General features: G+C 35.9%; 108 protein-coding genes, 2 pseudogenes and 2 riboswitches (1 of these 112 running past the window's edge). Of the genes and pseudogenes, 82 read left to right on the top strand and 28 right to left on the bottom strand.

Translation table 11 applies throughout. The annotated features are described in order from the left end of the window. On the bottom strand, positions 1-429 hold the 5' portion of the coding sequence (locus tag DFR56_RS14010) for a QueT transporter family protein (protein ID WP_110396069.1). It extends 60 nt beyond the left edge of the window; the window shows 429 of its 489 coding nt (coding positions 1-429); the start codon lies at positions 427-429; the stop codon falls past the left edge of the window. 8 nt (positions 430-437) lie between these two features. Continuing rightward, positions 438-482, bottom strand: a riboswitch (PreQ1 riboswitch). A gap of 322 nt (positions 483-804) precedes the next feature. Here DFR56_RS14010 and DFR56_RS14005 point away from each other — a divergent pair. The 3 genes from DFR56_RS14005 to DFR56_RS13995 all read left to right on the top strand — a co-directional run bounded on the left by DFR56_RS14005 (position 805) and on the right by DFR56_RS13995 (position 3,592). Continuing rightward, complete coding sequence (locus DFR56_RS14005; RefSeq protein ID WP_110396068.1) at positions 805-1,491, top strand: response regulator transcription factor; 687 nt, start codon at positions 805-807, stop codon at positions 1,489-1,491. Further along, positions 1,488-2,831: a HAMP domain-containing sensor histidine kinase gene (locus tag DFR56_RS14000; RefSeq protein WP_110396067.1), complete on the top strand. Its 1,344-nt coding sequence runs from the start codon at positions 1,488-1,490 to the stop codon at positions 2,829-2,831. The genes DFR56_RS14005 and DFR56_RS14000 overlap by 4 nt, the downstream gene beginning before the upstream one ends. A gap of 101 nt (positions 2,832-2,932) precedes the next feature. Further along, on the top strand, positions 2,933-3,592 hold the full coding sequence (locus tag DFR56_RS13995) for a PepSY domain-containing protein (protein WP_146214295.1): 660 nt from the start codon (positions 2,933-2,935) through the stop codon (positions 3,590-3,592). A gap of 38 nt (positions 3,593-3,630) precedes the next feature. Here the strand turns inward: DFR56_RS13995 and DFR56_RS13990 are convergent, their stop codons facing one another. Beyond that, positions 3,631-5,751, bottom strand: a complete 2,121-nt coding sequence (locus tag DFR56_RS13990) for an MMPL family transporter (RefSeq protein ID WP_110396066.1) — start codon at positions 5,749-5,751, stop codon at positions 3,631-3,633. A 454-nt stretch (positions 5,752-6,205) separates the two neighbouring features. Between DFR56_RS13990 and DFR56_RS13985 the strand changes: the two genes are divergently transcribed. After that, positions 6,206-7,495 carry a serpin family protein gene (locus DFR56_RS13985; protein WP_110396065.1) on the top strand — a complete coding sequence of 430 codons (1,290 nt, stop codon included), beginning with the start codon at positions 6,206-6,208 and terminating at the stop codon, positions 7,493-7,495. Positions 7,496-7,622: 127 nt separating this feature from the next. Here the strand turns inward: DFR56_RS13985 and lipA are convergent, their stop codons facing one another. From lipA to DFR56_RS13965, 4 genes are all read right to left on the bottom strand, one after another. Further along, a complete protein-coding gene (gene lipA, locus DFR56_RS13980) occupies positions 7,623-8,594 on the bottom strand; it encodes a lipoyl synthase (protein ID WP_110396064.1) in 972 nt (323 codons plus the stop codon). Between the two features lie 4 nt (positions 8,595-8,598). Then, entirely contained in the window at positions 8,599-9,435 is an 837-nt protein-coding gene (locus tag DFR56_RS13975; protein ID WP_377723945.1) for a lipoate--protein ligase family protein, read from the bottom strand. A 779-nt stretch (positions 9,436-10,214) separates the two neighbouring features. Further along, positions 10,215-12,641, bottom strand: coding sequence for a YhgE/Pip domain-containing protein (locus tag DFR56_RS13970; RefSeq protein ID WP_244916536.1), 2,427 nt, complete (start codon positions 12,639-12,641; stop codon positions 10,215-10,217). Positions 12,642-12,709: 68 nt separating this feature from the next. Next, the gene (locus DFR56_RS13965) at positions 12,710-13,285 is read right to left on the bottom strand and encodes a TetR/AcrR family transcriptional regulator (protein ID WP_110396062.1); all 576 of its coding nucleotides are present in this window, start codon (positions 13,283-13,285) and stop codon (positions 12,710-12,712) included. A gap of 644 nt (positions 13,286-13,929) precedes the next feature. Here DFR56_RS13965 and metA point away from each other — a divergent pair. From metA to DFR56_RS13935, 6 genes are all read left to right on the top strand, one after another. Next, positions 13,930-14,838: a homoserine O-acetyltransferase MetA gene (gene metA / locus DFR56_RS13960; RefSeq protein WP_110396061.1), complete on the top strand. Its 909-nt coding sequence runs from the start codon at positions 13,930-13,932 to the stop codon at positions 14,836-14,838. 335 nt (positions 14,839-15,173) lie between these two features. After that, positions 15,174-15,605, top strand: a complete 432-nt coding sequence (locus tag DFR56_RS13955; RefSeq protein ID WP_110396060.1) for a ferritin-like domain-containing protein — start codon at positions 15,174-15,176, stop codon at positions 15,603-15,605. 470 nt (positions 15,606-16,075) lie between these two features. Then, positions 16,076-16,531 carry a MarR family winged helix-turn-helix transcriptional regulator gene (locus DFR56_RS13950; protein WP_110396059.1) on the top strand — a complete coding sequence of 152 codons (456 nt, stop codon included), beginning with the start codon at positions 16,076-16,078 and terminating at the stop codon, positions 16,529-16,531. Between the two features lie 115 nt (positions 16,532-16,646). Further along, positions 16,647-17,246: an NAD(P)H:quinone oxidoreductase gene (wrbA, locus tag DFR56_RS13945; RefSeq protein WP_110396058.1), complete on the top strand. Its 600-nt coding sequence runs from the start codon at positions 16,647-16,649 to the stop codon at positions 17,244-17,246. Positions 17,247-17,343: 97 nt separating this feature from the next. Beyond that, positions 17,344-18,291 carry a ring-cleaving dioxygenase gene (locus DFR56_RS13940; protein ID WP_110396057.1) on the top strand — a complete coding sequence of 316 codons (948 nt, stop codon included), beginning with the start codon at positions 17,344-17,346 and terminating at the stop codon, positions 18,289-18,291. Continuing rightward, positions 18,292-18,903: a flavin reductase family protein gene (locus DFR56_RS13935; RefSeq protein ID WP_110396056.1), complete on the top strand. Its 612-nt coding sequence runs from the start codon at positions 18,292-18,294 to the stop codon at positions 18,901-18,903. It begins immediately after the preceding gene. A 407-nt stretch (positions 18,904-19,310) separates the two neighbouring features. On the opposite strand, the gene DFR56_RS13930 is transcribed toward DFR56_RS13935, so the two are convergent. Beyond that, positions 19,311-19,883 (bottom strand): TetR/AcrR family transcriptional regulator, encoded by a 573-nt coding sequence (locus DFR56_RS13930; RefSeq protein WP_110396055.1) that lies wholly within the window; start codon positions 19,881-19,883, stop codon positions 19,311-19,313. Positions 19,884-20,691: 808 nt separating this feature from the next. On the opposite strand from DFR56_RS13930, the gene DFR56_RS13925 reads away from it, so the two are divergent. Beyond that, positions 20,692-22,623: a serine hydrolase domain-containing protein gene (locus DFR56_RS13925; RefSeq protein WP_110396054.1), complete on the top strand. Its 1,932-nt coding sequence runs from the start codon at positions 20,692-20,694 to the stop codon at positions 22,621-22,623. A gap of 325 nt (positions 22,624-22,948) precedes the next feature. Here the strand turns inward: DFR56_RS13925 and DFR56_RS13920 are convergent, their stop codons facing one another. Then, positions 22,949-24,082: an MFS transporter gene (locus DFR56_RS13920; RefSeq protein WP_110396053.1), complete on the bottom strand. Its 1,134-nt coding sequence runs from the start codon at positions 24,080-24,082 to the stop codon at positions 22,949-22,951. A 178-nt stretch (positions 24,083-24,260) separates the two neighbouring features. Here DFR56_RS13920 and DFR56_RS13915 point away from each other — a divergent pair, with 178 nt between their 5' ends. The 4 genes from DFR56_RS13915 (at position 24,261) to DFR56_RS13900 (ending at position 29,136) form a co-directional block, all read left to right on the top strand. Next, positions 24,261-25,985, top strand: a complete 1,725-nt coding sequence (locus DFR56_RS13915; RefSeq protein ID WP_242694821.1) for a methyl-accepting chemotaxis protein — start codon at positions 24,261-24,263, stop codon at positions 25,983-25,985. Positions 25,986-26,153: 168 nt separating this feature from the next. Beyond that, complete coding sequence (locus DFR56_RS13910) at positions 26,154-27,200, top strand: ABC transporter substrate-binding protein (protein ID WP_110396051.1); 1,047 nt, start codon at positions 26,154-26,156, stop codon at positions 27,198-27,200. A gap of 162 nt (positions 27,201-27,362) precedes the next feature. Then, positions 27,363-28,349: an ABC transporter permease gene (locus tag DFR56_RS13905; protein WP_110396050.1), complete on the top strand. Its 987-nt coding sequence runs from the start codon at positions 27,363-27,365 to the stop codon at positions 28,347-28,349. Beyond that, positions 28,342-29,136 carry an ABC transporter ATP-binding protein gene (locus DFR56_RS13900; protein ID WP_110396049.1) on the top strand — a complete coding sequence of 265 codons (795 nt, stop codon included), beginning with the start codon at positions 28,342-28,344 and terminating at the stop codon, positions 29,134-29,136. The genes DFR56_RS13905 and DFR56_RS13900 overlap by 8 nt, the downstream gene beginning before the upstream one ends. Before the next feature lie 613 nt (positions 29,137-29,749). Here the strand turns inward: DFR56_RS13900 and thrB are convergent. From thrB to DFR56_RS13875, 4 genes are all read right to left on the bottom strand, one after another. Next, positions 29,750-30,649 carry a homoserine kinase gene (thrB, locus tag DFR56_RS13890; protein ID WP_110396047.1) on the bottom strand — a complete coding sequence of 300 codons (900 nt, stop codon included), beginning with the start codon at positions 30,647-30,649 and terminating at the stop codon, positions 29,750-29,752. 1 nt (position 30,650) lies between these two features. After that, on the bottom strand, positions 30,651-31,715 hold the full coding sequence (gene thrC, locus DFR56_RS13885) for a threonine synthase (RefSeq protein ID WP_110396046.1): 1,065 nt from the start codon (positions 31,713-31,715) through the stop codon (positions 30,651-30,653). A 3-nt stretch (positions 31,716-31,718) separates the two neighbouring features. Continuing rightward, positions 31,719-33,011 carry a homoserine dehydrogenase gene (locus DFR56_RS13880; RefSeq protein ID WP_110396045.1) on the bottom strand — a complete coding sequence of 431 codons (1,293 nt, stop codon included), beginning with the start codon at positions 33,009-33,011 and terminating at the stop codon, positions 31,719-31,721. Between the two features lie 147 nt (positions 33,012-33,158). Beyond that, positions 33,159-33,608, bottom strand: coding sequence for a YaiI/YqxD family protein (locus DFR56_RS13875; RefSeq protein ID WP_110396044.1), 450 nt, complete (start codon positions 33,606-33,608; stop codon positions 33,159-33,161). Between the two features lie 227 nt (positions 33,609-33,835). Between DFR56_RS13875 and DFR56_RS13870 the strand changes: the two genes are divergently transcribed. The 4 genes from DFR56_RS13870 to DFR56_RS13855 are packed head-to-tail and all read left to right on the top strand — an operon-like array spanning position 33,836 to position 36,561. Then, a complete protein-coding gene (locus tag DFR56_RS13870; protein ID WP_110396043.1) occupies positions 33,836-34,222 on the top strand; it encodes a GntR family transcriptional regulator in 387 nt (128 codons plus the stop codon). Then, complete coding sequence (locus DFR56_RS13865) at positions 34,219-35,109, top strand: ATP-binding cassette domain-containing protein (protein WP_110396042.1); 891 nt, start codon at positions 34,219-34,221, stop codon at positions 35,107-35,109. Before DFR56_RS13870 ends, DFR56_RS13865 begins: the two co-directional genes overlap by 4 nt. Next, positions 35,090-35,848, top strand: a complete 759-nt coding sequence (locus DFR56_RS13860; RefSeq protein WP_110396041.1) for a hypothetical protein — start codon at positions 35,090-35,092, stop codon at positions 35,846-35,848. Before DFR56_RS13865 ends, DFR56_RS13860 begins: the two co-directional genes overlap by 20 nt. Then, complete coding sequence (locus DFR56_RS13855; protein ID WP_110396040.1) at positions 35,845-36,561, top strand: hypothetical protein; 717 nt, start codon at positions 35,845-35,847, stop codon at positions 36,559-36,561. Before DFR56_RS13860 ends, DFR56_RS13855 begins: the two co-directional genes overlap by 4 nt. Before the next feature lie 9 nt (positions 36,562-36,570). On the opposite strand, the gene DFR56_RS13850 is transcribed toward DFR56_RS13855, so the two are convergent. Continuing rightward, positions 36,571-37,470 carry a DMT family transporter gene (locus DFR56_RS13850; RefSeq protein ID WP_110396039.1) on the bottom strand — a complete coding sequence of 300 codons (900 nt, stop codon included), beginning with the start codon at positions 37,468-37,470 and terminating at the stop codon, positions 36,571-36,573. 79 nt (positions 37,471-37,549) lie between these two features. Between DFR56_RS13850 and DFR56_RS13845 the strand changes: the two genes are divergently transcribed. The 18 genes from DFR56_RS13845 to DFR56_RS13760 all read left to right on the top strand — a co-directional run bounded on the left by DFR56_RS13845 (position 37,550) and on the right by DFR56_RS13760 (position 57,932). Beyond that, a complete protein-coding gene (locus DFR56_RS13845) occupies positions 37,550-37,900 on the top strand; it encodes a PhnD/SsuA/transferrin family substrate-binding protein (protein ID WP_110396038.1) in 351 nt (116 codons plus the stop codon). Between the two features lie 650 nt (positions 37,901-38,550). Then, on the top strand, positions 38,551-39,528 hold the full coding sequence (locus tag DFR56_RS13840; RefSeq protein ID WP_110396037.1) for an N-acetylglucosamine kinase: 978 nt from the start codon (positions 38,551-38,553) through the stop codon (positions 39,526-39,528). A 15-nt stretch (positions 39,529-39,543) separates the two neighbouring features. Next, on the top strand, positions 39,544-40,419 hold the full coding sequence (locus tag DFR56_RS13835) for a MurR/RpiR family transcriptional regulator (protein ID WP_110396036.1): 876 nt from the start codon (positions 39,544-39,546) through the stop codon (positions 40,417-40,419). Between the two features lie 251 nt (positions 40,420-40,670). After that, on the top strand, positions 40,671-41,690 hold the full coding sequence (locus tag DFR56_RS13830) for a serine hydrolase domain-containing protein (RefSeq protein WP_110396151.1): 1,020 nt from the start codon (positions 40,671-40,673) through the stop codon (positions 41,688-41,690). Between the two features lie 87 nt (positions 41,691-41,777). Further along, positions 41,778-42,674: an N-acetylmuramic acid 6-phosphate etherase gene (gene murQ, locus DFR56_RS13825; protein ID WP_110396035.1), complete on the top strand. Its 897-nt coding sequence runs from the start codon at positions 41,778-41,780 to the stop codon at positions 42,672-42,674. Between the two features lie 151 nt (positions 42,675-42,825). Next, positions 42,826-44,121, top strand: a complete 1,296-nt coding sequence (locus DFR56_RS13820; protein ID WP_110396034.1) for an ABC transporter substrate-binding protein — start codon at positions 42,826-42,828, stop codon at positions 44,119-44,121. Between the two features lie 401 nt (positions 44,122-44,522). Continuing rightward, positions 44,523-45,380, top strand: coding sequence for a carbohydrate ABC transporter permease (locus DFR56_RS13815; protein WP_242694820.1), 858 nt, complete (start codon positions 44,523-44,525; stop codon positions 45,378-45,380). A gap of 22 nt (positions 45,381-45,402) precedes the next feature. Beyond that, complete coding sequence (locus DFR56_RS13810) at positions 45,403-46,266, top strand: carbohydrate ABC transporter permease (RefSeq protein WP_110396033.1); 864 nt, start codon at positions 45,403-45,405, stop codon at positions 46,264-46,266. A 48-nt stretch (positions 46,267-46,314) separates the two neighbouring features. Then, positions 46,315-47,469, top strand: a complete 1,155-nt coding sequence (locus tag DFR56_RS13805) for an exo-beta-N-acetylmuramidase NamZ family protein (RefSeq protein ID WP_211320638.1) — start codon at positions 46,315-46,317, stop codon at positions 47,467-47,469. A 797-nt stretch (positions 47,470-48,266) separates the two neighbouring features. Beyond that, a complete protein-coding gene (locus tag DFR56_RS13800) occupies positions 48,267-48,998 on the top strand; it encodes a gamma-glutamyl-gamma-aminobutyrate hydrolase family protein (RefSeq protein ID WP_110396031.1) in 732 nt (243 codons plus the stop codon). A 13-nt stretch (positions 48,999-49,011) separates the two neighbouring features. Beyond that, on the top strand, positions 49,012-49,965 hold the full coding sequence (locus DFR56_RS13795; protein WP_110396030.1) for a dipeptidase: 954 nt from the start codon (positions 49,012-49,014) through the stop codon (positions 49,963-49,965). Between the two features lie 10 nt (positions 49,966-49,975). Next, a complete protein-coding gene (locus DFR56_RS13790; protein ID WP_110396029.1) occupies positions 49,976-51,373 on the top strand; it encodes a serine hydrolase domain-containing protein in 1,398 nt (465 codons plus the stop codon). 7 nt (positions 51,374-51,380) lie between these two features. Further along, a complete protein-coding gene (locus tag DFR56_RS13785; protein WP_110396028.1) occupies positions 51,381-52,190 on the top strand; it encodes a serine hydrolase in 810 nt (269 codons plus the stop codon). Positions 52,191-52,606: 416 nt separating this feature from the next. After that, positions 52,607-53,512 (top strand): N-acetylmuramic acid 6-phosphate etherase, encoded by a 906-nt coding sequence (gene murQ, locus DFR56_RS13780; protein WP_110396027.1) that lies wholly within the window; start codon positions 52,607-52,609, stop codon positions 53,510-53,512. Positions 53,513-53,807: 295 nt separating this feature from the next. After that, positions 53,808-55,178 (top strand): ABC transporter substrate-binding protein, encoded by a 1,371-nt coding sequence (locus DFR56_RS13775; RefSeq protein WP_211320637.1) that lies wholly within the window; start codon positions 53,808-53,810, stop codon positions 55,176-55,178. Between the two features lie 109 nt (positions 55,179-55,287). Further along, positions 55,288-56,181: a carbohydrate ABC transporter permease gene (locus tag DFR56_RS13770; RefSeq protein ID WP_110396025.1), complete on the top strand. Its 894-nt coding sequence runs from the start codon at positions 55,288-55,290 to the stop codon at positions 56,179-56,181. A 10-nt stretch (positions 56,182-56,191) separates the two neighbouring features. After that, on the top strand, positions 56,192-57,031 hold the full coding sequence (locus DFR56_RS13765) for a carbohydrate ABC transporter permease (RefSeq protein ID WP_372442963.1): 840 nt from the start codon (positions 56,192-56,194) through the stop codon (positions 57,029-57,031). Between the two features lie 76 nt (positions 57,032-57,107). Beyond that, positions 57,108-57,932 (top strand): M55 family metallopeptidase, encoded by an 825-nt coding sequence (locus DFR56_RS13760; protein WP_110396024.1) that lies wholly within the window; start codon positions 57,108-57,110, stop codon positions 57,930-57,932. A 538-nt stretch (positions 57,933-58,470) separates the two neighbouring features. Here DFR56_RS13760 and DFR56_RS13755 read toward each other — a convergent pair. Beyond that, positions 58,471-59,634, bottom strand: a complete 1,164-nt coding sequence (locus tag DFR56_RS13755) for an AI-2E family transporter (RefSeq protein WP_207520572.1) — start codon at positions 59,632-59,634, stop codon at positions 58,471-58,473. An 84-nt stretch (positions 59,635-59,718) separates the two neighbouring features. After that, on the bottom strand, positions 59,719-60,981 hold the full coding sequence (locus DFR56_RS13750; protein WP_110396022.1) for an ATP-binding protein: 1,263 nt from the start codon (positions 60,979-60,981) through the stop codon (positions 59,719-59,721). Between the two features lie 204 nt (positions 60,982-61,185). Between DFR56_RS13750 and DFR56_RS13745 the strand changes: the two genes are divergently transcribed. The 6 genes from DFR56_RS13745 to ytxJ all read left to right on the top strand — a co-directional run bounded on the left by DFR56_RS13745 (position 61,186) and on the right by ytxJ (position 66,430). After that, positions 61,186-62,013 (top strand): squalene/phytoene synthase family protein, encoded by an 828-nt coding sequence (locus tag DFR56_RS13745; RefSeq protein WP_110396021.1) that lies wholly within the window; start codon positions 61,186-61,188, stop codon positions 62,011-62,013. A 719-nt stretch (positions 62,014-62,732) separates the two neighbouring features. After that, positions 62,733-64,001 carry a condensation domain-containing protein gene (locus DFR56_RS13740; RefSeq protein WP_146214294.1) on the top strand — a complete coding sequence of 423 codons (1,269 nt, stop codon included), beginning with the start codon at positions 62,733-62,735 and terminating at the stop codon, positions 63,999-64,001. Then, positions 63,988-64,653: a DUF6320 domain-containing protein gene (locus tag DFR56_RS13735; RefSeq protein WP_110396019.1), complete on the top strand. Its 666-nt coding sequence runs from the start codon at positions 63,988-63,990 to the stop codon at positions 64,651-64,653. The genes DFR56_RS13740 and DFR56_RS13735 overlap by 14 nt, the downstream gene beginning before the upstream one ends. Before the next feature lie 470 nt (positions 64,654-65,123). Continuing rightward, a complete protein-coding gene (locus DFR56_RS13730; RefSeq protein WP_110396018.1) occupies positions 65,124-65,327 on the top strand; it encodes a helix-turn-helix transcriptional regulator in 204 nt (67 codons plus the stop codon). Then, positions 65,328-66,005 carry a DUF3169 family protein gene (locus tag DFR56_RS13725; RefSeq protein ID WP_110396017.1) on the top strand — a complete coding sequence of 226 codons (678 nt, stop codon included), beginning with the start codon at positions 65,328-65,330 and terminating at the stop codon, positions 66,003-66,005. It begins immediately after the preceding gene. 83 nt (positions 66,006-66,088) lie between these two features. Further along, complete coding sequence (gene ytxJ / locus DFR56_RS13720; RefSeq protein WP_110396016.1) at positions 66,089-66,430, top strand: bacillithiol system redox-active protein YtxJ; 342 nt, start codon at positions 66,089-66,091, stop codon at positions 66,428-66,430. 228 nt (positions 66,431-66,658) lie between these two features. Here ytxJ and DFR56_RS13715 read toward each other — a convergent pair whose 3' ends face one another. The 3 genes from DFR56_RS13715 to DFR56_RS13705 all read right to left on the bottom strand — a co-directional run bounded on the left by DFR56_RS13715 (position 66,659) and on the right by DFR56_RS13705 (position 69,699). Further along, positions 66,659-67,060 carry a hypothetical protein gene (locus DFR56_RS13715; RefSeq protein ID WP_110396015.1) on the bottom strand — a complete coding sequence of 134 codons (402 nt, stop codon included), beginning with the start codon at positions 67,058-67,060 and terminating at the stop codon, positions 66,659-66,661. Between the two features lie 564 nt (positions 67,061-67,624). Further along, the gene (locus DFR56_RS13710; RefSeq protein WP_110396014.1) at positions 67,625-69,028 is read right to left on the bottom strand and encodes a sensor histidine kinase; all 1,404 of its coding nucleotides are present in this window, start codon (positions 69,026-69,028) and stop codon (positions 67,625-67,627) included. Further along, entirely contained in the window at positions 69,025-69,699 is a 675-nt protein-coding gene (locus DFR56_RS13705) for a response regulator transcription factor (protein ID WP_211320636.1), read from the bottom strand. The genes DFR56_RS13710 and DFR56_RS13705 overlap by 4 nt, the downstream gene beginning before the upstream one ends. Before the next feature lie 80 nt (positions 69,700-69,779). On the opposite strand from DFR56_RS13705, the gene DFR56_RS13700 reads away from it, so the two are divergent. From DFR56_RS13700 to DFR56_RS23315, 7 genes are all read left to right on the top strand, one after another. Further along, on the top strand, positions 69,780-70,517 hold the full coding sequence (locus DFR56_RS13700; RefSeq protein WP_110396013.1) for a MerR family transcriptional regulator: 738 nt from the start codon (positions 69,780-69,782) through the stop codon (positions 70,515-70,517). A 207-nt stretch (positions 70,518-70,724) separates the two neighbouring features. Next, positions 70,725-71,342 (top strand): NUDIX hydrolase, encoded by a 618-nt coding sequence (locus DFR56_RS13695; protein ID WP_110396012.1) that lies wholly within the window; start codon positions 70,725-70,727, stop codon positions 71,340-71,342. Positions 71,343-71,817: 475 nt separating this feature from the next. Continuing rightward, a complete protein-coding gene (locus DFR56_RS13690; protein WP_244916535.1) occupies positions 71,818-73,104 on the top strand; it encodes an efflux RND transporter periplasmic adaptor subunit in 1,287 nt (428 codons plus the stop codon). Then, complete coding sequence (locus DFR56_RS13685; protein WP_110396011.1) at positions 73,088-73,768, top strand: ABC transporter ATP-binding protein; 681 nt, start codon at positions 73,088-73,090, stop codon at positions 73,766-73,768. Before DFR56_RS13690 ends, DFR56_RS13685 begins: the two co-directional genes overlap by 17 nt. Beyond that, entirely contained in the window at positions 73,765-74,970 is a 1,206-nt protein-coding gene (locus tag DFR56_RS13680; protein WP_110396010.1) for an ABC transporter permease, read from the top strand. Before DFR56_RS13685 ends, DFR56_RS13680 begins: the two co-directional genes overlap by 4 nt. 97 nt (positions 74,971-75,067) lie before the next feature. Beyond that, on the top strand, positions 75,068-76,225 hold the full coding sequence (locus tag DFR56_RS13675) for a GNAT family N-acetyltransferase (RefSeq protein ID WP_110396009.1): 1,158 nt from the start codon (positions 75,068-75,070) through the stop codon (positions 76,223-76,225). 178 nt (positions 76,226-76,403) lie between these two features. Continuing rightward, positions 76,404-76,580 (top strand): hypothetical protein, encoded by a 177-nt coding sequence (locus DFR56_RS23315; RefSeq protein WP_211320635.1) that lies wholly within the window; start codon positions 76,404-76,406, stop codon positions 76,578-76,580. Positions 76,581-76,583: 3 nt separating this feature from the next. Here the strand turns inward: DFR56_RS23315 and thiE are convergent, their stop codons facing one another. The 5 genes from thiE to DFR56_RS13650 form a co-directional block, all read right to left on the bottom strand. After that, the gene (gene thiE, locus DFR56_RS13670) at positions 76,584-77,195 is read right to left on the bottom strand and encodes a thiamine phosphate synthase (RefSeq protein ID WP_110396008.1); all 612 of its coding nucleotides are present in this window, start codon (positions 77,193-77,195) and stop codon (positions 76,584-76,586) included. A 6-nt stretch (positions 77,196-77,201) separates the two neighbouring features. Next, positions 77,202-77,954 carry a hydroxyethylthiazole kinase gene (gene thiM / locus DFR56_RS13665; RefSeq protein WP_244916534.1) on the bottom strand — a complete coding sequence of 251 codons (753 nt, stop codon included), beginning with the start codon at positions 77,952-77,954 and terminating at the stop codon, positions 77,202-77,204. 180 nt (positions 77,955-78,134) lie between these two features. Beyond that, entirely contained in the window at positions 78,135-78,929 is a 795-nt protein-coding gene (gene thiD / locus DFR56_RS13660) for a bifunctional hydroxymethylpyrimidine kinase/phosphomethylpyrimidine kinase (RefSeq protein ID WP_110396007.1), read from the bottom strand. Between the two features lie 17 nt (positions 78,930-78,946). Beyond that, positions 78,947-79,441: an energy coupling factor transporter S component ThiW gene (thiW, locus tag DFR56_RS13655; protein ID WP_110396006.1), complete on the bottom strand. Its 495-nt coding sequence runs from the start codon at positions 79,439-79,441 to the stop codon at positions 78,947-78,949. Positions 79,442-79,556: 115 nt separating this feature from the next. After that, positions 79,557-79,668, bottom strand: a riboswitch (TPP riboswitch). Positions 79,669-79,715: 47 nt separating this feature from the next. After that, on the bottom strand, positions 79,716-80,330 hold the full coding sequence (locus DFR56_RS13650; protein WP_110396005.1) for a TetR/AcrR family transcriptional regulator: 615 nt from the start codon (positions 80,328-80,330) through the stop codon (positions 79,716-79,718). 400 nt (positions 80,331-80,730) lie between these two features. On the opposite strand from DFR56_RS13650, the gene DFR56_RS13645 reads away from it, so the two are divergent. The 27 genes and pseudogenes from DFR56_RS13645 (at position 80,731) to DFR56_RS13515 (ending at position 105,802) form a co-directional block, all read left to right on the top strand. Next, positions 80,731-82,206, top strand: a complete 1,476-nt coding sequence (locus tag DFR56_RS13645; RefSeq protein ID WP_110396004.1) for an MDR family MFS transporter — start codon at positions 80,731-80,733, stop codon at positions 82,204-82,206. 460 nt (positions 82,207-82,666) lie between these two features. Then, positions 82,667-83,263, top strand: a complete 597-nt coding sequence (locus DFR56_RS13640; RefSeq protein WP_110396003.1) for a YpjP family protein — start codon at positions 82,667-82,669, stop codon at positions 83,261-83,263. Between the two features lie 173 nt (positions 83,264-83,436). Next, positions 83,437-83,814, top strand: a complete 378-nt coding sequence (locus DFR56_RS13635; RefSeq protein WP_211320634.1) for a MerR family transcriptional regulator — start codon at positions 83,437-83,439, stop codon at positions 83,812-83,814. 7 nt (positions 83,815-83,821) lie between these two features. Continuing rightward, on the top strand, positions 83,822-84,991 hold the full coding sequence (locus tag DFR56_RS13630; protein WP_110396002.1) for an MFS transporter: 1,170 nt from the start codon (positions 83,822-83,824) through the stop codon (positions 84,989-84,991). 159 nt (positions 84,992-85,150) lie between these two features. Beyond that, positions 85,151-86,283 (top strand): annotated as a pseudogene (locus tag DFR56_RS13625) (amidohydrolase). 264 nt (positions 86,284-86,547) lie between these two features. Further along, positions 86,548-87,570 (top strand): LacI family DNA-binding transcriptional regulator, encoded by a 1,023-nt coding sequence (locus DFR56_RS13620; protein ID WP_110396001.1) that lies wholly within the window; start codon positions 86,548-86,550, stop codon positions 87,568-87,570. Between the two features lie 97 nt (positions 87,571-87,667). Next, entirely contained in the window at positions 87,668-88,066 is a 399-nt protein-coding gene (rbsD, locus tag DFR56_RS13615) for a D-ribose pyranase (RefSeq protein WP_110396000.1), read from the top strand. A gap of 36 nt (positions 88,067-88,102) precedes the next feature. Further along, on the top strand, positions 88,103-89,605 hold the full coding sequence (locus tag DFR56_RS13610) for a sugar ABC transporter ATP-binding protein (RefSeq protein WP_110395999.1): 1,503 nt from the start codon (positions 88,103-88,105) through the stop codon (positions 89,603-89,605). Then, complete coding sequence (locus tag DFR56_RS13605; protein WP_244916533.1) at positions 89,589-90,563, top strand: ABC transporter permease; 975 nt, start codon at positions 89,589-89,591, stop codon at positions 90,561-90,563. The genes DFR56_RS13610 and DFR56_RS13605 overlap by 17 nt, the downstream gene beginning before the upstream one ends. A gap of 21 nt (positions 90,564-90,584) precedes the next feature. Continuing rightward, entirely contained in the window at positions 90,585-91,559 is a 975-nt protein-coding gene (locus DFR56_RS13600) for a substrate-binding domain-containing protein (protein WP_110395997.1), read from the top strand. Positions 91,560-91,572: 13 nt separating this feature from the next. After that, complete coding sequence (gene rbsK / locus DFR56_RS13595; RefSeq protein WP_110395996.1) at positions 91,573-92,490, top strand: ribokinase; 918 nt, start codon at positions 91,573-91,575, stop codon at positions 92,488-92,490. A gap of 271 nt (positions 92,491-92,761) precedes the next feature. Then, positions 92,762-93,694, top strand: a complete 933-nt coding sequence (locus DFR56_RS13590; protein ID WP_110395995.1) for a DNA-binding transcriptional repressor DeoR — start codon at positions 92,762-92,764, stop codon at positions 93,692-93,694. A gap of 92 nt (positions 93,695-93,786) precedes the next feature. Next, positions 93,787-94,353 carry a phosphate propanoyltransferase gene (locus DFR56_RS13585; RefSeq protein ID WP_110396144.1) on the top strand — a complete coding sequence of 189 codons (567 nt, stop codon included), beginning with the start codon at positions 93,787-93,789 and terminating at the stop codon, positions 94,351-94,353. 12 nt (positions 94,354-94,365) lie between these two features. Beyond that, the gene (locus DFR56_RS13580) at positions 94,366-95,100 is read left to right on the top strand and encodes a hypothetical protein (protein WP_110395994.1); all 735 of its coding nucleotides are present in this window, start codon (positions 94,366-94,368) and stop codon (positions 95,098-95,100) included. Continuing rightward, positions 95,097-95,390 (top strand): EutN/CcmL family microcompartment protein, encoded by a 294-nt coding sequence (locus DFR56_RS13575; RefSeq protein WP_110395993.1) that lies wholly within the window; start codon positions 95,097-95,099, stop codon positions 95,388-95,390. Before DFR56_RS13580 ends, DFR56_RS13575 begins: the two co-directional genes overlap by 4 nt. Before the next feature lie 19 nt (positions 95,391-95,409). Further along, positions 95,410-96,819 carry an aldehyde dehydrogenase family protein gene (locus tag DFR56_RS13570; RefSeq protein ID WP_110395992.1) on the top strand — a complete coding sequence of 470 codons (1,410 nt, stop codon included), beginning with the start codon at positions 95,410-95,412 and terminating at the stop codon, positions 96,817-96,819. A gap of 109 nt (positions 96,820-96,928) precedes the next feature. Continuing rightward, positions 96,929-97,207 (top strand): BMC domain-containing protein, encoded by a 279-nt coding sequence (locus tag DFR56_RS13565; protein WP_110396143.1) that lies wholly within the window; start codon positions 96,929-96,931, stop codon positions 97,205-97,207. 14 nt (positions 97,208-97,221) lie between these two features. After that, a complete protein-coding gene (gene tpiA, locus DFR56_RS13560) occupies positions 97,222-98,061 on the top strand; it encodes a triose-phosphate isomerase (RefSeq protein WP_110395991.1) in 840 nt (279 codons plus the stop codon). Further along, a complete protein-coding gene (locus DFR56_RS13555; RefSeq protein WP_110395990.1) occupies positions 98,058-98,513 on the top strand; it encodes an RpiB/LacA/LacB family sugar-phosphate isomerase in 456 nt (151 codons plus the stop codon). The genes tpiA and DFR56_RS13555 overlap by 4 nt, the downstream gene beginning before the upstream one ends. A gap of 101 nt (positions 98,514-98,614) precedes the next feature. Beyond that, entirely contained in the window at positions 98,615-98,893 is a 279-nt protein-coding gene (locus DFR56_RS13550; protein ID WP_110395989.1) for a EutN/CcmL family microcompartment protein, read from the top strand. A gap of 14 nt (positions 98,894-98,907) precedes the next feature. Further along, complete coding sequence (locus DFR56_RS13545) at positions 98,908-99,180, top strand: BMC domain-containing protein (RefSeq protein WP_110395988.1); 273 nt, start codon at positions 98,908-98,910, stop codon at positions 99,178-99,180. Positions 99,181-99,185: 5 nt separating this feature from the next. Next, positions 99,186-99,446, top strand: a complete 261-nt coding sequence (locus tag DFR56_RS13540) for a EutN/CcmL family microcompartment protein (protein ID WP_211320632.1) — start codon at positions 99,186-99,188, stop codon at positions 99,444-99,446. Positions 99,447-99,638: 192 nt separating this feature from the next. Then, positions 99,639-100,286: a deoxyribose-phosphate aldolase gene (gene deoC / locus DFR56_RS13535; RefSeq protein WP_244916540.1), complete on the top strand. Its 648-nt coding sequence runs from the start codon at positions 99,639-99,641 to the stop codon at positions 100,284-100,286. A 1,526-nt stretch (positions 100,287-101,812) separates the two neighbouring features. Further along, positions 101,813-102,991 carry a phosphoenolpyruvate hydrolase family protein gene (locus tag DFR56_RS13530; protein ID WP_110395986.1) on the top strand — a complete coding sequence of 393 codons (1,179 nt, stop codon included), beginning with the start codon at positions 101,813-101,815 and terminating at the stop codon, positions 102,989-102,991. Positions 102,992-103,259: 268 nt separating this feature from the next. After that, positions 103,260-104,492 (top strand): Tm-1-like ATP-binding domain-containing protein, encoded by a 1,233-nt coding sequence (locus tag DFR56_RS13525; RefSeq protein ID WP_110395985.1) that lies wholly within the window; start codon positions 103,260-103,262, stop codon positions 104,490-104,492. Then, positions 104,492-105,322 carry a phosphoenolpyruvate hydrolase family protein gene (locus DFR56_RS13520; protein ID WP_110395984.1) on the top strand — a complete coding sequence of 277 codons (831 nt, stop codon included), beginning with the start codon at positions 104,492-104,494 and terminating at the stop codon, positions 105,320-105,322. Before DFR56_RS13525 ends, DFR56_RS13520 begins: the two co-directional genes overlap by 1 nt. 54 nt (positions 105,323-105,376) lie before the next feature. Then, positions 105,377-105,802, top strand: a complete 426-nt coding sequence (locus tag DFR56_RS13515) for a cupin domain-containing protein (protein ID WP_110395983.1) — start codon at positions 105,377-105,379, stop codon at positions 105,800-105,802. Between the two features lie 433 nt (positions 105,803-106,235). Here DFR56_RS13515 and DFR56_RS13510 read toward each other — a convergent pair whose 3' ends face one another. From DFR56_RS13510 to DFR56_RS13500, 3 genes and pseudogenes are all read right to left on the bottom strand, one after another. Then, positions 106,236-106,904 (bottom strand): CoA transferase subunit B, encoded by a 669-nt coding sequence (locus DFR56_RS13510; protein ID WP_110395982.1) that lies wholly within the window; start codon positions 106,902-106,904, stop codon positions 106,236-106,238. Positions 106,905-106,936: 32 nt separating this feature from the next. Continuing rightward, positions 106,937-107,635 (bottom strand): CoA transferase subunit A, encoded by a 699-nt coding sequence (locus DFR56_RS13505; protein ID WP_110395981.1) that lies wholly within the window; start codon positions 107,633-107,635, stop codon positions 106,937-106,939. 104 nt (positions 107,636-107,739) lie between these two features. After that, positions 107,740-108,084, bottom strand: a pseudogene (locus DFR56_RS13500) (amino acid ABC transporter ATP-binding protein); the annotation flags it as partial. A 118-nt stretch (positions 108,085-108,202) separates the two neighbouring features. Here DFR56_RS13500 and DFR56_RS13495 point away from each other — a divergent pair. The 3 genes from DFR56_RS13495 to DFR56_RS13485 all read left to right on the top strand — a co-directional run bounded on the left by DFR56_RS13495 (position 108,203) and on the right by DFR56_RS13485 (position 111,171). After that, positions 108,203-109,138: a S66 peptidase family protein gene (locus DFR56_RS13495; RefSeq protein ID WP_110395980.1), complete on the top strand. Its 936-nt coding sequence runs from the start codon at positions 108,203-108,205 to the stop codon at positions 109,136-109,138. Positions 109,139-109,239: 101 nt separating this feature from the next. Then, positions 109,240-110,370 (top strand): CdaR family transcriptional regulator, encoded by a 1,131-nt coding sequence (locus DFR56_RS13490; RefSeq protein ID WP_158525649.1) that lies wholly within the window; start codon positions 109,240-109,242, stop codon positions 110,368-110,370. Next, complete coding sequence (locus DFR56_RS13485; protein WP_110395978.1) at positions 110,371-111,171, top strand: MBL fold metallo-hydrolase; 801 nt, start codon at positions 110,371-110,373, stop codon at positions 111,169-111,171. It abuts the gene before it with no gap. A gap of 309 nt (positions 111,172-111,480) precedes the next feature. Here DFR56_RS13485 and DFR56_RS13480 read toward each other — a convergent pair whose 3' ends face one another. Together DFR56_RS13480 and glcD are read right to left on the bottom strand one after the other, a co-directional pair. After that, on the bottom strand, positions 111,481-112,809 hold the full coding sequence (locus DFR56_RS13480; RefSeq protein WP_110395977.1) for a (Fe-S)-binding protein: 1,329 nt from the start codon (positions 112,807-112,809) through the stop codon (positions 111,481-111,483). Continuing rightward, positions 112,806-114,212 carry a glycolate oxidase subunit GlcD gene (gene glcD, locus DFR56_RS13475; RefSeq protein WP_110395976.1) on the bottom strand — a complete coding sequence of 469 codons (1,407 nt, stop codon included), beginning with the start codon at positions 114,210-114,212 and terminating at the stop codon, positions 112,806-112,808. The genes DFR56_RS13480 and glcD overlap by 4 nt, the downstream gene beginning before the upstream one ends. A gap of 316 nt (positions 114,213-114,528) precedes the next feature. On the opposite strand from glcD, the gene DFR56_RS23250 reads away from it, so the two are divergent. Next, positions 114,529-114,693 carry a hypothetical protein gene (locus DFR56_RS23250; RefSeq protein ID WP_170124504.1) on the top strand — a complete coding sequence of 55 codons (165 nt, stop codon included), beginning with the start codon at positions 114,529-114,531 and terminating at the stop codon, positions 114,691-114,693. A 270-nt stretch (positions 114,694-114,963) separates the two neighbouring features. Further along, on the top strand, positions 114,964-115,343 hold a 380-nt coding region (locus DFR56_RS13470), incomplete at its 3' end, for an RNA-guided endonuclease TnpB family protein (protein WP_146214292.1).

The raw sequence follows: 115,343 nt of genomic DNA, 5'->3' as shown, positions 1-115,343 counted from the left end.
TGCCATTGTCACAAATTCGCTTATTCCGAGCGTTAACCACAGAAGGGAAAATGCATCAGGCAAACCAACAAATACTTTTAACATATAAGCGATAATAAACATATTTACGGAAAAGACGGTTGTATTGATCAACATTAACGCGATTTTGTCTTTCACAAATTTTGCAAAGATTAATGTGATCCCTAATGATATAGCAGTGTGCAATACTCCAAAGAAAACATCAGCTTTCGTTGGTGACAAAATGATATTTGAAATGAGCACACCAAGTATAATACCGTAAAAGTATTTTTTATTAAAAACAATTAAATGGTTGAAAAGTTCGGACAGGCGGAATTGCACATGCAAAAAGCCAAATGGTGCAACGACTGCTGTCACGACAAAATAAAGTGCAGCAACTAGTGCATTTACAACAACTGTTCTAATATTCATATTCAATTCTCTCCTTAGTTTTTTTGCGTTGGATGGTTTCGAACAACGGTGAATTCTCACAATTTATAAGTATAGTCCAAAAGTTAAATGAATGTCAAAAGATTAATTTGCCCTCAGTATTCTATCGGTCAAAGAATCCTTCATAGGTAATGTATTGATCAAGACTCTGTGAATATCATTTAATACTTATATTTTCGATAAGTTATATAGTCAAAAATAAATACACAAATTCATCCATTCTCGTTATAATTGAACTATAGATAATCATAAATACACAAATATTTATAGTCCAATTATCATTTATATGGTTAATAACAATTTACTATTGGTACAATGATAACTAGCTATTCATCATTCTACAAAGTAGGTGAGACGATGAAAAAAATTTTAATCGTAGAAGACGAACAAAAATTAAGTAGAGTCATTGAGCTTGAATTACAATATGAAGGTTATGAAACAAAAATTGCGGATAATGGAAAAGATGCCTTACGTTTTATGCAAGAGGAAACGTGGGATTTAGTATTACTTGATATTATGATTCCTGAGCTAAGTGGTATGGAAGTTCTAAGACGATTAAGACGAACGGATGATCATACTCCTGTTATTTTATTAACTGCACGGGATCAAGTACATGATAAAGTAAGTGGACTGGATCTCGGGGCCAATGATTATGTGACAAAACCGTTTCAAATCGAGGAATTACTTGCTCGTATAAGAGCGCATTTGCGTAGACCTATAGAAGTTACGAGAAAGTCTGAGCAATTAACAGTAGGGGAGTTGTCAGTCGATTTACATACGAGACAAGTGATTCGTTCTGAAACAGAAATTGAACTGACACCAAGGGAATATGATTTACTCGTTTATTTAATGAAAAATAAAAATATTGTTTTAAGTCGAGAACAAATTATGGAACAAGTATGGGGTTATGATTATTACGGCGATACAAATGTAGTTGATGTCTATATTCGATATGTACGGCAAAAAGTAGATAAAGAATTTGATATTCCATATATTCAAACAGTTCGTGGGGTGGGATACACGATAAAGGATGTATCTAAATGAAATTAAGAACGAAAATTAAACTGTTCACAAGTTTATTTATGCTTATTCTAATCGTTTTAGTGAACACATCAATTTATTTTTTATTTCATAACATTTCAGCAAAAAATGAATTAGAACAATTATCAAATCAAACGAATGCAATTGTAGAAGCGTTACGGGCGAATGAAGGAATTCCTTCCAATCAGCTTTTACATGCGTTTGTCCCGTCAAACGGAATTATTCGTGTTGTTGACAAAGACAACAATGAACTAATTCCAACCATTACAAAGCGCAAAGAATATCGTAATTTAGATGTGGTGTACAGTGAATCAGAAAAACAGAAAGTTATAAAAGCGAATGGCAATCATGTTGCAGTTGTGGCAAAACCAATCATTTGGGAAAATGGTGAAGTTGCTACGATACAAGTTGCTAATTATTTAAACGCACTGCAAGAAACGATGCGCACACTATTGTATGTACTTGTAGCTGCATCTATTATTATGCTCATCCCTTCGATCATTGCTGGAAATGTATTAAGTAAGTTTATTCTCCGTCCAATAACAGAATTAATTGAAACGATGAAAGAAAACACGAAACAGGAAAAATGGAAAACAATTGCGCTTGAAAACAGATCACATGATGAATTGTACGAAATGGAAGAAACATTTAATTCAATGATACAACATTTAAAAGAAAATTTTGAGAGACAACAAATTTTTGTCTCTGATGCTTCTCATGAATTAAAGACACCAATTTCAATTATTAAAAGTTATGCACAATTATTAAAACGTCGTGGTAAAAGTCATCCAGAAGTGTTTGATGAATCAGTTGAGGCCATTGAATCGGAAGCAGATCGAATGCAACAGCTTGTTGGACAAATGCTCTTACTTGCAAAAAATAAAGGCCATGCACCATTTGAGCGTATCGAACTTGACAAAGTAATCGAAAAAGTCATTAAAACATTTACGACAGCATATGAGAGAGAGATTTATTTTCATTCTGAAGGAGGAGAGGTTATTGTAGATGGTAATAATGATCAACTGGAACAAATCCTTTATATTTTGTTAGATAATGCGATCAAGTATAGTGAGGCGGAAATTGATGTAAAATTACGGAGACAAAATGATTCTGTTGTTTTACGAGTGAGCGATAAAGGGCAAGGCATTTCTCGCGCTGACCAGAAACATATATTTGATCGGTTTTATCGTGTGGACAAAGCAAGAACAAGGACAACTGGTGGTACCGGACTTGGTCTTTCCATTGCACAAGCAATTGCTGAGTTACATGGTGGAAAACTTTCTGTTCATAGTGAAATAGGGAAAGGTGCAACCTTTACGTTAACATTGCCAATCGTTTTATAATAATGGTTCATTCCTTTCTCAGCAAATTCTAATCTTATTCACCACGTCTTATCATTTCATAACGGTAAGATAGAAGTACCATGAATAAGGAGGAAATCTAGATGATTAAAAAAACATTGATTACTTCAGGGGTGATTGCTCTTGCAGCAGCACTTGGATTTGGTATTTATCATTCGGATGCTTCACAATCGGATCCTAAATTAACTTTTGATGACATAAGAAATCTCGTATCATCACAATACCCAGGGACAATAACAGAAATAGAGCTTGAAAAGAAACAAAACCAATCTATATATGAAGTAGAAATTATCAATGACAATATGGAATATGATTTAAAATTGGATGGGAACTCTGGTGAAATTATCAAACTAAAAGAAAAAAGAAATGTAGTAGATGATGATGCTAATATCGATGCTAAACAAGAAATTGATTTGGATGATGAAGTGAAGGAGCAAGAAAAAGCCCAGGAACATGCTTTAGATAAGCGAGATGCAACTGGAAATGAAGTAGCATTGGAAACGAAAATAAACAAGAATGAAAAGAAAGCAAGTGAAAATCAAAGTAATAACGCGGTCATTGATGTTGCTAAAGCAATTGATATTGCACAGCAAGAATTCCCAGGTACTGTTACAAATGTTGAATTAGATGAAGATGATGGGCGTCTCATTTATGAAATAGAAATTGAAGCTGGTGAAGAGGAAGCAGAATTTGAAATAGATGCAATAACAGGGGAAATTATCGTTATTGAAATAGATGATTAATGCAAGGAGGGAAAGTATTATCAAGCTTTCCCTCCTGTTCATTTATTCCGTTTAATTAAACGAATATGTTCATTTTTTTCTAATAAAACGAGTAGACCTGGCAATAAAATACCTCGAATTAAAAAAGTATCCATTAAAATACCAATTGCAACAATAAAACCGAAAATATATAAGACTTCAACAGGCTGAGTAATTAATACAGCAAAGGTTGCTGCAAGTATAATTCCAGCAGAGGAGATCACTCCTCCTGTATGTGCGACTGCTCTAGCAACAGCATCTTTGACAGGGTGGTGTTTCTTTTCCTCTAAAAAGCGAGATACTAAAAAGATATTATAATCAATTCCGAGTGCTACGAGAAAAACGAACGCATATACAGGAACTCGATTGCTAATCGAATGAACATCGAAAATATATCCGCTTAAAAATGTTCCTAGACCTAATGCTGCTAAAAACGACAATAAGATGGTTCCCATCATTAATGTGGAGATTGAAACAGATCTCGTTAAAAAGATGAGCATCGTAAAAATCAAAATTGTTTCGGCAATGACAATGACGATCAAGTCACGATTATTTACATTCCGATTATCAACAGATGCAGCCGTTTCCCCAGCGAAATAAAATTCACCTTTTACTTCTGCCTTGGCAAGAAATTCATTTCCTTCTTTCATCATATTTTCTAAAGCATCAATTGTTTGAACATCATAAGGATCTTCTTTGAAAGTGAGGTCAAATTGAATAATCTGATCATCTTCCGTACGGTTTGAAACCCGGACAGAGTGAACGATCTCCTGATCATTTAAGAGAGAAGCAATTTCTTGTTGTTTCTCTTCCGTAACTTGTTCGTTAGATTCTAAAATAACGGTCGTTGGTGCAAGAGTTCCTTTACTAAACTTATCTTCTAAAATATCATAGCCAATACGTGACGGCATATCATCCGGAAATGATTTCATCGTATTATATTCATACGTAATAGTAAAGATATTGCTTGATGTAATAAGTAGGAATCCTAAAATGAGTACAACAGATAAAATCGGTCTCGTTGAAACAGTACGCCCAACTTTACTCCATAAAGAAGAAGTACGTATTACTTCATCCCCGACACGAGGAATCTTTGGCCAAAAGGAGCGTCTACCAAATAGTGTAAATAAAGTTGGAATTAATGTGATAGACGAGAGCATGACAACAAGGACTGCAATACTAAAAATAGGCGCAAAGTTTTTATAATCACCGAAATTGGCTGCAAATAAAACGAGCATAGCGAGTAAAATAGTCGAACCTGAATAAAAGATAGGTATCCCTAACTCTCTCATAGAAAGACGCATTGCCTCATATTTATCCTCATATTTTCTTAATTCCTCACGAAAACGGGAAAAAATAAATAAGGAATAATCGATGACGACTGCAAATAGTAATATCATCATAATGGATAAAGATTGGCTAGCTAGCTCAATACCGCTAAGTCCAAGCAGTCCGAGTAATCTATCTGCAACCGCGTAGACAAAAATGGCTGCAAATAGCGGAATGAGCGCAAGTAATGGTGAACGATATGTAAAGATAAGCAACACAAGAATAATTCCAATAGTGGAAAAAAGTAATACTAAATCTGCCCGTGAAAATAATTCTGTTGCATCAACTGCAATTCCTGCAGGACCGGTAACAAACATTTGTAAAGTTGGATTAGCATGAACGATTGGATATATTTCATCCAATCCAACATTTATTTCTTTTGATGTCATATCCTCTTCAAATAAAATCGGTAAAAAGGCAGCTTGATTATCCTCTGAAATAAATGATGCTGTTGCTTCAGGAGGCATGAGGTGTAGCGGGATGACACTTTTTACGTATGGAATCTCTGTATTAAAAATTTCTTCCGTCACTTCAAGAAGTTCATCTAGATTCAAATGACTTTCTTTTGTTTTAAATACGAGAATCGCCGGCATACCTTCATCTTCTTTAAAATGTTGATCAATCTTTTGCTGCGCTATTTCAGATGGACTAGTTTCAGGGTATAATGTGGTAACATTGTTTACAGAATAATCTTTTGAACTGGGAGCAGTAATCGATAATATAGCAGCAACTACTATCCATATAGCGAGCGTGATCCAAGCCCCTTTTTTTGTAGTCACAAGGTCTGTTACAGATCTTAGAAACGTATGCATCCTTATAATCCCCTTCATTTTGATTGGCTAATAATGATAATGGAATTGTCTGACTTATGGTATGATATCTTACTCTTTAGTTTGCGCCTCGTTTTAGGACTGTTTTTCATCTAAGTATAATTTAACTATATGACTTCAATTTATATTTATTAATATTATATAGAATAACATAACAAATAGTAAATAAATGTTAATACTAACCGAGGGAAATGTTAAAATGTAACTAGACATGCTTATCATTTCATAATAATCTTAACAATTCTTTTTTAGCAGATAAGAAAGTATAAAACTTTCTTATTGCATAAGTGCAGTTAAGGCATTCACAATATAGTTTATATAAATAAGTTAATCACTTACTTGCATAAGGGCAACATCACTTTGCCGTCGCCTGCCAGCTTGCCAATCGGTGTGTAACGAGTGCCTAGTTGTTTAAAAATGTAATGGAGGTGTTTTCTTGTTCAAACGAGCTTTTTTGTACATGTTATGCTGTATTTTCGTTTTAGTAACTTCATGCAGTCAAGCTGAGAATGTGGATAACATAAATAATGACAACCAAAATGTGGATAACCTGGATGGCGATAATAAGGATGTGGACAAATCGGATAAAGGGGAAGTCATTAACAATGAATATACTACTCAACCAAATAATAAATTAGGCTTCGCTTTATTGGATAAAGTAGAACGAGATAAGAACAATAATATCTTTATTTCACCATCAAGTGCATTTATGGCATTATCAATGGCTTATAATGGTTCAGAGGGCGAGACAAAAGATGAAATAGCGGAAGCATTACAAATAAAAGACATATCAGTAGATCAATTGAATCAGGCAAATGCTGTGCTTGTGGATAAGTTGCAAAAAGATACACAGGCTACCCAACTTTCCATTGCAAATTCCATTTGGTTAAATAAACAGTTTCATTTTACAGACGAATTCAGTGATGCAACAACGACCTTTTATGATGCAGAAACTACCGAAATTGATATTACAGATGATAGATCTGTCGATAAAATAAACGACTGGGTAAGTGAATCAACAAATGATAAAATTACAGACATTGTTGAAGGGCCTTTAAATGAGGATATGGTAGCAATATTAATAAACGCCTTATATTTTGAAGGGAAGTGGAAATATCCATTTTCTGAGGCGAGAACAGAGGAAGAGCCGTTTTATTCTGGAGGAACGGAAAATAATATTCCAATGATGATGTTGGAAGAAGAACTAGCTTATATGGAAAATGATGAATTTCAAGCTGTGAAGCTACCATATCAAGATGATGAAATGAACATGACGATTTTTCTACCAAGTGAAAATTCTACAATTGATACGTTTATTGCTGCTATTTCCGATGAAAATTGGCAAGAATGGCAGGCAGAGTTTCAAGAAATGAATGGAATAATTAAACTCCCAACATTTGAACTGGAATACGAAACCAATTTGAATGAAGCTTTTCAGCTATTAGGAATGGAATTAGCTTTCAAAAAACAAGATGCAGACTTTTCAAAAATGATTAAAGAAGATGCTCCACTATGGATTCATGAAATAAAACAGAAGACGTATATTAATGTAGATGAAAAGGGGACAGAGGCGGCAGCAGTTACCTCTATTGAAATGAGAACAGAGTCAGCAGTTGTAGGGGATACGTTTTATATGGAAGTGAATCGACCGTTTTTTATGACGATCACAGATAATGAAACAGATACGATCTTATTTATGGGGGTTATTACGAATCCAAACGGATAAAGGCAACAACGTTATTTCACTTGTTCCCTTGCTAGGAGAAACCAACATATGGTGCTTTCGACCTTGCAAGTCATTTGTTGAAAAAAGCTCACGATGTCATCATGAAACACATCGGAGCTTTTTGTATTTATTGTTCGGTTGAATTCAACATATCGACTAATGAAAAATCAACAGGTTTTTTTTCTGTCTCTTCATAGCCTTTCATATATTGAATGCGTCGCTGGGCTGCAGCTGCTGTTACTTGTTCGTCAGCATGATAAGATGATCGAACGAGTGGACCAGACTTACAATGTGTAAACCCTTTTTCTAAAGCGATTTGTTCCAATTCTTTGAATTCATCTGGATGATAATATCTTTCCACATTCAAATGCTTTTTCGTTGGTTGCAAATATTGACCAATCGTTAAAATGTCAACATCATGGGCGAGAAGATCATCCATCGCTTCTAATATCTCTTCCTTTGTCTCGCCAAGACCGACCATCATACTCGACTTGGTTGGTGTATTCGGTGCGATATTCTTTACTCGTTGCAATAACTCCAACGATCGATCATATTTGGCAATCGCACGAACGCGCTTTGTCAAGCGGCGAACCGTTTCAATATTATGGTTAAAAATATCTGGTTCTGATGACATTAATGTATGTAAACTTTCGTAGTCACCTTTCATATCAGATGGTAAAATTTCAATCGTCGTTCCCGGGTTTTTCTTTCGTACTTGACGAACTGTTTCCGCAAAAACTGCGGCTCCTCCATCTTTTAAATCATCACGGGCAACAGCCGTTATAACGACATGTTTTAAACCCATTATTTTAACGGAGTCTGCAACACGTTCAGGCTCGCCCCAATCGAGTTCATTTGGAAGCCCTGTTTTAACTGCACAGAAACGACATCCTCTCGTACATGTATCTCCTAAAATCATAAAAGTAGCTGTCTGTCTTTCACTCCAACATTCGTGTAAATTTGGACATCTTGCTTCTTCGCAAACTGTGTTTAAGCGTTTATCACGCATTAATTTTTTTAAGCCTTTATATGAATCAGATGTATTGATTTTAATTTTTAACCAATCGGGTTTGCGTAAATATTCTTGTTGCTTTGTCATTTCCTTATACACTCCTTGCTTTTTTTAACCTTAAATTCCATTCTTTCGTACGATACTTTGTCTCGGTTAAATGAGTAATATATTTCCATTGTTCTTCTGTTAGGACAAGGGGTTCTAATTCGATCTGTAAACATGATTGAAATCCTGTTAAAAATGCTTCTTTTACCATTTGATATGTATGTTTTTTTTCTGTGATTTTATTGATACTAATTGCCTTTTTCTCAAAAGCAGCTCTTTGTCGTTCACGAATTTTTTCTGATGAAAAATTAAATAAGTCAAACAACATTTTTGCATCAAAACTCATCGGAATTGACCCGTGCTGCAGTAAAACACCATTTTTTCTCGTCTGTGCGTTACCAGAAATCTTTTTCCCGTCAACGATCATCTCGTATATTGCCGGTTTTTCAAAGCAAACGGCAGAACGTTCACGAAGTAATTCACGTTCAGGAATAGCAAAATCAGCTTCGATTCCTAGATTTCGATATCCTTCTAGCAAACCTTGTGATAATACATAATATGCCTTATTAATGGAGTGAGGAATTTTGGGATGATCTTCATTAACAATAATACTATAGGTTAATTCATCATCATGTAAAACAGCACTACCGCCAGTTAAACGTCTAACAAAATCACAGGAATGTTTCTCAACGCCTGAGAAATTAATTGTTTTTTGTACGTTTTGAAAATGTCCAACAGTTAGGCTAGGCCTTTCCCATCCATAAAACCGAATAGTAGGCTTTATTTTTTTCTCGCTATGAAACTGAAGTAATGCTTCATCGATTGCCATATTTGTTGCTGCATCGTGGTATCCGCTATCTAAATATGCCCATGTTTCTTGCAAAAGGGGTCACCTCAACTTTTTTTAGCAGAAAAGAAGGTATAAATCTTTTCTTATTGTATCAGTGCAACTAAGGCACTCGCTATTAAAGGTTTGGCATATAAGTTAATCACTTATTTACATAAGTGCAACATCACCTCTGTCATCGCCTTGACGGCTCGTCAATCGGTGTGTTTTCTTTAACTATGCCAAGTATTTTTAATACTATACAGATAGATATTATTCATTATGTATCATATCAGTAAATCAGTTTAAAGTATAGAAAATTTCAATAAAGCTTGATTAGAAAAAGTTATATAGCACGGTTTTTACGTTACATATAGTTTAACATAAAAATAAGAAGGGATTAAAAAATGAGAACGGGGTGGAAAATTCAAATAATAAGAAGTGTCAGATACTAATAAAATTGAATTTTCAGTAAGTAAGACGAAAGGTATTCGTACAAGTGCATTTGTGAATAAACCGTTTCTACTTATCCACGTTATCCACATAATCCACAGAATTATCCACAAAACTTATAAACAGAGTTAAACGTTGATGTAGCAACCGTTTATCTAATCTATACACATCGTTATATAAAACGATGTGTATAGATTATTGTACATAACACAACTTGTTGATAAAAATTAAAAACATAAAACTGATTCACGTAAAGATGTGAAGTTGGTCTGTTTATAATACGGAATTTAATTTCTCAAAGGTGTCAACCTTCCTTCACTTCTACTATAAAAAATAGTAGTACAAACCGGCCTTGGTTTGTACTACTAATGGTAGAATGTTTTTCATGCTTCTTGCACTGTACGATATTTACGTTTAAACATAACAATAAAATAGGAGACGGTTAGTAACAGAAAGAAAAGCGTAAATAACATTAACACACCTGCATTTTGCCACATAACATGAAACTCACCACTAGAAATAACAGCTTTAAAACCAGCAACAGAATAGGTCATCGGTAAGATATAATTGATCGGTTGCAATATTTTTGGAATCAGCTCTAATGGGAATGTACCAGCACTCGTCGTTAATTGCATAATCAAAATGATAATTGCAATAAAACGTCCTGGATCATCAAAACAAGTAACTAAAAACTGAACAAGTGTAATAAACACTAAGCTTGTAATAATGGCAAAAAGCATAAACAATGGTACACTTTGAACTTCTAATTTAAGCACTAAAAGTAAAAAGCCACTTGCAATAACAGCTTGTAGAATTCCGACGACAAACAATACGGAAAACTTACTAAAGAACCAGTGAAGTCCATTTTTTGGAATACTTGCAGGCTCTTTTAACGGATAAACAATGGACAATAACAGAGCTCCGACAAATAAACCGAGTGATAGGAAATATGGTGCAAAGCCGGTTCCGTAGTTGGGAACTTGATTAATCTTTTCGTTTTTGACCTCGACTGGATTAGCCATCATATTGTATGTCTCATCATTTGTTTTTACCTCACTTGCTTCCTCAGCCGCATCTTTCATCTCTGTCTTAAATTCATTTGTTCCATCTACTAACTTTTCCACACCTTCTGTTAATTCTTTAGAACCGTCATCTAGTTGAACTGAACCTTCACTTAATTGAATCGACCCATCTTCAAGTTTCAGCATGCCACTAAACAATGAATTTGTACCAGTAGCTAATGATTCGGCTCCATTGTTAGCTTCTGTAAATTTGGTTGTAAATAATTGTAAACTATCAACATATTCATTTTGTCCAGAAGCTAACCTTTGTGAACCCGTCTGTAACTGTGCTGTCCCATCTGCAAGCTGTGCTACTCCATCTTGTAAGGAATTTTGTCCCTCATTGATGGTGGATAAGCCATTTTTTAACTCTGTAAATGGAGGGTCGATTGCTGTTTTAATTCCTGCTTCTAAAGTTGTGGTAGCATTTTCGACATTTTTATTCACTTCAGTTTTATATGTGTCAAACCCGCTATTAATTTGATTTGTCGTATTTTCGATAGCCCCATTTATCTGGACTGTTAATTTATCTTGTAAAGATGCTGCCAATGTTTCTTTTGATGGAGCATTCTGTTGTAATTGTTGAATGATGGCATTTACTGTTTGTTCCTCCATGCCACTTTCACGCAATGTTACCGCAAGTGTTTCCGTTTGAGCTTTTTGTGTTGCGATCATTTCATCCGCAATAGCACTCGAAAGGGTTGAACTAATTCCTGGCGCTAACTCGTTTGTTAATCCAGATGTTATACCATTCTGTAGTTCAGTTAAACCTGTATTCATTTTTTCGCTATTTGCCTTTAGTTGCTCCCCAATCGCTGTGGATAACTCTTTTGGTAATTGGTTGTGTAAATCTGTTAATCCATTCATAACAGTATCTGTTCCACTTACTAGCGAAGGGATTTGTTCATTTAATTGCTGAACCCCTTCATTTGTCATGTTAACTCCACTAGCTAAGTCTTCTGAACCACTTTGTATTTCTTTCGATCCTTTTAATAACTCGTTAGAACCTTCATGTAACTGATGCATTCCATTAGCTAGATTTTTTGATCCATCTACTAATTCATTCACACCAGAGCGGGCGCTAGAAACACCGTGTTGAAAATCAATTGACTTTTCAGCTAATGTAGCTAAATGGTCTGATAATTGGTGGGATCCGTCCTGCAATTGTTCGGCACCATCAGCTAATGATGTCGTTGCATCACTTGCTTTTCCAAGTCCATCCGCTATTTCATCTATTTGGTCAAAAATAGTTTCAGCATATGTTTCCGTTATTTTTTCTTGTAATGCCGTTTCTATTTGTAACATCGCTGTTTCACCAATTTGGGAAGCTAAAAAGTTATAACTTTCATTCGGTATATAAATAATATTTGATTTCTCTGGATGATCATCCATTAACGTTGTCGCGTTTTTTGAAAAATCATTCGGTATTTCTACTAAAATATAATATGTTTGATCTTGAAGTCCCTGATAACCTGTATCTTTATCAACAATATTAAAATCAAATTCTGGATCTTCTGTTAGCTTTTCGACTAACTCATCCCCAAGATTCATGGTCTCCCCGTCTTGATTAGCCCCTTCATCCTCGTTGACAACAGCAATGGGTAAATCTGCTAAATGATCATATGGATCCCAAAATGCCCATAAAAACATTCCCGCGTACAGGATAGGAACAGCTATGACTGCAATGATCGCGATAAGTAATTTATGTTCCTTCCTTATCTGTGAAAATTCTTCCAATATTCCTTTCAACTTAATTACCTCCGTAGTAATGATTGACCACTTTTCTCAAATGGTCAATTCAATGAAAAAATGATGGATTACCTATTAGATAATCCTTTAAAAATATATAGATCAAATAGATGAGCAATTTCTTCTTTATTGAGCGGCTTCCGATTCTTTTCCCAGTCAAAAATAAAGGCGACATATAACTTTAGTAATATAAATGCCGTTATTTCAGGGTCACATTGTTTAATTTCTCCTTTTTCAATCGCCCGTTCAATTTTTTCCCGAATAAAAAATAAAATCGATTGTTCTAATTTTTGCATCACTTGCTGCACGACAGGAGTACCGATATCTCTTTCCTCTTGAAACAACTTAATGGTTAGTTGATGTTCTAGCCTAAACTCTAACATTTTATATAATGCAAGATGTACATTTTCTTGGAAAGACATTTCAGAATTTATCGCATTAGTTGCGGCTTTTTCCATATCATCAATTAGTTTCGTAATAATCTCATCAAATAGTTCTTCTTTATTTTTAAAAAATGTGTAGATGGTTCCTTTCCCGACATTTGCAAGTCTGGCAACTTGATCCATCGTCGTCGCCTTATACCCGTATAAAGAAAAAGATTTTGTGGCAGCATTTAATACTTCTTGGCGTCGATCAATCGCCATTTTTCCTCCCTCCAAACTTTAGAATTGACCAAATGAACAAAATGGTCACTTTCAATAAAGTTAATTTAACATACATTTTACAGAAAGGCAAGTTATTTTTTTTTCGGCAGATGAGATTGGAACAAAAGTGTTTTTATCAAAGGAAAAACCGAACAATAGTTGTTGCATATATTCTGTTCTGGAAATATACGTTGCGCACCTTGAAGCAGTTGGTGAGCCTTCGATGTACAGGATGTACTATAAGTGTCGTCACAATCTTGACGGTAGGATGGAACGAAGTTGCAAACTCTTTTCGATGGGACGAGCATTTAGCGCAGTCCCAAACTCTTTTCGATGGGACGAGTAACGTAGTGCCAGTCCTGGGATGTACTAGTGTCGACATAGGTCACACGGACGTTCCCGTTTTTATCTGACCAGGGATCTATGTATATTCCTTCACTTAGGTCGTATATTGTTCGTCTTTTGATAGGGTCATTTTAGTTATGTCCCAGCCTTCCTGCATAAGTGCAACTTTAGTTCTCGTCACTAAAGACTTGGCGATAAGCCGAGTTTTCTAATTAAAATCTTCCTTTATTTAATGTAATAATAATTGATTATCACTGTTTGCAAACGTTATAATAAAAGAAGGGAAGGGAGAGATTTTGGTGCCAATCAATATACCAGAAGGTTTACCTGCGCGGAAATTACTGAAAAAAGAGAAAATATTTGTTATGGATGAAGATCGTGCAAGAACACAAGATATTCGTCCCCTTAATATAGTTATTTTAAATTTGATGCCAGAAAAAGAGAAGACAGAATTACAGTTATTGAGATTATTAGGAAATACTCCACTACAAGTGAATATTACATTTTTACATACTGCGACACATGTTTCTAAAAATGTAAGCAAGTCCCATTTAGACACATTTTATACCACATTTAACGAAATTAAAAACCATCGTTATGATGGGATGATCATAACAGGTGCCCCAATTGAACATTTTCAATTTGAAGATGTTAACTATTGGGAAGAACTAGTGGAAATTATGGACTGGACGAAAAAAAACGTGACATCTGTCCTACATATTTGCTGGGGAGCACAAGCTGCATTATACCATCATTATGGAATAGATAAATTTGAATTACCAAAAAAATGTTCAGGCATTTTTCAGCATACAGTAACTGATCCAACTGTTAAATTAGTTAGAGGGTTTGAAGATGTATTTAATGTGCCACATTCACGCTATACGGAAGTAGCATTAGAAGATATTAAAAGCCACCCCGAATTAAAATTACTTGCAGTTTCTGATGATGCTGGTGTTTTTTTATTAAAATCAAAGGATAATAAACATATTATGCTGACAGGTCATTTGGAATATGATGCAACAACACTTGCTGAAGAGTATGAACGTGATTTAGCAAAAGGGCTTGATGTTCATATGCCGGAAAATTATTTTCCAAATAACGATAAAAATAAAACACCGCTAAACACGTGGCGTTCTCATACCCATTTACTTTTTTCTAACTGGTTAAATTATTACGTTTATCAAGAAACACCATATAAATGGGAGTAAGAAATTTTGTGCCTTCACTTAAGAGTGGAGGTTTTTTGTTCATACTGGATCAGGACTGGATAGAAACGGTCACATCCATAGTGACCTACGCCATTAGCATATCATCCTGTACGTTCGAGGATTAGCCGCTTTAGGATGTGCAAAATGTATTTTGGGAGTATTTTATGCAACTACTGTAATTTAGATTTTTCTTTGATAAAAATATATTTGTCCCAGCCCCTTTAAATTAGAAATTTTTAATATAAAATCCTTTGTAAAAAGTTTATCCAAATTCGTTTTTATTTCAAAGGATTGGGGAATATATACTATAACAATGGAAAGGAAGGTTGATAAAAATGAGTAAAGAACAGTTAATTGAAGGATTAAATGTGGATTTAGCGAATGAATATGGTGCAGCAATCCAGTATACATATAGTGCATCGGTTGTTTCTGGATTGTATCGTTCTGCATTAAAGCCATTTTTTGAAGAGGAAATCTCCGATGAGCTGGGACATGCTTTGTATTTATCCGAAAAAATTAAATCATTGGGTGGTATACCGACGACGGAATCAGCTAAAGTACCTCAACCAACAGATGTGAAAGGCCTTTTAGATGCCGTATTAAAATCAGAAACGGATACGATCGAGCGTTACGAAGAGCGGAAAAACCAAGCAGAAGAGCTAGGGCTTACAGAGTTAGTCGTTCAACTGGAAGATATGATTGCCGACGAGACAAGACATAAAGAAGAAGTAGAAAGATTATTGTTAGATCCGCGTTTTAATGAGTAAAAATGAAGTGACTGCGAAAAGTTTGTCGACTTTTTTCGCAGTTTAGAAAGTAAAAATCCTTTCTTGACTTGTGTAACTTTAGTTCTCGCTATAGGCTCGGTAAATAAGTTAATCACTTACTTACATAAGTGCAACATCACCTCTGCCGTCGCCTGTCGGCTTGTCAGTCGGTGTGTTTTCTTTCGTCATAAACTAGCTCCCCGCTAGTTTACTTACATAAGTGCAACATCACCTCTGCCATCGCCTGTCGGCTTGTCAGTCGGTGTGTTTTCTTTCGTCATAAACTAGCTCCCCGCTAGTTTACTTACATAAGTGCAACATCACCTCTGCCGTCACCTGTCGGCTTGTCAGTCGGTGTGTTTTCTTTAACGTATGCCAAGTTTTCTGATTAAATTTAATCCTTGACATTTTAAATTATCTCTAATATAATTAATACGAATTCGAGGTAATTTACAAAAAGGATGAATGAAATGGTAAGTTTAGATAACCAAACAAAAGAAGAACAACTGTCTTTAAAATTATTCGTTGTACTGAGCCGATCGTTAGAATCAGTAAAAAAACAAGTAGTAAAAGATATAAAAAGCTACGGATTGAATTTAACAGAGTTCGGTGTAATGGAATATTTGTACCATAAAGGGGAGCAACCGATTCAGATTATCGGAAAAAAAGTATTACTTGCTAGTAGTAGTATTACGTATGTTGTAGATAAATTAGAGGAGAAGCAATTTATCGAACGAATTGCCTGTCCTAAAGACCGGCGCGTCATTTATGGACGACTAACAGAAAAAGGTTCCAATTTAATGGATGAAATTTTTCCGAAACATGAACAAGCGATGGCGACTATTTTTTCTAGTTTAACGAATGAAGAAAAAGAGCAGGCGATCGTTCTTCTGAAAAAAATAGGATTATTTGCTGATTCCATTTAATTTTTTTTATCTTATTATCTCTAATTCATAATATATGATTTGAGTGTAAAATGATCGGTTTATACTTAAAATAAAGGAAGAATCTAATATAGATTACAAAAGGAGAAGGTAGCATATGTCTAACGTTAAATTAGCAGTCATTTACTATAGTTCAACAGGAACAAATTATCAACTAGCAAAATGGGCAGAAGAAGGGGCTAAAGAAGTAGGAGCTGAGGTAAAAGTTCTCAAAGTACCAGAGCTTGCACCTGATGCAGCGATTGATTCTAATCCGTCGTGGCGTGCTCACGTGGATGCAACAAAAGATGTACAAGAGGTAACATCTGCAGATCTAGAATGGGCTGACGCGATCATTTTTAGTGTACCTACTAGATTTGGAAATATGGCATCACAAATGAAACAATTCCTTGATACACAAGGTGGTTTATGGGCAACAGGAAAAACAGTAAACAAAGTAGTTAGTGCCATGTCTTCAGCAGGAAATGCACATGGTGGGCAAGAGGCGACCATTTTATCGCTCTACACTTCCATGTATCATTGGGGAGCGATTGTTGCAGCACCAGGTTATGCGGACGAATCGATTTTCAAAGCAGGTGGAAACCCGTACGGTGTAAGTGTGACTGCTGGAGATGATGGAATGGTTGAAGATGTAGAAGATGCGGTAAAATTCCAAGCAAAACGTACGGTAAAAATCGCTGAAAAAATAAACAGCTAATGATATGAATGAACCTGTTTTGATGTTGAATCAAGGCAGGTTTTCATATATTAATATGGTAAAATAAAAGAAATTTGTATCTTTAGTAAACAAAGGAGTGAAGAAGTTGCGAGAGACTACTGGAATCCATCATATTACTGCTATTGTCGGTCACCCTCAAGAAAATGTTGATTTTTACGCAGGAGTGCTTGGTTTAAGATTGGTGAAAAAAACGGTTAATTTTGATGACCCAGGAACATACCATTTATACTTTGGTAATGCCAATGGTTCTCCTGGGACAATTATTACCTTTTTTCCTTGGAATGGAGCGAAACAAGGAGCGATTGGAAATGGACAAGTTGGTAAAACATCTTACGCCATTCCACCAGGTGCGACACTTTTTTGGAAAAGTCGATTGAAACAATATAATATTGCATATAAAGAAGAGACGCGTTTTGGAGAGCAATACCTTTCTTTTTCTGATCCACATGGTCTTCTTTTAGAACTTGTTGAAAGAGAAGTTGGAGAAGAAAATGAATGGACTAACCAGGATATAACAAAAGAAGAAGCAATAAAAGGCTTTGCTGGAGCTGTTTTATACTCAGCTAACCCTGATCGTACGATTCAAGTACTAGAAAATGTGATGGGATTAGAAAAAGTAGGAACAGAAAATGAAGTGACCCGCTTGCAATCTATGAGTACAATTGGAAATATTGTCGATGTTAAAAAGTCTCATGAAAAAGGCGTCATGGGTGTCGGTACTGTTCACCATATTGCATGGAGAGCCGAATCGGATGCAGAACTTATAGAATGGCAACAATTTGTACGAGAAAATCGGCTTGCTGTGACAGAAGTGAGAGATAGAAATTATTTTAAATCAATTTATTTCAAAGAACACGGGGATATTTTATTTGAAATCGCAACAGATCCACCAGGGTTTTCCCGTGATGAACCATTTGAAACACTAGGAAGTGAATTAAAACTACCAGTTCAATACGAATCTAATCGTAAGCTTCTTGAAAAAACCTTAATTCCAATCAAAAATCCGAATGGGGGAGGAAGTTAATTGCTTAGCATTGATCCTAAATATAATTCAGAAAGAGATAATTATAAATTATTAATCGGTAGCATCGTACCGAGACCTATTGCATTTGTAACGAGTAAGTCAAAGGACAATATTATCAATGGTGCACCTTTCAGTTATTTTAATATTGTTACCGCAAATCCACCTATGATTTCTATTTCTGTTCAGAGGCAAGGATTGATGCAAAAAGATACTGCTCGAAACATTATACAACAAAAAGAATTTGTCGTTCATATAGTAGATGAAGACAATGTTGGACAGATTAATGAAACGGCTGCTTCTCTACCTGCTAATGAAAGTGAAATAGAAAAGGCGCAATTAACACTTCTTCCTAGTGAAACAATATCCGTTCCTGGAGTGAAAGAAGCGAAAGTCCGTTTTGAATGTATGTTGGAAAAAGGGTTAGAACTAGGTGGCGGAGAAGGTCATGCCAGTACTGACTTAATCATCGGTAAAATTACTCGTATTCATATAGACGAAAAAGTATATGATGAAGGTAAAATAATATATGAAGAGTTGAATGCGGTGAGCCGGTTAGCCGGAAATGATTATGCAAAAATTGGTGACGTTTTTGCAATGGAGAGACCACGTTAAAAATGATAAAGTAGTTTAGAATATTAAACTAGAAATATAAATAAGTTTTTAATGTGGCAAACCTTGTTACTTCTGCATGACTTTTACAGATACGACTTTCTAGCCTAAGGTCTAAAACCAAAATCTGTTACTGCAACACCAATCACAGCTATAAAGGTGAATTAGCCTAAGGACTGTAAGGCTTTTGGGGAGTTAATAAAATGATTGATGAATACATGTACCATTATAATTTTACTCGATACCAGTCGAGTATAAAAAATGACTCCAGTACAATACCAGAGTCATTTATTTATTGCTTCATAAAATGGTATCTTTACCTGTCTATTTTATTGGAAACAGTTACACGAGACATAAAATGAGCGTCTAATACGGACGAAAGTCACTTAATGCGCCTCTTTTAACAGATTTCAACCCTTTCCTTTTCGTGATTGAGTTGAAATGATCATATCTTCGGCAACATTATCCAACATTTCAATCATTTTTTCTTCGGTAAAATATTCAGGAAGCAGACCATTCGCTACCATGACAGCCAACCCTGTTTGAAAAATTTCCATTTTTAATAAAATATCCATTAATTCTTGTTCTGAAAATCCGGCTAATACTGGATCTTTTTGCATTTGTTGAACAACAAACATCATATTTTCTTCATTATGCCTCATGTGAGGGTTATTTTTCATAATTAAATCACGATAGAGGACACTGTATTGTTTGGCGAACTTAATACTTGCAATACCAATGTCCCGAAAAGGGTGCCCAGAATTCTGTTCTATAATGAGCTGCTTTACTATTTCAAGCGTATGGTTCACTACTTCTTGAACTAATTCGTCGATATCTTTAAAATTTACATAGATTGGAGCAATGGAACTACCGAGTTGTTTAGCAATTCTTCTAATTGTGATTGCATCCAGTCCATCTTTTTTTGCTATGTCAAATGCTGCCAAAATAATATCTTCTTTTGAATATTTTGTTTTTGGTGCCATTTAGATTCTCCTTAAATAATGATATGTATCAATTGATATATACTCTATTTGCAATTACAAACATTGTCAACGGAATTGTGTTATCTTAGCAACTTACAGCTTTGAAGAATACTTTTATTAAAAATCAGTAGTGAAGTCGAAAAACAATGCATTCACAACTTTCATACTTCACCAGTTGCTTATTTAATAAGGTCGAAACGTTTACCATCACCATCCTCTGATCAATATTTGGTACAAAAAATTAGCGATCCTTTCGTTGAAAGAAATGTCATTTACTCAAAAATGATTTTTTTGCTTTTTACTTTGCTCCATCTTTTTTACTGAAATTCTAGCAATATTTTTGATTCCTCTCTTAAATCTAAATAAATATTTCCCCTTATTATTTTTACAATGCTTAAATCTATCTTCACGGTAGCCTTTTAAAAGTTTGTTTTGTTTCTTAGTTAATCCATGAAATGCGTTTAATTCATAGTCTTGCTTGGGCTGTCTGTAGTTTCATTCTCGATGAAATCAGAGCCAATATTAAAAACAAGGTCACCCTAAACAAATAATGTCTCTGGCAAATGATCATATAAGATACTGCCTTTGTCGTCTGTTTCTTTTTCTCCCTGTTATTGCTTTATACAAGTTTACTTTATAGTCAAATCATCACATATATAGCCTGCCTTTGGGGATGATTTTATTTAATTTATCCAGAGATGAGTTTGTTAAAGATGGTAAAGAGAATTTAAGGTTTACAAATTCTAAAATACATGTATAATAAATCATTGGATATATATCGAGTGATATCCAAGGGGGGGAAAAAGAAATGAAAAAAATATTCGTTTTAATTATTATGGCTACCTTCCTTTCTTTTATAAAGTCATCACCTGTTTTAGCCCAGGTCGAGGATAAGGAAGAGGTAGCGAATTTTATTGATCAAGTAATAACGGAGCAATTAGAACAAGAAAACATTCCAAATGCCGTGGTTTCTATCGTTTATAAGGACGAAATAATTTTTCAAAAAGGATATGGCTATGCGAATATGGAATCGGGTACTTCTATTGATCCAGAGACATCCCTTTTCCGAATTGGATCTGTTTCTAAATTATTAACATGGACTGCTGTCATGCAACTGGTAGAACAAGGAGAACTTGATCTGCATACCGATATTAATGAATACTTAGATTTTAAAATTTCCGATCAGGTCGAAGGTAACCAACATAATTCGAAACCTAATCCAATTACATTACATCATTTAATGACACATACTCCAGGTTTTGAAGATTATTCGAACAGTATTTTTAGGCTTTCAGAAAATGGGCTGCTTCCTTTGAATGAATATGTACGTTATCACATGCCGAAACGGATATTTCCAGCCGGTGAAATGATTGCATATTCTAATTATGGTACAGCTTTGGCTGGTTATATTGTTCAACAAGTGTCAGGTATGCCTTTTTCCGAATATATAGAACATCATATTTTGAATAAATTAGGGATGGAAAATAGTACGTTTGAACAACCTTTGCCAGAACAGTTAAAAGACCAATCGGTGACACCTTATCGCTATGTAGATGGAAATTTTATTGAAGGATCTTTTGAGTTTCTACCAGAACCAGCTGGAGCAATGAGCAGTTCTGCTGCTGATATGGCAACATTTATGAGAATGTTTCTGCAAGAGGGAAGTTATGGAGAACAAAAAATACTTGAGAAAGATACTGTTCGACAAATGTTTGAACAGCAATATACACAACATCCAAACGTAAGTGGGATGGGGTTAGGATTTATCGAGGCAAATTTTAATGATCAACGAATACTTTTTCATGGTGGAGGTACATTGCTGTTCAATTCGGGTCTTTATTTAATACCGGACGAAGATATCGGAATGTTCATATCGTATAGTGGTGGCAATCATTTTTTACATAAAAAGGTCTTTCAACAGTTTTTAGATGAATATTTACCAATTAAAAACAGTGCCAAACAGGTTAATTCTTATGGTTCAATGGAGAAAGCAAGTCAATTTGCGGGAGAATATCATCAAAACAGAAAAAGTGTTACGACCGACGAAAAGTTCCTTAGTCTTACACTGGGAATGATTCATGTAAAGGCAGGGGAAAAAGGTACTTTACATGTGACACACGCGGGAGAGACGAATGAATTTTTCGAAGTGGCACCCGGGATATATGAAAATCCCAAAAAGGAAATAACATTTGATGCGTACGGAGATTTTAAGACAATTGTTTTTGAAACAGATGCAAACGGGGACACAATGCTAGTAGCAGATGGGCCAATGACGTATTCCAAAGCACCTTGGTATGCAACTAGTGCTTTTACCTTTTCCACTCTTGTGCTAAGCGTGTTATTTATTTTTGGATCGTTTTTGTTTTGGATCATTCGTGCTGCTCTTCATCTTGTTCAAAGGAAGAAAAAGCACCAAACAAAAACAGCACTTATTGCAAAATGGGCAGCAATTATATATAGTGTCTTATTTCTTGGACTAATTATCAGTGTCATTTTAACAGGGGAAATTGATCCAGTTTACCAACTTCCAAAAGATGCTTTTGGTAAGGCACCAGATTGGCATCCGGTACTTAATATAATTCCTTACGTGATGAGTCTTTTTAGCATCGCACTTTTAATAACAACTTTCATTTTATGGAAAAAAAAGGATTCGAAACGGAGTAGTCGTATCCATTGCACGTTGTTTTCTGTAGTTACTTTATTTCTAACTTGGATATTTTACTATTGGAACCTTTTATAATTAGTATTGAACAAATATAACAATTGATGTCGAGTTTAAAGGAAAATTCTATAAACATTGACTACTATTGTGCAATGGTAGGGTAGTAGTGGAAAAAAACTGCTGTAGAAAGGAATATAACCAAAACCGGCATGGTAAGAGTATCAAACGAATAAAATTAGTATGGAGCATACCAGGTTGTTGAATGTATTATTTGATGACTGGGTATGCTTTTATTTTATTAAAGATAATAGAAAAATTGAACAAGCCCCACTTACAAGCGAGACTTGTAGCTAAATAATTGGAAAAATGAGTAGAGGTTTAAGTGAATAAACATTTTGAACTTCTATACTTTTCTCCTATCAATGTACAGAATAATCACCACAGACAAAAACATAAGAACTCCACAAACTAAAAACGGTAACCCAAGAATTTGGGCAAAACCCCCGGCCATCGAAGAGCCTGCAACGACACCTAAGGAAAAAAATGCATAAAAAATTCCGTATGCTTTTCCCCGATCGACTTTCGTGGAAGCATCTGCAATAATTTTATTCATCGATGGAAAAATGAACGAAAATCCTAGTCCGTATGTAATCATAGCGATAAAATTACTAATAAAAGTTGTCATAAAACTAAGCATGAACATTGCAATTCCAATCAGGAATAACCCGATCAAGATTAGTTTAATGGCAGAAAAACGATCATAAATAAAATTAATCGGGCTTAAGAATACAATTAACGCAATGATCCCAAATGTACTTAATAACATTCCCGTCGTTTCTGTCGTTCGGTTCATTTCTTCTACGTTTAAGGGAAGTCCAAAAGCGAGTGTCCCATTACTAATCATAAGTGCAAAAGCCGCTAAGGATGACAAAATAATTAACGGATGTTTAATCAGTGGAACAAATTCTTTAAAATTAAATTTACCTCTTTCAGTTGAAATAAATGATTCTTTTACAAAAAATAACACGATAAACGAGGTAACAAGAAAAAGACCTGAGACGAGCAAAAACACACTTTCAATTGAAGCCCTTGCAGCCATGATACCACCAACAGCAGGGCCAACGATTGCAGCTATTCCAATACTAGCTCCTGTAAATGCCATCGTTTTTCCTCTCGTTCTCGTACCGGATTGATCGCCAATATAGGCAAAAGCCGCTGGAATTAATATACCACCAGCTAATCCATGGAAAAAGCGGGCAAAAAATAATTGTATTCCAGTTTGTGCGAATGGATAAAAAAATAAAATGATACAAACAGATATCATGCCGGTAAATAACATTTTCTTACGACCAAATCGGTCGATCCAATGTCCGCCTAGAATATTGCCGATCATATTAGTAAATGAATAAATTGCAACGATTGCACCAGTTAACGCATATGAGGCTCCAAGTTCAAGTGAGTATGGAGTAATAATTGGTAACTGAATAAATGTATCTAAAAATCCAACGATGATGATAATGTACATAATTCTTGTCATGCAAAATCCCTACTTTCCCATCCTTATTATACATAATAAGTAAGAAGGTTGTAAGAAATTAATCTATCCATTTTGAAATTAAATTATATAGGGTATAATAAAATAATAAAAATAGGTCCAAAGATTCATGGAATTAGTATGATTTTGAATGGATGAGGATGAACAGGGGGAATTGATGATGATTTTTACAAAAAGACCTAAAACATGGAATGAATATATAAAAAAGGTTGATGACACGAACCTTTCCGTTGGACACCGCCCAACAGAAAGATTGAAGTTTTTAAATATAACCGAAGAAACACTTGAAGAAGTGAGGGAAGCAGCTCAATATTTACGTCCATTTAAGGAAGAAATGGTGAATAAATTTTATGAAAACATTACATCATCTGAACATTTACAAGATATTATTTCAAAATACGCTTCTGTAGACCAATTGAAAATAACACAGATAAAATATATTGAGCAATTTTTACAAGCGAATATTGATCATGATTATGTTAAAACAAGGGTCACTATAGGTGAAGTACATAGTAGAATTAATTTAACTGCGAATCACTTTATTATGGCACATGACATGCTTATTCAATTTATGACAACTATTTTAATGGAGAAGGTAAGTAAAAATCCAAATAAGATGATTAGTCTAGTCGTAGCGATTCAAAAGTTAGGAACATTTGATAAACAATTAATTGTTGATGTGTATACCGAATCCACTTTTCGGTCGTTTTTATTCGGCATTTCCGATATGCTCGATAACTTGACTAAGCTTGATACTACCCAACATTTAATTGAAGGAATGGAAGAGCAAATCACTGAATCGCAAAGTGTTACAGCAGCAACTGAGCAAATGAGTGCATCGATTCAAGATGTTTCAAACCATGCCGTAAAAGTAGCGGAAGGAACAGAAGAGGCGGTTCTATCAGCGCTTAATAGTAGAAAAGTAATTGATCATGCGCTTAATGATATTGAACAAGTTGGCAAAGTTTATGACTCTGTTATGAAAGAGGTACATCATTTAGGCAATGAAATTGAGCAAACACATGTAGTAATCAATGTCATTAAAGAAATTGCTGAACAGACAAATTTATTGGCACTTAATGCAAGTATTGAAGCAGCACGTGCAGGAGAATATGGACAAGGCTTTGCAGTTGTTGCAACAGAAGTTCGTAAATTGTCAGAACATACGAAAGAACAAATTGAACAAATAACAAAAAACATGGAAAATTTACAACATGTATCTAAGAATGTTACGGAGAGAATTCAAGAAACGGGTACAAGTATTGAAAAGGGTGTTGCTGAATCCCAACAAGCGGGGAAAGAGTTAGAAAACATTGTTTCAACGATGCAAAGGATTAACGGCGAAACTTCACAAATTGCGGCAATGAGTGAAGAGCAATCATCGACAGTGGTAGAAATAAATGAGCGAAATATTAAAATGTTTGAAGTAAGCAAACATACACAAAAAGTGGCAACCGAAACAGCTGAAATAATTTATGATTTAAGTAAAAAAATGAATGAATATCGTCTAACTTTTATCGAATCGAATTTAATTTATAATCAAAAAGATATTATTCAACTGGCCAAAACTGATCATCTATTATGGAAATGGAATATTTATAACTTATTATTAGGGTTTGGTTCGATTTCGGCAAATCAACTAACGTCCCATAAAGTTTGCCGATTAGGAGAATGGTACTATAGTGATCAGTCGATCTCGGTTAAGAACAATGAAGCATTTAAAAAACTAGAAGCACCACATAAAGCAGTACATGCATATGCCAAAGATGCTATTGAGCATTATGAAAGAGAAAATATCGACAAGGCGAAAAGTGCGCTTGTTCGATTGGAAGAAGCTTCAAATGAAGTCATGGAACTATTGATAGAGTTGGAGAAAGCATTTTAGATTTTGAAAATAGGACAAATAAATGTTAAAATTTATGTACTACTAAAAAGTTCATCACTTTAATAGATTGATGTATTTTTAGAAAATTGATAAAAGTCTTGCATGACTGGAAGCTTGTCAGTATAATAGAGGGACTAAATAATATATGATTGAGGGGGAAAATCGTTCATGAAAAAGTGGCTACAATTATTAATCATTGCAGCGATCAGTGTATTAGTATTGGCGGCTTGTGGCGGAGGAGACAGTTCTAGTTCTGATGCAGAGGAACCTGAAGATGCTGGAGATACAGAAGAATCGGCTGATGAAGAGGAAGCAGAAGGTGGAGAAAAATTTGTGATTGGAGCAACACAAATTCTTGAACACCCATCACTGGATGCAGCATATGAAGGGTTTCAGGACGCAATAGCAGACGCAGGCCTTGATGTAGAATTCAACTATCAAAATGCTCAAAACGACCAAAATAACGTAAAAACAATCTCAGATAACTTTGTTGCTGATAATGTCGATTTAATTTTTGCGAACTCGACACCAAGTGCATTAGGTGCTTTAAACGCAACAAACGATATTCCAATCTTATTTACATCTGTAACAGACGCAGTTGATGCGGGGTTAGTAGATGCAATGGATAAACCAGGAGACAACATTACTGGTGTCGTTGATTTACACCCAGAGTCAATTGAAAATACGGTTGAATTTATTGATAAATATTTTGAAGGTGCAACTGTAGGATTAATTTACAATGCTGGAGAGAAAAACTCAGTAACTCAGATTGAAGCAGTGAAAGCAGCTGCAGAAGGAACAAGCTTAACAATTTCGGAAAGAACAGTTGCAAACTCTTCTGAAGTACAACAGGCAGCAACAACACTTGCAGGTGATGTCGATGTCTTTTACATCATTACAGATAATACGGTAGTTTCCGCTTTAGATAGTGTTGTCGGTGTGGCAAATGATCAGCAAATTCCATTGATTGTCGGGGAGCCTGATTCATTAGAAAAAGGTGGCTTTGCTACTTTTGGAATCGATTATCATACAATTGGATACCGCACAGGTGAGATGGCTGTAGAAGTGTTAAAAGGTGAAAAGACAACGGCAGAAATCGATGTTGAATACCCACCAGCTATGCAATTATTTATAAATAAAGAAGCTGCAGAAGCTCAAGGTGTAGAGTGGAATGATGACTGGGATAATGATGCTCAGTTCCTAGGAGAAGAGTAAAAAATTCTTTCTAATCATGAAGAAATTTAGTACAATATAAAGGAAGCAGGATTGCCTGCTTCCTTCTTTACGTTATAAAATGGAACGAAAAGTTATCATAAATAAATGTACGTTTAAGAGGATGTAACACGTACTTTAATGCGTTTTGGAATGGAGGACAACATGTTTTTATCACTTTTTGGAGCTGTGGAGTCGGGCGTAATTTATGCGATTATGGCTCTCGGTGTATATTTATCATTTAGAGTGTTAGACTTTCCGGACTTAACAGTCGATGGAAGTTTTGTAACAGGAGCAGCGGTTGCAGCTGTTTCAATTATGAACGGAGTGCCGCCTTTCCTTGCAACGATTTTAGGTGCAGCGGCTGGTTTTTTCGCGGGTTGTATTACCGGTATTTTGCATACCAAAGGAAAAATTAATGCATTATTATCAGGAATATTAATGATGATTGCGCTCTATTCCATTAATTTACGCATTATGGATTCCCCCCAACTTTCATTATTGAATGAATCGACGCTAAAAACACAGTTAGCGACATTGTGGGAAAAAACAGGGATTGACAGTCTACTGAACAACGTTTTATCGGCTATTGGTATCGAACGTTTCCCATCAACTTGGGGAATTGTCATTGTTATGATTATTATTATTGTTATTATTAAAGTATTAGCCGATTATTTCCTCAAAACAGAAGTTGGACTGGCGCTCCGAGCAACTGGGGATAATCAGCGAATGATCCGAAGCTTTTCAGCTAATACCGACACTTTAATTATTGTCGGGATCGGAATTTCGAATGGACTTGTTGCTTTTTCGGGTGCATTAATCGCACAGCATGGCGGATTTGCTGATGTAGGTATGGGTATCGGCATGATTATTATTGGACTTGCATCTGTTATTATCGGGGAAGCGTTATTTGGAACAAAAACGATTTTTCGAGCCACACTTGCGGTCATCTTAGGGGCGATCGTATATCGAATAGTTGTGACGTTAGCACTGCGTGTTGAGTTTTTAGATACAGGAGATATGAAATTAATTACCGCTTTACTCGTTATTCTAGCACTGGTCGCTCCGAAAATATTACACGCACAGCGAGAAAAACAACGTCGTGAACAAAAACGGGCAGCCCTCAAAGTGGAGGATGTGAAAAATGCTTAATTTAAAACATATTTCCATTACTTTTAATGAAGGAACTCCTGACGAAAAACGGGCACTACAAGATATTAATTTGGAACTTAAAAAAGGTGAATTCGTTACCGTCATCGGTGGAAATGGGGCAGGGAAATCGACTTTAATGAACGTCATTTCTGGAAATCTTATTTCTGATCTTGGTGATATTTTGATCGACGAAAAGCGGGTCGATCATTTCCCAGAGTTTAAACGTTCCCAGTTTATTGGTCGCGTCTTTCAAGATCCGATGGCCGGAACAGCACCATCGATGACAATTGAGGAAAATTTAGCGATTGCTTATTCACGTAATAAATCACGAAAATTAAAGCTTGGTGTAACAAAACAACGACGTGATATTTTTCGTGATTATTTAAAAACGTTAAACCTAGGACTCGAAAATCGCCTTACCGCTAAAGTTGGTTTGCTCTCAGGAGGAGAAAGACAAGCGCTATCGTTATTAATGGCCACCTTTACAGAGCCAAATATTTTACTCTTAGATGAGCATACAGCAGCACTAGATCCCGCAAGAGCGGAGTTAATTACAGAGTTGACATCTGAAATTGTTGCAAAATTTGATTTGACAACATTAATGGTAACACATAATATGCAACAAGCGCTTGATATGGGGGATAGATTGATCATGATGGATGCTGGACAAATCATTTTTGATGTAAGTGGCGAGGAAAAGGCAAAGCTAACAATCGAAAATTTACTTGAGGAATTCCAGCGCATTCGTGGCAGACAACTTGCAAGCGATCAAGCTGTTCTCGGGTAAAAAGTTAAATAGTTGTAGGGAACGTACAGTGAACATAACTGTGCGTTTTTTTTCATTAGTGCTATGTTTTTAGTTTTTTGAACCCAGCATTTTTTCGTGAACCAGCATTCTTGTTTTGAACTCAGCATTTTTTTCGTGAATCCTGCATTCTTGTTCCGAACCCAGCATTTTTTTCGTGAATTCAGCATTCTTGTTCTGAACTGAGCATTTTTTTCGTGAATTCAGCATTCTTGTTTTGAACCCAGCATTCTTTTCGTGTATCCTGCATCCTTGTTCTGAACTCAGCATTTTTTTCGTGAACCCAGCATTCTTGTTTTGAACTTAGCATTTTTTTCGTGAATCCTACATTCTTGTTTTGAACTCAGCATTCTTTTCGTGTATCCTGCATTCTTGTTTTGAACCCAGCATTATACTCATGAATCACACATGCTTGTCCTGAACTCCGTATTATTCTCGGAAAATCTCCATTGCCAATTCCACTAGAATCATTTAATGAATCTAAAAAGCAAATAAGGTTTACATAATAAAAAGCGCCCAAAAAATGTTTTTGAGCGTTCGTTTCCTATTTACTTAATAATGAGAAGCACGGTGTGGTAGAGTATTTTTTCGTTCCTCATTGATTATTAATATTTACTTTAACCTGAAGCCCAGCTTCATCAAGTTCTAAAGCAGCAACCTCATAATCAGGTAATTTCGCTTGCATTTCTTCTGCAATTAATTTGCCTTTTCCATTCGGCACAAAGGAAATCATCGTTGGACCAGCTCCACTAATCACTGTTCCAAATGCGCCTAGTTTTCTAGCATGTGAACGGATTTCAAAGTAATTAGGAATTAACTTAGCCCGGTAACTTTCATGGAATAAATCACTTTCCATCATTTTTCCTGCTAATTCATAATCCCCAGTTAAAAGAGCCGAGATCATTAAATTACTTACACCACTCGCCGTTGCAGCGTCTTTCATTTGAAAGTTATCTGGTAATACTTTGCGAGCATCTTCCGTTTTAAGTTCGAAACTAGGAATGTAAACGACTAAGTCAGTATCGATTGCTGGTAACTTCTTATAACTTGCTTCTTCCCCCATCTTCACTGTAACGACAAATCCACCTAATAAACAAGCAGCAACATTATCAGGGTGGCCTTCAATTTTGACCGCATAATCGAGCTTTTGGCGTTCGGTTAAATCCAGTTTACAAAGCTGATTGGCAAGTTCAATTCCCGCCACGATAGCAGAAGCACTACTACCAAGTCCACGAGCAAGGGGAATTTCACTATCCATCAAAACATGACAAGGGGAGAGCGAACAATCATTCCAATCTGCTACTTGTTTTGCCACTTTGTAAATATAATGATCCTCGTAATTTTTAACCGATGGGATAAGTGAGTTCGTATGGTCAAAACTCCACTCTTCCGCCTTTGTTACTTGTAATGTTAAATAGCGACCTACTGCAACCCCTGCTGAATCAAATCCGGGTCCAATATTAGCAGAGCTTGCAGGCACGGATATCATAAACATCCTATTTACCTACCGTTTTTTTAATATAATCTGTTACAGCTTCCTCATCGTTTGGAAGGGAAACCGGATCAATTGTAATTTGATCGATCGCTGTTTGTGGATCTTTTAGTCCGTTTCCAGTTAATACAGCAACAACTTTACTACCAGGTGCGATGGTACCCGCTTTTACTTGTTGATAGACACCTGCAATAGAAGCACAAGAACCAGGCTCAGCAAAAATTCCTTCTTTGGCAGGGAGCGTTTTAAATGCTGCTAAAATTTCTTCGTCTGTTACAGATGTAATCATGCCACCAGATTCATCTCGGGCATTTGTCGCTAATTTCCAACTTGCAGGATTACCAATTCGAATAGCTGTTGCAACTGTTTCGGGTGCAGTAATGACCTCATCCTTCGTAATTGCTGCAGAGCCTTCCGCTTCAAAGCCGTAAATTTTAGGTAAAGAAGTTTGCTTTTGTTCTGCGTATTCTTTAAAACCTTTCCAATAGGCACTAATATTTCCTGCGTTTCCAACTGGAATAGCTAAAATATCAGGTGCTTGTCCACCAAGTTGGTCAATAATTTCAAAAGCCGCTGTTTTTTGTCCTTCCAACCGATACGGGTTGACGGAGTTTACAAGTGTAACAGGATATTTTTCACTAATATGTTGCACCATCGTCAATGCATCATCGAAGTTTCCTGCAATTTGAACAATTTCAGCTCCATACATGACAGCTTGAGCAAGTTTTCCCATCGCAACTTTACCTTCAGGAATAACAACGACAGCTTTCATGCCAGCTTTTGCCGCGTAAGCAGCCGCAGCCGCAGAGGTATTTCCAGTCGATGCACAAATCACTGATTTACTCCCTGCTTCTTTCGCCTTAGCAACTGCCATCACCATTCCCCGGTCTTTAAAGGAACCAGTCGGATTTAACCCTTCATACTTTCCGTACAATTCAATTCCTAATTCTTCCGATAAATGTGGAAAATAGATAAGAGGGGTATTCCCTTCATGTAATGTTAATGCTGGCGTATTTTCCGTCACAGGTAAAAGCCCTGCGTATTCTTTAATAAGTCCTTGCCAATTCATTGCTTATGCATCCCCTTCAACACGGAAATAACTTTCCACTGTATCAATTACTTGTAATTCATCCAATTTTTTCATTGCATTTTGGAAGTTTTCTAGTGATGTTTTATGTGTCACGACAATAATTTCTGCAAACCCTTTTTCGCTAGGTGTTTGTAAAATTCGTTCAAAGCTAATATCGAGTCGGTTAAATAAATCAGAAATGGAAGCAAAAGCACCGATTTCATCTTTTACATGTAGTCGTAAATAAAATTGACTAAAACGTTTATCAGACGGAGTCAATTCTTTTTCAAAACGAGGTTTAACAAATTTTTTCCCGTTTACTCCTAAGAGCATATTTTTAATTGCTTCAACAACGTCAGACATAACAGCAGTTGCAGTAGGTAAACTACCAGCTCCAGGACCGTAAAACATCGTTTCACCAACGGCTTCTCCATTTACGTATACAGCATTATATTCATCATTCACTGAAGCTAATGGATGACTCTTTGATAAAAATGTCGGTTGTACACTTACCTCAATTTGATTGTTATGACGGTTAGCAAAACCAATTAATTTCATCGTTAAATCTAGTTTTTTACCATACTCAATATCTGTTAATGATAGTTTTGAAATTCCTTCCACTTCGACATCTTCAAGTTCAACATTTGTAAAGAAAGATAGGCGTGCTAAAATGACCATTTTTCTGGCCGCATCTAACCCTTCTACATCTGCTGTTGGATCAGCTTCTGCAAAGCCAAGTTCTTGGGCCTTTTGTAAAGCATCTTCATAGCTTTGACCTTCTTTGGCCATTTTCGTTAAAATATAGTTTGTCGTACCGTTAACAATTCCCATCACTTGCTGAATACGATCAGAAACGAGTCCATCTGATAAACCACGTAATAATGGAATACCGCCACCAACACTTGCTTCGTAAAATAAATCACAACCATTTTGACGAGCAGTTTCTTCAAGCTCAGGGCCGTGTAGGGCGATTAAGTCTTTATTCGCTGTTACGACATGTTTTTTTGCTTGTAATGCTTCTAATATATATTTACGGGCATTTTCTACTCCGCCCATTACTTCGACAACTACATCTATATCAGGATTTGCTAGAACATCCTCGCAATTAGTTGTTAGTAAACGATGATCAATTTCAATTTGACGTGCTTTTTCAATATCACGGACGAGTACTTTTTCTACTTTCACGCCGCGTCCTAATTGATGTTGCAGCTCTTCTTGGTGATCTTCAACGATTTTAATGACACCAGAACCTACAACCCCTAATCCTAATAATCCTATTGATACATCTTTTTCCAAATCGTCACCTCATTTTATTCTCTTGAAAAAAATATTTCGAATATTTAAACTAACATGTTGAATCTTTATGCAACACTATTTATTATACCACTTTTTGCAGCTGTTTTAAATCCATATAGGATGCATATGTAAGCACAGATTTTTAGTTTACATTATCTGTTCATTAATCACTTTGTGTAATAAGTCTTTGAAGTTTTGTCGTTCTTCCTCTGTATAAGGCTTTGGTCCTTTTGTTCGATATCCACCACGTCTTGCCATGGCACTCGCATGTCTTGAGGAAAGTAATCGGTCGATATTGTCATTTGTATATTGAAACCCTTTATGATGTACAACATGACATCCTTTTCCTAAGCAAAGGGAAGCAAGACCGTAATCTTGTGTAATAACGACATCATTTTGTTTTGCTAATTTAATAATTTCAAAATCTGCCATATCTGCCCCTTTATCCACGTAAATCGTTTCTACATATGGTGGATTTTTTTCATGGGAAAAATGCGAAAAACTTTTAACAAGAACAACAGATAAATTGTATTTACCCGCAATTAAAATGACTTCTTTTTGAACAGGGGAGGCATCAGCATCAACAAAAATTTTCATTTTAAAACCCACCTTTCTCCTAAAGAAGAGGAAGTTTCATTTCATAAAATGGGTGGCTCAGGACATACAAAGCATAACCATATGTAGTCGATACTAATAGGATAATGAGCATTTGTCAAAAAAGTAAGGACAGAGATATTGACAACTTTTGATCAGATATAGTATACTACATTACAACAGTAATGCACTATGTCATTAAGTGTTGTAAGAATAAGGGAGGGGTGAATTTGATTCTAGATCATAGAAGTACAACACCTATTTATATGCAAATCGCTACATGGCTTGAAACTGAAATATTGAAAGAGCATTTCAAACAAGATGAAAAAATATATTCCCAATATCAACTAGCGGAAATGTTTCAAATAAATCCAGCCACAGCTGCAAAAGGGTTAACCTTATTAGGACAAGAAAAAGTTTTATACGATAAGCGGGGTTTAGGCAAATTCGTTTCTCCAGATGCAAAAAAAATTATTAAAAATAAACGTAAAAATGATGTCCTTGTAAAATCAATTGAAAAAATTGTCATGGAAGCAAATCATTTAGAAATAAATGAATCAGAATTACTACAAATAGTGCAACAAGTCTATCGAGAAAAAGGGGGAGAAGGAAAATGATCATCCATTGCGAAAATGTATCGAAATCGTATAATGCTTCAAAAGTGTTGGATCGTATTTCATTTCAAGTGACTGAACAGAAAATAACCGGATTAATTGGTAGGAATGGAGCGGGTAAAACAACTCTTCTAAAAATGATTGCGGGTTTTTGGCACACGTCAAGTGGAAATCTAGAAGTGTTTGGAAATGATCCTTTCAATAACTTAACTGTTTCAGCAAACACGATTTTTGTTGATGATCAAATGGCTTTTCCAGAAACATTAACACTTTGGGATTTGTTAATAGAAGCAGGGAGATTTTATCAACATTGGGATGCAGGTCTTGCAGGCCGTTTATTTGAGTATTTTCAGTTTAATAAAAAACAATTCCATCACCACTTATCAAAAGGGAAAAAGAGCACATTTAATATGATCGTTGGTTTAGCATCACGTTCCCCTTTAACCATTTTTGATGAACCTACAACAGGTATGGATAGTGCTGTACGGAAAGATTTTTACCGGGCTTTACTAAAAGACTATTTAGCTCACCCAAGGTCGATCCTCATCTCTAGTCATCATTTAAATGAAATTGAAGACTTGCTAGAGGATATTTTATTAATTGATGATGGAAACCTTGTCCTTCATACATCGATCGATGATATGCGCGAATATGCAATTGCAATTACTGGTAATTATTCGCAATTAGACGCGTGGATAAACGGGAAAGAGATTTTTCATAAAGAAAAGGTTGGCATCAATGAAATGTATGTCATCATGAAAAATGATGTACCAACGGAAGAAATAGAGCGTTATGGCTTTCACATTTCTTCTGTATCACCAAACGATCTTGCCGTTTATATGACGAATAAAACGAGAGGGGGAATTGATGATGTCTTTGATTCAAAATAAGGTGCAAAAAAATACCGTTATTCATGTCAATTTTCTCGAAGCAGTTAAAAAACAATATCACTATAAACTTCATGCGCACCACAGTATGTTTGGTACGATGATTATTATGCAAATAATTGCTGGTCTTTTAACGTTTTCTAACCAAATCTATAGTGTTAATAGCAATAATATTGATATTACTGTCCGTATTATTTCCGCAGATTTAATAATAGGTCTTACGTTTTTGTGGATTATTATTATGGCTTTCCAATTAACGACGAAGGCATCTAAAAACAAGATGGTTACATTTGTAACGAGTAAACAGACGAATCATTTAGCTAATATCCTTTTTATGATTACTTTATGTTTCATCGGCGGTTTAACAGCAAATTTATTAGGAGCTTTTGTTAAAATGGTCGTTTCAGTAATGGATCAAACAGATCCGTTCATTTATTTTGCCGGAACTTCCGTATCAGAGTTTGCGACAGGGATTCTTGCAACCATTGCTTATATGCTGCTAATAGCATCCTTTTTCTACCTAATCGGTGAAATTGTCCAAATACATTCCATATTAATCATTATTATCCCGTCTGTATTAGTTGGGTTACTCTTCATTCTTGGTGTTAATGTTGAACCAATCATTGGCTTTTATATTTTTACAAAGAGTTTATCAATCATGCTAGTTAAAACACTAGTAACTGCATTTCTATTGTTTTTTGCTGCTACATTATTTGGGAACCGATTGGAGGTTAGACGATGATCAATGTCATGACCTTCACTGTGTTGGCTATATTTGTCGTCATTATAGTTATCTTTGTTATACAAAAATTTAGTTCAAATCAGAAGTTAAATTTAACTTATAAAACAAAATATAAAGTGCTTTTTAGTTATATCGTTGTGCTACTGTTTGCGACTGTCATTTACCTCTCATTTGTTCAACCGAAAATGGCGGCGATAAAAATCGAAGAAGTCCATGCTCCAATTCTTTATGATATTGTGTATGGTGAAGACGGTCAAGTTGGGGAGCTCCCTGAACAATTTATAAAAGATGAGTGGGAAATGGAACCAATAAATCATGAAATAGAAATTGCTTTAACGTCTGGCATGTATGATGCATATTTCAGTATTCCCGTCGTTGTAGAGGAAAGAAACGATCAAAACCAGAACGTAAAAGCAATTTTATATGAAACACCAACAACATTTTTAGATCGGGATATATCAGAGCAAGTCTCATTAGCAAAACTTTCAATAGAAGGAAATCAGTTGAGTTTTTATGGGGAAGAGGAATATATTACTGTTTACTTTCGGGCGATAGATAAAGATATGACCGTGAAACAATTTTTGGCGTCGCATCCTTATGATGTGGGTAATTATTTTAACTTTGAACAAGGAGAACAAGTATTGTATTTAAGTGTGCCAAAAAAGATAAAAATAAAGGCTGATGAAGAATTTTTTGATATCATTACAAAATAAGGGGCATACTCAACTTGCCCCTTCCTCCACTCTCCTTTTGCGATGTCCGATAATATTGACAATTGCAACACTTGAAATGGCGATAAAGCCACCTGTCATAGACAGAACACTGGGTAATTCATTTAACCAAACCCAGGCAATGATGATCGCGATAGGTGGTTCTAAATAGAGCATACTAGACAAAGTGCTCACATTTCCAAGTGAAAGAGCGATTGCCCATGTGGCATAACAAAGCGCTGCCGGTACAATCCCAACATAAATGGCTGCTAAATTTCCTTCCAATGTAGCATGTTGAATATTATGAAATAGTCCAGGAAGATATATGAGCATTGGAATGGTCCCAGCCCACGTAAAATAGGCGGTTAATTCAATCGGATGATATCGTTGAAATAGCGGCTTTTGATACACAAAAAAGAATGATGTCGAAATCGTCGCGAAAAATACTAACAATAATCCTTTTGATAATGTAAAAGTAGCCCCAGTTGAACCGAGCGTTATTAAACAAATTCCGATAAATCCTGCACCTAAACCGACCCAGCCAAACCACTCCATCTTTTCCTTCAAGATAAAAATAGCTATTAATGTAGTGAAAATGGGGGCTGAGCCAACGATCATGCTTGCCGTTCCCGCCGAAACAGTTTCTTGCCCAAAGGTAACCCCTAAATGGTAAAAAGTAATGCCAATAATCCCGAGACTAAAGATTAACAAGAAATCCTTTTTCTTCGGCAATTTAAAATTTGATCGAGGATAAATAGCGTAGAGAAGAAATATTAGGGAAGCAATTAAAAATCGATACAAAACTAAATGTCCTGCAGAAAAGCCGCCAAGTAAACTAGCACGAATACCAGCAAATCCCGAAGCCCATCCAATTACCGTAATGATTGCAATAATAAATATTTTTTTGTTCATATGTAACCTCCTTGATGTTATGAAAACATATATCCTTTTGAAAATACCACACAATATATGAGAAAGACAAGCTTATTTTATTTTTCACCTTATTTTATTTAATAATGATTGCCATTTAGTAAAATATATTCGGGAACAAAGACTTCAAAATGGATTTTTATATGATAATTTATTTGAGGCAGTCACTTTTTCTGGGGGACATGATGCATCGATTATTTCGGTTTTAAATGAAGATATTGATGCAGTAAGTCATATTGATGAATCTGTCATAGAAGAGAACAAAGAGTATAAGCATGCAGATGCAATGAAAGTGATAGCAGAAACGGATGATATTCCACCGGGATCTAAAGCGGTTCAAAGTGAATTACCAGAAAGCTTTAAACAAGCGGTAGATAAAGCGTTCTATAATATGAAGGATCAACCAGAATGAAAAGAATTTTTAGAAGGCGAAAGTTACCAAGGAGGATTTATTGAAGCGACAGGTGATATGTATGGGGTTATTAGAGAAACCGCTGATGCTTTACAAATGAGTCTAGAAGAGTTACTAGAATAAAAGCATCATTTAATCCACTCCATGGGCAGATGTACATGGAGTGGTTTATTTTTATTTTCAACACATATTTATTTAGCCGAGTTTAGCATCCGAAAAAAGGATTAATGCAACGTAATATATAGTGATGGATATGTAAAGAAATTCAATCAAACGTTTGAACAAAATGCTAACCCCTTGTTTCCCTATGCTTCATTTCACGAAGGAACCTCCTCCGTTGCACTTCTTCTTACGTAGTAAAAAAACCAACCTATCACTTTACACTACATTTTTCCCCCAAGTTGAAATATCATCATGTATTCATTTTAATTACCCATTCAATATGTAAAAAGTCATTACAAAAAGACATTTCAAATAGAAACGGTGCCTATGAAAGACTAAGAATACAGCTGAAAATGAATGAACATCCATTCTAGTTGACTTTTTAACTAAGCATATAGATCTATTTCAATTTTTCTTACAATAGGCTAGCATTTTAGACAGATTGTAGTATATAATTCAACTAGATATCTTTACAAAGGATGAACAATATGGAATATGTAGTCGCAATAGATGGAGGAGGTACGAAAACGGTTGCTGTTCTTGTTGATATAAGTGGAACAATAATCGCTTCAGCAACAACAGGTGCTACGAATCCAAACGTAGTAGAACCTAATGAACTTAAAAATAGATTCAACCAATTACTTGAACAATTAAATGATCAAGCTCCTGAAGCTATGATGAAAGTCGAAAGTCTTTATGCAGGTATGTCTGGTGTAGGTCACTATCAAACTCGACTAAAGATGGAACAACTATTACAAGTCATTGTCCCTACAAATATGAAAGTTCAAGTTGAGCCCGATTCAATGAATGCGCTATATTCGGGGACATATGGCCAGCCAGGAATCGTTCAAATAGCTGGAACTGGATCCATCTGTTATGGAATAAATGCAGAAGGGGAGGAACACCGTGTAGGTGGATGGGGTTATTTATTCGGTGATGAAGGTAGTGGTTATGATATTGGTAGACGTGGGATTATGGCTGTTTTGAAAAGTGAAGATGGTAGAGCAGAACCGACCATATTAACCGACCTTTTATTATCCTATTTTCAAGTAACAAATGGTAGAAATCTAATTGAAAAAATATATCATGCTAAACAACCGAAAGAAAAGGTTTCTCCACTATCAAAGATTATTTTCCAAGCATATAAACGAAATGATTTAGTAGCCGAACAGATTATACACGATGTCGTTGAAGAAATATGCCATGCTCTTGTGACCGTTTATCGACGATTATTTAACGAAGAACAAGTTCAAGCAGTATTATGCGGTGGAGTATTTACAGATAGGGAAGTTTTACCATCATTAATCCAAAAGCAACTAGAAGATCGCTATCCTATAACAACTAGTTTACCGAAAATGCCTCCAATCGGAGGGTCTGTCATTAAAGCATTGTCCCAGCAACAATTGAATTTGGATAATAAGATCATTGATCAATTAATTCAATCATTCAACAATAAATCACAATAGGAAAAGGTGAGAAATATGTCACATATTAAAGGTGGATTAATCGTTTTAAAGGAAATGATTCATAGCCTACCGCCATCAGAGAAAAAAATTGCAAAATACATTTTGGAAAATCCAAAAGAGGCAATCTTACTAACTTCCATGACATTAGGCGAAAAAAGTGAAACGAGTAGTGCGGCAGTAATGCGTTTATGTAAATCCCTTGGTTTTTCTGGATTTCAAGAATTAAAAATTCGGGTTGCCGGCGATTTACAAAGTGACCCAGAAGATGTTGGCTACCGAGACATAGAACCGAATGAAAGTTATTCAAATATAATTGAAAAAGTAACATCGAATACGATTCAAACGATCAAAGAAACAGCTGACATTACAAGTGTGTCAGAAATGAAAAATGCCGTAAAAGCGTTAATTAATGCGAAGTCAATTGTATTTATTGGCTTTGGAGCATCGACTATCGCAGCACAAGATGCAGAACAAAAGTTTACCCGAATTGATAAAAATGCGGTATTTTATCCTGATATTCATTTAGCAGCAACAGCCATTGCGACAAAAGGGAAAGAGGATGTCGTAGTCGGAATATCTTTTTCGGGACATACAGAAGAAGTAGTAAAACTTCTAAAATTAGCCAAAAGTAAACAAGTAAAAACAATAAGCATTACTAAATATGGTCATTCTCCAGTCACGAATATTGCTGATATTAATTTATATACATCTACTTCCAAAGAGGCGACATTTCGAAGCGGGGCAACATCTTCTCGGATTGCTCAATTGCATATTATTGATATTTTATTTATGTGCTTAGCGTCAGAAGATTATGAAGATACGATTAAATATTTGGATGAAACGAGAGAGGCTATTTCTTTTTTAAATGGAAAAACAACGAAGAAAAATTGATATTGTTCTACGAAAACAATATTTTTTTATAATGAATGAAATAATATTTCTATAAATATTATATTTTATTGACAAAAAAAATCAAAAATATTATAATAAACGACAAAATAAGTAGCTTTTTTTAGAAGTTATTTCAAATTGGTCCGTATATTTTTTTGGAATCAATGAAAAGGCTTTCGCGCGACATCTAATTAAAAGTGAGTTCTATATCTAGGTATTTTAAGAAATATGAATAGAGTGAGTGATTGAATATGTATAGTACATATATTGAAAAATTAATAAACCAAAATAAGATGCCGGCAGCTGTATTATTAATTCAAAAGGATGGTGAAATGAAGTTTTTAAAAAGTTATGGTTCTTTTAAAGATAATAATAATAAAGATATCAACGTATTTACCGATACGTTGTTTGACCTGGCAAGCCTAACGAAAGTAATAGCAACACTCCCATCTATATTATTATTACATGAAGAAAAAGAATTAAGTATAGATGACAAGGTTGAAAAGTATATAGAGAATTTCCAATATTCGAATGTACGTATAAGACATTTATTACAACATACATCAGGGTTACCAGCAGACTTACCTTACAAAAATAGAAATGACCAAAGGGATGTTATATCAGATATTATTCAAACGAAATTAATTCATGACCCCGGATCGAAAGTGAACTATAGTGATGTAGGAATGATTTTGTTAGGAAGGATAATAGAAAAAATATCTGGGATGGGACTAGACCGTTTTACACAGAAATATCTATTTGATCCATGGAAAATGAAAAATACACAGTATCGACCTAGTCCTGATAAGTTAAACCAGATTGCTGCAACTGAAATGTTTGAAGGAGAATATATCCACGGAGAGGTACACGATGAAAAAGCTTACCAACTTGGCGGTGTATGTGGAAGTGCTGGATTGTTTTCTACTGCAAAAGATGTATCCGCATTTGCGAATTACTGGTTATATCCTGAGAGCCAATCTGTTTTATCAAAGGAAACAATGCGCTTAGCGGTGGAAAACATAGTAGGAAATCGCGGGTTAGGATTTGAGGTTTTAAATGACACTGAAAAAGAGCTGACCTGCGGTAAACGATGGTCAAGAGGATCATTTGGGCATACTGGCTTTACTGGAACAAGTGTGTGGATAGATCCCATTGAAAAGTTATCAGTAGTGTTGCTTACAAATATTGTTCATTTTGGAAGAGACCATCAAATGCGAAAATTCAGAAAGGAACTCCACACAATGATATATCGTGAATTCGTGAAAAAGTAAAGCACAAATTTGGAAATAAATGAATCGTACGTAATAAGGTAAAATACACTCTTTACTTTATTGTAGGAATGAGGGAAGGAACAACGAATGAAAAAAATGTTAACAGAAATGAGAAATACAGAATCGAACAATTTACACCAAAACTCGATACAGGAAATAATTCATCTGATCAATGAACAGGATAAAAAAGTACCTTACGTTGTTGAAAAAGCATTACCTCAAATAGAGAAGGCCATTGAAGTCATGGTGAAAGCAATCGAAGCAGGTAGTCATGTCGTCTACTTTGGTGCTGGAACTAGTGGAAGACTAGGAGTTTTAGATGCGTCTGAATGTCCACCTACCTTTGGCGTATCACCGGAATTAATCAAAGGAGTGATAGCGGGAGGGGATAAAGCATTACGTGAGGCGATTGAAAATGCCGAAGATAGTCCAGAATTAGGTATGCAAGATGTGCAGAAGTATGTAAAGTCGGGAGATGTTGTTATAGGTATTGCTTCGAGTGGAAGAACACCGTATGTTTTAGGAGCAATTCGAGAAGCAAAACAACTTGGTGCCAAGACAGTCGGAATTTCTTGTAATGAAAATACTGAATTATCTAAGGTGGTAGATGTGCCGATTGAACTTCCAGTAGGTGCAGAAGTGGTGACAGGATCTACTCGTTTAAAAGCAGGTACTGCACAAAAAATGGTTTTAAATATGTTATCCACTGTAACAATGATTAAAACGGGAAAAGTATATGAAAATTTGATGATCAATCTTCAAGCAACAAATGAAAAATTAAGAAAGCGTGCAGTTTCTATTATTACAGAATTAACAGGTGTAGATATAGAGACAGCCCAGAAGGCAAATGAAAAGGCTAATGGAGATACTCAAATAGCTATTTTGATACTAATGTTTGGTACGGAAGTGGAAGAAACAAGAGCTATAATGGAAAAACATCGAGGAAACTTTGTGAAGGCATTGAATGAATTGAACAAAGCTTAATTTTTCAAAAATGGAATATCTACTAATTGAATTTGTTAAATGACAATGAATCTATGTCCTATTTTATTATTTCACATGATGAAGGTGGTGATCATACTAAAGGTTAATAGAAGTACATAACTTATCTAAAAATCTATTGGGGGAATTACAAATGAAAAGGATTTGGATGTTATTAATAACATTAGTTGTAATTGGAGTACTAGGTGCATGTAGTGAGAAACAATCGAAAGATGGGACATCAACGGAAGGAACATCATCAGATAGCGGGGATCTTACTGGTGAAATTGTATTTAACACGATGGAGTTAAGTCCCACTTTTGATGATTACATTAACGGAATGATTGAAGCATTTGAAGAGGAATATCCAGGAGCGAAAGTAAAGTGGGAAGATGTACCAGCTAAAGAAATTGAAAGAAAAACATTAACAGAAGCTTCGGCTGGTAATATGTCGGATGTTGTAAACTTAAATCCAAGATTTACGAAGAAGTTAGCTGGTGTTGATGCATTATTAAATATGGATGAAGCAGCAGACTTTAAAGATAGATACCCAGAAGGACTTTGGACCTCGGGGGCTGTTGATGGTACTGTCTATGCTGTACCTTGGTATTTCACTTCTGGTGGAATTTTATATAACACTGAAATTTTAGAAGAAGTAGGAATAGAAAATCCTCCTACGACTGTGGATGAAGCATGGGAGATGTCAGAAAAAATCTATGATAAAACTGGTGCAATTGCGGGTGGTTATACAACGACAGCATGGCAAGACTTATGGATTTTATTCCCTACCATGGGTATTGACTTAATTGCTGAAGATGGATCTTCAGCGGCATTTAATACCCCTGAAGCAGTCGAATTGTTAAAAGAGCGAAAAGAATACTTTGATAAAGGATTAATTCCTGAAGACCTCTTGCTCGATGGTAGTTTAGCAAAAGAATGGTATGTGGAAGGAAAGTTAGCGTGGTGGGTTTCTGGGCCACAGCTCTACAGACAAGTTAACGATTTATCTCCTGAAATGTATGAAAAGTCAGCAGCAGCTCCAGGTATAGTAGGAAGTGAAGGAACATTGTATTCTGCTATTCAAAACTTGGTCGTATCTAATCAAAGTGAAAACAAAGAATTAGCTGTTGAATTTGTTGAATTTATTACTAATGTAGATAATCAGTTAGAGTTCTCAAAGTTAGTACCAATTTTACCTGGGAACAAAGAAGCTGCTGATAATGAGCTTTTCCAATCAGGTGAAGATTCAGATGACCCAGAAGAAAAAGGATTATACTATTCTGCAATTGATATTGAAAAAGCAATCGATATGTCACCACCTATCGCAGAAGCGAACCAAATTAATGAAATTTTAAACGAAACGTATGTTGAAGTGTTGATTAATGATAAAGACCCACAAGAGGCTTTAAATGATGCTGAGAAACAAGTTAATGATTTACTAAAAGAATAAGTATGGATTCCAATATATAAAGGGTCAGAAAATTTTCTGACCCTTCCTATAGTTTTTCAAAGATGAAATTTCAACAGCATTCTAAAAATATGCAAAATAGTTGAACGATAGAAAAAACTACTTTCAATGTACTTATCAATATTACTACATATTTATATGTATTCGTTGAAAGTGAGAAAGTAATGAGGCTAGGACATAACTGTAACGACAAAATCTAAAGACGAACAATGCATAACCTTAGCGAAGTATATTTCCAGAGCGGGTTGCATGCAGCTACCATTGTTCGGACTTTTCTTTGGTGAAAACACTTTTGTCCCAGCCTCCTCTTTAAAAAACGTAACATGAAAAAGTAGGAAATTGTTAATCTTTGATTAGCCGTCGTTCATAAAGGAGAGAAAAAAATGATATATAAAACAAGACATGCTTGGGCTTTTCTCTTACCAGCAATCATTCTATTAATGGTATTTAGTATCATTCCCATTATATGGGTAATCTATTTAGGGTTTACAAGTTATAATGTCTTTCAACCAGCACAGTGGGTAGGCTTAGAAAATTATCAAACATTGTTAAGTGATGATAAGTTTTGGCATGCATTAAAAAATACAATGTTTTATTGGATACTTGTGACACCTGCTATCACAATTGTCTCGTTATTATTGGCAGTTTTAGTAAATCAACAGTTAAAAGGCATTAAATTATATCGATTGGCATTTTATTTTCCTGTATTAGTTTCGGTAGTTGTTACAGCGTTACTTTGGAAGTGGATGTTTGCAACAGATGGTATCTTTAATTACTTTTTTGAATTAATTGGAATAGGGTCAATAAAGTGGCTTACAAGTCCAAGTATGGCAATGATTAGTGTTGCTATTGTTACAGTTTGGCAAGGAATGGGATATTATATGCTGATCTATTTAGCAGGCTTGCAATCTGTTCCGCAAGAATTATATGAAGCAGCAGAAATGGATGGAGCAGGATTTTGGAGAAAACAGTGGAATATTACAATACCTTCCCTTCGACCAGTCATTCTTTTTGTAAGTATTATTTCTACAATGGGTGCATTTAAAGAATTTGCCTTGATGATGGTAATGACTGAAGGGGGACCTGTTAATTCGACAACAACGCTCGTTTATTTAATATTTAAAGAAGCGTTTGAAAACATTAATATGGGATATGCAAGTGCAATTGCTACGATCCTATTTTTAGTTATTTTAATCATTTCTATCGTTAATTTAAAAATACAAGACACCAAAGATGCATAATAAAAACTTAGGAGGATAATACATGTCAAGTAACGATAAAAAACGAAGATTCAGTTTTAGCAGCTATCATTTTAAGAGAAAAGCTGTATTGTATATTATTTTAACGGCTATTGCACTTTTAACAGTTATTCCTTTTATCTGGACATTGTCCACGGCATTAAAAGGACCGAATGAAGCAGTATTTTCGATGCCGCCAAACTTTATCCCAAAAGATTTTACTTTAGATAACTTTATAGAAGTATGGCAAACACTACCAATACCCCTCTACTTTTGGAACAGCCTGATCATTACCTTTTGGGGAATGATTTTACCAATCTTGTTAGCGACACTTGCTGGATTTCCGTTAGCTAGAATGAACTTTAAGGGGAAAAATATTATTTTTATTATTATTATCGCGACAATGATGGTGCCCGCTGAAGCTACAATGATTCCCATTTATTTAATTTTAAATAAAATTGGATTATTAGGTACATTTACGGGAGTTGTCTTACCAATTGCAGTGAATGCTTTTGGAATATTTTTAATGAGGCAAGCATTTTTAAATATCCCTAGGGAGATTGAGGAGTCTGCAATTATTGATGGAGCGAATGTATTTCAAATATGGTGGAAAATTTTATTACCAATGGTGAAACCAATGATTGCCACATTAGGAATCTTAAGTTTCATAGGTGCATGGAATAGTTTTCTATGGCCGCTTATTGTTTTACGTGATGAATCCATGCATCCATTAACACTTGGATTATATAAATTAGATGGTGCATTTGAAGCAAGTACACGTGCAGTTGCAACAGGTTCTATTATTGCATTAGTCCCAGTGATTATTATTTTCTTACTGTTACAAAGGCATTTTATCAACAGTGCTACATCTGGTTCAATTAAAGGATAGAGTTTATTACAATAAGCAAGATAACAGCTATGAAAAGGGGGTACAATATTGAAACTTGGATTAGAAGTTTTTTTGGAAAAGCATGCTGCGCTTTATCGTGGGAAAAAGATCGGATTGCTAACTAATGTAACTGGGGTAAATAAACAATTAGTTTCTTCTATTGATTTATTTTATGAACATAAAGAGATCAATTTGACCACTCTATTTAGCCCGGAACATGGTTTACGTGGAGATGTGAAGGAAGGAAAATGGATCGATTCAACGATAGATCCATACACAAGATTACCGGTATTTAGTTTATACAATAAAGAAAAGAAACCAAACACCGAAATGTTAGCTAATGTTGACGTTGTTTTTTGCGATTTACAAGATATAGGATCAAGATATTATACGTTTATTTATTCGATTGCAAATATGCTAAAAGTTTGTCGAGCACAAGGAAAACAGGTTGTTGTTTTAGATCGTCCAAACCCAATTAATGGATTAGAGGTGGAAGGAAATATCGTTCAAGATGGCTTTACTTCATTTGTAGGAGAATATCCCGTTGCAATGCGCCATGGACTTACTATTGGGGAGATCATTACTTTATTTAATGAAGAGTATGCTATCCATTGTGATTTGAAAGTCATCCAAATGGAAGGATGGAGAAGAGAAAGATATTTTGATGAAACTGAATTATTGTGGGTTTCTCCTACACCAAATACAACAAACGTAGAGATGTGTCTTCTTTATCCGGGAACATGTTTAATTGAAGGTACAAATCTTTCTGAAGGAAGGGGGACAACGAAACCATTTGAAATAGTCGGTGCACCATTTATGAATGGTCATAAATTAGCAAAGGAAATGAACTCAAGAAATTTAACTGGTGTCATTTTTCGTCCAACTAATTTTCGCCCATCTATTTCAAAGTTTGCAGGTGAACTATGTGAAGGGGTGCAAATACATATTATAGACAGAAAAAATGTTCGTCCAGTACTAATTGGAGTTACATTATTATCTGTAATATTTACATTATATCCTCGACAAGCTTCTTTCATTAGAAGCTCCGACTTTAATAATCGATACTTTTTAGATCTACTTGCAGGTACGGACGAACTTAGGAAACAATTATTAATGAATGACATACAACCTTTTATCGATCGGATAAAACAAGATCAAGAAACATTTGAAAAAACAAGAAATAAATACTTGTTCTATTCATAGAATAGTAGAAAAGGAAGAAAAGTAACCTAAGGAAACGTTAAGAATCAGTAGATATATAAGGTATTACTAAGTTAATTGATATGACAATCATGTATTTATACCTAATGACGCAAGAACTCAAAAAAATCATGCCAGAAGTTATTAAAATAGTAGTAGTTTCGCCATATTAGATCGTTGTACAGAAAAGTAAATGACAAGATTAAAAATTGAATAATATTTTAATGGATCAATGCATGAATAGTTTCAACTAATTACCTGATAACAAAGATTATTTATTAGATATCTTTATTCGTCAATTTCATACAAGCCAATTCCAAGAATAAATCCGAACATAACACATTGGAAAAATCTTAATATTCGGGTACTTTAGCTAACGCCTAAGGCTTCCACTCCAGGTAATCGACTTCTGGTCGGGAAAAGCGCTCACGTCCTAGCGCTGTGCATTTGCTCGTCCCATCGAAGCCTTTTGGGACTGTGCTAAATGCTCGTACCATCAAAATCTTTACACTTGCGATTACTCGGTGCAATAAACATGGTGCGTCGCAGGAGGAAAGGTGCAGGTAGGACTAGAAGGGCTTTAGTCTGACGAAGATTTAACGGTGCTCGCTAAAAAGCGACCATCTAGAGTGGGAACCAATAACTAATCTTTGTTGTTCGGATAGTTAACGGACATATTGAATGATGAAATTGATTCGTAGATCTGAAATTTTAGATACAAAACAATGATAAATCAAAAATGACCAAATAAACGAAGAAACACCACTTTATGATTATATTTTGGATTAGGAGGTATGACAATGAGTCCAATAATAGGAGTTGTTCCATCTATTGATGAAGATAAAGGACAATATTTTATCAATGAAGATAATGTGAAGTCACTAAGTGAAGCTGGTGGAATTCCAATTTTATTACCGTACTTTAAAAATGAAAGTACGGCAGATGAACTGGTAGAAAGGATTGATGGTCTTTATTTAACTGGTGGGAATGATATTAATCCATTTCTTTTTGGAGAAGAACCACATCAAAAGTTAGGTGTAGTAAATCAGCAACGTGATGAATTTGAAATGATTCTAGTTCAAAAAGTACTACAGAAAAACAAACCAGTTTTGGGAGTTTGTAAAGGATGCCAAATAATTAATGTAGCATTAGGTGGTAGTGTTTACCAAGATATATATGATCAAATTGATAGCACATTGTTGCAACATCATCAACAAGCTTATGATGGTTATCCGTCTCACTTTGTCCATGTAACGGAAGAGAGCTTATTGTCCAAAATAGTAGGTTCAAGTGAAATAAAAGTGAATAGTCGTCATCATCAGGCCATTAAGCGATTAGGTAATTCGCTCGTTCAAAGCGGTACCGCAAATGATGGGATCATCGAAGCGATTGAGGGCAAAGATTACCGTTATGTTTTAGGCGTTCAATGGCATCCGGAAAATATGGCTATGCAAGGGGATGACACATCCAAGAAAATATTCGACTCCTTTATCGAAGCATGTAGCGGTATTTCGAGTGAGGCAAAGAACTAAAGGGGGAAAAGGTTTGAAAATTATTGATGCACATTGTGATGCTTTGTACAAATTACAACTAGCAAATAGAAGTAAAAAATTACAACAGCTTGATTATAATCACTCACCTAAATTAGATACTAATCTAGAGCGATTGAAAACAGGAAAAGTATTTGTGCAGTTTTATGCTATTTTTATATATCCTGATGTTTCTTCTGACGAGATTTGGAAATATGCATTAGAACAAATAGAATTATTCCACACAGAAATTCTAGGGAAAAATCCTGAAATGAAACAGATAAAGAACTGGGAAGATATCGATCATTTACAAACCGGAGAGATTGGAGCTGTACTTACACTAGAAGGTGCTGATGCTTTTGGGAATGACGTAAATAAATTAAGGCGTCTTTATCAAGAAGGAGTACTATCTATAGGGTTGACATGGAATCATGCAAATTTATGTGCAGATGGGGTTGGTGAACCACGTGGTGGTGGATTAACAATGTTAGGTAAAGAAGTAGTGATTTTAAATAATGAGCACCATGTGTTTACAGATGTTTCCCATCTTTCTGTGAAAAGTTTTTGGGAGGTTATGGAACTTGCGGATTACCCAATTGCATCCCATTCTAATGTGAGAGAACTTTGTGATCATCCAAGAAATCTCTATGATGATCAAATTAAAAAAATGTTTGAAAAAGATGGTTTGATCCATGTTGTGTTTAATCCTCCATTTGTCCGAGCTGATAGAGACGATGTAAAGATCCCTCATTTAATTGAACATATTGATTATCTATGTTCATTAGGTGGTGTGAAAAATATTGGGTTTGGCTCAGATTTTGATGGAATTGATCAATTTATTCATGGCTTAGAAGATGCATCAAAATATCAACAGCTCATTACAGAATTGTTAAAGTATTATTCAGAAGAAGAGGTAAGAGGTTTTTCCTATCAAAACTTTTTGGATCATCGTCCAACAAGATTGCCTTAGGGGGGAAGCAATGAAAAATAGGCAAACATTTGAAGAACGAATGGAACGGTTATTGTATGAGTATCATGTTCCAGGTAGTATTATTGCTATTGCTAAACATGGAAAAATAGTTTATGAAAAAGCATTTGGCTATAAAAATGTAGAAAAACAAGAGAAGATTGATGGAAATACGGTATTTGGATTAGCTTCTCTTACAAAATCATTTACTTGTGTAGCGATCATGCAACTTGCAGAAAAAGGTAAATTAAATATTCATGCTCCTGTCATTCAATATTTACCTAAATTTGCGCTGGAAAATCAAGAAGATTTGAAAAAGATTACTGTCTATCATTTTATGACACATTCGTCAGGGCTCCCGCCATTACCTTCTTTAGACTATGCGATGGAAAGAGAGCGAAATGATGATTCAATGGTAGACTACTTGGAATTGCCTGACTTAGAAAACCAAATAATGTCGTATGAACAATTAATGACATACATATCTGAATCCAATGTTAAATTGTTTGCGAAACCAGGAAATATGTTTAGTTATTCAAACGATGCTTACGGTTTACTAGGGGCAATAATTGAAAATGTCAGTGGAATACCATATGAACAGTACGTATTGGAAAATATTATTCTGCCTTGTGGAATGTCACATACGAATTTTATGATAGAAGATTTCAAGTCATATGAAAATATTACTTCCTGCTATGAAATACATGAAAAAGATGGACAGAATGAAGTGTATTTGGCACAAGATTGGTGGGATGCACCAGCAATGCGTGCCACAGGTTTTTTAAAATCAACTGCAAACGATATGATTGTTTATGCATCACTGTTTATGAATCAAGGTGTTGTTAATGGAGCACGTATTTTAACAGAAGAAAGTGTTAAGCAAATGTTACACCCACATATGAAGATGGATCCGATCAAGTTTTATGGATATGGTCTAGCAATTACACTAGATTATTTCGGGAAAAAGCTAGTGGATCACGGGGGTAGTCTACAATCTATTTCTTCTAAGTTAGCCATTCTGCCTGAAGAGGGGATAACGGCAATTGTTTTATCCAATTTATCTGGTTTTCCAGCTTCACGAATGATGGAATGTGCGTTAAATGCTTATTTCGGACGGGATCTTGATGCAGATTTTCTTTCTAAGGAAGAATACGTTGTGGAATCTGACACATTATCATTATATAAAGGAGAGTATCGTTCAGGGGAGGGGATGGATGTGACTATTGAAATAAAAGATCATCATCTATTATTTACCTATAATGAGAAAGTATATCCAATTAAATTTATAAAAGAAAATGTTTTTCTTGCTTATGTGGATGATGTAGCAGAACCTGTTGAATTGTTAATGGATGAATCTGATATGGTTTATGCGATCTCCATTTATCATCGTATCGTTCCAAAAGTTAAATGAAAAGTAGGTGCTTATTATAAATGAACTGAAAGAAAGACTAGAACAGTTAGTAAAATCGGAAGATGGGAATTGGGCTATCGTAGTGGAAGATTTAGATAAGCAAGATAGTTTATCGATCAATGGTAAGCACCAATATTATGCTGCTAGTATCATAAAATTGCCTATTATGGCAACTGCTTTTTCAATGGCCGATCAAGGATTATTATGTTTAAGTGAAAAGATCAAACTGAAAAAAGTAGATGTCGTTGGTGGGGCAGGTGTTTTGCAACATTTATCTATTGGATTAGAGCTAACATTCTATGATTTATTGATGTTAATGATTATTCAAAGTGATAACACAGCAACGAATATGGTGATAGATCGACTAGGTAAGAAACAAATCCAAGCTACGATGAGCCAAATTGGCATGTTACATAGTTCTTTTTACAATAAATTAATGACCGTACCTGTTCAATTGGAAGGTAGAAATATGATTACTGCTCATGATGTTTCTACTTTTTATCGAACAGTTGTTGAAGGGAAATTCAGCTCGCAATATGCTTGTGAACAGATGATTGATCTTTTGAAACGACAACAAATCCAACATTTAACAGCATACTTTCCAGACATACCAATAAAGCATATTGGTCAACAACCTGAATGGACGTTTGCAAGTAAAACAGGGAGTGTTGAAAATCTGTATCATGATACAGGTGTGCTTTACAAAAGAGATCGAACTGTGATCATTAACGTATTATCGGAAGGTTGCAACCAGAATAAAGCTATACGAATGATCAACCAAATAGGGAAAGAAGTTTATGAATACGTAAAAGTGTAAAAAAGGATATCTTAAGAGTCAAATAGAAAAAGTATCTCTAAGACGATCATCTCCTCTGTTTGACAAAAGATATTTTTTTGCAAATAATGAAATAATATTTCTAAAAATTTAAATTATTATTGACAAAAAAAATCAACCACATTATAATAAATAAAAATAGAAAGAACTGCGTATATAATTGAATTATTCAGAATTGTGGAATTCCAAATTTGGTTATGGGGGTAAAATTTAGACAAAATAAAATACTAATATTTGTATTTCTAACAAACATGAGACATTTGGGATAGACCAAATGCAAAAAATTAGGATAGAAATTCATGAAATCATTTATCATGAGTTCGTGAAAAGTAAATAAAATTCCTGTCATAAGTAGACTTCAAACGTAACTTTATGATGAAATAAGGAAGGTACAATAAATGAAAAAACTGTTAACAGAAAAGAGAAATACAGAATCGAACAATTTACACCAAAACTCAATACAGGAAATAATTCATCTGATCAATGAACAGGATAAAAAAGTACCTTACGTTGTTGAAAAAGCATTACCCCAAATAGAGAAGGCTATTAAAGTCATGGTCGAAACAATCGAAGCAGGTGGTCATGTCGTCTACTTTGGTGCTGGAACTAGTGGAAGATTAGGAGTTTTAGATGCGTCTGAATGTCCACCTACCTTTGGCGTATCACCGGAATTAATCAAAGGAGTGATAGCGGGAGGGGATAAAGCATTACGTAAGGCGATAGAAAACGCTGAGGATAGCACAGAGTTAGGCATGTATGATGTCAAAAAGAATGTAACGGCAAAAGATGTTGTCGTTGGTATTGCGTCAAGTGGCCAAACACCCTATGTCATAGGAGCTATTCGCGAAGCATTGAACCTTGGTGCCGAGACAATTAGTATTTCTTGCAATGAAAACGCAGCATTATCCAGATTGGTAGATGTGGCAATTGAACTTCCAGTAGGTGCAGAAGTGGTGACAGGATCTACTCGTTTAAAAGCAGGTACTGCACAAAAGATGGTTTTAAATATGTTATCCACTGTAACAATGATTAAAACGGGAAAAGTATACGAAAATTTGATGATCAATCTTCAAGCAACGAATGAAAAATTAAGAAAGCGTGCTATTTATATTATTACAGAATTAACAGGGGCTGATATGGAAACAGCAGAGGCAGCAAATGAAACAGCTGGTGGCGACACTCGTATAGCAATTTTAATGCTAATGTTTCACCTTTGTGTTGAAAAAGCCAAATATATGTTGGATAAACATCAAGGGAATTTTGTAAAAGCATTGAATGAATTGTCAGGAATGAATCACGATTAATTCATTTAGCTAATGCCACGTTAAAAATGGCAATAGAGGAGGTGTTGTGAAATACAGAAAAGGGCTGGATAGGAAAATAAACCGACTTTTAGTAAAATTAATGGTCCATTCACCGTGCCCTAGAAACTATCTCCACCTCTAAGAGGATTATCATTTTGAAGGCAAATAAAATTTATCAGTATTTATTGAATTGAGAAAAAAGAAAGCGATTACACATCTGATTTGTAATCATAAGTAATGATTAGAAGATCCGAAAGAATCAAGAAAAACTAACTATTAAAGGGAGGAAATCAATTTGTTTACTACTTTTCTAAAGCGATGTTACATATTAGGATTATTCATTCTAGTTTTTGGAATTATTACAGCTTGTTCAACAGCAGAGGATGGAGAGGTTAGCCAAGAAGATAAGTCCTCAGAATCTCCGAATGAAGAAAATGGAGAAGTTTCTGGTGATTTTGAGATTCAGTATTTTGTTGGAGGGTATGGTGATACCTGGTGGAAAGAAGTTATTGCCGATTTTAAAGAGACATATCCAAATGTTAATGTTATTGAACATGCTGGACCAAATATTAATGATGAAATGAAAACTAGATGGATTTCTAATGATCCACCAGATGTTGTTTATATTGATGGAGATGGAGCAAGTGAGACACAAATGATTAATGATGGGCAATTAATGGATCTTAGTGATTGGCTAAAAGATGCTGAAACAGATGATGGTAAAGCCTTGTATGATATTTTTATCACACCATTGGAAGAGATAGATGGAGGGAAAGTTTATAGTTTGCCGCTTGCATTTGATACTTGGGGTGTATGGTACGATAATGCTTGGTTCGAACAAGAAGGATTTAAAGTTCCAGAAGACTTTGATTCTTGGATGGATTCAATGATTGAAATAAAAGAAAAGTCAGGGATTTACCCATTCAACACAACAGGAAATTATCCACAGTACTTCCAAAGAGGAGTACTATACCCAGCTTTTGCAGCAGCAGGTGGGGAAGAATTATTAAATGATCTATTAAATGGTAAAGTTGAGGCATGGGAAAGGGAAGAAACATTAGAAGTGTTGCAAAAAGTCCAAAAGATGCAAGAAGCTGATTTAGTTGACCCAGCTTTTGCAGCACGTAGTCATACACAATCCCAAATGAATTTTTTAATGCATGACAATGCATTTATTCCAGTAGGGTTTTGGCTACCGACAGAGATGAAAAATGATACTCCAGAAGATTTTGAATATGGATTTATTCCGACTCCGATGAATAATGCGGGTGAGCCTATGAGTCTTGTACCAGATTTACGACCTGTTGCTATTGCAGAAGAAGCTAAAAACCCAGAAGCAGCGAAAGCATTTTTAGAATTTATTTTCACTGAAAAATATGGACAAAAATTTGCTGAATCAACAGGTGCAATTATGGATATCAAAGACGTGGATTTATCGGAAAACGAGAATGTGCCTACATTTTTGAAAAATATAAATGATACAATTAATAATCCTGATAAGGTAGTAGTGCATGAAAGAAAAACTCCAGAAGGTGACGATCTAGATATTTCTATTAAAATATCTGATGAAGTTAAAAAACAAATTGTTCCACTTTTATTAGGAAAGATTGATGCAGAAGAATACATTGAAAAAATAATTGCTGTAGCGGAAAAAGCACAAAAGTAACTTTTGATTGGAGTGTGTAAAGAGCGAATAACTTACACACTCCATATATATTGTTTGTACATTAACCCGCATTATTTATACCGATGAAATTTTTTGAAAGAGTGATGTTATGGTACAGTCAAAGAAACAAAGATATCTTTTTCTAGCTTTTTGTTTGGTTCCGACTTTTGTTTTTTTTATTTTATTTACAGTTTATCCAATGATTAATGGTCTATATCTTTCTTTTTTTAACTGGTCGGGTACAAGTGCAGTTAAAGAGTTTGTAGGTCTTGGTAATTATAAAGAATTAATTAGCGATCCTATGATACCTAAAACAATTTGGCATGATTATTTTTTAGTTTTAACAAAGTTAGTTGGCATTATGATTTTAGCCACTTTTTTTGCGGTAGCTCTTACTCAATTGCGAATTAAGGAAGCACCTATTTATCGTGTGGTTTTCTTTTTCCCTAACATTATGTCAGTTGTAATTATAGGGATTCTATGGCAGTTTGTGTTTAACCCTGAAATTGGAATTATTAATTCTGGATTAACAATGATCGGATTGGAAAGTTGGACTAGACCGTGGTTAGGGAGTTTAGAGTGGGCATTACCTAGTCTTGTACTACCATCTGTTTGGGCTGGAATTGGTCTCTTTATGCTTCTTCTTATGGGAGGAATAATGAATATTCCCAAGAGTTATTATGAGGCAGCGGACATTGACGGTGCAAACAGTTGGCAACAGTTTTGGAAGGTAACAGTTCCGTTAATTTGGCCACAAATTAAAACTTCTATTATATACATAGTCATTACTTCGCTAAATGGATCGTTCGTACTTGTTCAAATTATGACCCGTGGGGGTCCAAGTGATGCAACCGAAGTGATGGGTTCCTACTTATATACAAAAGCTTTTTCAGACTTTAGATTCGGCTATGGAGCAACAATAGGTGTGTTAATTTTAATTGTATCATTAATTACAGTAATTTTACTTCAATTTTTACTAAAAAGAGAGAAAGTTGAATATTAAGGAGGGGGCTATTTTGAAAATAGGAAAAGTAATAAGTCAATTATGTATTCGTATTCCGTTAATATTATGGGCTATTATCGTTATTTATCCAATTGTGTGGATGTTTTTAGGTTCTTTTAAATCGAATGCAGAAATTTATGCGTCCCCGTGGACATGGCCTGAAGTATTTAATATAGATAATTTTATCCTTGCTTGGACTGAATATAATATTGGATCAGGGTTTATTAATAGTGCTATTGTGACTATATTGGGTACCGCATTGTGTCTAGCATTCGCCATCCCAACCTCTTACGCTCTTGAAAGAGTACGTTTTAAAGGCAGCCAATTTTTATTCAATGTTTATCTAGCTTCCATGATGATTCCGGCGGTTCTTGGGTGGATCCCATTATTTTTTTTACTGATGAAAATGAATATGTTGGATAATTTATGGGCATTATCCCTTGTTTATGCAATCTCACATGTTCCATTTACCATTTTTATTCTTACTAGTTTTATGGGAAATGTACCAAAAGAGTTAGAAGAAGCAGCTGCAATCGATGGGATGAGTCCTTATGGAGTCCTGCTTAAAGTAGTTACACCATTAGTGAAATCAGGAATTATAACAGCATCTATATTAAATGCAATTTCTTTTTGGAATGAATATTTCATGGCTCTAATTCTATTACAAAGTGAAAAGAAGAATACATTAGGAGTTGCAATGGATCTGCTGAACCAAAATGCCGAATATAATAGTGCATGGGGTGCTTTATTTGCCGGTTTATCGATCGCAGTGATTCCTATTATTATTATTTATGCTCTTTTTCAACGTCATATCGTAAAAGGAATGACAGAGGGAGCTGTTAAAGGGTGATGGAATTATTGAAATGTAAGCATCTCCTAAGAAACATAATGAAGAATAGTAACCTATTAGGAAAGGGGAGAAGTAAATGAAACTATACACTTCAGTAGATATGGAAGGAATAACGGGATTACCTGATCAAACATTTATTGATTCATCTATGCACAACTATGAAAGGGCTCGAAAAATCATGACAGATGAAATCAATGTGGTAGTAACTGAGGCGTTTAAAAATGGTTGTAAAGAAGTATTAGTAAATGATAGTCATTCAAAAATGAATAATATTTTGATCGATCAATTACATGAAGATGCTCAGCTAATAACAGGAAGTGTGAAACCATTATCCATGATACAAGGATTAGAGGAAAGCTTTGATGGTGCAATGTTCATAGGGTATCATGCTCGAGCAGGGCAATTCGGTGTGATGTCACATTCGATGATTCATGCAGTTCGCAATTTTTATATCAATGATCAACCAATTGGTGAAATGGGCTTTAATGCATATGTTGCAGGTTACTTTGGCGTCCCATTATTAATGGTAGCTGGAGATGACCAAGCTGCTAAAGAAGCGGAAGCTTTAGTACCAAATATTACAACAGCTACGGTAAAACAAACTATTTCGCGTTCTTGTGTCAAAAGTTTATCACCTAAAAAAGCACACGCATTATTGGCGGAGAAGGTAAAAGATGCATTAGCAAATAGGGATAAGGTAGATCCACTTATCCCTCCTAAAGATCCAACATTAAAAATAGAATTCAACAATTATGGGCAAGCCGAATGGGCAAGTTTGATGCCTGGTACTAAGCTAGAGGAAGGTACGACAGTTGTTTGCTTTGAAGCAAAAGATATTATTGAGGCGTATAAAGCAATGCTCGTTATGACAGAACTTGCAATGCATACGACATTTTCTTAAAGAATAAGACTTAACAAGTGAGAAAGTTTCCCTCCTAGTAGGTTCTACTTCATCTTTCTTGTTGGACGTAAGGCTGAAGAGTCGGTGAAAATTCAATGAAACACAATCCATTGCTATAAAGTTTGCGATGGGGAGGTATGACAAAGAATCCAATAATAGAAGTCGTTCCATCGATGGGAGAAAATAAAGGAAGATATTTGATAAATGAAGATAATGTGAAGTCGCTGGTAATGTAAAAACGAAACTGTGCAAGTAGGAAAGCGTACAGCTCCTATTTCCACAGTTTTTGTTTGTTCCATATGGTTCGATTAAGTGCATTCGATAACGGTCCATGGAAGCTTTTTAGGGAACGTTCAAATACGCGAGAAATATTATTACACAAACGTACGAATATAAGGAGCTTTCCTAAGCGATTGTCCTTTTTCCGATGATGGAGGACATCAAGAACACGCAAATGGGCTTTAGCCTATTGAAATAAAGTTAAAGCCATAGTAGCAACTGTTAGCAAAAAGTAATGGTGTCCGTTGTGAAGTTGAAATCAATCTTTGACCTTTTTCTCTATTTCATAAGCTCCATATTTCTCTCCATAAAATGTATTATAACGAATTTTAAATTTTTCATAACAGAACTGAACAAGTACTTTTACAATTGCATAACCTGGAATTCCTAATATTACACCGATAAGTCCAAATAAATTACCGGCAACGAGTAAAACAATAATAATGGTCAGTGGATGGACTTTCATCGTTTTTCCCATGACATTCGGTGAGATGAAATTTCCTTCTAGAAATTGAACAGCAACCCAGACGATGGCAAGCTTTAATAGCATAAACGGAGAGTGCACGATTGCAATGATGATGGCTGGTGAAATAGCAATCGTAGGTCCTAAATAAGGAACGACACTTGTAATAGCCGCAATTAAAGCTAAAATAATCGCATAATCAAGGCCGATAATTAAATAGCCAATATAAAGGAGTATTCCAATACATGTAGCGACAATAATTTGTCCTTGAATATAAGAACCGACTTGCTCGTCCATGTTTTTAAGAATTTGATGAACATCTTTTCGGTTTTTTGGTGGGAGTAAGCGTAAAAAGTAATGCTTAAATCGAACCCCATCTTTTAACAGGAAAAACAAGATAATAGGGAAAGTAACTAAAGCTACAATCACATTTGTTACCGTCGTTACTAGATTCCTTACACCTTCATATGCATTATCTATATAATTTCCTATTATTTTAGGTATTTCACTTAAATTAGTGACGACCCATTCATATCCTTGATCATAATAATCTCCAAAGATGGAAGATTGCATCCACGCCTGAATTCCAATTCCCATTTGGTTTAGGTAGTTCGGGAAATTTTTAATTAAATCTTTAATTTGCGTTTCAATAATTGGTGCAAGAATAAGGATCACACTAGTAAGAAGGCCACTAATTCCTAAAATTAGAATGATAATTCCCCAAATCCGTTTAATACGGAACCGTTCGAGGAAATTAACGACTGGATTTAATAGATAGTAAGCGATAAACGCTAAAATGACAGGTGGAACAATAGTTGAAAAGATGATGATTAGTGGATGAAAAATAAATGAAATTTTATTGTACACAAAAATAGTAATGGCAATAAGCAAAAGGAGGAGGAGCGTGAAGACTAAATCACGCCCTCCTATAAATTTAATAAATCGACTAGAAAATTTCATCGAAATCTCCTTTTTTTCTAAATTCAGTTAAGTTACCTTTATTATAAAGGAAGGCAAAAAAATATTCTATGTTTGTCCCAAAAGTTAAAACCCAAGTCGATCGTCGAAATCTTCCATTTCCCAATCTTGTTTCATCGTTTTCCGATGATTTTCTTTTAATTCCTCAATAATTTTATCAACATCTACTTGCTTATCATAATGCCATTGTAAGGCCATGGACATATATAGTTCGTTCAATTGGGCAATCGATAAATTCTTTGTTTTCGTTGCAATTTCATCGACTACTTCAGCTGCGACAAATTGACTTACTTGTTTTTTCAGTAAATAGTTGCGACGTAGCTTCTCATCTGGTTGTTTTATTTCATATGCTCGATCAAATCGCCCTGCTCGATTAATAAGTGCTGGATCAATTCTTTCCGGATAATTGGTCGTTCCAATAAGAAAAATTCCATCTTTAGATGTCGCACCATCTAATGCATTAAGAAAGACAGAACGGGATTCATGTGGCATGGAATCAATATCTTCAATAATTAATATGACAGGTGCCATTTTTTTGGCTGTTTGAAACACTTCATCAATCGAATAACTCGATGTAAACTCGGTAATTTGCCAGTAAATAACGGGTGCTTTTACACTTCCAGCAATTGATTTAACGAGAGTAGTTTTACCATTACCAGGATTGCCATAGAGCAATATTCCTCTTTTATATGGAATATTGTACGTTTTGAAAAATGTCCCACTTTTTGAGAAAAATTCATCAATGGAGCGAAAAATATCTCTTTTCACGATTTCTTCTAATAAAACATCATCACGCTGAATTTGATTTGTAATTTCTTCTTGCGACCGTTCGAGCCCATCTTCTGTATCCGTTAAAACAGTGATCCCATCTAGCATAAATGAACGTGTCTTTTCAACCATTTCTTTCATGAAAGTTACAACACTTTCGTCATCTTGAGCAAAAATAAAATCATGAGGATAATCAGCATGGCTTTGATAGATTTGTATGTTTGCATAAGCAACATCATATGTTGGAAAATATAATAAATTATTCGACTCGGAAGGTGTGATCGAATAGCCTTCACTATCTGAACCATGAATCTTTCTACTACTAATATGATCAAAAATAGGGGAAATTACTTCTATGTCGTCCGTTTTATTTTGTAACATTTGCTCCAATGCACTATATATCATTTCCCAATCTTCTTCAAACGAATAAATGTTATAAAGATTTCCAGTTCGCTTTGTTAATGCCTCAATCACTTTTTCAATAGCAATAGCGTAGTCGTAATAATGTGGAATGGTAGCACGATTAATCTTATTAAAAGAAATGATTGCTTTATTTTTCATATCATTATTCCTTTCAGTATGATGTAATGATTGGATTATATGTTATTTTTGGGTAGAAGTAAATCTAAAAAAGATTGAAAATATGTTAAAAATCGTAGGATGATAAAAACACGAACAATAATGCGTGAAAACAAGCGATAACATAAGAAAAAATAAGCATTCTTTGATATACTTAACATAACCCCAATAAGGAGGAACGGTAACTTGAGGAACGAGGCTAAATTAGAAAAAGATGCGATGCACGTATTAAAGGAAACAAGTAGAACATTTTATATACCGATTACATTACTAAAGCGTGAATTAAGATTAACGGTCGGTTCGGCATATTTATGTATGCGTGCGATCGATGAAATAGAAGATCATGAAACAATGGAGGCAAAAGTAAAAGAACACTTATTAAGAGAAACAAAAGTTCTTTTGCTTGCTGAAGGTGAATTTGATGAGACCGCTTATCAAAGCCTTATTACACCTTATAAAGAAGATTTACCAGAAGTAACGATTCGTCTAGGAGATTGGATTAATGTGTGCCCAACAGGCATTGTTCGTAAAGTGAAAGAAGCAACAGCTGAAATGGCCGGTGGAATGGCTGATTGGGTGAAAAAAGATTGGGTAATTCAAACGAAAGAAGATCTTGATGATTATACATATTATGTTGCTGGACTTGTTGGTGTCATGCTGTCAGATATTTGGAAATGGTATGACGGAACAGAAACAGATCATGATTTAGCAATTGGTTTCGGAAGAGGTTTACAGGCTGTAAATATTTTGCGTAACCAGCATGAAGATTTTGCAGAACGTGGTGTACGTTTTATTCCCGAAGGCTGGACTCGTGATGATGTATTTGCATATGCACATGAAAATTTACGTTTAGGTGATTTATATTTACAAGATATAAAAACGAGAACGATTACACTATTTTGTAAAATCCCATTAGCACTAGCAAAACGCACGTTAAAAGCGATGGAAGATGGGAAGAAAAAAATGTCCCGACAAGAAGTCGAAGAAGTTGTAGCCGAAGTAAAAAACGAATAAAAAAAAGATTGTCTTATTTCATGAATGAGGCAATCTTTTTTGTTGATACGATAAAGATAAGCATGATCTCAAACTTTCGTTTATCTCCGCGGCGTTACTAAAAACTCCGCCTCTATAGGCGGGAGATAAGTGCCGCTAAAGCAAACACACTGACTGACGAGCTAGGAGCGAAGTCAGAAGTGATGTTGCACTTATGCAAATAAATAAATTATCATTTATTTGCCAAGCTCCGAAATAAGTGCGACTAAGGTTCAGACGGAGAAATGAAGCAAACTAAGAACTCGAGCGTCCTGGGACTCCGCTAAATGCTCGTCCCACCGTAAAGCATTGTCGCAACGTTTGCCCTAGCACGTCCTGTGCGTCGAAACTCCATACTGAACCAAGTCTTCTTTATGTAATTGAACTTTTCATATAGTGTTATGAAGCAAGTAAAAAAAATTTTAGTGTATAGGCTCCCTTCATGACTATAATTGTATATCAATATGTAGTACACTTATTAGTGCTGAAAGTGAATAAGTATAAATTTAATAGTTTCTATAAAAGGTTGTTCAAAAAGTCCGGTAAGTGGAACTACTCGGTCCTTTTATCCCCCTTTTTGAACACGCACTATAATGAACGATAATACTACTTGTTGATAAAATAGCTTGAAGAGATTCCATTTTCACAGAGAGGAATTTCCCCATGTTTTGTATTATTGCTTGGTGGAAAGGAAATTGATAATGAATAATTGGTATAAACTGGATAATGCGGCTAAAATATTTCCAGCGGTTAGAAATGAAACGAACACATCTATTTTCCGCGTTTCAATGGTACTTACAGATAAGATTCAAGAATATATTTTAAGAAAAGCGACGAATATTGTTATTCAGCGCTATCCAATCTTTAACGTTCAATTACATAAAGGTACATTTTGGAATTATTTAGATATTAAAAAAAGTAGTATAGAAGTAAAAAAGGAAGAACATTATCCATGTCACCCAACAACAGATGGTAGTCTGCTACGTGTAGTTTATTTTAATAAAAAGATTTCAGTGGAGATATTTCACTCTTTAACAGATGGTTCGGGTGCTGTTGAGTTTTTAAAAACGTTAGTTTTCCAATACTTACTTTTAAAAGGGGAGCAAATAGATAGTGAGGATACTATATTATTGCCAGAAGATAATATCGAGAGTAGTGAGATAGAAGATAGTTATATTCGATATTATGATCCATTGTTTATTAAACGAGCTAAATCTGAAAAGACATATCAGTTAAAAGGGACGGAGTTCAAACAAAGAGGTAATAATACCATCCATGGAACAATGGACGCTCAATTATTAAATGAGAAAGCGAAAGAACATGGGGCGACAATTACAGCGTATTTAATAACTGTATTAATTTACAGTATTTATAGAGAAAACAATTCATATATAAAAAGTAGAAAAAACATTGTAATAGCTGTACCTGTAAATTTACGTAAATTGTTTCCTTCTAAAACATTAAGAAATTTTTTCGCTGTTATTAATGTTGGTAAAGTTGTAAATCAAGACGTTTCATTTCAGGACTTGTTGGCTGAAGTTGTTCACCAACTTAATGAAAAAACGAGTAAGAAAAACTTACAAAATAATATATCAAATAATGTTCATTTAGAAAAAAGCATTTGGATTAAGATGGTTCCGTTGCTTATTAAGCATTTATTTTTAAAATACTCATTTAATAATTTAGGTGATAGTAAAAAAACGATGACATTATCAAATCTTGGGAACATTACTTTGCCTACTCATATGCAAACTCATGTAGAAAGAATGGAAATTGTTAATTATCCAACGGCTAAAAGTCCGATTAATTGTGGCATTTGTTCAGTAAATAATAAATTAACTATTACATTTACACGTCGTATTATGGAAACGGATATTATTAGGAGTTTTTTTAGTTTTTTGGTTAAAGAAGCAAATATTGATGTCACAATAGAATCGAATGAATGGGGTGTTAATGATGCCTACATGTAAAAACTGTCATGTTCATTTGGATAAATATTTAAAAAAATGTCCATTATGCTTAAGAAGAATGAATCATAATTATAAATCGAGTTTATATCCTGATTATAATTATAATGATGCTAGAAAAAATATAAAATGTAAAGTGTTTTTATTTTTAACCATTATTTTTACTAGTGTGTGCACACTAATTAATTTATTAACAATTAAAAAAGAACCAACACTATGGTTTATTTATGTACTGGTTATCGTATTTTATTTATGGGTGTTGATTGGGCATACAATTATTTCAAGGAAAAATTTCGGATCAAAAATTCATTTACAAATATTTGCATTGTCATTTTTATTTTTAGTCATCGATTTAAACTCTGGCTTTGAGCGTTGGTCTGTTAATATTGTGATTCCCATTATTATTTTATTAGGAACGTTTTTAATCAGTCTTAAAATAGCTACAGAAAAAATGTTTGTTAATGCCTATATGGGCTATGTTATGTCGGTAATTGTAGTCGGTTTTATACCACTAATACTCTATGCAATTGGTATATCGACATTGTTTTGGCCGAGTTCAGTGGTAACGTTGTTTTCTCTCCTAGCGATTATTGGTGTGTATATGTTCGCAGATAAAATATTTAAAGCGGAATTTAATCGTCGATTTCATTTATAGCACTTCCTACTCCCCACAAACGGAATATACTTGCTTTCTGCGATGTACAAGACGGTCTAGTGTCGGTGTACGGTACAAACGTTTTCCGTTGAGACGAACGAAAGTGCAAACTCTTTTTGATGGGACGAGCATTTAGCGCAGTCCCAAATGCTCTTCGATCGGACAAGTAAGCGCAGTCCTAGGCCCAGAACGTGATCGTTTTTAGCCAACTGGGCGGCTGTTAAGCAGTTTTTCTTTCGCTGTGAGGGTTGACCGAAGAGGTTTATCCCCGTAAATGTGCAGTAAAAAGTGAATAACAAGAGGACTGTCTTATTTTCAAGACAGTCTTTTTTTTATGCTAGGAAATAAACAACATTGTCAGTCACATCTACTAACAACTTATACAATTGACAAATAAACGTTTATTTTTGACGAATATAGTTGTCAAAAATAATAATATACTTTACAATTGAGGGAAGAGGTGATGTCATATGAGAAGTCGTCTTAAAGAACTCCGTGCACGTGACGGGTTAAATCAAACTCAACTAGCAAAAATGGCAAAGGTTTCGCGGCAAACAATAAGTCTAATTGAAAGGGAAGAATTTGTGCCTTCCTTATTAATTGCCGTCCGGATTTCACGAGTATTTAATGAGCCGATTGAAAATATATTTTTCTTTGAGGAGGATGAATTGTAAATGAAAACATTAAAGCAATTATTAATAGGTGGGGTAGTAGGGTTTGTTGGAGTATTATTACTGTTAACTTTGCCTAGTTTACATGTTGAGAAATACGCCAACATAATCGTGATTGGACTATTTGTAGTAGTGGCAATATTATTGGGGGTAAGTTTACTTTTCCATATACAAATTAAGAAGTTAAGTGGAATGGAGTTTCATGGAGATGAAGAAGATGAAGTAGATGTTATAAAATATAGGAAGTTTAACGACTATTCTTTATTAATTCAGTCGAGTTCCGTTATTGTATTACTAGCTCTTTGTTTCGCCCTAATAGCATCAAAAAATATAGTACTGATTATTATCGGAATAATTTTATCCCTCGTTAGTTATTTATTTACTTTTTTCATGATGCATTTAATGAAAGTTGTTCATCCGGAACGTAATATTCCAGAGATTTCAGATCCAAAATTCACAGAAAAGCTATTAGATGAAGCCGATGATGGAGAAAAGTATATCATTATGCACGGGTTGTACAAATCGCACAATTTGTTAAATAGCATTTTAGTATTTGCCATTGTCGGTTCAACCATATATTCGCTAGTTTCGGAACATTCCCAGCTTTTTTCGGTTATTCTGATGGCGCTGGTCCTTCTGATTGTAAATGGAAAGTATTTACTATCTGTTCGTAATAAATAATAATACCCAAACGAATTATTTGTTTCAAACTGCATTTATCCTTAAAATGAAGGTGAAAGTTAAATTGATGAGGAGGATTTTACATGGCATTAAAAGAACTAGTAGAAATAGATGATTTAACTGAAGTTTGGGAAGCTTCTAGAGAGAAGCCTGTTTTACTGTTTAAACAAAGTACAACATGTCCAATAAGTGCGGATGCATTTGATCAGTTCAATACTTTTTTACAAGAAGACGGTGGAAAAATTGATGCGTTTTTCGTTAAGGTGAGAGAATCTCGTCCAGTTTCGGATCAAATTGCGGAAGATTTAGGGATTCGCCACCAATCGCCGCAGCTTTTCGTCGTGAAAAATAAAGAGGCGGCTTGGAATGCATCTCATACAAAAATTACGGTTGACAGTATAAAAGAAGCTTTACAAAATGCTTAAATAAAATGGCTAACATTAACCGTAAATTTTTCTATCCTGTTGTTTCATAATATGGGGTAGCAATTACTATCAGGCGGTTATCTGAAATAAATTCTTCAGTTGTATGACAGGGTGAAAAACTAAAAGTAGTACTGACCAACCATGGTTAGTACTACTTTTAAAAACTAAAGTGGTTTTGCACGGCATATAATCGCATAGTCTCCTGATTTTAGCACAAAAACTCCACGATTATATTTGTTTTTTATCGGCTTCACCAGTGAACGTGATAAGCACAAACAAGAAGAAACTTAGTAATAAAATAACTCCTCCACCGATATATACTGGCAAAATGATTGCTTTTGCATCGCCGAATGGTTGTAAATATTGTAACCATAGCCCGATTGATAACCCAGCAGCACCGATAATACCACTCCAGCCTTGTGCTGCCATTAACTTAGTAGCTTTCACACGAAATGCTTTATAATAAATTCCCCAAGCAAATAATGATAACCATCCAACTACTAAAATATGTGCATGAACAGGTCGAAATGCAAGGGATCCTGCTCCTGCCATATGCGATCCTAACACTGCCCCAACTAAACCAAAAATTGCAGCAAATCGGATAAGTCGTTTACTCCAAACATCATGCATTTTGTATACCTCCTGTAAATATCTATCTTTATCATATATTCCGAACATGAACGGAACATGAACAGAAGGTTACAAATGAGGAAAAGATTGCTCCTCTATTTCCATAAAACATACCACTAAAAACTTTTCCCGTTGAGGCTGGAACATAACTAGAACGATCAAATCTAAAGATGAACAATATAAGACCTAAGTGGAGGAAATATACGTAGACTCCTGGTCGGCTAAAAGCGGTCACGTCCTGGGACTGCACTTCGTTCGTCCCATCTAAAAGCGTTTGTGACCAACGCTCGACACTAGCACGTCCTGTGCGTCGCGGGAGGGAGAGGCATCGGTGAGATTCCACAGTGCGTTAGCACGAGGAGACTCACCAGCCGCCCGCGGTAAAGGAGACACTGTGAAAACAAGCGATAGCGCAGATTGAACAGATGTCGCCCTTATGCCCTGTGGTGAAAGCGAAGTATATTTCCGGAACAGATTATATGCAACAACTATTGTTCGGATTTCCCTTGGATAAAAAACTTTTGTCCCAGCCTCATTTCTCCGATCATTACTTTTACAAGTAGTTTATGCAGATGGATCAGCATTTTGAAACTTCTTAGGCAAATAAACGGTGAAAGTTGTCCCTTTCCCAATGATGCTCGTTACGTCGATTTTGCCGCTGTGAAGGGAAACAATTTGGTGAACGATGGCTAACCCTAGACCTGTGCCTTCAATCTCAGCATGTCGTGCATCATCGACTCTGAAAAAACGCTCAAACAAATGTGGGATGTTATTTTTGTGAATTCCAATCCCGTTATCTTTAAAAGTAGCAATAACACCATTACTTGACTCGGTTAATGTAATATCAATCATTCCACCAGTAGTAGTATATTTCAGTGCATTTGATAACAGATTTTCCCAAACTTTTTCTATATAGGCTTGATTGCCACACATAGTTATATCATCAATTTCTGCTGTTAGCGAAATGTTTTTGTCCACCATTAACCATCTATAACGCTGTAGCACTTCTGTTAATTGACTACTTACAGAAAATAGTTCCACATCCATTTGTTCTGTTAAAGAATCAAGAGAAGTAAGTAATAATAACTGCTTCGTTAGTACGGAAAGTCGTTCCGTTTCCGCTTGAATTATTCTGGCATATTGATGGAGCTTTTCACTACTTAATTCGTTATTAGCTACAAGTGCAGCATATCCTTTTATATTTTGTAATGGTGTTTGAAAATCGTGGGAAACATCATTAATGAACCGCTTCCTCAATTGATCCGACTCTTGTAATTGGTTCGCCATTTTTTGAAAACTGATAGCAAGTTCTCCAATTTCATCACCCCGACTTGTCGGAAGTGTAACCGAAAATTGTTCCGCGCCAATTTTCTTTGTGGCAATGGTGAGCTCCGATATTGGTTGAATTAATTTACGTGCGACAAATAACATCGCAATTAAACTAATAATTGCCATAAAGACAAACATTCCAGCAAGTAAATAATGTATTTCCGTAAATAGTAATTTAATATCTGGACGGAGAAAAAGACCATATGTTTTTCCATCAAACTGAAAGGGAGTACCAACTGTGTTAGCTGTTTCATCGGAAAAAAAGCCGGTGAAAAAAGTTTCTTTCGGTAAATCCCTCATCCCGTGATACTCCTTTCCAAGAAGTACGTTTTTAATTACTTCATCCGAAAGGTTATTTTCCCGAAAGGCATCACCATATAAAGTCGCTTGTCCTTTTTCATCGACAAGAATTAATTTATAACCGACACTAGCTTCGGTAGTTAAAAAATCGTCCAAATCGATGTGTTCATTTTTTTCAATAAAATGGATAATGTTTTTGACGATATTCATATTTTTTGTATCATTTTGTTCTTTTAATTGTTGATGATAATACGTGTTTACGACTAAAAAGGAAAGCAGGGCGCTAGACAGCATAATACTGAGTGTGAAAAAAAGAAATTTTCCGTATAAGGATCTCATTTGGATTCCACCTCAAGTTTATAGCCGACGCCGCGTATTGTTGTAATCCAAATATCGCTAGAAAGGGGACGCAATTTTTCTCTAACTCTTTTTACGTGGACATTTAACGTTTGATCGTCACCTTCAAAGTCAATTCCCCAAACGCGTTCAATAAGAAATTCTCTCGTACACACATGATTCACACGGGATGCAAGGACAGATAGCAATTCAAATTCTTTTAAGGGTAAAAATAATGTCTTTTTACCAATCATTACTTCATAGCTTTGTCGATTAATCTTCATCGAACCGACTTCGATGAATGGATCAACCGATTTATCATAACGCCTTAAAATTGCTTGAATACGAAATAGTATTTCTTTCGGTTCAAATGGTTTCACAACATAATCATCAGACCCAGCTATAAACCCTTTTTCCTTATCTTCAAGCTCTCCTTTAGCCGTTAATAAAAGAACTGGAATATCCAACTCACGCAGCTTTTTTGTTAATGTATATCCATCCATTTTTGGCATCATAACATCGACGACTGCAAGATCAGGGAATTCGTCTTCGATCAGATCAAGTGCTTCTACACCGTTTTTTGCTTTAATGACGGTATAACCAGCTCCAGATAAATGGATACTGACAAGATTTAAAATTTTTATATCATCATCAACTGCAAGAATTTTAATCATTTCTTTCGCCCTTTCCATAGTAAAAATGTTGACTATTACGTTACGTCATACTTTAAGATAGTAATAGGAGGTGTTTTTCGTTGAAGGTGAAAGAGGTAGCTGAGTTAGTAGGAATTAGTGTACGCACACTCCATTATTACGATGAGATTGGTTTATTAAAACCAGATAATATAACAGAATCGGGGTATCGTCTATATTCTGAACGAAATTTAGAACAGTTGCAACAAATTTTATTTTTTAGGGAGCTCGGTTTTCCATTAAAAGAAATAAGAACGATGATGGAAAATCCAGCATTTAGTCAGTTTGAAGCATTACAAATGCATAAAAAGGTATTATTAAAAAAGCGTGAGCATCTAGACATATTAATTAAAACGATCGATAAAACGATTGCATTTTCGAAAGGAGAAATTGAAATGACGAAAGAAGAAAGGTTTGCGGGATTTAATTTTGATCAGGATGAGTTTGAACAAGAGGCACGTGAACGGTGGGGAGATGAAGCAATAGATGCGTCGAAAGCGAAAATTGCTAACTTATCAAAGAATGAAAAACGGAATATGGAAGAAGCGTTTGAAGAAGTCTATACTAAATTAGCCGAAGTTCGATATTTCCCAGCTGAATCGGTTGAAGCGCAACAAGCAATTGAAGAATGGTGGGTTTATTTAAATAAAATTGGGAATTACACATTAGAAGCGTTTAAAGGTTTAGGGGAAATGTATATAAGCGATGAACGTTTCACAAAAAATATTGATGCATACGGTGAAGGATTGGCACAATTTATGTGTGATGCCATGCGTGTTTTTGCAGAGAATAATAAATAACAGAGAGCAGGGGAACCTGCTCTTTGTTTTTTGGTGGGAAAAGTAAAATAGTTATAAAGTTAGTTTGAGTCATTTAACATATATGTTATAATTTGGATAAATAATATCGGATATTCTCTGAAATTACTAACTAATATAATAAAAGTAAAAAAACGCCATAATTTTATAGAAAACATCTAGAAAACGTTCAAATTAAGGAGGTAAGGGATGGAGCATTCATATAATTGGCTAGAGTGGGCAAAAAAAATACAAGCAATCGCTCAAACAGGTCTTACTTATACAAAAGACGAGTATGATAAGGAACGTTATGAAGAATTACGGGAACTAAGCAAAGAAATTCTTTCCACCTATACTCATGTAGAAATGGGCACATTAACAACTTTATTCACGAACGAATCAGGTTATGCGACACCGAAAATAGATATTAGAGGTATCGTGTTAAAGGAAGGGAAATTATTATTCGTCAAAGAAAAAGCGGACAATAAATGGTCACTTCCTGGAGGATGGGCTGATATCGGCATCTCACCAGCACAAATTGCGAAAAAAGAGGTTAAAGAGGAGGCGGGAATTGAGGTAGAAGTGAAACGAGTTTTGGCGATATTTGATCGACAAAAACATCCTCATCCACCTTCACCATACCATATTTATAAAATATGTTTTCTTTGTGACTATAAAAGTGGTCATCTAGAAAAGGGTTTGGAAACATCTGATGTCGCTTTTTTTGATCCCAATCATTTACCTGAACTATCGTTGGAACGAATCACTCATTCGCAAATTGATCTCCTCTTAAAAGCAATCTACGAAAAGAGTTGCTATTTCGAGTAAGGTGATTAGGAGACGGAGATAAAAAAGCAATTCCAAGTAAATACAAGCAAATTATATTGAGTCTGGGACATAAATAAACGATCTAGTTTAAAGGCAAAAATACATTACCTTCGTGAAGTTACTCCTGAGCGGGTTAACTGCAGCTACCATTGGTCGGATTTTTCTTTAGCAATCTATGTTCCAGCCAAATGAAATCTTTAAAGGATATAGTTCGATTGAATGATTAACAATTGATCCGATATTACCAATGATTTAATTTTAAGTCCTATGTTGTGACAAAAGATTCATTCCTTTTACCCATTGTTAAAATAGAGTAAAAAAACGATTAAACTATTTTTTCGTCTTGCAATTGATCCGATTAGCAATTATAATGGATCAAAGTGTATTAGTAGAGTAACACATATTGATATGTGTTTTTTTAATTTTAGTGTATTACTTATTTAATACAATGTAGGAAAGTAGGGGGAAAAGGTAAGTGAGTAAAAAGATAAAGATTTTAATTGGTGTAGGTGTACTTGCAATTATTATCATCATGGCAGTTATTTATTTTGTAAAAGTCAGAGCTACTTCGGTTGAAGGAGAAAGCCCAGAAGATATGCCAGTGCTTGTAGAAAAAGTAACAGAGGAAGCATTAGATGAAACAATTTTAGTGACTGGTCAAATCGTACCTGAAAATGAACAAAAAATTTATGCCGACCCGGAAAATGGTGAAATAAAGGAGTTTTTGGTGAAGGAAAACCAAAAGGTAAAAAAGGATGATACATTATTCCGGTATGACGAGGCGAAAATCCAAAATGACATTAATGCTGCTGTCAGAGCCCGTGATATGGCAAAAAATAATACAACATCGATACAAAACCAAGTAAATCAATTGGCACAACAAATCGAACAAATGAAAAAAGATATGAATAATGGTCAAAGTGACGACGAAGAGGGTGTTGTCATTACGAATGAGAGCATTCGTGAATTAGAGAATGAAAGGAATCAACTAGTTCTTGAAGTAGAAAATGCAAAGGCGGAGGAAGCTACTGCACAAGCTGAAATTAATGAATTAGATAGACAAAGACAAGCACTAACCGTCAAAAGTACGATGAGTGGGACAGTTGTGAAAGTAAATAAAAATGTGGAAAGAACAGAAGAAGGAGCGACAGAGCCGATCATTCACATTATCTCAGATGATCCGTATAAAGTAATTGGGACAATGAGTGAATTTGATGCAGTTAAGATTAAAAAAGATCAAAAAGTAATTGTGCGACCAAAGGTGTATAAAGATCGAGAATGGAAAGGAAGCGTAGAATCGGTTTCAGAGTTTCCTACAAGTGATGGAGCAGGAGATATGGATTTGGGTGGAGAAAGTAATGTAACGATGTATCCATTTAAGGTAGAAATTACCGATGATACGAAAGACCTCCGTCAAGGTTTCCATGTTTCTCTTGAAGTAAGTGTGGGTGGAGATAAGAAGAAACTTGTCGTTCCACATATGGCACTAATGGACGATATGATGATGGATATGGGCGAGGAAGATACGGAGATAATGGATGATATGTTTGGGGAAGCTGATGTTGATATGGTGGAAGAATCTCCTTTTGTGTATGTGTTAGTAGATGGAATCTTGGAAAAACGTGATGTCGAAGTCGGCAATATGAATGACGAATTTGCTGAGATTAAAGATGGTGTAGAATTAGGTGAACTTGTCGTTATTAGTCCGACTCCTGAGATGCATGATGGAATGGAAGTGGCTTCATATGATGAAGTTGAATAAAATTAATAAAATCTATCAATCAGGTAAATTAACAGTTCCAGTTCTCCATGATATTGATTTGGAAATTAAAGACGGCGAATTTATCGCAATTATGGGACCATCGGGATCAGGTAAATCAACGTTAATGAATATTATTGGATTTCTTGATCCGCCTACATCAGGGACTTATGAGCTAAATGAAGAAAAAATAAACTCCTTTCATGAAAATCAATTAGCAGGTTTACGTAACAAGCATATCGGGTTTGTATTTCAGCAGTTCTTTCTGTTACCAAGACAAAATGCATTAAAAAATGTGGAAGCTCCACTAGTTTATGCAGATGTCGGAAAACGAGAAAGAGTAGAAAGAGCGCAAGAAATGCTTAAAAAGGTAGGATTAGGGGACAGGGCGACTCACTTACCAAATGAATTATCTGGTGGGCAAAAACAACGGGTTTGTATCGCAAGAGCACTTGTTAATGATCCGGAAATCATTCTTGCGGATGAGCCGACTGGAGCACTTGATTCCAAAACGAGTGAACAAATTATGGAATTATTCGTGCAACTGAATCAAGAAGGGAAGACAGTCATCCTTGTTACACATGAGGAAGAAATTGCAGCATATGCAGATCGAATTATTTTTCTTCGGGATGGCAAAATTACGGAAGATCGGAGGCATAGTGCGTGAACATACTCGAAAGTTTCAAAATTGCGTTATCCTCTATCTGGAATCACAAAATTCGTTCCATTCTAACGATGCTCGGGATTATTATTGGTGTTTGCGCGGTTATCATTATCGTTGCGATAGGAACAGGTGCACAAACCCAATTAACGGACGAATTATTTGGTGATGATAAAAATGTAATCGAGCTGTATTATGAGCCATTCCCAACGGATGACGGATCTGAAATGATGTGGGTTGAACCAGAATTAACTGCTGACGATTTAGCAGAAATCCAACAACTTCCTGGTGTAAAAGTAGCAATGGGAATAAACCATGGTTGGGGAACGTTGTTTCATAATGAAAAACAAATAGAGTTACAAATCGTTGGGGTTGGACGTGATTATTTTTACGGCAAAAACATCGAAATGGTAGAAGGTCGTCCTTTTACGATGCAAGATAATGATAATATGAATCGGGTTGTGATGATTGATGACTTTACAAGGGATAAATTATTTAAAGAAGATGAAGATATTATCGGAGAAATTGTTGAAATAAGTGGTAATCCGTATAAACTTGTTGGAGTGTATAAATCTACTACCCCACCCGAATATCGCTGGGGAGATGATGGAGAAGCACTAATGCCACGAACATTAAATGGTATGATGTTTGGTGCTGCTGAAATTCAACAAGTTCAAGTTTTAGCTGCAAGTGCAGAGACATTAACGGAAACAGCTGATCTGGCCGCAACACGTTTATCGGAAATAAAAAATTTAGAAGATGGCGAGTACACATATTGGGATATGAGTGAATATGAGGAGGAATTTGCTTCCTTTTATAAAATTGTTACATTAGTTATTGGCAGTATCGCAGGAATTTCTCTTTTAGTTGGTGGAATCGGTGTAATGAATATTATGCTCGTCTCTGTTACAGAACGTACACGTGAAATTGGTCTTCGGAAAGCAATCGGAGCCACTAGAAAAAGAATCTTATTTCAATTTTTAATTGAAGCGATGACGATTACTTTGCTAGGTGGCCTTATCGGAATCGGGATTGCCATGCTTGTTACAATAATCGTTTCACAGTTCTTACCATTTACAGCGGTCGTTAGTCCAATTGTCGTTATGATTGGAGCAAGCTTCTCGGCACTAATCGGAATTGTGTTTGGAATCTTACCAGCAAATAAGGCGTCAAAATTAAGTCCGATTGATGCATTAAGGCATGAATAAAGTTTAAAAGAAAAGGTCAAATCGACACCTCCTTGTTGATGGAGACCTTTTTCTTTTTCGTTTATACTTATCATTAAAAGTAATTAGGAGGGAGTAAATGGGACAGATTAGGCGATTATCGAAAGCAAATTATAAAGATATTTTTTCCTTATCGCAATTTGCTTTTCAGTATTATTTAAATCCTGATCAATTTGCGAAAAAGGAAAAAGAGGCGGAACGGCATGAGATTTGGGGATATATAGTTGATGACCAATTAGCTGGCAAATTACATCATATTCCTTTACGTGTTTTAATCAATGGCACTTCGTTAAAAATGGGTGGAGTAAGTTCAGTTGCGACATGGCCTGAATATCGTAGGCAGGGAATCGCAAAAAAGCTGTTATTGCATTCATTGCAAGAAATGAAAAAAGCAGGAGAAACGATATCTTATTTGCACCCGTTCCATGTTGGATTTTATCGGAAGTATGGATGGGAACTTGCTTTTTCAAATAAAAATTATACGATCCCGATAGAGAGACTAAAACGTAAATGGGATGGAAATGGGTACATAAGAAGAAACCGGAACTTAGAACTTTTACAAGAAATATATACGAAATATGCAAGTAAATTTAATGGAATGCTTGAACGTGATAAAAAGTGGTGGGAGCAACGAGTACTTACTGACGAAGAGGCTCAAGTTGCAATTGCTTATAATAATGTAGATGCCGCAGAAGGGTATATTATCTATAAAGTAAAAGATGATATTTTTACGGCAAAAGAAGTAGCTTATACATCGATAAATGGACAGCATGTATTATATGAATTTATTTCCAATCACGATTCGATGGCTGAGAAGGTAAAACTAACCGTTCCAGAAAATGATTTACTTCCATATATGATCGACGACCCTACATTTGACCAAGAAGTTGAACCTTATTTTATGGCCCGTATTGTTGATGTTTTAGCGTTTTTAAAACAATATATTTTTCCTGTTGATGGAGTTGTTCAACTGCAGGTTGAAGATGAATTTTTACTAGATAATAATGGTGTGTATGTAATTCGAAGTGACAGTGGTGAAACATTTGTAACAAAGATGGAAGGGAAAGGTGACGGCAACATCAAATGTTCTATTCAACAGCTTGTTGCGATATGTTTAGGATATAAACGCCCGACTGAACTGTTTGAATATGGTCTTCTTGAAGGGGATAGAGCATCAATTGAACTGTTAGAAAAAATGATTCCTAAAACACAAACATTTTTAACCGATTTTTTCTAATTTCAAAGCGGAATGAAATATGAACAAAATAGTGCCATTATAATCGGTCATCCGTTATTAAAGCGGAAAGCACGAAAGAGAAAATCATCACTTTATGTGAAGAGGAAAAACCATATTAATTTGCTGCTGTTTGTATTCATCCCTATTGAGTATCAACTGCAGCAGAAGAGTGATAAGGATGATTGTTACTGTAACGACGGTGATCGGACTTCCACCAAAGGCAACAAGTTTTATCACGACAGTTCAATACGTACCAGTGATGCTGTCATGCTGTCAACAATTGGTGAGAAAGCAAAAAGTGCCAATATCCAAACCAATGAAACCTCCCTATGCTGGACATAAGGAGGTTTTTTAAACGTTAAAGTGATTTTACTACTTCTTTTATATTTTGAGCTTTTGTAATGGCGGAAATAACTGCTACTCCATTTGCCCCGGCTTCCATCACTTGACTAGCATTTATTTCATTGATTCCTCCAATTCCGACAATTGGAAGGTGTCGGTGTTTGTTTCGTAAAAACGTAATCCACTCTGTTCCAACAGCTGGCTTTGCATCATCTTTTGTACTTGTCGTAAAAATAGGACCAGCACCGACATAATCTACTAAATGTATGGGACTTTTTTTAAATTCTTCTTCATTAGAAACAGATAACCCTAGTTCAAGATTCGGAAATTTAACACGTAATCTCGCTACTGATGTATCATCCTGTCCTACATGAATTCCATCAACTTCAAGCACGGAAGCAAGTTCGACATCATCATTAATGAAGAAGGGAATCGTATATTGACGGCAAATCTCACGCAGTTTTTTTCCGAGTGTTATCTTGGCCTCACCAGATAACGAGCCATTTCCTTTTTCGCGAAACTGAAAAGCGGTAATTCCGGCCGCAATAGCTTCTGTTAAAATTTTTTCTGGATCTCGGTTACAATTTTGGCTACCCATAATAAAATATTTTCGTAAATAGTTTGCCATATATTCTTACTCCTTTGTAGCAAGCGCATCAATAAAATGTGGCAAAAATGTTCCCGTTCCAAAGACATCGCTTCTCGCAGCTGCTTGTTCTGCTGCTTGACCGTAAAAACGTACTGCTTCGTAGACAGCCTTTATCTGATCTGAATTTGTTGTTAAACATGCAGTAACGATAGAACCAAGTAAACAACCGGCTCCCGTAATTTGCGTTAAATATTCATGGCCTGTATCATTCACTTTAACGTTGGTTCCTTGAGCGACTACATCGATTTTTCCTGTTACAATAGCAAGCGTATTATATTTTTCCGCCACTTGAAGCGCTACACTTTCTAATTTGCTCATATCGTCATCAATTGATTCGACGCCTTTTGTTTCCCAAGCGATTTCGACGAGATGTGCCATTTCTCCTGCATTGCCTTTTACCGCTGTAAACTGAACATTATTGAATAGTTTTTTAATCGCTTGCTTTCGATAAGGGGTTGCCGCGACTCCAACTGGATCTAATACAACAGGGATCCCCCGTTCATTCGCTGTTTGTCCCGCAATAATCATTGCCTCAATATCAGGCTGAACAAGTGTCCCGATATTAATTAATACGCCATCTGCAATAGTAGCCATATCCCGAGCTTCCGATACTTCTTTTGCCATAATCGGGGAGCCTCCAAATGATAATAAGCCATTTGCTGTAAAATTCATGACGACTTGGTTTGTTATATGGTGAATCAAAGGCTGTTTTTTTCTTACTTGCTCAATTATATTCATTTTTCCACTTTTACCTCCCATATGAAACATACTCAATTTCTTGTAGCTCACTATTCTGGAATGTAGTACATCTTCGTTTTCCACGGCACAAAATTCATGAAATCGGCACATAATCCTCGGAAACGGCATATAACCAAAAATCCAATCCAACACATAACCCTGCACATATCACATAATTCCCTAAACTAGCCTTACTGCCCAATGATTTGTCGGCCCATTTCCACTACCTAGATCAAACGATTGTTTAATTGCTTCGGTAACAAAATATTTTCCTTTTTCCACTGCCTCATAAAGGGTTAAACCATGACTTACATATGCTGTAATTGCTGCAGAATACGTACAACCTGTTCCATGCGTATTGACTGTATCGATACGACTTGCGGTAAATTCATGCATATGATTACCATCATATAAAAAGTCAACTGCATCGCCTACGAGGTGTCCGCCTTTAACTAGAGCAGCCCCCGCACCATATTCATGAACAATTTTCTCCGCAGCTTTTTTCATCGTATCCAATGTATCAATTTTCATTCCGGTTAAAAATTCAGCTTCGGGAATATTTGGCGTTACAACTGTACAAAGTGGTAATAAATGGTCTCGTAAATAATCTCTAGCATCATCACTAATTAAAGCATCTCCACTCGTTGCAACCATGACAGGATCGATAATAAAAGGAATATCTTTACCTGAAACTTTTTTCTGAATGATTTGCATCATGTCGATATTGGCAATCATTCCCGTTTTCATTGCGTGTACAGGCATATCTGAAAAAACCGAATCCAGCTGCTTTTCAATCATGGCAAGTGGAATATGGTGAATATCTTGTACACCTGTCGTATTTTGGGCAACAACAGACGTAATAACTGACATTCCGTAACTTTGCAACTCTTGAAAAGTCTTTAAATCAGCTTGAATTCCCGCACCACCAGTTGGATCAGTACCTGCAATCGTCAGAGAACAAGCAACTTCTTTCATCACTATCTAGCTCCTTCTTAATCATGTTTTACACTCATTAATTGTTCCGATTTTACCCGTGAAACGATAAATAGGGCAAGCCCAGCACCTGCTAAGCTACTAACGAGAAATGGCGGAATAAAAAAGAATGCCCCAAATGACGTTCCCATTAGGATTTTTGCAAAAGGGACAGCAAATAATGCGCCAAATATACCAGTTCCAATGACTTCCCCCATTGCTGCAAAATACTTTTTACCGAAGCGACGATATAAATATCCTGCTAAAAAGGCACCAATCATTCCACCTGGAAATGCGAGCAATGATCCAAGCCCTAACATGTTGCGAAGAAGTCCAATGACAAAGGCAATCATAACAGCAGGACCTGTACCGAGCATCACAGCCGCCAATACGTTTACCGCATGTTGAACAGGATATGCTTTGGCAATTCCGGCTGGGAACCAAATAAACTGTGCGCCTAATGTGCCAATCGCAACTAGCAGTGCCATCGTTGTAAGCATGCGAGTTCTATTCAAAAAGGATCCTCCTCCTTTCTTTTTTACAGGGTGAGGTAAGTTAGTATCAAATAAACATGAAAAAACCAGCTTCATGACGCTCACGAACCTGGTTAACTTTCGAAAAATAGACTAGAAAATCATCTAACTACTTCCCTCCGCTAGTATGAACTAGATCAGGTTCACAAGAGTTAGAAATGTGCTCATTTCCTCTCAGCCCCCCGATAAGGGCACCCCTAGTAGTATTCCTAATATATAGTTTTCAACATAAGTATAGCAAATATCCACTGTTTTGTTAATTAGTTTCACTATCAAGTTTAAGCAGTTGCTTTAGCCCATCAACAATAATATGCTCAGGAACATCTTCCTCGCTAACAAAATGTAAAATACTTGTACCAACGTCCAATGCTAATAATAAGAAGGATAGTTTTTCGGGGGAGAGTGGGAAATTACTCTCTTCTTTATTTTCAAAGTGTATTAGTATTTCTTCTGATTGTTTTCGCGATTTTTGCAAGATTGGGGCTAGCTTTTTACGGGCTGATTCCTCTCGTAACGCATAAATGAGAAATTCTAGCATCAATGCGCCCCACGCTTTATTTTCTTTTAGTTCTTTATGGTAGTTTTCTTCTAACACTTCCATATACTCAAGCAATGAAGTTTGTTGTTGGTAAATAGTTTTGATAGATTGAATATCCTTTTGTAGCCGTTCACTAAATACGGCAATGAATAAATCTTCCTTTGAACCAAAATTTGAATAGACAGCCCCCTTTGAAAATCCTGCTTCTTCAGCAATCTCATCGATGGAAGCTCCATAAAATCCTTTTTCCATAAAAGTTTTTGTTGCGACATGTAACAGCTTGTTTCGTGTTTCTCGTTTACTCTCTTCGCGCGTTAAACGTTTTTTACTCAATTTAATTAATCTCCTCTTGACAATATAATAGTTGATAACTTATTATTAGTACTGTCGGTATTCAAATACTATTGGTATTAGAGTCTTGTTGGTATGTGTAATTTTATTATACCATAGGAAATGAATGGAGGAAGGATTGTTCTCAAATGATGCCAACTCCAACTAAAGCTATGAGCTAATCTACATGGATTTTTTCATGTGAAAATAGATAGATAGGGTTGATCATTTTCTAAGTAAAATATGTGTAATTTTTTAAAAAAGATCGGAAAAAATAAACAAAAAAATGGTATAATAAGTCGATTAACTGTAAAGGACTGAATGAAATGTAGATCGTATCGGTAAATCTTAATAGCTAATCCTTATTTCCTATCTTAAATTAACCTTAAAGAGGAGTAATATAATGAACGATACACCAAAAAAATATGAATTTTTAGCCGATGATCCAAATGCGAAAGTCATGCCTATTATGATCTCACTGATCATCGGTGCTTTTTTTGCCATTTTGAATGAAACGTTATTAAATATTGCACTTACTACATTAATGAAAGAGTTTTCTATTACTGTTCCGCAGGTGCAGTGGATGGCAACAGGTTTTATGTTAATGATGGGTGTCGTTATTCCAATGTCAGCCATTTTATTACAATGGTTTACAACGAGGCAAATGTTTCTTGCGACAATGATTGTATTTACGATTGGAACGACAATTTGTGCAGTGGCACCTAATTTTACTATCTTATTAGCGGGTCGTTTTTTTCAAGCGATTGGTACTGGACTTTTAGTTCCAATTATTTTTAATACATTTTTATTAATTTACCCACCCAATCGGAGGGGGGCAGTCATGGGTATTGTCGGGTTCGTCATTATGTTTGCTCCGGCAATAGGTCCGACATTATCTGGAGTAATTGTTGAATATTTAGGATGGCGCTTTTTATTTATAACAGTCATTCCGTTTGCGCTTTTTTCTATTTTATTTGCATATAAATATTTACTGAACGTATCAGAAGTGACAAAACCAAAAATCGATTGGATATCCATTGTGTTTTCAACGATTGGTTTTGGAGGAGTGGTATTCGGATTTAGCTCTGTTGGTGATCAGGAGGCGGGTTTCCTCGCACCAATTGTTTTCCTATCGATTCTTATCGGATTGATCAGTTTAGTTTTATTTTGTTTGAGACAATTAAAGTTACCGGAACCAGTGTTGGATATTCGTGTTTTTAAGTTTCCAATGTATACATTAGGTGTAATTTTCTTTTTCATTATCATTATGGCGATGTTTGCATCAGAAATAATATTACCTATTTTTATGCAAGGACCACTGGCATTATCAGCCGCAACTGCCGGTCTTGTTCTATTGCCGGGAAGTTTGCTAAATGGCTTATTATCGCCGGTAATGGGTCATTTATTTGATAAACTTGGACCGAAAGCATTAATGATTCCAGGAAGTATTTTTTTATGTGGAACGATGGTCGTTTTTAGTAGAATAAATATGGATACACCGGTCTGGGTTATTGTTGTTTGCTATATCATTCTGATGATCTCGATATCTGCGATGCTAATGCCTGCGGAGACGAACGGATTAAACCAGCTACCAAAAAAACTATATCCGCATGGAACAGCAATCGTCTCAACATTACAGCCTGTGGCGGGGGCGATAGGGGTATCCGCATTTATTAGTATTATGAATACGAGACAACAAAATATTTTAAGTAAGGCAGCTAATCCGAATGATCCGCTAACGATCAATGAAGCACTCGTTTCGGGTGTAGAATTAGTATACTTTATTGCGATTGCCTTTGCAGTTGTCGTGTTAGTTATGTCATTTTTTGTGTACAGAGCAAATCCTGATGACATAGTAGAAGAAAAAGGAAAAGAGTAAGGTTCCTAATTAGAAATGTTTGTCTTATGTAATAGGCAAACATTTCTATGAAAGCTTTATTTATACTAAATAAATCAATATCATAAATAGATAATTGGCGATGTATCCAAACGATAACACTTACTCTATGGTCAGTTGTCCGTGAATAAAAATACTAAATCTAAATGAATTGCTGGTAGCAAAAGGTGGCGACGACTCCTACTAGAATAGCACGGGGGATGCAGACTAAGTACGCCACGTCTTATGCGTTGGAGGCCGGTAGACCTTGGGAAAGCGTTCGCCTGTAGCGGAAAACAACAGTTTTAATAAATATTGTTCGGATGAATCCTTACTTCATGTGTTATGAAAGTGACTAAAATATTAATCTTTTATTAAAAATGTCTAATTTGATAGACATTTTCTTTTTGCATGATAAAATTTAAGTAATCGTTTATACCCTAATAAAGGGGGAGAGTACATAATGAAATTGTGGCTTAGAAAAGTATCCGTAGTCCTAGTAGCGATTATGACACTTGGAATCTATATTCCATCTACTGATATTACGTCTGATGCGGAAAGCAAAGGAGCAACTGTTTCTTCTGAAGCAGCTGTGACACAAACGGTCCTAGCCCAAACGGAAGTAGCAAATGATTCTTTTGATGACGCCGTATATGAAGAAGACCAGATAACCGAATTAACTAAAAAGGCAAAAGAACAAGCGCTTATAAAATTAGGCCCGCGTATCGCTAGTCAAGTGGAGGATGAATTTCGAGCTGTCATTTTGCCTAAGATTGAAGAGGAACTGGAATTAATGTTTGCAGAAGCTGGCGAAGATAAACTTGCTTATTATGATATAACTGAAAACCCAGCAAAAGGGTATGGTGAGCGAATTTTTAATGTGTATGATTATGAGAAAAAGCAAGTGATTGCTAAATTTCATGTCCGCAGAGATCACCGTCCATTGGAAGGACACTGGTTTAATTTCCATTATCACTTAAGAACAGATGGATTTGAAACACATCATGAAATAGGCGATGTTTATTGGGATAAAAATATGCCACCAAAATGGATGTCATAAAGAGTATGTACATAATGAGTTAAATAGAAAGCTCTCTAGTTCGGTGAAACTGGGGAGCTTTTTCGTATATATTTTTTGAATGAGAAATACATATGGTTCCTCATTTTCTACTTGACCCTACCACAGTGTCATGCTTTAACCTATATTAGACAAAAAGAAAGGATGTAATGTTATTGCTTATAGGTGAATTATCCAATAAAACGGGAGTTAGCATTCGTTCGATAAGATATTATGAGAAGAAAGGATTGATTTTACCAGAGAGGCTTGAAAATGGTTACCGACAATATCATATAGCTGATGTAGAACGGGTAAAAACAATTCAATTATTCTTAGACTTAGGACTGCGAACAGATGAAATTAGTCCCATTTTATCTTGTGAATCATCTATTCCAGGTAATGAAATAATAAAATGTGCACCTGAGGCAATTTCTTTATATGAAGCAAAACTACAAAACACACAACAACAAATAGAGACTTTAAAAGAATCGGAATCAAAGCTTAAGGACGTCCTTTCTTTTTGGAGAAAAGTAGAAATGCAAACGAAAGGATGATGTATGATTGAAATACCGTATCGTCATATTGGCTTTGGGAACCTTTATTATAGGGACAGATGATTTAGTGATTGCAGGTATATTGCTAAGTATTGCGCATGATCTTGAAGTAAGTATTTCTATGGCAGGTCAATTGGTGACTGTTTTTGCTTTCGCTTATGCTTTGGGAGCGCCTGTATTAGGAACCTTGACAGCACATTTACAGCAGAAAAAAATATTAACAACTTCAATCCTTCTCTTTTCTATTGCAAATGGTTTATCTGTAATTGTCCCATCGTTTGGTTGGCTTTTTATTACTCGCATTTTAGCAGCATTAAGTGCAGCGCTATTTACACCAATCGCCATGACTACAGCCTCAAAATTAGCTACTCAAAAAAGTAAAGGAAAAGCCCTATCGGTTATCACAGCAGGGTTAACAGTTGGAATTATATTAGGTGTTCCAATTGGGACGTGGATTGGAACAACTTTTGGTTGGAGAATAACGTTTTTATTTATCGCAATTATAGGCATCATTACGGCTATTGGTATAAACTGGCTGTTGCCCGTCATGGAAAAGGAAGCCGATATTCCGCTCAAAAAACGATTAATGTCATTAAATACTCATGTGATGTTAACGCTAGTTGTGGGTGTCATGTCAACAACGGGGGGATTTATGCTCTATACCTATATCGCTCCAATTTTACAAAAAACGACGAATATAGAATATACGATGATCAGCTGGTTTCTTGTATTGTTTGGGATAGGGAGTATTTTTGGAAACATTGCTGGAGGTTATGGAACAGATCGTTATGGTGCAAAAAAAACGCTAATACTTTCGCTTTTATTTTTTGCAATGACATTGTTTAGTATTTCTTTGTTGATGTTGTTTCCTGTTAATTGGCTAATTATTTTATTATCAGTACTTATTTGTGCGTTGTGTGGCTTTGCTGCATGGGCATTAAATCCTGCATTAAATGCTCACTTAATTTCACTCAACCCAAAGCAAGCTTCTATGATCCTGTCCTTTAGCGCCTCTTCCTTATATTTAGGTATAGGATTAGGAGCTCTAGTTGGAGGGTTAGTCATTAATAGGATTTCCATTATCCATATCGGTTGGGTAGGTGGTGTTTTTGTATGTATAGGACTCCTTTTATTTCTTGTTATTCAGCAAATTTTTAAAAACAAGATAAATGGATAAATATTATTTAACTAACATGATAGCATCTAGAAAAGAGAATAACGATACTCTATTTTTAATTCCATAAATGAACAGATCTAATTTTTAGGATTGACTCCTTTTGTTTACATGAAAAAATGAAATGATACAATAAATGTAAAAGGTACTGGAGGAAGTTTCATGTACATAGTAAAAAATGCAACATTATACATGGGTACAGGCGAAATAATTGAAAATGGCTCTTTTCTAGTGAAGGATGGCAAGTTTTCAGAAATAAATAGTGATGAAACAGTAGATTGCAAGACTCTTGATATGCAAGGAAAAACAATTACACCAGGGCTAATTGATGTCCATACACATCTCGGAGTATTTGAAGATGGGGTAGGGAAGATGGGCATGATTTTAATGAAATGAGCTCACCTGTCACCCCACATATACGGGCAATCGATGGAATTAATCCGAATGATAGAGCATTTATGGATGCGCGAAAAGGTGGAGTTACAACCGTACAAATAATGCCAGGGAGTGCAAATGTGATTGGTGGGGAAATGCTCATCGTAAAAACGTACGGAAATATTGTCGATCAAATGGCTGTTCGGACATTATCGGGCCTAAAAGCGGCAACAGGAGAAAACCCTAAAAAAGTATATGGGTCAAAAGGAAAAATGCCAATGACGAGAATGGGTGTAGCAGCAACATTAAGAAAAAAGCTTGTGGAAGGGCAAAATTATTTAGAAAAGTTGGCGGCAGGGAAAGGAGAACGTGATCTTGAGTTAGAAATAATCGGCAAAGTATTGAAACGTGAAATTCCATTACGAGTTCATGCACATCGTTCAGAAGACATTGCGACCGTTTTACGAATTAAAAAAGAATTTAATCTTGAAATTACGATCGAACATTGTACAGAAGGACATTTAATTGCTGATTATATTGCAGAACATGATGTGAAAGTATCTGTTGGACCAACAATGTCATCTCGTTCAAAACTGGAGTTATCGGAGATGGGATGGTATACATTGCCTGCACTTGAAGCGGCTGGTGTGCCGGTTTCTATTACGACGGATCATCCCGTTGTACCAATCGAACACTTAATGACGAGTGCCATTTATGCAGTTAAAGATGGGAATTATTCAGAAGAGTCAGCCTTAAAGGCAATTACGATTAATGCTGCAAAACATTTAGGGATAGAGAATCAAGTAGGTTCCATTGAAGTAGGAAAAGATGCGGATTTCGTTGTTTGGGACGGTGATCCGTTTGATTTACGGACAGAAGTGGTAGAAACATATATTAATGGGGAAGTAGTATACGGGTAGTTTGAATCCCAATTTTAAAGATGATAAAATATTCCAGACAGTTGGATTGAATCCTTCTGTCTGTAAGCTCCTTTGAGATATTACTTTTCTAGTAGTATCTCAAAAATCGTTAAAAATCAAACAAGTTATCATTCTGCTTTATGGAGAAGATAAAACCAAAAAAAATAATATGTATTGCAATTATAAAATAAAAATGCTATTATAATACCTAAATCTAAACGTTTACATTTTTGGAAAACTAAACGTTTATAAATAGGTGAGATCATGAAAAAGGCAACGATTGAAGATGTGGCAAGAAAGGCAAATGTTTCTGTTGCGACTGTTTCTAGAGTAATTAATGCTCAAGGTGGAGTCAGAAAGTCGACAGAAGAAAAAATTGTTCAAGCTATTAAAGAATTAAATTATGTACGTAATGCGGTAGCCCGTAGTATGGTTCGAAAAGAAACAAAAACAATCGCTGTAATCGTTCCGGATATATGTAACCCTTTTTTTTCTGAGGTTGTTGCTGGTGTTGAACGCAAGGCAATTGCAAAAGACTATTTTACAATGGTGAGTAGTTCTAATGAATCTAAAATAAACGAACGAAAATTAATTCAGCATATTATCGAACGTGGAGTCGATGGGGTAGTTGTTACGACAGCAGATGAGAGTGGAGAGCAGTTAAAACCACTATTTGATTTGAGGGTTCCCATTGTTGCAGTAGATCGAGTCATAAAAAATTATCAGGTTGATACAGTTATTATTGGAAATAGAGAGGGAGCCTATGAAGCTGTTCGCCATCTGATTCATGAGGGGCATAAAGATATAGCAATCATCAGGGGGCCGCAAAACACAACTCCCGGCTATGAAAGGTATAATGGATATGTTCAGGCGATGAAAGAGTTTGGTTTAGATATACGAGAAGAGTTTATAGGTGATGGAGATTTCAGGGAAGACAGTGGTTATGAAATTGCAAAAAAGTTTTCACAATTAGATACTCCTCCAACCGCGATTTTTTCAAGTAACAACTTAATGAGTATAGGGGCATTAAAAGCCATACAAGAAATGAATTGGAAGTTAGGAGAAGAAATATCTTTTTTAGGATTTGACGATATTGAGATTGCAACTTTTACTCGGCCCCAAATAACGACAGTATCCCGACCAATGAGGCAATTAGGAGAAGTAGCATTTCAGCTTTTATACGATCAACTTATGGAAGAGAATATAGAGGAGAGAAAGAGTAGAGAAATTATCTTAACACCGCATTTAAATGTAAGAGAATCTTGTAAAAGGAAAATAGTATTATAATTTTTTCTCATTAAATCTAAACGTTTACATTTAGGTTTAGATTTAATAGAGAAAAATTTTATCAATAAAATCTAAACGTTTACATGGAGGCATAATAATGAAAAAACATGGAATATTACACCCTGAATTAAACAAACTAATCGCTGAAACTGGTCATACAGATGAAATTGTTGTAACTGATGCGGGGTTACCGTTACCTGAGGAAGTGAACACACGTATTGACCTAGCACTTAAGCAAGGTTTGGTTCCTTTCTTAGAATTGTTAGATACTGTATTAGATGATTTATCGGTTGAAAAGGTCATTATGGCAGAAGAAATTAAAACCGTTAGTCCAAAAATGCAAAAAGAAATACTCGCTCGTTTAGAAGGTGTTGAAATCGAGTATCTTCCTCATACAGACTTTAAACAAAGAACGAAATCAGCAAGAGGTGTAGTACGTTCAGGGGAATTCACTGCTTATGCAAATGTTATTTTAGTAGGTGGAGTTGTTTACTAATTATCATTATATATTAGTTTTGAAAGGAGGATACCTATGACTACCTTATTGAATATGGAAAATATAGTGAAATCATTTTCTGGAATAACTGTATTAAAAAATATCAACTTAACAGTTAATCAAGGGGAAGTTGTTGCACTACTTGGAGAAAACGGTGCTGGTAAGTCCACCTTAATGAAAATTATTGCTGGTGTTCATCGTCCGACTTCGGGAAGTATTTACATAAAAGGTAAAGAAGTTACTATTTTGAATCCAAAGCATTCACAAGAATTGAAGATCAGCATCATTCACCAAGAGTTTAATTTAATTACAGATTTAACAATAGCCGAAAATATATTTCTTGGTCGCGAAAAAAGAAAGTTTTCGGGAGTAATTGATTGGAAGTTAATGCATAAAGAGACTAAAAAGGTTTTACAAAAGGTTGGTATTGATCATTTACCAGCAGAAAAGTTCATTTCTGATTGCTCTGTAGCGGAAAGGCAATTAATTGAAATTGCTAAAGCGTTATCATTTGATTCAGAAATATTAATTATGGATGAACCGACGGCTACGTTAAACGATAAGGAAACACAGACATTACTAAATCTAATGGACAATTTGAGAAAGAATGGATTAGGAATCATTTTTATTACACACCGTTTAGAAGAGGTAAGTCAAGTAGCTGATCGTATCGTTGTGCTAAGAGATGGTGAATATATCGGTTCTGAGAAAGTGAAGCATGTTACGAAAGACAAAATGGTTTCAATGATGGTAGGAAGGGATATTCAAGACTTATTTCCAGCCCGTTCCGAGGCATCGAATGATGTTGTTTTGGAAGTGAATAATGTAAGCGTTAAAAATCGTTTACATAACATTTCATTCAACGTTCATAAAGGAGAAGTTCTTGGAGTTGCAGGATTGTTAGGCTCTGGTAAAACAGATTTATCAAAGGCATTATTCGGACTTTATCAACTTCAGCAAGGTAGTGTGAAGTTGTTTGGACAAGAGATAATGACTCCAAAGGAAGCAATAGATGCTGGTATATCTTTAGTAACGGATGATCGTAAAGGAGAAGGTTTAATTCTCGATCTATCCGTATATGAAAATATATTGCTACCATTCTATAGAAAAATGACTAAGACTGGAATATTAAAAAAGTCAAGAATGGATCAAATTGTAGATAAATGGGTGAAGAATTTGCAAGTTAAAGTCCACCATTCATCTGTAGAAGTAGGGACTTTAAGTGGGGGAAACCAACAAAAAGTAGTGTTAGGGAAGTGGCTCCAAATGAATCCTAAGTTATTAATTCTAAATGAACCAACGAGAGGGATTGATATTGGAGCAAAAACAGAGATATATAAAATCATAAAGGATTTAACAAATGAAGGTATTTCCATTTTGTTGATTTCTTCTGAAATGCCTGAGCTTCTTGGAATGGCTCACAGAATTATCGTATTACACGAAGGAGAAATAAGTGGAGAATTATCTTCAAAAGAAGCAACACAAGAGAAGATTTTCAATTATGCAACAGGGGGTGAAACAGTTGGAGAAAACGACTAGCAAAGATAACAAACAAAAGTGGATTAATTTATTACTAGTACTTGATAAGTATCGTGTATTACTCATTTTTGTTGCATTACTTATCGTAGCAAGTTTACTATCAGATGCCTTTTTGACGACGAGTAATTTATTTAATGTATTTCGTCAAGTATCTATAATTGCCATCATGTCTGTTGGCATGACGTTAGTAATCATAACAGCAGGGATCGACTTATCAGTTGGTTCTGTGATGGCTTTTTCTGGAGCAGTCTTAGCTGGAATAATAACAGCTGGAATCCCTTTACCAATTGCTATAATTGCCTGTATTTTAGTAGGAATAGTGCTTGGAATATTTAACGGATTCATCGTTGCTAAAGGAAAAGTACCAGCATTTATTGCTACGCTAGCAGTCATGGTTATTGCAAGAGGAATGACCTTAGTATTTACTCAAGGAAATCCAATTGTCGTTAGTGACACAAGCTTTCGATTTATCGGAGCAGGAACAATTTTTGGTGTTCCATTTCCAATTGTATTAATGATTGTTATTTACATTATCATGTATTGGGTATTGAAACACACAACATTTGGACGTTACCTCTATGCGATTGGAGGAAATGAAGAAGCCTCAAGGTTAGCAGGTATTTCCGTAGACAGAGTGAAAATTGCTGTATACGCACTTGCTGGTTTTTTCGCTTCGGTATCAGCTTTGATTTATACCTCTCGCCTCATGTCAGCACAACCAAACGCAGGTGCAGGTATGGAACTAGATGCCATCGCAGCGGTAATTATTGGAGGTACTAGACTTTCAGGGGGAAGGGGGGCTGTAACTGGTACATTAATTGGTGCTTTAATAATGGGGGTACTTGATAACATTTTAAATCTAACAAATGTATCGCCATTTTATCAAGATATCGCAAAAGGGTTAGTAATATTAGCCGCGGTTTTAATTGATAGTAAGTTAGCAAATCTTAAAAAATAATATTTATTGGAGGCTAGCACAATGAAAAAGTTATTAGGTATTTTAGCACTAGTTTTAGTATTTACACTTGTAGCTTGTAGCGGAGAAAAGGCTAATCAAAGCACAGAAAATAGTGATTCGGATGATACAGAAAAGGCGTCTAATACAGAAGATATGAAAATTGGATTGGCAGTAAATACGTTAAATAACCCGTTTTTTGTAGACTTAAAAGATGGTGCAGAAGCGACAGCTGAGGAACAAGGGATTGAATTAGTTGTAACAGACTCACAAGGTGACCCTGGTAAACAAATGTCAGATGTTGAAAACTTATTACAACAAGGGGTAGATTTATTAATTTTAAACCCTGTTGATAGTGACGCAGCTGGCCAAGCGGCGTTACTCGCAAATGACCAAGGAGTTCCGGTAATAACAGTTGACCGCCAAGCTTCAGAAGGTGACATCGTTACACATGTTGGATTTAACGCATTAAAATCAGGTGGTATAGCAGCAGCATACTTAGAAGAAGCACTAGGTGGAGAAGGTAAAGTAGTTGAAATTCAAGGGATTTTAGGGACAAACGTTGGTCAAGACCGTAGTAGTGGGTTTAACGACCATATGGAAAATGTAGAAGGGATTGAAATTATCGCGAGTCAATCAGCTAATTTTGACCGCGGTGAAGCTCTATCGGTAATGGAAGATATTTTACAAGCTAATAAGGAAATTGATGCAGTATATGCAGCAAATGATGAAATGGTAATGGGTGCTCTTTCAGCAATCGAATCAGCAGGACGTTTAGATGAAATTGTGATCATTGGAACAGACGCGATTGACCCTGCCATAGAAGCGATTCGCGAAGGACGCTTAGATGCAACTATAGCAGAACCACCTTTCTTCCTAGGACGTGAAGCAGTAAATGCTGCAATTAAAACGTTAAATGTTGAAGTGGTAGATGATCAAATTACATTAGAAAACACACTTGTAACAGAGGATAATGTTGACGAAGTGAAAACGAGATAGGTAGGTGGCTAGTGTGGCAAACATCTTAGTAGTAGGCAGTTATGTAGTGGATTTAATGAGCCGCACACCTCATATGCCAAGTCCCGGTGAAACGGTATTAGGTGGACCGTTCCATATGGGGCCAGGAGGAAAAGGCGGGAACCAAGCGGTTGCCGCTGCCCGACTTGGTTCACGTGTTACGATGTTAACCAAAGTAGGACACGATGTTTTCGGAGATGAAGCGTTAAAGAATTTTACAACCGAAAACATCGACACTACTCATGTGACACGTCATCCTGATGAGGTGACAGGTACAGCTCTTATCGCGGTAGACGATCAAAGAGAAAACATGATAGTTGTTGCACCAGGTGCCTGTGGCAAAATAACGAAAGAAGATATAGTTAAAGCTGAACAGTCTTTTAAAGATGCGGATATAGTACTAGTACAATTAGAAACATCGATGGAGGCTGTTGAAACGACGATAAATCTAGCAAATAAGTTGGGTAAACCAATTATTTTAAATCCTGCACCGTATCAAGATGTGAGTCAGGATCTGCTTGAAAAAATAGATTATATTACACCAAATGAAACAGAAGCAAGTTTACTATCCGGAGTGAAAGTGATGGATGAAGCCTCAGCTCGTGAAGCGTCTATTAAACTAAAAGAGCAAGGGGTACATACTGTCCTTATTACATTAGGGAAAACGGGTTGTTTTGTATATGATGGAACAAGTGAAGGAGGCATTGTTCCGGCATTCTCTGTCAATGTTGTTGATACAACTGGTGCTGGGGATGCATTTAATGGTGCATTTGCTACCTTTATTGCTAATGGACTTTCCCTACAAGAAGCAGTGACTCGAGCGAATGCTGTTGCTGCGTTAGCAGTAACAAAAGTAGGTACAGCTCCAGCTATGCCGTTTGCTGAGGAAGTTGAAAAATTTCTAGCAGAATAAATTTTTGTATGAATAAAAGAAATCGCTTATTACTAATCATTTAAATAAGCGATTTCTTTTATCGTAGTTAGTAATATGAAAGCAAAAAATTATCCGATAATATTTCCAAATAATTTAGTTAATATCTCAAATAGTATTGATAATTTATGAAGAAAGGGGTAAGATATAATCAAACGTTCAAACATCAATGAACAAATGTTTATGAAGGCTTCGAAAACTGACCTAGCCAAAGGTCGTTGAAGTTTCGGACAAAGTTTCAAAGGGTGACAAAATGCATAGAGTTGTAAAGGTTGCAAAGTTGTATTATCAATTGGATTATAGCCAACAAGAAATTGCTAAGGAGCTCGGTATTTCACGACCTTCTGTTTCAAGATTACTTCAAGAGGCGAAAGAAAAAGGCGTTGTAGAGATTAAAATCAACGACATAAATGAAAAAGAACAGAAGAATGCGGAATTAATTAAAGAGCGTTTCGGCTTAAAGGAATGTATGATTGTCAATGCACCTAAAAATGATGACTTTATTATTAAAAAATATTTGGGTTCAAAAGGTGCTGAGTATCTTTCTGAAATTGTAACGGAAGGAGATATTATCGGGTTAACATGGGGAACAACCATTTTTGAGGTTGCAAAAAATATGACACCAAAACAGGTTCATAATGTTCAGGTTGTTCAATTAAATGGAGGCGTTTCGCATTCGGAAACAAATACATTTGCGTCAGAAATTATCAATTACCTAGGAGCATCTTTTCATACGATTCCATATTTTTTACCATTACCAGCTATTGTAGAACGAGCGGAGATTAAACAAATGATTGTTTCGGATCGTCATATTTCTAGCTTACTCAAATTAGCTAGAAAGGCGAATATTGCATTATTTACTGTTGGTGATAGACATGAAGATTCTACCTTAAATAAAGCTGGCTATTTTAATGAGGTGGACATGCAAACATTAAAAGATAAGAAAGCGGTAGGGGATATATGTTCCCGATTTTTTACGATTAATGGTGAGGTTTGCAGTGAGGAATTAAATGCAAGAACGATCGGCATTGATTTACATCTCTTGGGTGAAAAAGAAACATCTGTTTTAATTGCTGGAGGTTCTAGAAAATTCAATAGTATTGTTGGTGCATTAAATGGGGCGTACGCGAATGTTCTCATAACAGATAATTATACAGCAGAAGCCCTTATAGAAAAATTTACATAAGGGAGGATGCCATGAAACAAACAGAATTGCAAAAACTTGTGGAAGAAACTGTTGTAAATGTAATTCAAAGCGAAGTAACAAGTAAGGATAGGATGTGTATTCCGATCGGTGTATCCAACCGGCACGTTCACCTTTCTGAAGCTGTGGTAGAACGTCTTTTTGGAACAGGGTATAAACTGACGAAGCATAAAGAGCTTTCCCAGCCTGGACAATTTGCTTGCAAGGAAACTGTAACAGTTATTGGACCGAGAGGAAATCTAAGAAATGTCAGGATCCTTGGACCAGCTAGAGAAATGACACAGTTGGAAATTTCCCTTAGTGATGGCTTCGTGTTAGGTGTAAAACCTCCTGTTAGGCTTTCGGGAGATATAGAAGGAACACCCTCCTTTATCTTACAAGGTCCTAGAGGTCAATTAAAGGTAGAAAAAGGCCTTATTTGTGCAGCCCGTCATATTCATATGCATCCTACTGACGCTGAAAAATTCGGGGTGCAACATGGAGAAAAGGTAGACATTTTTGTTCCGGGTGAGCGCAGTGTCACTTTTCATGATACGCTCATTCGTGTTTCAGAAAGTTTTCAACTTGAAATGCATATTGACTTTGATGAAGCTAATGCGGCACAGATTCAAAATGATCAAAAAGCATGGTTGAAAAGATAGGAGGGGATGTGGATGAGAGATTATATTTCTTCGCTAGTTTACCAAACGTTAAATGACTATATAAAAAAAGAACGTAATCCATCACATATCCTAGTTTTATTATCAAATGGACGGGAGCATTCAAAAGATGTCTGGGAACATATTGAAACTTTAGCAAATCGATTTCATGTTTCCTTGCTAGTTTCTGAACAAGAACAGGAGCAAGTAGCTACATTAGATGTTCATGATTGCTTTATTCTAGAAAAAATAACGAAAGAAGATATCGATTTATTTAGTCAAAATATGGACCTCTTATATTGTCCTGTCATTAGTCATGGATTTTTAGCAAAATTATCTCTATTATTAGATGATTCACAGTCTATTTGGGTCACCCTACAACTAGCTCTAGAAGGAAAAGAAGTGTTGCTTGGTCATGATATCATTCAACAAAGTAGGCGGATGATGTTTTGGCAAAGGCCATCGATTGAAAAAAAAGCGCAGTCTTATGTGAAGGAACTAAGAAAAGCTGGAATCCATTTCTGTTCCATGAAGCAAGCATTAAAGGTGATCAGCGCTCGCATTAAAGTAGCTTATGACAGAAAGCCGTTGGTATTAGCAAAGCATGTGGAAGAAGTGGCAAAAAGCGGAAAACAAGCGATTTTTGTTCCAAAAAATAGCATCATTACACCGATGGCTAAGGATGTGGCTAGGGAGCTTCATATTGTTATAAAAGAGAAAAACGATGAGGAAAAGAGAGATGATCTATGATTGTTGCCAAAATAGTAGGTAATGTAGTTTCTACCAATAAAGCGGATAGGCTAACTGGAAAAAAACTACTTGTCGTGCAACCAGTCGATATGGTGAGTTTGGAACCTGATGGAAAACCGTTAGTAAGCATTGATACTGTTGGATCGGGAGTTGGGGAAATTGTCATGGTAGTTGGCGGAAGCTCTGCTAGACAAACAGAACTAACAAAAGATACACCCATTGACTCGGCGATCGTAGGTGTGATCGATTCGATTGAGATTGATGGGAAAGAAACGTTTCATAAAAGGTAGGGAAAGTAGGTGATTACATATGCAGATTAGTGAGCAGGTTATCCAACAGCTTGTAGAAGAAGTAATGAACAAACTAGAAAATAATGCTAACCAAACTGCAGTAACTCAGTTAGGACAAGGGGTGTATCCAACGGTCGATGAGGCTGTTCAAGCTGCAAAACAAGCAAATGAAGCATTGAAAAAGTTATCGCTAGCAACACGTGTACAAATGATTGAAAACATGCGCAAGACTAGTATAGAGCATGCGGAAGAACTCGCAAGCTTAGCGGTACAAGAAACTGGTTTAGGTAGGGTAGAAGATAAAAGAGCTAAAAATATATTAGCAGCTGAAAAAACTCCTGGGATGGAGGATTTACCAAGTACTTCTTACTCAGGAGATAATGGGTTGACGATTGTTGAGCAAGCTCCACTTGGAGTCATTGGTTCCATAACACCGACTACAAATCCAGCAGCAACAATGATTAATAATAGTTTATCAATGGTTGCGGCAGGCAATGTTGTCGTCTATAACCCACATCCTAGTGCTAAACAAGTTACTCTCCAAACGATGAAGTTATTGAATGAGGCAATTGTCGAAGCAGGTGGACCAAAGAACGTTTTAACATCCGTAATCGAACCGACGTTAGAAACGAGTCAACAATTAATGAATCACCCTGAGATTAATGCGCTTGTCGTAACAGGTGGGGGAGCAGTGGTGAAAGCAGCGATGAGCACAGGAAAAAAAGTGATCGCAGCTGGACCAGGAAATCCACCTGTTGTAGTAGATGAAACAGCCAATATTAAAAAAGCAGCAAAAGATATCGTATTTGGAGCAAGTTTTGATAATAATATTTTATGTACAGCAGAGAAAGAAGTATTTGTCGTTCAACAAGTAGCCCAAGAATTAAAAACAGAAATGTTAAAAAATAATGCAATTGAATTAAAAGCGTTTCAGTTTGAAAAGTTATTGAAGGAAATTTTAATCGAAAAAGATGGAAAACATTATGCGAATAAAGATTATGTTGGAAAAGACGCGACTGTTTTATTACAAGCTGCCGGTATACAAGCAGACAAAGATACGAAGCTAATCATTGTCGAAGTATCAAATGACCATCCACTCGTTCATACAGAAATGTTGATGCCAATACTTCCGATTGTAAAAGTATCATCCGTTGATGAAGCAATTAAGTTAGCAAAAACTGCCGAAAAAGGAAATCGCCATACAGCGATGATGCATTCTGAAAGTATTACGAACTTAACAAAAATGGCACAAACAATTGAAGCAACAATATTTGTAAAAAATGGACCATCTGTAGCTGGATTAGGTTATGAAAGTGAAGGGTTTACAACATTAACAATTGCAGGGCCGACTGGAGAAGGTTTAACTTCTGCACGAACTTTTACGCGACAGAGACGATCCGTCTTAGTGGACGGTTTACGTATTATTTAATTAGGAGTGGTTGCTTATGAGTACATCAAAAGAGGAAAAAACTCCAAAACAGAAAAAAACAGTACAAAAAACAAGTGAAAAAAATACAGAAATTCAAGGAGGAAATAAAATGGTTAGGGAAGCATTAGGAATGATTGAAACAAGAGGTTTAGTAGGTGCAATTGAAGCATCAGATGCAATGGTAAAAGCAGCTAATGTTGAATTAGTTGGAAAAGAGCTTGTCGGTGGTGGACTTGTATCAGTTATGGTTAGAGGAGATGTCGGAGCTGTTAAAGCCGCTACAGAAGCAGGCGCAGAAGCGGTACAGCGAGTAGGAGAGCTTATTTCTGTTCATGTCATCCCACGCCCGAACAGTGAAGTAGAAGCAATTCTGCCGAAAAAAGAATAGGTGGTCTCTAATCGATGAATACATCTGCTAGGAGGCAAGTAAAAGCAATTGTTGAACAGATTATAAAAGAACAAATACAATCTCGTTCGCTTCAGAGACAAAAGCCTTTAGTAGTTGCCAATTGGAAAATGAATATGTCATTAGAAAAAGCACTTCATTTTTTAAACAGTGTACAAAGTGACCCACAAGATAGTACTGTCGTCATTTGTCCGCCATATCCATTGCTGTATCCAGTAAATATAGCAATGAAGAAGCTGCAAACGGGAGTTCAACTTGGCGCACAAAATGTTCATTGGGAAGATCATGGAGCACATACAGGAGAAGTTAGTGTCGGGATGTTACAAGAGGTTGGATGTAATTTCGTTTTAATCGGTCATTCAGAAAGAAGAATGGCAGGGGAATCGGAAGAAGCCATTCAACATAAAGTGAAACAAGTTTTACAAAGCGGTATGTATCCAATTGTTTGTGTAGGTGAAAACAGCGAAGAGTTTAAACAAGGGCTTACAAGTCAAATTGTGAAACAACAAATTGAAGCTGCTTTAAAAAACTTGCCAAATATTTCAAATATAATAATCGCTTACGAACCGGTTTGGGCTATAGGTACTGGACAATCTGCAACACCTTATCAAGCGGAGGGAGTTCATCAAACAATCCGTCAATCAATCCATGATTTGCATGGTTCTATTGCCCATAGGATTCCAATTTTATATGGTGGATCAGTTCATGCAGAAAATGCAAGAAGTTTGGCAGCATATGAAAATATTGATGGAGTATTAGTCGGAGGAGCTAGCTTGGAGGTAAAAAGTTTCCAGTCTATCATTCGCTCATTTAATAAGGAGTTGGGAAGTGCATGAAAAAAATAGCTATCGGAAGTGACCATGGCGGTTTTGAACTCAAAGAGAAAATAAAAGAAGAATTGACAGCACTAGGTTATGAATTTGTTGATTTTGGCTGTCATGAAGGAGAGTCCGCTGATTATCCTGATGTTGCTTTTTTAGTTGGTGAGTGTGTAGCTACTAATGATGACTATGTTGGGATAATGATTGATGGTGTTGGCATTGGAAGCGGAATGGCAGCAAATAAAATCCCAGGTGTACGTTGTGCTGTTTGTTGGGACCTTTCTTCGGTTATAAATAGCCGTGACCATAACAATGCAAACATGTTATCGATTGGTGGTCAGACATTAGGCCCAGGATTAGCTATTCAAATGATTAAAAAGTGGCTGGAAACTGATTTTTCAGGTGGGCGTCATGACCGAAGAGTAACAAAAATTATGGAGATTGAGAGTCGTTTTTTAGGCAGATAAGAAAGGATAAACTTTTCTTCCTCCATGTAACAACTGAGGCTTTCACCATAAAATTTTTCGAGAAGCCACGTTTTCTAAGAAGAGGAAAGTAGGTCTTTGTGATGTTTATTGGAAAAGTAACCGGTAAAGTTGTCTGTACGCATAAGGATGAGGGGTTACAAGGACTTAAGCTTCTAATTGTTCAACCTTTAACCGATAAATTACAGCCAAAAGGAAAACCACTGATTGCAATTGATACGATTGGTCAGTCAGGTTATGGAGATGTTGTTTACTTAGCCAAAAGTGGCGAATCAAGCTTGCCTTTAAAAAAGAATAAAGACTTAATTCCTTCAGACGCAGGGATTATGGGAATTATTGATTATTATTACACAGAAGAATAGGGAGGAAATAGAAAATGAATAATGCATTAGGAATGATCGAAACGAAAGGATTAGTTGGAGCAATTGAGGCGGCAGACGCAATGATGAAAGCAGCTAATGTTGAATTAGTTGGTAAGGTTCAAGTTGGTGGAGGCTTAATTACGGTGATGGTACGCGGTGACGTTGGTGCAGTTAAAGCGGCAACAGAGGCTGGAGCGGATGCTGCAGGTCGAGTAGGAGAGTTCCTATCTGTACATGTTATTCCACGTCCACATCAAGAAGTAGAAAAAATCTTACCTAAGCTATAATGAAATTGGCTAAGGTAATCGGACATGTCGTTTCCACAGTGAAAACAGACAGCCACCAACATTTAAAATTAATGGTAGTAAGTCCAGTTGATCATAAGGGTCAATCGGTTGCGGATTCATTTATTGCTGTTGATCATGCACAAGCAGGGATAGGGGATTTTGTACTTATTATGGAAGAAGGCGGATCAGCTCGGCAATTGTTAGAAAATCCAGAAGGGGCAGTTGATGCCATCATAGTTGGAGTAGTCGACAATATCGAACAATAAAGTAATTGAAATAGACATCGGAGGTGAATTCAGGTGAGCGTAGAGTTAGAACAATTAGTCGAGAAAATAACAGCAGAAGTGATGAATAAACTTTCACAACAGTCTAAACAAGCTGTTCAAAAAGAAGATGTAAAAGTTAACAGCGTAAACAGTTATAACAATCAGTTAATTACCGGAACGCAAATTGCTCGAATGATCGACCATACACTATTAAAACCTGAAAGTACAAAGGAAGAAATTGAGAAATTATGTGAGGAAGCAATTGAATTTCAGTTTGCTACAGTATGTGTCAATCCGTACTGGGTTCCAACTGCAGCCAATGCATTGAAAGATTCAAATGTAGGAATCACAACGGTCATTGGATTTCCATTAGGGGCAACAACTACCTTCACAAAAGCTGCTGAAGCTCGTGATGCTATTGCTGCAGGAGCGACCGAAGTTGATATGGTAATCAATATTGGTGCATTGAAGTCGGGAGACTATGATGCAGTAAGAAAAGATATTGAAGGTGTTGTATTAGCAGTAAATAAACAAGCTGTAGTAAAAGTAATTATTGAAACAGGATTTTTGACGGAAGAAGAGAAGAAAAAAGCATGTATGCTTTCTAAAATGGCAGATGCTGATTTTGTGAAAACATCAACAGGATTTGGTCCTGGAAGTGCTACCCCAGAAGATATCGCACTTATGCGAAAAACTGTCGGTCCAGAAATGGGCGTCAAAGCTTCTGGCGGAGTTCGTGATTTAGATACAGCAAGAAGGTTAGTTGCTGCAGGAGCAAACCGCTTAGGTGCAAGCTCTGGAAAAGAGATTGTAAAAGGTGGAAAAGGAAAAGGTTATTAAGAAACCATGTGATTAGAGTGTATAACAAATAAGTAGTTATCTCTCCATCATCATTTTTACCACCATGTAAATGCGATTCTAAAATGAATGTCAAATTAGAGAAAAATGAATTTAGAAAGGCTCCTTAGTTTAGCTGATACTAGGGAGTCTTTTGTTTTGCTGAAACGATAGCTTTCAAGAAAAACTTATTTCTTCACCTTCGCAGAGCGAATTGGACAAAAACCCAGTGCTCTACATTGACTTTGGGTTGACTGTTTGCTCTAAATAGTCATTTTTCCCTCCACTCCACCTCTCTTTTCGTTAACGTTTGTGATTCTTATGATGCATTTGAAATAAACTGTGCAGTAACTTAGGTTTGCTGAACAACTAAATTGCGTTCCATGCTACCGTTGTCTTCCGCGAAATGTGACATGCTTTCACCACAGGCATAAGTGCGACATCTGTTCAAGCTACGTTATCACTTGCTTTTACAGTGTCTTCTTTACCGCGGGCACGGCTTCAGCCCTCCGACGTACAGGACGTGCTAGTGCAAATCTTTACGGTGGGACGAGTAATCGCAGTCTCAGGTGTTGCGATAAAGCTTTTCGATGGGACGAACGAAAGTGCAAAAGCTCTTCGATGGGGCGAGTAATCGCAGTCCCAGTCCCAGGACGTGGCGTACTTAACCTGCCTCGGAAGAAAACCACTTCCTGCGGGGGCATCAGACTCGCGCTTTTCCCGCTGGAGTCAGTCACTTTCGCGCTAGACAACTAGAGTAGTTCATTGCATATGCAAAGGTTTTTGGTAAAACAGTCAAATCCCTTGTACTTTATATCGAGAAAAACGGGTACAAACTATTGATTTAGATGGGATATCTGTTTATTCAGTAGAGCCAACGTAGGCTGAATGAAAATTACTTTATTACATCCATAACAAATAACAGTAATGATTGACTACACACACCTGAGCGAAGGAAATACACGGGGACTCCTGTGGGAGGAAAGGCATCGGTGAGACTACGCAGTGCGTAGCACAAGGAGGCTCATCAGCCGCCCACGGTAAAGGAGACACTGTGAAAGCAAGCGATAGCGCAGGTTGAATAGATGTCGCTCTTATGCCCTGTGGTGAAAGCGGAGTGTATTTCCGTAGCGGTAGGTCATCCCGCTATCTGAAGTTACTGCGCAGTTTATGGATTATATGAAATAAGGTTATTTGGCAGAAGAAGTATTTGGAGCTCCCTACCTACACACACTTTTAGAAAACGGTTTATTATATAGGGGTGTCAAGGATGACATCGCACTCCAAGCTTAGCCAAGCGAATTGGTTGAACGCCTATTATTGGTGCGAAAGTTGAGCAATAAAAGGCCGATCCCCTTTCCCCTTCTTTCATGGGGTATTGCAATGTATCATCTCTAACAAAAGACATTTGCTCCTAATGCAGATCAATCATGAAGTAATGAGAAATATGGTAATCTAAATGTACATTGAAATGAACATGGACGGAAGAATACTCTATCTTAGTTTAAGATTTGGGGGAGTGTTTAAGCATGAATGTAGATCGAAGAAAGCTAATTAAAAAAAGTAAAAATAATGAATATATTATTGGTTTAGCTACTGGAGCTGGTGTTTCAACAAAACATGCAGTTGAAGCAGGGATCGACTTAATTCTTGCATTAAATTCTGGAAAATACAGACAAATGGGCGTAAGTTCTTTAGCGGGGTTTTTACCATTTTCGAACTGTAACAATTTGGTCATGGAATTTGGGACAAGAGAAATTATCCCAATGGCTCAAGATGTGCCAGTTATCTTTGGATTGTGTGCTACAGATCCCTTTATAAAATTGGAAGAGTATGTAGTGGAAATTAAGTCTGCAGGGTTTTCAGGTATAAATAATTATCCATCAGTTGGAATGTTAGATGGAGTATTTAAAGAAGCCTTAGAAGAGGAGCATATTTCCTATCAAGTTGAAGTTGAGGCGATTAAGATCGCAAACGAAACAGGATTATTTACTATTGCTTTTGTTTTTGATGAAAGCCAAGCAGCCCAAATGATTGATGCGGGAGCTGATGTTATTTGTGCTCATTTAGGGTTTACTAGAGGTGGGCTACTCGGCGCTAAAAAAGTATTAAACCTAGTAGAAAGCGTCAAACTAGTGAATCGTATATTCGAAGTATGTGATAGGATAAAAGGGAAAAAAGTGATGAAGATGATTTATGGTGGCTCCGTATATACGACAACTGATTTGAAGTATATGTATGAGAATACAAGTACAATGGGATATATTGGTGGTTCCTCTTTAGAAAGAATCCCACTAGAAAAATCAATGCCGTCTTTATTTGAAGAATTTAAAATAACGGGTCAAAAAGAAGGTGATCCTTTTTTATTGAAAATGTTAGAAGGTGTTAAAAAGAATTATAATTATGTTGACTTTGTAAAAGAATATATAGAAATGAATTATATGCATCGTATTTCTTTAGCAGAACTTGCGGAGGTTTCACATGTTTCAAGATCGTATTTAAGTAAATTATTCAAAAAGGAAGTCGGTATGACATTTACAGACTACTTGATTGAATATCGCATGAATAAAGCACAAAAACTTATCAAACAAAACGAATTTCGATTAGTAGAAATTGCTGATGCAGTTGGTTATGCAGATTATGCTCATTTTAGTAAAGAATTTAAAAAAAGGGTAGGAATATCACCAAGAGCATTTCAAGAAGAATAATGAAGACCATTTGAGTTGGGAGGCTTTTCTAGTAACTTTATGGTAATAATTTGAAGTGATAGAAAAAATAGCTTAAATGATACAAATACACATATAATCAACACAATTCTTCATGTTATTGATGGTAGAAATAGGGTATTCTCTATTTAAAGAGTTAGTGATGGAATAGTACCTTACATGATCAAAATTTTCCAGAAAAGAATGCTGACGTTCGGTTCAATCTTCTATTTGGGATGAAAGCGCTCTATAACAGAAGGGAGGAAATGTAATGAAGAAAACAATTTTACTAATCGGGACATTAGACACTAAAGAGGCTGAATATGACTATGTTAGGGAATTAATTACTGCAAAAGGACATCGTGTTATTTTAGTAGATGGTGGGGTTCTGTCTGAGCCCACAATCACTCCAAATATTTATGCGGGAGAGGTTGCAATAGCTGGGGGGAGTAGTATAACAGAATTACGAGCACAAGGGAATCGTGGCTTTGCTATGAATACAATGTCAGAGGGAGTCGCTAAAATCACGAAAGAGTTGTATGAAGAAGGCAAAATTCATGGTGTAATGGGCATGGGTGGCTCTGGTGGAACAGCACTTGTCACATATGCGATGCATCAACTACCAGTTGGGTTTCCAAAGTTAGTTGTATCAACTGTAGCCTCAGGCGATGTGCGACCATATGTTGGGGATCAAGATATTGTAATGATGAATTCAGTAGTAGATATCGCAGGATTAAATCGAATATCCAGACAGATTCTTGGTAATGCTGTAGGCGCTATTTGTGGAATGGTGGAACAAATTATCCCAAAAGTAAAAGACAAGCCGTTAATTGCAACGACTATGTTTGGTGTAACAACCCCATGTGTTGAAACTTTTAGAGCAGAAGTAGAAAAAAACGGATATGAAGTCCTTGTTTTCCATGCAACTGGAAATGGCGGTCAATCAATGGAAACATTAATAAATGATGGCTATATTGTAGGAGTTGCAGATATTTCTACAACTGAATGGTGTGATGAACTTGTAGGAGGTGTCATGACAGCAGGTCCCAACCGTCTTGATGCAGCAGCTTTAAAGGGAGTTCCTCAAGTCGTTTCATGTGGGGCGCTGGATATGGTAAACTTCGGTGCAATGAATACTGTACCAGAAGTTTTTTCGCATCGTGAATTCTATAAACATAATTCCAATGTAACATTAATGAGAACTACTCCGGAAGAATGTGCTGAACTTGGGAAAATTATTGCTCATAAATTAAATCAAGCAAAAGGGCCAACAACAATGTTTTTGCCGTTAAAAGGATTGAGTGCAATTGATCAGGAAGACCAACCATTTTATCGTCCTGAAGCAGATGCGGCTTTATTTAATGCGATTCGAAAAAATGTAAATAAAGATATCGTCCATTTAATTGAACTCAATTACCATATAAATGATCCAGAATTTGCATTAGCAATGGCACATCATTTACTCAATATGTTGAAAAGCAAACAAGAAAAGGAGACAAGCTAATGGCAAATTTTACAAGAGAACGTGCATTAGAACAATTAAAACAGCAAGTAGCTAAAGGGAAACCGATTATCGGTTCCGGTGCAGGAACAGGAATTTCTGCTAAATTTGCAGAAAGGGGCGGAGTAGATTTAATTATTATTTATAATTCGGGTCGGTTCCGAATGGCGGGACGGGGTAGTCTTGCAGGATTATTACCGTATGGAGATGCGAATAAAATTGTAATGGAAATGGGTTCAGAAGTTTTGCCAGTGGTGAAGCATACACCTGTGTTAGCAGGAGTTTGTGGAACAGATCCATTTAGATTAATGCCCAACTTTTTACAACAAATAAAACAAGCAGGATTTGATGGAGTACAGAACTTCCCAACAGTTGGTTTGATTGACGGAACCTTCCGCCTGAATTTAGAAGAAACAGGTATGGGATTTGATTTGGAAGTTGACATGATTCGTCAGGCACATGAAATTGATTTACTTACTTGTCCATATGTATTTACTCCAGAACAAGCTATTGAGATGGCAAAGGCGGGAGCAGATGTACTCGTTCCTCATATGGGACTGACAACAAGTGGAAGTATCGGAGCAGAGAGTGCACTTACGTTAGAGGAATCTGCTAAAAAAGTACAAGCAATGCGAGATGCTGCAGTTAAAGTGAACCCTGAAATTATTGTGTTATGTCATGGTGGACCAATTGCGGAGCCACAAGATGCACAATATATTTTTGAACACACAGAAGGAATTGCAGGATTTTTCGGAGCTAGTAGTATTGAACGGTTATCGACGGAACCAGCGATTGAAAATCAAGCACGTAAGTTTAAAGAGTTAAATATTTAAGGCAATCAGGAAAGACAACATAAATTATTATCTATATTCAAAGGAGGAAATAAGATGAGTTCCACTACAGAACGAGCAGGTTTACGTTATATACACCCACAAGACGTTGAAACACAATTATTTGATTGGGGAACAATCAAATGGTTTAGTGAACCAAATGTAACAGATGCACAGAAGTTCAGTATGGGGGTTGTCAATTTGAAGCCTGGAAAAGGACATACTCGTCATAACCATCCGGAGGAAGAGGAAGTATTGTATGTTGTTTCAGGTGAGGGAGAACAAACAGTCAATGATGGCCCAGTTACGAGGATATCAGCTGGAATGTGTATTCATATACCAGCAGGAGTCTATCATTCAACGGTAAATACAGGCTGGGAAACATTGAAGTTAGTTGCAATTTACAGCCCTCATGGTCCAGAAAAGGTTTTACGAGAAGATCCAAATTGTAAAATATTAGATCCTGGACAATTACCAGATTAATAATGAAGATGATGTATGGAAAAATGATCATACAGAGCTTTGCAACAGGGGAAATACTTGGAGGCCCTTCCAATAAAAATAGAGACTAATCAATTGACTAGTAGAAATGGCGGTTCATTAAGTGTGGCAAAATAAATTGGAAAAGGCTAGCTAAGAAATTTATGTACAAATTTACAACAACCATTAGAACGTGACGTAAACGGGCACAAGAAATGTAATTGCCCGTTTTTTGTTTTGTCTTACTTAAGCTATCAATGCTTAAGTATTCATTCTACTCACCTTAATGCGCTTTAACATAGAGGTATTAGACAATTTCTATATTGCAAGGGACATTTTCACTGTTTGAAATGAAGGGTCACCAAATCATTCTTCAAATTCGATTGTGAATATGTAAAAGATAAAAACTATCCCACAATGGTGAGATAGTTTCTAGTTAAAATGCTTTTTCAAGTAATTGATCACTAACGATCAACTCAGCTTCTGTCGATGCAATGACTTCATCGATAGTGAATCCATCGGCAATCTCAAGTAATACGAGTCCATCATCCGTCACTTCCATTACTGCACGTTCGGTAATGATTTTATCGACGACACCTTTTCCAGTCAGAGGTAGGGAACATTGTTTCAAAATTTTTGGTTCCCCATCACGAGTGACATGATCCATAATAACGATAATTTGTTGGGCGCCATGGACAAGATCCATTGCACCCCCCATTCCTTTAATCATTTTTCCAGGAATCATCCAATTGGCTAAATCACCCGTTTCCGATACTTCCATTCCACCTAAAATAGCTAAATTGATATGACCACCACGAATCATCGCAAATGATTCCGCATTATCAAAAAATGCTGCACCATCAATCGTTGTTACCGTTTCTTTTCCAGCATTAATTAAATCTGCGTCGATTTCATCTTCTGTAGGATAAGGTCCAATCCCGAGAAGACCATTTTCTGACTGTAAGACAACTTGTTTATCGTCTGAAATATAATTTGCCACAAGTGTTGGCATCCCAATACCTAAATTGACGTAAAAACCGTCTTTAATTTCTTTTTCCGCACGACGGGCAATTTTTTCACGAATAGCAGCTCTACTCAAACTGATTCACTCCTTTTATAGTTACCTTCATGCACACGTTAATTACTTGTCGTAGTTACAGTTCTTCTTTCAATCCGTTTTTCCTGGTTTCCTTGAATGATCCGTTGTACATAAATGCTTGGTGTATGAATATAGTTTGGATCAAGATCTCCGGTCTCAACAATTTCTTCCACTTCCGCAATTGTTACTTTTCCAGCCGCTGCAATAATCGGGTTAAAATTCCTTGCTGTTTTGTTGTAGACTAAATTCCCCATCCTATCACCTTTTATCGCACGTACAAAACTGAAATCAGCAGTTAGTGATTCTTCTAGTACATACTCTTTTCCATGAAATGTTCGGACTTCTTTTCCTTCCGCAATTTGTGTTCCGACCCCAGCTGGTGTAAAAAACGCAGGGATACCGGCCCCGCCTGCCCGTATTTTTTCCGCTAAAGTTCCTTGAGGAGTAAGTTCTACTTCGATAATTCCTTCTAAAACTTGTCTTTCAAATTCTTTATTTTCGCCTACATAAGAACCGATCATCTTTTTAATTTGTTTGTTTTTTAACAATAAACCGAGACCAAAATCATCGACTCCGCAATTGTTAGAAATGACTGTTAAATCTTTCACACCACTTGCTACTAGGGCATTTATTGCATTTTCAGGTATTCCACAAAGCCCAAAACCACCGACCATGATAGTAGATCCATCTTTTATATCACTGACGACCTTATCAAATGATGTAAATACTTGTTTCATTGAATAACCTCCTAAGCGAAAGAACTAATTTATGATGAAACCTTTATTTCATTGTAACATAAGTATTGAAGCATTTTTTACTTGTTTAAAAGTATTATTTTCTTCTATCCTAACACTTTATTTAAAAATGATTTAGTCCGTTCATTACTAGGATTTTTAAAAATAACATCTGGTGACCCTTCCTCCATAATAATCCCTTCATCGAAAAATAACACACGATCACAAACTTCACGGGCAAAATTCATTTCATGGGTGACCACGACCATTGTCATTCCTTCGTTTGCTAACTCTTTCATGACGGTTAGTACTTCTCCAACTAATTCCGGGTCTAGTGCAGAGGTAGGTTCATCGAATAACATAATTTTTGGTTTCATTGCTAGACTTCTTGCGATTGCGACCCTTTGCATTTGTCCACCTGATAATGTAGCGGGGGAGACGTTTGCCTTATCATAACATATTTAATGCCCAGTTTCTTGCTAGTTATTCCCCGCATATATCACAATACTAGTTCCATTTGCATAAATTAATCATAGTGTTTCACGAGAAATGAAGTGGCAGGTGTTGAAAATGGCAATAAAAGCCCCTATTTTGCAAGCAGGAGATACAATAGGGATCGTAACGTTGGGGAGTCCACTTAATGCGGGCGTTATTAATGAACGAATTCAATTTTTAGAAAGTTTGGGTTTTAATGTTGTACTTGGACAAAATGTATATGCACAAACTGGTTTTTTGGCTGGAACAGACGAGCAACGAGCAGATGATTTAATGCGTATGTTTGCAAATGATGCAGTTAAGTTAATTCTTCCAACAAGGGGAGGGGTTGGAGTAGAAGGAATTCTCCCTTATTTAGATTATCCTTTTATTGAAAGTCATCCGAAAATAGTTTCAGGATATAGCGATATTACCTTATTACTAAATGCACTTGCACAAATGTCGAATCTGATTACACTCCATAGTTTAATGCTAATTGATTTTAGGCCAACTACACCGGCGTATAACTTTGATCAATTTTTTGCAGCTACATCCGTCTATTCACCAACAAGAATAATCGTCAATCCACCCGGTATTCCCCAAATAAGTGTTGTACAAGGGAATGTGACTGGACCAATTGTAGGAGGGAATTTAACCGCATTAATAAGTACTCTTGGGACCCCATATGAGATTAATACGACAGGAAAAATATTGTTGTTAGAAGAAACTCACGAACCGATAAATACGGTATATAGATATGTCAATATGTTAAAGCTTGCAGGTAAATTCGATGATTGTATTGGCATTGTGATGGGGGAGTGCACGAATTGTCCTATAGCATATAATACGTCATATGCCGATCTGATCAATGGAGTAATTGTTCCTTTAGGCAAACCATTAATGATAAATGTTGCAACTGGTCATGGTTTTTATAAAGCGGCAATTCCTATCGGTGCAACTGCTAATCTTAATACTGTGAATAACACCTTTACCATAACAGAACCTACCGTTAGTTTACCGACCCCCCTTTAAAAAGTGGAGCATGCACTTGCACCACTTTTTTATTTTTCCCTATTTTTAATAAATAAAAAGATATGCTATATTTAGTAAAAGCATTGAGAGGAGAAAGTGCAATGCAACCATTATTTCAAACGGATCAAATTTTCAAATCTTTAGTAAGGGAGATTAATCAATTAATTAATGAAGATGTCATTATTACGGACGAAAACGGCGTGATCGTTGCTAGTACGGAACTAGCACGAGTCAATGAATTTCATGAAGGTGCATATTTGGCAATGAAAAAAAGAGAGAAAATGATTATGACAAAAGAATTAAGCGAGCAACTTAAAGGAGTCAGGAAAGGAATTGTTTTACCTGTCATTATTGAAGATAAACCTATTGGTGTATTAGGAATTACGGGGGATCCTATAAAAGTCGAACCTTATGCGCGAATTGTCCAAAAGATGTCGGAGTTATTTATAAAAGGTACGATTGATCAAATGACCCAAGAAAAAATGGCACGTAATTTAGAACTATTTGTTTTTGATTGGATACACGGAAACGTTTCAAGAGATGTGCTAATCGAACGTGGTGAATTTTTTAATCTCGATGTAGTGAAGTACAGTCAAGTTATTAGTTTACATATTCCATTTACAACGAATGATTTATCCTATAAAGAGATCATTTCTTTACGGACACAATGGGATCAAAAAGGGGATGCTATTTTTGTTCGCTGGGGGCAAGGGAAACTACTCATTATCGATAAGGAATATAAAAGAAATGCATTAAGTAAAAAGATAAACGTATTTTTAGAAAATGCAATGGAGCGGCTAGATAATGAGGTCTATGTTGGCGTGGGACAACCTTCTGGATATGAGGCGTTATCATCATCATTTGAACAGGCGGAACGAGCTTGCTTAATAGCAAAAAAGGAAAAGAGGATCGTTTTTGAAGAGGAATTGAGGTTTGAAATGGTGCAATATGAACTGAACGATCAGACGAAAGAAAAATTTGTCGAAAGAACGATTGCCCCATTATTAGATGATGAAACTATATTACTCACATTAAACAGTTGGTTGGAAAATGATATGTCGATTCAAAAAACAGCTGAAGATTTACATATTCATAAAAATACACTATATTATCGGCTAGAAAAAATAGAGAATTTAACAGATTTGAACGTGAGTAGAATGGAACATGTAGTGTTGCTTTATTTGGCTAATCGGTTTATAAGAGAAGACCTAAGTAATAAAGGGGGAAGATGAGTGATTCAATTTAAAAAAGAAAATTTAACCGTATTTCAAAGCTCGCTTTATATGACAACTTCCGCTTTGATCCAAACAGATGAAGCAATAATTATGACGGATCCTAACTGGTTACCTGTTGAGATTGAAACAATCAAGTATTATGTAGAAAAGATAAAAGGTGATAGGGAGCTTTATATTATATATACACATAGCGATTTTGACCATATTATTGGAGCTGGTGCTTTTTTAGAGGCGAAAGTGATTGCGACAGAGGAATTTGAAAATAATCTCTATAAAAAGGAAACGCTTCAGATGATTCAGCAATTTGATCAAAAGTATTATTTACAGAGAAATTATGAACCAATCTATCCTGCCGTAGATATTGTTGTAACGGAAGATGGGCAAAAATTAGAGCTAGGAGATGTCACATTACTGTTTAATAAGGCACCTGGTCATACGGCAGATGGTTTATTTACCGTTGTTGAACCATATGGGATATTTCTGTCAGGTGATTATCTTTCTGATGTTGAATTTCCATTTATTTTTGATAGTTATAAAAAGTATGTGAAAACAATGGAGAAAGCGAGACATATCTTGACAAACTATCACATTAACTATCATGTTCCAGGTCATGGTCTTACTACAGATGACCAGCACGAAATAGAAAGAAGGCTGGAGTTTTCTCATTTTTATTTAGAGCAACTAGTAACAGATAACGAGATAGAAAAAGAGTTACAGAAAAAATATTCTTTTTACGAAGGAATGAAGGCCATTCATGTTGATAACTTGAAACTAGCGAAACAGGAGTTGAAAAGATGAAGTATTAGCACCGCATAATTGTTGATTTTAGCACATAACTTTAATTTCCGACACCGCGGCATTTAACCGTTTATCGCAGCACATCATTACTTGTACTAGCACATAATCATTTGTCCGACGCATTATTTCTAACTTCAGCACATAATGGCTTATCGTTTCACATCATACCTAAAATCAACACATAGTTCCTGGCACTCAAGTGATTCCTCCCGCTAATCATCATTAAATTATAGTGTCCCGAAGCACTGACGAAAAAAATACTACATGATCAAAAGCAAACTCCACACCAATTGGATGTGGAGCATATGGTTATTTATTTGCATTTTCATAAGCTTCAAGTAAAAAATCGACAAGATGAATCGCTTCTATCTTTTCCCCAAGCCCCTCTCGTTCAATGCCTAACTTCATTTGAAGCAAGCAGCCAGGGTTCGAGGTGACAATCGTTTTTGCTTTCGTCTTTTTAGCTTGTTCCATTTTATAGTCTAAAATCTGCATCGACATCTCTGATTCAACAATATTATAGATTCCGGCTGACCCACAACAACGGCTTGCATCGGTCATTTCAACATAGTCTACACCACTAACCGCTTCAATTAATTGCCTTGGCTCCATAAACGTGTTTTGTCCATTTTTTAAATGACAGGAGTCCTGATAGGTGACAATTTGATCATCTAGTTGTAAATCTATTTTATGAAACTCCAATTCTACTAAAACGCTTGAGATATCTTTAATTTTTCCCGCGAATTTATTAGCACGTTCTTTCCATTCGGGATCATCTTTTAATAGATGGTCATAATCATGCAGGAAAGCACCACATCCACCAGCATTTGTAATAATATAATCGATATTTTCATCTTCGAATGCTGCAATGTTTTTCTTTGCCATCTCTTTGGATTGTTCTTGTTCTCCACTGTGCCCATGTAATGCACCACAACAACCTTGTGTTTTCGGAATAACAATTTCACAACCTGCATATTGCAGTAGCCTCATCGTTGCATCATTTGTTGTCATAAAAACGGTATCCATTAAACAGCCAGAAAAAAAAGCTACTCGTTTTTTCTGTTTGATGAACGATTGTAAATGTGTCGGTCTTCGTTTCATGTCTTTTCGTTTTGGAACTTGTGGCAAAACATTTTCCATCGCTCGTAAATTTTTTGGAACGACACGAATCATCCCAGTTTTTTTAGCTACCTTTTGCAAACCAGAACGTTGATAAAATCCAACAAGACCGGTCATCGTAATCATGTGATGATGATTAGGAAAAAGTTTTTTAAATGCGAGATTACGAGTTAACCTCATCGTAACGGATTGATTATTTGTTTGGTAAATAGCGTCTCGTGCTTGTTCAAGTAGGCGTCCAAACTGAACACCAGAAGGACAAACTGGCTCACAAGCACGACATCCAAGACACATATCGATCGAACGTTTTACTTCATCTGATGGTTCAATAACACCATCGACTAATCCTTTCATTAAAGCAATTCGTCCCCGTGGGGAATGTACTTCATTTTTCCCTGTTTCTATATAGGTTGGGCAGCTTGGGAGACAAAATCCACATCGTGTACAATTCATTAATTCGTTATAATCGACTTTTTCCTTGAAAGCTTGTTGAATACGTTCTTTTTCCTGTTGCTTCATTCGTTCACCACCTCATCCTTATTACGGGCAAACATTTTACCTGGATTCATGATATAATTCGGATCGATTGCTTGTTTGATATTGCGCATGACTTCAATCCCTGCTTCTCCCACTTTTAAGTGTAGATAAGGAAGCTTCATTGCACCAACACCATGTTCACCTGTGATCGTCCCACCTAATTCAACCGCCTTTTTAAAAATTTCCTCAAAAGCTTTCTCTACCCGAGCAATTTCTTCTTTATTACGGGCATCTGTTAAACAAGTAGGGTGTAAATTCCCATCTCCAGCGTGACCGAATGTACAAATATTTACGTTATATTTTTCTGCGATTTCATTTATCGCGTTCACCATATTGGCAATTTCAGATCTTGGCACGGTTGCATCTTCCAAAATCGTTGTCGGCATTAGCCGTGATAGAGCTGATAATGCTGCTCTTCTTGCTGTCATAAGTGCTTGAGCCTCTTCAACAGTTTTCGCCACTGTGACATCAAATGCACCATTTTCCCTGCAAAGAGCTGATATTTTATCGATATCCCTTTCCACTACCTCAGGTGCACCGTCTTGTTCAATTAACAAAATGGCTTTCGCTTCTGTAGGAAGTCCAATTTGGGCGAAATCCTCGACCACTTTCACTGTTGGCTGATCTAAAAATTCGAGTGTTACAGGAATAATCCGGTTGGCAATAATCGCTGAGACTGTTTTAGCTGCTTCTTCTAAATCATGATAAAGTGCTAACATCGTTTTAGTTGTTTCTGGTTTTGGAATTAATTTCAAAATTGCCTCTGTAATAATCCCGAGCGTTCCTTCCGATCCAGTAAATAATTCTGTTAAATTATACCCAGCAACATCTTTGGCAAGTTTCCCACCGGTACGAATAATTTCCCCATTAGGAAGAACTACTTCAAGGCCGAGCACATAATCGTTTGTCACACCATATTTTAATCCACGTAGACCACCTGAGTTTTCGCTAATATTACCACCAATTTGTGAGATATGCATCGAGCCAGGATCAGGTGGATAAAATAGACCGATTTGACTTGCGGCTTCAAATATTGTTTTCGTATACACTCCAGGTTGGACGGTCATCGTTAAATTGTCTTCATCTATTTCCAAAATTTCGTTCATATTTTTAAATAATAAAACGACACCTCCCTCTAGTGGAGTAGTACCAGCACATAAATTAGTACCTGATCCTCTAGGCACAATCGGTATCTTTTGCTCATTACATATTTCTACAATTTGAGACACTTCCTCTGTATTTCTGGGTGCAATAACTGCATCAGGTAATGCTTGGTATTGTGCGGTCGAATCATAAGAATATGCAAGCAAGGAAGCGTTATCATATTTAACATTTTCTTTACCAACGATAATGGTAAACTGTTCGATTACAGTTTCATGTAACATATGCATTCTCCTAATCACTTTACTTATATGTATTATAAAAGAATTAATTTAAAAAATATATGTGTGATTGTCTAATGTTCAAAGATTTAAAGGATTTATTTTTGGGTAAAGGACTAAGTGGTGGAAAGGTTTTTAATATATATTGCAAGAATCAATTTCATCATTCAATATGTCAGTAGTTACAATACACGAATATCAAGACTTTTCAATGGATCATGTTTTGGATTTATCCTTTGAATTAGTCTTGATGAAATTGACTCACATCTTAATTATTTTTGTTAAAATAGATTAAACAGCAAAAATAGGAGTGGAGAAAATGAATGAAGGATATTTCGTAGGGTGGGGGACACTGGCATTAATTAATGCAGGAATTGCGCAAGGGAAAAATAGAAGCGGGTTAAATTGGTTTTTAATATCTTTGCTGTTAGGCCCGATTGCAACATTATCTCTCGTATTATTTGATAAATTGCCGAGTAAATAAAAATGTAAGAGGTTTACTTAGTTGAATGCTTCATTTTTAAAAAATGAAAATGTTCGTGAATTTATCTTTACGTATTTCTTTCTTCTTGTTTCACTTTTCACAAATCCACTCATTGTTTTATGATGGAAGTATTTATGAAAATGTCCAGAACACCCGCGATTTCAATCGTGGGTGTTCTGGACGCCCGGGAGCTATAAATCTAATCTCAAATCCATTTGCAAACACACGTTCCACAAAGTATAATTAAAGTATAAAAACGAGGTGGAGCATATGTTGAAACTTAAAGCCTATAAATTTCGGATCTATCCCAATAAAATCCAAGAAGAACTAATTGCTAAAACAATTGGCTGTGCAAGATTTGTGTACAATCATTTCCTTCATCTATGGAATACGACATACTCTGAGACTGGAAAGGGATTATCGTACAATCAATGTTCTGCCATGCTTCCTAAAATGAAAAGAGCAGAAGAAACGGAGTGGTTAAAAGAGGTTGATAGCATTGCGCTTCAGTCCTCCTTGAAAAACCTCGCTGATTCTTTTTCTCGTTTCTTTAACAAACAAAACGAAAGACCCCGATTCAAAAGTAAGATGCACCCTGTTCAGTCCTACACTACAAAACAAGTCAATCAAAATATCTCTATTGATGGTAA

The organism is Pseudogracilibacillus auburnensis, from assembly GCF_003201975.1.
Classification (GTDB): domain Bacteria; phylum Bacillota; class Bacilli; order Bacillales; family Amphibacillaceae; genus Pseudogracilibacillus; species Pseudogracilibacillus auburnensis.
The sequence above is the reverse complement of the archived record's forward strand: the minus strand, read 5'-3'. Positions and strand labels throughout refer to the sequence as shown.

What these genes read in the sequence shown, in the direction of transcription:
- DFR56_RS13875 (WP_110396044.1), bottom strand. Translation starts at nt 33,608, where the DNA reads ATGAAAATTTTTGTTGATGCTGATGCCTCCCCTGTTCAAAAAGAAGTC.
- DFR56_RS13730 (WP_110396018.1), top strand. Translation starts at nt 65,124, where the DNA reads ATGAGAAGTCGTCTTAAAGAACTCCGTGCACGTGACGGGTTAAATCAA.
- DFR56_RS13760 (WP_110396024.1), top strand. Translation starts at nt 57,108, where the DNA reads ATGAAACTATACACTTCAGTAGATATGGAAGGAATAACGGGATTACCT.
- thrB (WP_110396047.1), bottom strand. Translation starts at nt 30,649, where the DNA reads ATGTTTATGATATCCGTGCCTGCAAGCTCTGCTAATATTGGACCCGGA.
- DFR56_RS13860 (WP_110396041.1), top strand. Translation starts at nt 35,090, where the DNA reads ATGTCTTTGATTCAAAATAAGGTGCAAAAAAATACCGTTATTCATGTC.
- DFR56_RS13820 (WP_110396034.1), top strand. Translation starts at nt 42,826, where the DNA reads ATGAAAAGGATTTGGATGTTATTAATAACATTAGTTGTAATTGGAGTA.
- tpiA (WP_110395991.1), top strand. Translation starts at nt 97,222, where the DNA reads ATGAATACATCTGCTAGGAGGCAAGTAAAAGCAATTGTTGAACAGATT.
- rbsD (WP_110396000.1), top strand. Translation starts at nt 87,668, where the DNA reads ATGAAAAAACATGGAATATTACACCCTGAATTAAACAAACTAATCGCT.
- DFR56_RS13750 (WP_110396022.1), bottom strand. Translation starts at nt 60,981, where the DNA reads ATGAAAAATAAAGCAATCATTTCTTTTAATAAGATTAATCGTGCTACC.
- DFR56_RS13755 (WP_207520572.1), bottom strand. Translation starts at nt 59,634, where the DNA reads ATGAAATTTTCTAGTCGATTTATTAAATTTATAGGAGGGCGTGATTTA.
- DFR56_RS13565 (WP_110396143.1), top strand. Translation starts at nt 96,929, where the DNA reads ATGGTTAGGGAAGCATTAGGAATGATTGAAACAAGAGGTTTAGTAGGT.
- DFR56_RS13695 (WP_110396012.1), top strand. Translation starts at nt 70,725, where the DNA reads ATGGAGCATTCATATAATTGGCTAGAGTGGGCAAAAAAAATACAAGCA.
- DFR56_RS13990 (WP_110396066.1), bottom strand. Translation starts at nt 5,751, where the DNA reads ATGCATACGTTTCTAAGATCTGTAACAGACCTTGTGACTACAAAAAAA.
- deoC (WP_244916540.1), top strand. Translation starts at nt 99,639, where the DNA reads ATGATCGACCATACACTATTAAAACCTGAAAGTACAAAGGAAGAAATT.
- DFR56_RS13835 (WP_110396036.1), top strand. Translation starts at nt 39,544, where the DNA reads ATGTCACATATTAAAGGTGGATTAATCGTTTTAAAGGAAATGATTCAT.
- DFR56_RS13840 (WP_110396037.1), top strand. Translation starts at nt 38,551, where the DNA reads ATGGAATATGTAGTCGCAATAGATGGAGGAGGTACGAAAACGGTTGCT.
- DFR56_RS13850 (WP_110396039.1), bottom strand. Translation starts at nt 37,470, where the DNA reads ATGAACAAAAAAATATTTATTATTGCAATCATTACGGTAATTGGATGG.
- DFR56_RS14000 (WP_110396067.1), top strand. Translation starts at nt 1,488, where the DNA reads ATGAAATTAAGAACGAAAATTAAACTGTTCACAAGTTTATTTATGCTT.
- DFR56_RS13570 (WP_110395992.1), top strand. Translation starts at nt 95,410, where the DNA reads ATGCAGATTAGTGAGCAGGTTATCCAACAGCTTGTAGAAGAAGTAATG.
- DFR56_RS13610 (WP_110395999.1), top strand. Translation starts at nt 88,103, where the DNA reads ATGACTACCTTATTGAATATGGAAAATATAGTGAAATCATTTTCTGGA.
- DFR56_RS13480 (WP_110395977.1), bottom strand. Translation starts at nt 112,809, where the DNA reads ATGAAGCAACAGGAAAAAGAACGTATTCAACAAGCTTTCAAGGAAAAA.
- DFR56_RS13600 (WP_110395997.1), top strand. Translation starts at nt 90,585, where the DNA reads ATGAAAAAGTTATTAGGTATTTTAGCACTAGTTTTAGTATTTACACTT.
- DFR56_RS13995 (WP_146214295.1), top strand. Translation starts at nt 2,933, where the DNA reads ATGATTAAAAAAACATTGATTACTTCAGGGGTGATTGCTCTTGCAGCA.
- DFR56_RS13590 (WP_110395995.1), top strand. Translation starts at nt 92,762, where the DNA reads ATGCATAGAGTTGTAAAGGTTGCAAAGTTGTATTATCAATTGGATTAT.
- DFR56_RS13580 (WP_110395994.1), top strand. Translation starts at nt 94,366, where the DNA reads ATGAGAGATTATATTTCTTCGCTAGTTTACCAAACGTTAAATGACTAT.
- DFR56_RS13900 (WP_110396049.1), top strand. Translation starts at nt 28,342, where the DNA reads ATGCTTAATTTAAAACATATTTCCATTACTTTTAATGAAGGAACTCCT.
- thiM (WP_244916534.1), bottom strand. Translation starts at nt 77,954, where the DNA reads ATGAATATAATTGAGCAAGTAAGAAAAAAACAGCCTTTGATTCACCAT.
- DFR56_RS13705 (WP_211320636.1), bottom strand. Translation starts at nt 69,699, where the DNA reads ATGATTAAAATTCTTGCAGTTGATGATGATATAAAAATTTTAAATCTT.
- DFR56_RS13530 (WP_110395986.1), top strand. Translation starts at nt 101,813, where the DNA reads ATGAATGTAGATCGAAGAAAGCTAATTAAAAAAAGTAAAAATAATGAA.
- DFR56_RS13790 (WP_110396029.1), top strand. Translation starts at nt 49,976, where the DNA reads ATGAAAAATAGGCAAACATTTGAAGAACGAATGGAACGGTTATTGTAT.
- DFR56_RS13740 (WP_146214294.1), top strand. Translation starts at nt 62,733, where the DNA reads ATGAATAATTGGTATAAACTGGATAATGCGGCTAAAATATTTCCAGCG.
- DFR56_RS13865 (WP_110396042.1), top strand. Translation starts at nt 34,219, where the DNA reads ATGATCATCCATTGCGAAAATGTATCGAAATCGTATAATGCTTCAAAA.
- DFR56_RS13905 (WP_110396050.1), top strand. Translation starts at nt 27,363, where the DNA reads ATGTTTTTATCACTTTTTGGAGCTGTGGAGTCGGGCGTAATTTATGCG.
- DFR56_RS13545 (WP_110395988.1), top strand. Translation starts at nt 98,908, where the DNA reads ATGAATAATGCATTAGGAATGATCGAAACGAAAGGATTAGTTGGAGCA.
- DFR56_RS13505 (WP_110395981.1), bottom strand. Translation starts at nt 107,635, where the DNA reads ATGAAACAAGTATTTACATCATTTGATAAGGTCGTCAGTGATATAAAA.
- murQ (WP_110396027.1), top strand. Translation starts at nt 52,607, where the DNA reads ATGAAAAAACTGTTAACAGAAAAGAGAAATACAGAATCGAACAATTTA.
- DFR56_RS13810 (WP_110396033.1), top strand. Translation starts at nt 45,403, where the DNA reads ATGTCAAGTAACGATAAAAAACGAAGATTCAGTTTTAGCAGCTATCAT.
- DFR56_RS13490 (WP_158525649.1), top strand. Translation starts at nt 109,240, where the DNA reads ATGCAACCATTATTTCAAACGGATCAAATTTTCAAATCTTTAGTAAGG.
- lipA (WP_110396064.1), bottom strand. Translation starts at nt 8,594, where the DNA reads ATGACAAAGCAACAAGAATATTTACGCAAACCCGATTGGTTAAAAATT.
- DFR56_RS23315 (WP_211320635.1), top strand. Translation starts at nt 76,404, where the DNA reads ATGATTGTTACTGTAACGACGGTGATCGGACTTCCACCAAAGGCAACA.
- DFR56_RS13855 (WP_110396040.1), top strand. Translation starts at nt 35,845, where the DNA reads ATGATCAATGTCATGACCTTCACTGTGTTGGCTATATTTGTCGTCATT.
- DFR56_RS13550 (WP_110395989.1), top strand. Translation starts at nt 98,615, where the DNA reads ATGTTTATTGGAAAAGTAACCGGTAAAGTTGTCTGTACGCATAAGGAT.
- DFR56_RS13685 (WP_110396011.1), top strand. Translation starts at nt 73,088, where the DNA reads ATGATGAAGTTGAATAAAATTAATAAAATCTATCAATCAGGTAAATTA.
- DFR56_RS13515 (WP_110395983.1), top strand. Translation starts at nt 105,377, where the DNA reads ATGAGTTCCACTACAGAACGAGCAGGTTTACGTTATATACACCCACAA.
- DFR56_RS13965 (WP_110396062.1), bottom strand. Translation starts at nt 13,285, where the DNA reads ATGGCGATTGATCGACGCCAAGAAGTATTAAATGCTGCCACAAAATCT.
- DFR56_RS13830 (WP_110396151.1), top strand. Translation starts at nt 40,671, where the DNA reads ATGTATAGTACATATATTGAAAAATTAATAAACCAAAATAAGATGCCG.
- DFR56_RS13915 (WP_242694821.1), top strand. Translation starts at nt 24,261, where the DNA reads ATGATTTTTACAAAAAGACCTAAAACATGGAATGAATATATAAAAAAG.
- DFR56_RS13950 (WP_110396059.1), top strand. Translation starts at nt 16,076, where the DNA reads ATGGTAAGTTTAGATAACCAAACAAAAGAAGAACAACTGTCTTTAAAA.
- DFR56_RS13815 (WP_242694820.1), top strand. Translation starts at nt 44,523, where the DNA reads ATGATATATAAAACAAGACATGCTTGGGCTTTTCTCTTACCAGCAATC.
- DFR56_RS13495 (WP_110395980.1), top strand. Translation starts at nt 108,203, where the DNA reads ATGGCAATAAAAGCCCCTATTTTGCAAGCAGGAGATACAATAGGGATC.
- wrbA (WP_110396058.1), top strand. Translation starts at nt 16,647, where the DNA reads ATGTCTAACGTTAAATTAGCAGTCATTTACTATAGTTCAACAGGAACA.
- DFR56_RS13675 (WP_110396009.1), top strand. Translation starts at nt 75,068, where the DNA reads ATGGGACAGATTAGGCGATTATCGAAAGCAAATTATAAAGATATTTTT.
- DFR56_RS23250 (WP_170124504.1), top strand. Translation starts at nt 114,529, where the DNA reads ATGAATGAAGGATATTTCGTAGGGTGGGGGACACTGGCATTAATTAAT.
- thrC (WP_110396046.1), bottom strand. Translation starts at nt 31,715, where the DNA reads ATGAATTGGCAAGGACTTATTAAAGAATACGCAGGGCTTTTACCTGTG.
- thiD (WP_110396007.1), bottom strand. Translation starts at nt 78,929, where the DNA reads ATGAAAGAAGTTGCTTGTTCTCTGACGATTGCAGGTACTGATCCAACT.
- DFR56_RS13640 (WP_110396003.1), top strand. Translation starts at nt 82,667, where the DNA reads ATGAAATTGTGGCTTAGAAAAGTATCCGTAGTCCTAGTAGCGATTATG.
- DFR56_RS13520 (WP_110395984.1), top strand. Translation starts at nt 104,492, where the DNA reads ATGGCAAATTTTACAAGAGAACGTGCATTAGAACAATTAAAACAGCAA.
- DFR56_RS13910 (WP_110396051.1), top strand. Translation starts at nt 26,154, where the DNA reads ATGAAAAAGTGGCTACAATTATTAATCATTGCAGCGATCAGTGTATTA.
- DFR56_RS13715 (WP_110396015.1), bottom strand. Translation starts at nt 67,060, where the DNA reads ATGCATGATGTTTGGAGTAAACGACTTATCCGATTTGCTGCAATTTTT.
- DFR56_RS13930 (WP_110396055.1), bottom strand. Translation starts at nt 19,883, where the DNA reads ATGGCACCAAAAACAAAATATTCAAAAGAAGATATTATTTTGGCAGCA.
- DFR56_RS13585 (WP_110396144.1), top strand. Translation starts at nt 93,787, where the DNA reads ATGTGTATTCCGATCGGTGTATCCAACCGGCACGTTCACCTTTCTGAA.
- DFR56_RS13770 (WP_110396025.1), top strand. Translation starts at nt 55,288, where the DNA reads ATGGTACAGTCAAAGAAACAAAGATATCTTTTTCTAGCTTTTTGTTTG.
- DFR56_RS13620 (WP_110396001.1), top strand. Translation starts at nt 86,548, where the DNA reads ATGAAAAAGGCAACGATTGAAGATGTGGCAAGAAAGGCAAATGTTTCT.
- murQ (WP_110396035.1), top strand. Translation starts at nt 41,778, where the DNA reads ATGAAAAAAATGTTAACAGAAATGAGAAATACAGAATCGAACAATTTA.
- glcD (WP_110395976.1), bottom strand. Translation starts at nt 114,212, where the DNA reads ATGTTACATGAAACTGTAATCGAACAGTTTACCATTATCGTTGGTAAA.
- DFR56_RS13735 (WP_110396019.1), top strand. Translation starts at nt 63,988, where the DNA reads ATGCCTACATGTAAAAACTGTCATGTTCATTTGGATAAATATTTAAAA.
- DFR56_RS13525 (WP_110395985.1), top strand. Translation starts at nt 103,260, where the DNA reads ATGAAGAAAACAATTTTACTAATCGGGACATTAGACACTAAAGAGGCT.
- DFR56_RS13575 (WP_110395993.1), top strand. Translation starts at nt 95,097, where the DNA reads ATGATTGTTGCCAAAATAGTAGGTAATGTAGTTTCTACCAATAAAGCG.
- DFR56_RS13710 (WP_110396014.1), bottom strand. Translation starts at nt 69,028, where the DNA reads ATGAGATCCTTATACGGAAAATTTCTTTTTTTCACACTCAGTATTATG.
- DFR56_RS13800 (WP_110396031.1), top strand. Translation starts at nt 48,267, where the DNA reads ATGAGTCCAATAATAGGAGTTGTTCCATCTATTGATGAAGATAAAGGA.
- DFR56_RS14005 (WP_110396068.1), top strand. Translation starts at nt 805, where the DNA reads ATGAAAAAAATTTTAATCGTAGAAGACGAACAAAAATTAAGTAGAGTC.
- DFR56_RS13955 (WP_110396060.1), top strand. Translation starts at nt 15,174, where the DNA reads ATGAGTAAAGAACAGTTAATTGAAGGATTAAATGTGGATTTAGCGAAT.
- DFR56_RS13645 (WP_110396004.1), top strand. Translation starts at nt 80,731, where the DNA reads ATGAACGATACACCAAAAAAATATGAATTTTTAGCCGATGATCCAAAT.
- DFR56_RS13555 (WP_110395990.1), top strand. Translation starts at nt 98,058, where the DNA reads ATGAAAAAAATAGCTATCGGAAGTGACCATGGCGGTTTTGAACTCAAA.
- DFR56_RS13725 (WP_110396017.1), top strand. Translation starts at nt 65,328, where the DNA reads ATGAAAACATTAAAGCAATTATTAATAGGTGGGGTAGTAGGGTTTGTT.
- thiE (WP_110396008.1), bottom strand. Translation starts at nt 77,195, where the DNA reads ATGGCAAACTATTTACGAAAATATTTTATTATGGGTAGCCAAAATTGT.
- ytxJ (WP_110396016.1), top strand. Translation starts at nt 66,089, where the DNA reads ATGGCATTAAAAGAACTAGTAGAAATAGATGATTTAACTGAAGTTTGG.
- DFR56_RS13920 (WP_110396053.1), bottom strand. Translation starts at nt 24,082, where the DNA reads ATGACAAGAATTATGTACATTATCATCATCGTTGGATTTTTAGATACA.
- DFR56_RS13925 (WP_110396054.1), top strand. Translation starts at nt 20,692, where the DNA reads ATGAAAAAAATATTCGTTTTAATTATTATGGCTACCTTCCTTTCTTTT.